104 protein-coding genes, 1 tRNA gene, 1 other RNA gene, 1 pseudogene and 1 riboswitch (1 of these 108 running past the window's edge) are annotated in these 113,345 nt (G+C 65.8%); of the genes and pseudogenes, 66 read left to right on the top strand and 41 right to left on the bottom strand.

The window, feature by feature from the left end; translation table 11 throughout:
- On the top strand, positions 1–756 hold the 3' portion of the coding sequence (locus tag QW863_RS26205) for a helix-turn-helix domain-containing protein (protein ID WP_315713395.1). Its footprint begins 783 nt before the window's first position; only the last 756 of its 1,539 coding nucleotides appear in the window; its start codon lies off the left edge, out of view; it ends in the stop codon at positions 754–756.
- A gap of 16 nt (positions 757–772) precedes the next feature.
- Here QW863_RS26205 and QW863_RS26200 read toward each other — a convergent pair whose 3' ends face one another.
- Positions 773–1,279 carry a thioesterase family protein gene (locus tag QW863_RS26200; RefSeq protein WP_315769131.1) on the bottom strand — a complete coding sequence of 169 codons (507 nt, stop codon included), beginning with the start codon at positions 1,277–1,279 and terminating at the stop codon, positions 773–775.
- A 72-nt stretch (positions 1,280–1,351) separates the two neighbouring features.
- Here QW863_RS26200 and QW863_RS26195 point away from each other — a divergent pair, with 72 nt between their 5' ends.
- The gene (locus tag QW863_RS26195) at positions 1,352–2,773 is read left to right on the top strand and encodes an FAD-binding oxidoreductase (protein WP_315713393.1); all 1,422 of its coding nucleotides are present in this window, start codon (positions 1,352–1,354) and stop codon (positions 2,771–2,773) included.
- A gap of 176 nt (positions 2,774–2,949) precedes the next feature.
- Here the strand turns inward: QW863_RS26195 and QW863_RS26190 are convergent, their stop codons facing one another.
- From QW863_RS26190 to QW863_RS26175, 4 genes are all read right to left on the bottom strand, one after another.
- A complete protein-coding gene (locus QW863_RS26190) occupies positions 2,950–3,222 on the bottom strand; it encodes a GCG_CRPN prefix-to-repeats domain-containing protein (protein ID WP_315713392.1) in 273 nt (90 codons plus the stop codon).
- Positions 3,223–3,489: 267 nt separating this feature from the next.
- Positions 3,490–3,720, bottom strand: coding sequence for a hypothetical protein (locus QW863_RS26185; protein ID WP_315769129.1), 231 nt, complete (start codon positions 3,718–3,720; stop codon positions 3,490–3,492).
- Positions 3,721–3,919: 199 nt separating this feature from the next.
- Positions 3,920–5,623 carry a SulP family inorganic anion transporter gene (locus QW863_RS26180; RefSeq protein WP_315769127.1) on the bottom strand — a complete coding sequence of 568 codons (1,704 nt, stop codon included), beginning with the start codon at positions 5,621–5,623 and terminating at the stop codon, positions 3,920–3,922.
- A 42-nt stretch (positions 5,624–5,665) separates the two neighbouring features.
- A complete protein-coding gene (locus QW863_RS26175) occupies positions 5,666–6,583 on the bottom strand; it encodes a LysR family transcriptional regulator (RefSeq protein WP_315769125.1) in 918 nt (305 codons plus the stop codon).
- A gap of 102 nt (positions 6,584–6,685) precedes the next feature.
- Here QW863_RS26175 and QW863_RS26170 point away from each other — a divergent pair, with 102 nt between their 5' ends.
- The 13 genes from QW863_RS26170 (at position 6,686) to QW863_RS26110 (ending at position 23,986) form a co-directional block, all read left to right on the top strand.
- The gene (locus tag QW863_RS26170) at positions 6,686–7,120 is read left to right on the top strand and encodes a DoxX family protein (protein WP_315713388.1); all 435 of its coding nucleotides are present in this window, start codon (positions 6,686–6,688) and stop codon (positions 7,118–7,120) included.
- Between the two features lie 214 nt (positions 7,121–7,334).
- Positions 7,335–8,147: a class III extradiol ring-cleavage dioxygenase gene (locus QW863_RS26165; protein WP_315769123.1), complete on the top strand. Its 813-nt coding sequence runs from the start codon at positions 7,335–7,337 to the stop codon at positions 8,145–8,147.
- 797 nt (positions 8,148–8,944) lie between these two features.
- Positions 8,945–10,246 (top strand): MFS transporter, encoded by a 1,302-nt coding sequence (locus QW863_RS26160; protein ID WP_315752462.1) that lies wholly within the window; start codon positions 8,945–8,947, stop codon positions 10,244–10,246.
- 72 nt (positions 10,247–10,318) lie between these two features.
- The gene (locus tag QW863_RS26155) at positions 10,319–11,551 is read left to right on the top strand and encodes a cytochrome P450 (RefSeq protein WP_315713385.1); all 1,233 of its coding nucleotides are present in this window, start codon (positions 10,319–10,321) and stop codon (positions 11,549–11,551) included.
- Between the two features lie 168 nt (positions 11,552–11,719).
- Positions 11,720–15,493, top strand: coding sequence for an AsmA-like C-terminal region-containing protein (locus QW863_RS26150; protein ID WP_315769122.1), 3,774 nt, complete (start codon positions 11,720–11,722; stop codon positions 15,491–15,493).
- A 31-nt stretch (positions 15,494–15,524) separates the two neighbouring features.
- Positions 15,525–16,466, top strand: a complete 942-nt coding sequence (locus tag QW863_RS26145; RefSeq protein ID WP_315769120.1) for a LysR family transcriptional regulator — start codon at positions 15,525–15,527, stop codon at positions 16,464–16,466.
- A 121-nt stretch (positions 16,467–16,587) separates the two neighbouring features.
- Positions 16,588–17,469: a shikimate dehydrogenase gene (locus QW863_RS26140; RefSeq protein WP_315769118.1), complete on the top strand. Its 882-nt coding sequence runs from the start codon at positions 16,588–16,590 to the stop codon at positions 17,467–17,469.
- A 79-nt stretch (positions 17,470–17,548) separates the two neighbouring features.
- Complete coding sequence (locus QW863_RS26135; RefSeq protein WP_315713381.1) at positions 17,549–18,688, top strand: ABC transporter substrate-binding protein; 1,140 nt, start codon at positions 17,549–17,551, stop codon at positions 18,686–18,688.
- Between the two features lie 71 nt (positions 18,689–18,759).
- Positions 18,760–19,635: a branched-chain amino acid ABC transporter permease gene (locus QW863_RS26130; protein ID WP_315752465.1), complete on the top strand. Its 876-nt coding sequence runs from the start codon at positions 18,760–18,762 to the stop codon at positions 19,633–19,635.
- The gene (locus tag QW863_RS26125) at positions 19,632–20,630 is read left to right on the top strand and encodes a branched-chain amino acid ABC transporter permease (protein WP_315752466.1); all 999 of its coding nucleotides are present in this window, start codon (positions 19,632–19,634) and stop codon (positions 20,628–20,630) included. Before QW863_RS26130 ends, QW863_RS26125 begins: the two co-directional genes overlap by 4 nt.
- Positions 20,627–21,370, top strand: coding sequence for an ABC transporter ATP-binding protein (locus QW863_RS26120; RefSeq protein ID WP_315713378.1), 744 nt, complete (start codon positions 20,627–20,629; stop codon positions 21,368–21,370). The genes QW863_RS26125 and QW863_RS26120 overlap by 4 nt, the downstream gene beginning before the upstream one ends.
- 10 nt (positions 21,371–21,380) lie before the next feature.
- On the top strand, positions 21,381–22,118 hold the full coding sequence (locus QW863_RS26115; RefSeq protein WP_315713377.1) for an ABC transporter ATP-binding protein: 738 nt from the start codon (positions 21,381–21,383) through the stop codon (positions 22,116–22,118).
- Complete coding sequence (locus QW863_RS26110; RefSeq protein ID WP_315769116.1) at positions 22,115–23,986, top strand: bifunctional sugar phosphate isomerase/epimerase/4-hydroxyphenylpyruvate dioxygenase family protein; 1,872 nt, start codon at positions 22,115–22,117, stop codon at positions 23,984–23,986. Before QW863_RS26115 ends, QW863_RS26110 begins: the two co-directional genes overlap by 4 nt.
- Position 23,987: 1 nt before the next feature.
- On the opposite strand, the gene QW863_RS26105 is transcribed toward QW863_RS26110, so the two are convergent.
- Positions 23,988–24,911 carry a LysR family transcriptional regulator gene (locus QW863_RS26105; RefSeq protein ID WP_315769114.1) on the bottom strand — a complete coding sequence of 308 codons (924 nt, stop codon included), beginning with the start codon at positions 24,909–24,911 and terminating at the stop codon, positions 23,988–23,990.
- Positions 24,912–25,001: 90 nt separating this feature from the next.
- Between QW863_RS26105 and QW863_RS26100 the strand changes: the two genes are divergently transcribed.
- On the top strand, positions 25,002–25,790 hold the full coding sequence (locus tag QW863_RS26100) for an NAD(P)H-dependent oxidoreductase (protein WP_315769112.1): 789 nt from the start codon (positions 25,002–25,004) through the stop codon (positions 25,788–25,790).
- Positions 25,791–25,806: 16 nt separating this feature from the next.
- Here QW863_RS26100 and QW863_RS26095 read toward each other — a convergent pair whose 3' ends face one another.
- From QW863_RS26095 to ssrA, 7 genes are all read right to left on the bottom strand, one after another.
- On the bottom strand, positions 25,807–27,684 hold the full coding sequence (locus QW863_RS26095) for a ferrous iron transporter B (RefSeq protein WP_315713373.1): 1,878 nt from the start codon (positions 27,682–27,684) through the stop codon (positions 25,807–25,809).
- 20 nt (positions 27,685–27,704) lie between these two features.
- Entirely contained in the window at positions 27,705–27,980 is a 276-nt protein-coding gene (locus QW863_RS26090) for a ferrous iron transport protein A (protein ID WP_315713372.1), read from the bottom strand.
- 107 nt (positions 27,981–28,087) lie between these two features.
- Entirely contained in the window at positions 28,088–28,375 is a 288-nt protein-coding gene (locus QW863_RS26085) for a ribbon-helix-helix domain-containing protein (protein ID WP_315713371.1), read from the bottom strand.
- Positions 28,375–28,560, bottom strand: a complete 186-nt coding sequence (locus QW863_RS26080) for a DUF4169 family protein (RefSeq protein ID WP_315713370.1) — start codon at positions 28,558–28,560, stop codon at positions 28,375–28,377. The genes QW863_RS26085 and QW863_RS26080 overlap by 1 nt, the downstream gene beginning before the upstream one ends.
- A 238-nt stretch (positions 28,561–28,798) precedes the next feature.
- Positions 28,799–30,223, bottom strand: coding sequence for a class II fumarate hydratase (fumC, locus tag QW863_RS26075; protein ID WP_315769111.1), 1,425 nt, complete (start codon positions 30,221–30,223; stop codon positions 28,799–28,801).
- Positions 30,224–30,319: 96 nt separating this feature from the next.
- On the bottom strand, positions 30,320–30,850 hold the full coding sequence (locus tag QW863_RS26070) for an SspB family protein (protein ID WP_315752475.1): 531 nt from the start codon (positions 30,848–30,850) through the stop codon (positions 30,320–30,322).
- Positions 30,851–31,111: 261 nt separating this feature from the next.
- Positions 31,112–31,466, bottom strand: a transfer-messenger RNA (tmRNA) gene (ssrA, locus tag QW863_RS26065).
- Between the two features lie 94 nt (positions 31,467–31,560).
- Here ssrA and QW863_RS26060 point away from each other — a divergent pair.
- The 11 genes from QW863_RS26060 to QW863_RS26010 all read left to right on the top strand — a co-directional run bounded on the left by QW863_RS26060 (position 31,561) and on the right by QW863_RS26010 (position 41,523).
- Complete coding sequence (locus QW863_RS26060) at positions 31,561–32,157, top strand: chromate transporter (protein WP_315713652.1); 597 nt, start codon at positions 31,561–31,563, stop codon at positions 32,155–32,157.
- Entirely contained in the window at positions 32,154–32,687 is a 534-nt protein-coding gene (locus QW863_RS26055) for a chromate transporter (protein ID WP_315713367.1), read from the top strand. Before QW863_RS26060 ends, QW863_RS26055 begins: the two co-directional genes overlap by 4 nt.
- A gap of 97 nt (positions 32,688–32,784) precedes the next feature.
- Positions 32,785–33,564: a tripartite tricarboxylate transporter TctB family protein gene (locus tag QW863_RS26050; RefSeq protein WP_315769110.1), complete on the top strand. Its 780-nt coding sequence runs from the start codon at positions 32,785–32,787 to the stop codon at positions 33,562–33,564.
- Positions 33,565–33,571: 7 nt separating this feature from the next.
- Positions 33,572–35,086 (top strand): tripartite tricarboxylate transporter permease, encoded by a 1,515-nt coding sequence (locus QW863_RS26045; protein WP_315752476.1) that lies wholly within the window; start codon positions 33,572–33,574, stop codon positions 35,084–35,086.
- A 270-nt stretch (positions 35,087–35,356) separates the two neighbouring features.
- Positions 35,357–36,151 carry a thymidylate synthase gene (locus QW863_RS26040; protein ID WP_315713364.1) on the top strand — a complete coding sequence of 265 codons (795 nt, stop codon included), beginning with the start codon at positions 35,357–35,359 and terminating at the stop codon, positions 36,149–36,151.
- 3 nt (positions 36,152–36,154) lie between these two features.
- The gene (locus QW863_RS26035) at positions 36,155–36,640 is read left to right on the top strand and encodes a GNAT family N-acetyltransferase (RefSeq protein ID WP_315752477.1); all 486 of its coding nucleotides are present in this window, start codon (positions 36,155–36,157) and stop codon (positions 36,638–36,640) included.
- The gene (locus QW863_RS26030; protein ID WP_315752478.1) at positions 36,637–37,149 is read left to right on the top strand and encodes a dihydrofolate reductase; all 513 of its coding nucleotides are present in this window, start codon (positions 36,637–36,639) and stop codon (positions 37,147–37,149) included. The genes QW863_RS26035 and QW863_RS26030 overlap by 4 nt, the downstream gene beginning before the upstream one ends.
- Before the next feature lie 250 nt (positions 37,150–37,399).
- On the top strand, positions 37,400–38,527 hold the full coding sequence (hflK, locus tag QW863_RS26025) for an FtsH protease activity modulator HflK (RefSeq protein ID WP_315713361.1): 1,128 nt from the start codon (positions 37,400–37,402) through the stop codon (positions 38,525–38,527).
- Positions 38,524–39,462, top strand: coding sequence for a protease modulator HflC (hflC, locus tag QW863_RS26020; protein ID WP_315713360.1), 939 nt, complete (start codon positions 38,524–38,526; stop codon positions 39,460–39,462). Before hflK ends, hflC begins: the two co-directional genes overlap by 4 nt.
- A gap of 120 nt (positions 39,463–39,582) precedes the next feature.
- Positions 39,583–39,789 (top strand): DUF2065 domain-containing protein, encoded by a 207-nt coding sequence (locus tag QW863_RS26015; protein WP_315713359.1) that lies wholly within the window; start codon positions 39,583–39,585, stop codon positions 39,787–39,789.
- A 231-nt stretch (positions 39,790–40,020) separates the two neighbouring features.
- Complete coding sequence (locus QW863_RS26010; protein WP_315752480.1) at positions 40,021–41,523, top strand: Do family serine endopeptidase; 1,503 nt, start codon at positions 40,021–40,023, stop codon at positions 41,521–41,523.
- An 883-nt stretch (positions 41,524–42,406) separates the two neighbouring features.
- Here QW863_RS26010 and arsH read toward each other — a convergent pair.
- The 6 genes from arsH to QW863_RS25980 form a co-directional block, all read right to left on the bottom strand.
- Positions 42,407–43,108 carry an arsenical resistance protein ArsH gene (arsH, locus tag QW863_RS26005; RefSeq protein ID WP_315769259.1) on the bottom strand — a complete coding sequence of 234 codons (702 nt, stop codon included), beginning with the start codon at positions 43,106–43,108 and terminating at the stop codon, positions 42,407–42,409.
- Positions 43,109–43,186: 78 nt separating this feature from the next.
- A complete protein-coding gene (locus tag QW863_RS26000; protein WP_315752734.1) occupies positions 43,187–43,702 on the bottom strand; it encodes a heme-binding protein in 516 nt (171 codons plus the stop codon).
- A complete protein-coding gene (locus tag QW863_RS25995) occupies positions 43,687–43,923 on the bottom strand; it encodes a thioredoxin family protein (RefSeq protein WP_315713355.1) in 237 nt (78 codons plus the stop codon). The genes QW863_RS26000 and QW863_RS25995 overlap by 16 nt, the downstream gene beginning before the upstream one ends.
- Positions 43,924–43,939: 16 nt before the next feature.
- Positions 43,940–44,992 (bottom strand): permease, encoded by a 1,053-nt coding sequence (locus QW863_RS25990; protein ID WP_315769109.1) that lies wholly within the window; start codon positions 44,990–44,992, stop codon positions 43,940–43,942.
- Positions 44,989–45,285, bottom strand: coding sequence for a metalloregulator ArsR/SmtB family transcription factor (locus QW863_RS25985; protein WP_315713353.1), 297 nt, complete (start codon positions 45,283–45,285; stop codon positions 44,989–44,991). Before QW863_RS25985 ends, QW863_RS25990 begins: the two co-directional genes overlap by 4 nt.
- Before the next feature lie 454 nt (positions 45,286–45,739).
- Complete coding sequence (locus tag QW863_RS25980; protein ID WP_315769108.1) at positions 45,740–46,009, bottom strand: hypothetical protein; 270 nt, start codon at positions 46,007–46,009, stop codon at positions 45,740–45,742.
- A 14-nt stretch (positions 46,010–46,023) separates the two neighbouring features.
- Between QW863_RS25980 and QW863_RS25975 the strand changes: the two genes are divergently transcribed.
- On the top strand, positions 46,024–46,185 hold the full coding sequence (locus tag QW863_RS25975) for a hypothetical protein (protein ID WP_315769106.1): 162 nt from the start codon (positions 46,024–46,026) through the stop codon (positions 46,183–46,185).
- Between the two features lie 304 nt (positions 46,186–46,489).
- On the opposite strand, the gene serB is transcribed toward QW863_RS25975, so the two are convergent.
- Entirely contained in the window at positions 46,490–47,380 is an 891-nt protein-coding gene (gene serB, locus QW863_RS25970) for a phosphoserine phosphatase SerB (RefSeq protein WP_315752739.1), read from the bottom strand.
- Between the two features lie 3 nt (positions 47,381–47,383).
- Here serB and miaA point away from each other — a divergent pair, with 3 nt between their 5' ends.
- From miaA to ilvC, 7 genes are all read left to right on the top strand, one after another.
- Positions 47,384–48,301, top strand: a complete 918-nt coding sequence (miaA, locus tag QW863_RS25965; protein ID WP_315769104.1) for a tRNA (adenosine(37)-N6)-dimethylallyltransferase MiaA — start codon at positions 47,384–47,386, stop codon at positions 48,299–48,301.
- Positions 48,302–48,836: 535 nt separating this feature from the next.
- On the top strand, positions 48,837–50,606 hold the full coding sequence (locus QW863_RS25960; protein ID WP_315769102.1) for an acetolactate synthase 3 large subunit: 1,770 nt from the start codon (positions 48,837–48,839) through the stop codon (positions 50,604–50,606).
- Between the two features lie 215 nt (positions 50,607–50,821).
- Positions 50,822–51,805 carry a threonine dehydratase gene (locus QW863_RS25955; protein WP_315769100.1) on the top strand — a complete coding sequence of 328 codons (984 nt, stop codon included), beginning with the start codon at positions 50,822–50,824 and terminating at the stop codon, positions 51,803–51,805.
- A 214-nt stretch (positions 51,806–52,019) separates the two neighbouring features.
- Positions 52,020–52,562 (top strand): acetolactate synthase small subunit, encoded by a 543-nt coding sequence (gene ilvN / locus QW863_RS25950; RefSeq protein ID WP_315713345.1) that lies wholly within the window; start codon positions 52,020–52,022, stop codon positions 52,560–52,562.
- Between the two features lie 3 nt (positions 52,563–52,565).
- On the top strand, positions 52,566–53,255 hold the full coding sequence (locus tag QW863_RS25945) for a class I SAM-dependent methyltransferase (RefSeq protein WP_315769097.1): 690 nt from the start codon (positions 52,566–52,568) through the stop codon (positions 53,253–53,255).
- Positions 53,256–53,483: 228 nt separating this feature from the next.
- Positions 53,484–54,086, top strand: a complete 603-nt coding sequence (locus tag QW863_RS25940) for a LysE family translocator (RefSeq protein WP_315713343.1) — start codon at positions 53,484–53,486, stop codon at positions 54,084–54,086.
- A gap of 150 nt (positions 54,087–54,236) precedes the next feature.
- Positions 54,237–55,256 (top strand): ketol-acid reductoisomerase, encoded by a 1,020-nt coding sequence (ilvC, locus tag QW863_RS25935; RefSeq protein ID WP_315713342.1) that lies wholly within the window; start codon positions 54,237–54,239, stop codon positions 55,254–55,256.
- A gap of 85 nt (positions 55,257–55,341) precedes the next feature.
- Here the strand turns inward: ilvC and QW863_RS25930 are convergent, their stop codons facing one another.
- The 3 genes from QW863_RS25930 to QW863_RS25920 form a co-directional block, all read right to left on the bottom strand.
- A complete protein-coding gene (locus QW863_RS25930; protein ID WP_315769095.1) occupies positions 55,342–55,920 on the bottom strand; it encodes a hypothetical protein in 579 nt (192 codons plus the stop codon).
- Between the two features lie 75 nt (positions 55,921–55,995).
- Positions 55,996–58,071: a TonB-dependent receptor plug domain-containing protein gene (locus tag QW863_RS25925; RefSeq protein WP_315769093.1), complete on the bottom strand. Its 2,076-nt coding sequence runs from the start codon at positions 58,069–58,071 to the stop codon at positions 55,996–55,998.
- A 95-nt stretch (positions 58,072–58,166) separates the two neighbouring features.
- Positions 58,167–58,385, bottom strand: a riboswitch (cobalamin riboswitch).
- A 271-nt stretch (positions 58,386–58,656) separates the two neighbouring features.
- On the bottom strand, positions 58,657–59,769 hold the full coding sequence (locus QW863_RS25920; protein ID WP_315752746.1) for a DUF2336 domain-containing protein: 1,113 nt from the start codon (positions 59,767–59,769) through the stop codon (positions 58,657–58,659).
- Between the two features lie 543 nt (positions 59,770–60,312).
- On the opposite strand from QW863_RS25920, the gene QW863_RS25915 reads away from it, so the two are divergent.
- On the top strand, positions 60,313–61,170 hold the full coding sequence (locus QW863_RS25915) for an SDR family oxidoreductase (protein ID WP_315769091.1): 858 nt from the start codon (positions 60,313–60,315) through the stop codon (positions 61,168–61,170).
- A complete protein-coding gene (locus tag QW863_RS25910; protein ID WP_315769089.1) occupies positions 61,170–61,475 on the top strand; it encodes a hypothetical protein in 306 nt (101 codons plus the stop codon). Before QW863_RS25915 ends, QW863_RS25910 begins: the two co-directional genes overlap by 1 nt.
- A 17-nt stretch (positions 61,476–61,492) precedes the next feature.
- On the opposite strand, the gene QW863_RS25905 is transcribed toward QW863_RS25910, so the two are convergent.
- Together QW863_RS25905 and QW863_RS25900 are read right to left on the bottom strand one after the other, a co-directional pair.
- Positions 61,493–62,134: a response regulator transcription factor gene (locus QW863_RS25905; protein WP_315769257.1), complete on the bottom strand. Its 642-nt coding sequence runs from the start codon at positions 62,132–62,134 to the stop codon at positions 61,493–61,495.
- Complete coding sequence (locus QW863_RS25900; RefSeq protein ID WP_315769255.1) at positions 62,131–63,537, bottom strand: sensor histidine kinase; 1,407 nt, start codon at positions 63,535–63,537, stop codon at positions 62,131–62,133. The genes QW863_RS25905 and QW863_RS25900 overlap by 4 nt, the downstream gene beginning before the upstream one ends.
- Positions 63,538–63,726: 189 nt before the next feature.
- Here QW863_RS25900 and QW863_RS25895 point away from each other — a divergent pair, with 189 nt between their 5' ends.
- From QW863_RS25895 to QW863_RS25885, 3 genes are all read left to right on the top strand, one after another.
- Positions 63,727–64,659, top strand: a complete 933-nt coding sequence (locus tag QW863_RS25895; protein ID WP_315769087.1) for a DUF2380 domain-containing protein — start codon at positions 63,727–63,729, stop codon at positions 64,657–64,659.
- Between the two features lie 191 nt (positions 64,660–64,850).
- A complete protein-coding gene (locus tag QW863_RS25890; protein ID WP_315769085.1) occupies positions 64,851–66,560 on the top strand; it encodes a sulfatase-like hydrolase/transferase in 1,710 nt (569 codons plus the stop codon).
- A gap of 126 nt (positions 66,561–66,686) precedes the next feature.
- Complete coding sequence (locus tag QW863_RS25885) at positions 66,687–67,082, top strand: rhodanese-like domain-containing protein (protein ID WP_315713332.1); 396 nt, start codon at positions 66,687–66,689, stop codon at positions 67,080–67,082.
- An 86-nt stretch (positions 67,083–67,168) separates the two neighbouring features.
- On the opposite strand, the gene QW863_RS25880 is transcribed toward QW863_RS25885, so the two are convergent.
- Positions 67,169–68,047 (bottom strand): LysR family transcriptional regulator, encoded by an 879-nt coding sequence (locus QW863_RS25880; RefSeq protein ID WP_315769082.1) that lies wholly within the window; start codon positions 68,045–68,047, stop codon positions 67,169–67,171.
- A gap of 80 nt (positions 68,048–68,127) precedes the next feature.
- Between QW863_RS25880 and QW863_RS25875 the strand changes: the two genes are divergently transcribed.
- Both QW863_RS25875 and QW863_RS25870 read left to right on the top strand, forming a co-directional pair.
- Positions 68,128–68,838 (top strand): glutamine amidotransferase-related protein, encoded by a 711-nt coding sequence (locus QW863_RS25875; protein WP_315752753.1) that lies wholly within the window; start codon positions 68,128–68,130, stop codon positions 68,836–68,838.
- A 158-nt stretch (positions 68,839–68,996) separates the two neighbouring features.
- A complete protein-coding gene (locus tag QW863_RS25870) occupies positions 68,997–69,194 on the top strand; it encodes a transposase (protein WP_409977969.1) in 198 nt (65 codons plus the stop codon).
- Positions 69,195–69,327: 133 nt separating this feature from the next.
- Here QW863_RS25870 and QW863_RS25865 read toward each other — a convergent pair whose 3' ends face one another.
- Together QW863_RS25865 and QW863_RS25860 are read right to left on the bottom strand one after the other, a co-directional pair.
- The gene (locus QW863_RS25865) at positions 69,328–70,884 is read right to left on the bottom strand and encodes a glycine betaine ABC transporter substrate-binding protein (RefSeq protein WP_315769080.1); all 1,557 of its coding nucleotides are present in this window, start codon (positions 70,882–70,884) and stop codon (positions 69,328–69,330) included.
- Positions 70,881–71,675: an ATP-binding cassette domain-containing protein gene (locus QW863_RS25860; RefSeq protein ID WP_315769253.1), complete on the bottom strand. Its 795-nt coding sequence runs from the start codon at positions 71,673–71,675 to the stop codon at positions 70,881–70,883. Before QW863_RS25860 ends, QW863_RS25865 begins: the two co-directional genes overlap by 4 nt.
- Positions 71,676–71,828: 153 nt before the next feature.
- Between QW863_RS25860 and QW863_RS25855 the strand changes: the two genes are divergently transcribed.
- From QW863_RS25855 to QW863_RS25835, 5 genes are all read left to right on the top strand, one after another.
- Positions 71,829–72,635, top strand: a complete 807-nt coding sequence (locus QW863_RS25855; protein WP_315769251.1) for an ABC transporter ATP-binding protein — start codon at positions 71,829–71,831, stop codon at positions 72,633–72,635.
- A 219-nt stretch (positions 72,636–72,854) separates the two neighbouring features.
- Entirely contained in the window at positions 72,855–73,640 is a 786-nt protein-coding gene (locus QW863_RS25850) for an ABC transporter permease (protein WP_315769078.1), read from the top strand.
- Positions 73,641–73,862: 222 nt separating this feature from the next.
- Positions 73,863–74,876 carry an ABC transporter substrate-binding protein gene (locus tag QW863_RS25845; protein WP_315769076.1) on the top strand — a complete coding sequence of 338 codons (1,014 nt, stop codon included), beginning with the start codon at positions 73,863–73,865 and terminating at the stop codon, positions 74,874–74,876.
- A gap of 3 nt (positions 74,877–74,879) precedes the next feature.
- Positions 74,880–75,596 (top strand): NUDIX hydrolase, encoded by a 717-nt coding sequence (locus tag QW863_RS25840; RefSeq protein ID WP_315769074.1) that lies wholly within the window; start codon positions 74,880–74,882, stop codon positions 75,594–75,596.
- Positions 75,593–76,513, top strand: a complete 921-nt coding sequence (locus QW863_RS25835; RefSeq protein WP_315769072.1) for a polyphosphate kinase 2 family protein — start codon at positions 75,593–75,595, stop codon at positions 76,511–76,513. Before QW863_RS25840 ends, QW863_RS25835 begins: the two co-directional genes overlap by 4 nt.
- 252 nt (positions 76,514–76,765) lie before the next feature.
- On the opposite strand, the gene QW863_RS25830 is transcribed toward QW863_RS25835, so the two are convergent.
- Positions 76,766–79,531, bottom strand: a complete 2,766-nt coding sequence (locus QW863_RS25830; RefSeq protein ID WP_315769070.1) for an EAL domain-containing protein — start codon at positions 79,529–79,531, stop codon at positions 76,766–76,768.
- A 149-nt stretch (positions 79,532–79,680) separates the two neighbouring features.
- Positions 79,681–80,925, bottom strand: coding sequence for a FecR family protein (locus tag QW863_RS25825; RefSeq protein ID WP_315769068.1), 1,245 nt, complete (start codon positions 80,923–80,925; stop codon positions 79,681–79,683).
- 127 nt (positions 80,926–81,052) lie between these two features.
- Here QW863_RS25825 and QW863_RS25820 point away from each other — a divergent pair, with 127 nt between their 5' ends.
- Positions 81,053–82,849 carry a ShlB/FhaC/HecB family hemolysin secretion/activation protein gene (locus QW863_RS25820; protein ID WP_315769067.1) on the top strand — a complete coding sequence of 599 codons (1,797 nt, stop codon included), beginning with the start codon at positions 81,053–81,055 and terminating at the stop codon, positions 82,847–82,849.
- A gap of 15 nt (positions 82,850–82,864) precedes the next feature.
- Here the strand turns inward: QW863_RS25820 and QW863_RS25815 are convergent, their stop codons facing one another.
- Positions 82,865–84,112 carry a multidrug effflux MFS transporter gene (locus QW863_RS25815; RefSeq protein WP_315769065.1) on the bottom strand — a complete coding sequence of 416 codons (1,248 nt, stop codon included), beginning with the start codon at positions 84,110–84,112 and terminating at the stop codon, positions 82,865–82,867.
- Positions 84,113–84,317: 205 nt separating this feature from the next.
- On the opposite strand from QW863_RS25815, the gene QW863_RS25810 reads away from it, so the two are divergent.
- Positions 84,318–84,659 carry a YqfO family protein gene (locus tag QW863_RS25810; protein ID WP_315713316.1) on the top strand — a complete coding sequence of 114 codons (342 nt, stop codon included), beginning with the start codon at positions 84,318–84,320 and terminating at the stop codon, positions 84,657–84,659.
- A gap of 120 nt (positions 84,660–84,779) precedes the next feature.
- Here the strand turns inward: QW863_RS25810 and QW863_RS25805 are convergent, their stop codons facing one another.
- Complete coding sequence (locus QW863_RS25805) at positions 84,780–87,089, bottom strand: tetratricopeptide repeat protein (protein ID WP_409977970.1); 2,310 nt, start codon at positions 87,087–87,089, stop codon at positions 84,780–84,782.
- A 314-nt stretch (positions 87,090–87,403) separates the two neighbouring features.
- Here QW863_RS25805 and QW863_RS25800 point away from each other — a divergent pair, with 314 nt between their 5' ends.
- From QW863_RS25800 to QW863_RS25780, 5 genes are all read left to right on the top strand, one after another.
- The gene (locus tag QW863_RS25800; protein ID WP_315713314.1) at positions 87,404–87,646 is read left to right on the top strand and encodes a hypothetical protein; all 243 of its coding nucleotides are present in this window, start codon (positions 87,404–87,406) and stop codon (positions 87,644–87,646) included.
- Positions 87,647–87,892: 246 nt separating this feature from the next.
- Positions 87,893–90,238, top strand: a complete 2,346-nt coding sequence (locus tag QW863_RS25795) for an arylsulfatase (protein ID WP_315769247.1) — start codon at positions 87,893–87,895, stop codon at positions 90,236–90,238.
- Positions 90,239–90,651: 413 nt separating this feature from the next.
- Positions 90,652–91,653 (top strand): transporter, encoded by a 1,002-nt coding sequence (locus QW863_RS25790; protein ID WP_315769063.1) that lies wholly within the window; start codon positions 90,652–90,654, stop codon positions 91,651–91,653.
- A gap of 150 nt (positions 91,654–91,803) precedes the next feature.
- On the top strand, positions 91,804–92,424 hold the full coding sequence (locus tag QW863_RS25785; protein ID WP_315769061.1) for a CAP domain-containing protein: 621 nt from the start codon (positions 91,804–91,806) through the stop codon (positions 92,422–92,424).
- A gap of 170 nt (positions 92,425–92,594) precedes the next feature.
- Entirely contained in the window at positions 92,595–92,948 is a 354-nt protein-coding gene (locus QW863_RS25780; protein WP_315713304.1) for a hypothetical protein, read from the top strand.
- 69 nt (positions 92,949–93,017) lie between these two features.
- On the opposite strand, the gene QW863_RS25775 is transcribed toward QW863_RS25780, so the two are convergent.
- The gene (locus QW863_RS25775) at positions 93,018–93,743 is read right to left on the bottom strand and encodes a Crp/Fnr family transcriptional regulator (protein ID WP_315769059.1); all 726 of its coding nucleotides are present in this window, start codon (positions 93,741–93,743) and stop codon (positions 93,018–93,020) included.
- A gap of 123 nt (positions 93,744–93,866) precedes the next feature.
- On the opposite strand from QW863_RS25775, the gene QW863_RS25770 reads away from it, so the two are divergent.
- Positions 93,867–94,103, top strand: a complete 237-nt coding sequence (locus tag QW863_RS25770) for a hypothetical protein (RefSeq protein WP_315769057.1) — start codon at positions 93,867–93,869, stop codon at positions 94,101–94,103.
- A gap of 6 nt (positions 94,104–94,109) precedes the next feature.
- On the opposite strand, the gene QW863_RS25765 is transcribed toward QW863_RS25770, so the two are convergent.
- Positions 94,110–94,697 carry a TetR/AcrR family transcriptional regulator gene (locus QW863_RS25765; protein ID WP_315769055.1) on the bottom strand — a complete coding sequence of 196 codons (588 nt, stop codon included), beginning with the start codon at positions 94,695–94,697 and terminating at the stop codon, positions 94,110–94,112.
- Between the two features lie 199 nt (positions 94,698–94,896).
- Between QW863_RS25765 and QW863_RS25760 the strand changes: the two genes are divergently transcribed.
- On the top strand, positions 94,897–95,187 hold the full coding sequence (locus QW863_RS25760; protein ID WP_315769053.1) for a hypothetical protein: 291 nt from the start codon (positions 94,897–94,899) through the stop codon (positions 95,185–95,187).
- 122 nt (positions 95,188–95,309) lie between these two features.
- Positions 95,310–95,873, top strand: a complete 564-nt coding sequence (locus QW863_RS25755) for an HXXEE domain-containing protein (protein ID WP_315713647.1) — start codon at positions 95,310–95,312, stop codon at positions 95,871–95,873.
- A 10-nt stretch (positions 95,874–95,883) separates the two neighbouring features.
- Here the strand turns inward: QW863_RS25755 and QW863_RS25750 are convergent, their stop codons facing one another.
- The 4 genes from QW863_RS25750 to QW863_RS25735 form a co-directional block, all read right to left on the bottom strand.
- Positions 95,884–97,059 (bottom strand): PepSY-associated TM helix domain-containing protein, encoded by a 1,176-nt coding sequence (locus QW863_RS25750; protein WP_315769051.1) that lies wholly within the window; start codon positions 97,057–97,059, stop codon positions 95,884–95,886.
- A gap of 17 nt (positions 97,060–97,076) precedes the next feature.
- Complete coding sequence (locus tag QW863_RS25745) at positions 97,077–99,377, bottom strand: TonB-dependent siderophore receptor (protein ID WP_315769049.1); 2,301 nt, start codon at positions 99,375–99,377, stop codon at positions 97,077–97,079.
- Positions 99,378–99,727: 350 nt separating this feature from the next.
- Positions 99,728–101,179: a HAMP domain-containing sensor histidine kinase gene (locus QW863_RS25740; protein ID WP_315769047.1), complete on the bottom strand. Its 1,452-nt coding sequence runs from the start codon at positions 101,177–101,179 to the stop codon at positions 99,728–99,730.
- A gap of 249 nt (positions 101,180–101,428) precedes the next feature.
- Positions 101,429–102,988 (bottom strand): serine hydrolase, encoded by a 1,560-nt coding sequence (locus QW863_RS25735; RefSeq protein WP_315769045.1) that lies wholly within the window; start codon positions 102,986–102,988, stop codon positions 101,429–101,431.
- Between the two features lie 134 nt (positions 102,989–103,122).
- On the opposite strand from QW863_RS25735, the gene QW863_RS25730 reads away from it, so the two are divergent.
- On the top strand, positions 103,123–103,623 hold the full coding sequence (locus QW863_RS25730) for a hypothetical protein (protein WP_409977971.1): 501 nt from the start codon (positions 103,123–103,125) through the stop codon (positions 103,621–103,623).
- Between the two features lie 9 nt (positions 103,624–103,632).
- Here QW863_RS25730 and QW863_RS25725 read toward each other — a convergent pair whose 3' ends face one another.
- A complete protein-coding gene (locus QW863_RS25725) occupies positions 103,633–104,367 on the bottom strand; it encodes an alpha/beta hydrolase (protein WP_315752769.1) in 735 nt (244 codons plus the stop codon).
- Positions 104,368–104,699: 332 nt separating this feature from the next.
- On the opposite strand from QW863_RS25725, the gene QW863_RS25720 reads away from it, so the two are divergent.
- The 8 genes from QW863_RS25720 (at position 104,700) to QW863_RS25685 (ending at position 111,394) form a co-directional block, all read left to right on the top strand.
- On the top strand, positions 104,700–104,945 hold the full coding sequence (locus tag QW863_RS25720) for a hypothetical protein (protein WP_315752770.1): 246 nt from the start codon (positions 104,700–104,702) through the stop codon (positions 104,943–104,945).
- Between the two features lie 310 nt (positions 104,946–105,255).
- Positions 105,256–105,381 carry a hypothetical protein gene (locus tag QW863_RS25715; protein WP_284423887.1) on the top strand — a complete coding sequence of 42 codons (126 nt, stop codon included), beginning with the start codon at positions 105,256–105,258 and terminating at the stop codon, positions 105,379–105,381.
- A gap of 112 nt (positions 105,382–105,493) precedes the next feature.
- Entirely contained in the window at positions 105,494–107,071 is a 1,578-nt protein-coding gene (locus QW863_RS25710; RefSeq protein ID WP_315769043.1) for a 2-isopropylmalate synthase, read from the top strand.
- Between the two features lie 299 nt (positions 107,072–107,370).
- Positions 107,371–108,387, top strand: a complete 1,017-nt coding sequence (locus QW863_RS25705; protein ID WP_315713282.1) for a TRAP transporter substrate-binding protein — start codon at positions 107,371–107,373, stop codon at positions 108,385–108,387.
- A 122-nt stretch (positions 108,388–108,509) separates the two neighbouring features.
- Positions 108,510–109,076, top strand: a complete 567-nt coding sequence (locus QW863_RS25700; RefSeq protein WP_315752772.1) for a TRAP transporter small permease — start codon at positions 108,510–108,512, stop codon at positions 109,074–109,076.
- Positions 109,073–110,398, top strand: coding sequence for a TRAP transporter large permease subunit (locus QW863_RS25695; protein ID WP_315769041.1), 1,326 nt, complete (start codon positions 109,073–109,075; stop codon positions 110,396–110,398). The genes QW863_RS25700 and QW863_RS25695 overlap by 4 nt, the downstream gene beginning before the upstream one ends.
- Before the next feature lie 149 nt (positions 110,399–110,547).
- Positions 110,548–111,153, top strand: coding sequence for a Spy/CpxP family protein refolding chaperone (locus QW863_RS25690; RefSeq protein ID WP_315769039.1), 606 nt, complete (start codon positions 110,548–110,550; stop codon positions 111,151–111,153).
- 165 nt (positions 111,154–111,318) lie between these two features.
- A tRNA-Lys gene (locus QW863_RS25685) sits at positions 111,319–111,394 on the top strand.
- 222 nt (positions 111,395–111,616) lie between these two features.
- On the opposite strand, the gene QW863_RS25680 is transcribed toward QW863_RS25685, so the two are convergent.
- Together QW863_RS25680 and QW863_RS25675 are read right to left on the bottom strand one after the other, a co-directional pair.
- Complete coding sequence (locus QW863_RS25680; protein ID WP_315769037.1) at positions 111,617–112,660, bottom strand: tyrosine-type recombinase/integrase; 1,044 nt, start codon at positions 112,658–112,660, stop codon at positions 111,617–111,619.
- A 451-nt stretch (positions 112,661–113,111) separates the two neighbouring features.
- A pseudogene (locus tag QW863_RS25675) lies at positions 113,112–113,345 on the bottom strand (hypothetical protein); the annotation flags it as partial.

Here is a 113,345-nt window from a genome sequence, read left to right as displayed (position 1 = left end):
ACCGCGCAGGATCTCGCGCTGCGCGCCATGCCCGGCGTGCTGTCGCTCGACGCCGACGGCAACCGCAGCGCGCTCGAGCTGCTGCATCAGGCCATCGCCCGCGATCCCCGTCATGCCCTGGCCACGGCGCTCGCGGCCTGGGCCTACGGCCAGCGCGCGGTCTATCATTTCGGCACCGCGCCCGGGCAGGACCGGCAGCTTGGTCGCGCCCTGGCGCAGCGCGTGCCGACCGAGCTTGCGGATGCGACCGTGCTGTGCGTGCTCGGCAACGCGCTCACCTTGCTGGATGAGCTCGCCGAGGCCGAGCAGGTGGTGGGCCGGGCGCTCGCGCTGGATGGCGGTGCCGCCTGGGCCTGGAGCCGCAGCGGCTGGCTCGATGTCTATCGCGGCGATGCCGCGTCGGCGATCGAGCGCTTTCGGATTGCGCTGGATCTCGCGCCGCAGGACCCGCTCGCCTTCAACGCCATCATTGGAATCGGCTGCGCGCATTTCGCCGCCGGGACCTACGCGGAGGCGGCGCGCTGGCAGCAGCGCGGCCTGCGCGAGCACCCGTCGTCGCTGTGGGTGCACCGGACCATGTGCCCGTCCCACGTGCTGGCGGGCGAGCGATCCGCGGCCCTGCGCAGTCTGCAGGCGCTGCGTGCCGGCTATCCGGACCTGACCCTGGCCGAGGTCCAGCGCGGCATGCCGCCGCTACCGGACGCCTATTCGGCCCGGGTATTCGAGGGATTGTCCGACGCCGGCCTGCCGGCGTAGCGGCGGCCGGTCACCGTCATCTCTTCGGCATGCCGATGGCGCGGCCGAGCCCGTCGGGACGCGGCAGCGCAGCATGCGCCTGCAGCACGCGGGCGATGTTGGCCTGGATGTCCGGCGGAAACGGCGCGACCTTGCGCTTGGTCATGTCGATATGCACCGACATGCCCTCCGAACTCGCCGAGATCCAGCCTTCGTCAGCGTGGCGGAGCTCCTCGAACGTGTGCAGCCGCTTCTCGTCGGCACCGATCAGCCAGACCGCGACCTGCACCGGATCACCCAGATGGATCTCGCGCAAATAGCGCACGTGGCACTCCGTGATGAAGGTCGAGCCCTGCCGTTCCTTCATGTAGGCCGGTCCGATGCCGAGCTCGGCCCATAGCTGGTCGATCGCGCGGTCGAACATCACGTTGTAATAGGCCATGTTGAGATGGCCGTTGTAGTCGATCCATTGCGGCTCGATCTGCATGATGGACGACAGGAACGGCCCCGCGCCGGCTTGTATGGGCACTGCATTATCGCTCATCGGCTCTTCCGTTTGCTCCCTTGACCCCTGTTGCGTCCTTTGCCACGGTCCGCCCAACTTTCGGAGGAAGCAGTGGCGACGACGATCCCCCATCACGATTTGAAGCGGCCCGCGCCGGAGGCGCTCAAGAGCGCGCTCGACGCACTCGCGGCTCGCTTCGGCAACCGGCTCATCACCTCGCAGGCCGTGCGCGAGCAACATGGCCATACCACGACCTGGCTGCCGACGCAGCCGCCGGATGGCGTGGTGCTGGCGCAGGAGACCGCCGACATCCAGGACGTCGTCCGCATCTGTGCGCCAAAAGGCGTGCCGATCATTCCGTTCGGCACCGGCACCTCGCTGGAGGGCCAGGTCAATGCGCCGGCCGGCGGCATCTGCATCGACATGCGCGACATGAACAAGGTGCTGGAGGTGCATGCCGAGGACCTCGACTGCGTGATCCAGCCCGGCATCACCCGCAAGACTTTGAACGAATATCTGCGCGACCAGGGCCTGTTCTTTCCGATCGATCCCGGCGCCGACGCGTCCCTCGGCGGCATGGCGTCGACGCGGGCCTCCGGCACCAATGCGGTGCGCTACGGCACCATCCGCGAGAACGTGCTGGCGCTGAAGGTCGTGCGTGGCGACGGCGAGATCATCAAGACCGGCACCCGCGCCAAGAAGTCCGCGGCCGGCTACGATTTGACGCACCTGTTCATCGGCGCCGAGGGCACGCTCGGCATCATCTGCGAGATGACGATCCGCCTGCGCGGCATTCCCGAGACCATCGCCGCGGCGTCGTGCTCGTTCGAGACCGTGCGCGGCGCCTGCCAGGCGACGATCCTCGCGATCCAGACCGGCATTCCGGTGGCGCGCATCGAGCTGCTCAATGCGGCGCAGGTCAGGGCGTGCAACGCCTATTCCAAGCTGACCCTGCCGGAGACGCCGCTGCTGCTCTTGGAGTTTCACGGCAGCGAGGCCGAGGTCGCCGAGCAGTCGAAGAACTTTGCCGAGATCGCCAGGGAGTGCGGCGGCGGCGACTTCGCCTGGACCACCAAGCCGGAGGATCGCACCAAGCTGTGGCAGGCGCGTCACGATGCCTATTGGTCCGTGAAGGCGATCCGGCCCGGTGTTGGCGTGGTCGCGACCGATGTCTGCGTGCCGATCTCCAGGCTCGCGGACTGCGTCACCGAGACCGAGGAGGACCTCGCGCGTCTCAGGCTGACCTCGCCGATCGTCGGCCATGTCGGCGACGGCAATTTCCACTGCTCCTTGATGTGCGACGTCGACGACGCCGACGAGATGGCCCGCGGCGACGAGTTCATGCATCGCCTCGTCGAGCGCGCGCAGGCCATGGGCGGCACCTGCACCGGCGAGCACGGCATCGGCCAGGGCAAGCAGAAATATCTCGAGTCCGAGCTCGGCCCGGAAGCGCTCGATGCGATGCGCGCGGTGAAGCAGGCGCTCGATCCGCAGAACATCTTCAATCCAGGCAAGATCATCCCGGCGCGCTGATCGGCAATCCAAGCCGAGCTGGGTTTCGGATTTGGGTTCGGCGTGCAGGCCCGCTGCTCACATAGGGCCGCTGCTCACATCTCCCAGCTCGCGGGAGATGTCGGAATGCATCACGATTCACCAAATAGAAAACGCCGCCGCGTTCGACACGCGGCGGCGCTTTGTTTCCGTGCAGATCAACGGCAGACGCGGCGCGGTCCCCACGGGGTCGGCCGCACCCAGCAGGTGCGCGGGCCGTAGACGCCGTAGCCGTAGGGGCGATAGACGCGCGGGGCGGGCCGGCAGCGGCCCCAGCGGTCGGGGAACCAACCGGGACCACAGCCGCCGGCGACGCGCTCGACATTGCTGTCCGGAGCAGCCGGCTGGGCTGGCAGCGTGAAGGCCTGCGCGGCCGACGCGCCCAACATGACGGTCGCGGCGAGCAGGGCGGAGGTGAACAGATTGCGCATTGCAGTGCGGTCCTCTCGTTGGTTTCGAAGCAGTGCAGTCCTTAGACGTCGTCGGGCAAATTTTGGTTTCGCAATATTTTCGAGGTCTCGAAACCTCTTCCCAGTACCATAGAGCTCTCGACGACGCCGGTCGCCCGATGCAGCTCTGCCGATCATGTGGCGCATCGCTGCAGTGTCGACGCCATCGTGCGGTCTTCTAGCAGACATTCGCTGCAAGGAACATGAACGATCAGCGACGCGTCCCGCTGGCTTTCGTCGCAGGCGGCATCATTTTCCGCCTTGCTGCGCCTTTGCGTCCTTCAACGCCGTCCTGCAACCGTCGGAGAGCTTGTCGAACTTCTCGATCATGCATTGCTTGATGCGGCCGCCGCCCGGGATGATTCCAGTACAGAGCGTACGCACATCGTCGCCGCAGGCCTGGCGCATGGCGCTCCTGTCCTGAGCCTGGGCGGCGGTGCTGGAGATGACTATCAACAGCAGCGGAAGCAGCTTGTGCATGATCGATGATTCCTCTCTCGCCGCGGCCGACGCGCCGGGCCTCGTGAGGCGGTTGTCTCGCCGATGAATTTAGCGGGCATATGTCGACCGTCGCCGCAACGTGTAACGGTTTGTATCACGAGGTCACTGCGCAGAGCGCAAGCGTCCGCCTGCCGCCGGGGTCGTCGTCGACCGCGGCGGCGCTCGTGCCGCCATTCCCTCAAGCGTGCACATCCGAGGCACTGCTGCGCAGCTTCTGCAGCGCGTGATCGACGCTGTGGAACACGCGCTCCCGCGGCAGCACATCGTACAGGCCGAACCGTTCGAAGGCCGCCTGGGCCCGCAGCGACTCCAGCCGCGCCACCGCGAACACGATACCGGCCTCGTTGCAGATATGGATCACGTCGCGCAGGGTCTGCGCGGCGGTGAAATCGATCTCGACGATGGCGCTGGCCTCGAACACCACCAGCCGCGGCTTGCGGCTGCGCAGCAGGCGCTGCATGTCGGCGCGGAACGTCGCCGCATTGAGGAAGCTGAGCGGGGCCTGGAAGCCGACCACGGCGATGTCGGACAGTTCCTCGCCCTTGATCTGCGGATGCGCCGGCCACCAGATCGTCGTGTCCGGCACGCGCTGGAAGGCGATGAGGTGGGCGCGCGTCGTGCTCCAGATGCCGTGCAGCAGCGACAGCGCGATGCCGAGCGCGACGCCCTGCTCGATCGGCAGTGCGACGATGGCCACCGCGGTGGCCAGGATGAGCAGGAACTCGCCCTTCGACGCACGATAGACGCTCGTGATCTGCGCGACGCGGATGATGCGCAGCGCGACGAACAGCAGCACGCCGCCGAGCGCCGCCTCCGGGACGTTTGCAAGCAGCCGGGCTCCGAACAGCACGAGCAGCAGCACGATCCCAGCGGCGAGCAGGCCCGCGACCTGCGACCGGCCGCCGGTCTCGACCACGATGCCGGTGCGCGGTGGACTCGCATTGACCGGAAACGCGCCGAACAATCCGGCCAGCAGGCTGCCGGCACCGGCGCCGAGGAAGTCGCGGTCGACGTCGGCCGCGCGGTCGGGATCGGAAGGGAACGAGCGCGTCGTCGCCGACGTCTGCACCATCACCACGACCGCGATCAGGAAGGCGAGCGGAACCAGCTTCGCCCATTGTTCCGGCCCGATCAGCGGCACGGACGGCATCGGCACCGTGCCGGCGATCTCGCCGATGACGGGCACGCCGCGTCCCCGCAGCCCGGCCGAGAGCACGAACAAGGTCGAGGCCGTAAGCGCGATCAGCGCGCCGGGAATGCGGGCGCTGATCCGCTCGCAGACCGTGATGGTCGCGAGCACGCCGAAGCCGATGAGCATCGTGTACCCGTTGGCCTTGCCGAGTTCGCCAGCGAGGGTGGCGATCCGCGCCAGCGTTGGCCCGCTCGGTGACGGCAGGCCGAGCACGCCCGGCAATTGCGAGACGATGATGTGAACGGCGATGCCGGCCAGGAAGCCCACGGTGACCGGCACCGACAGCAGGTTGGCGATGCCGCCGAGCCTGAAGCCGCCGGCCAGCACCAGCATGACCCCGACCAGCAGCGCCAGCGCCGCAGCGAGGCTGCCGTATTCAAGCGTGCCGCTGGCCGCGAGCAGCGCCAGGCCGCCGGCGAAGATCGGCGTGATCGTGGAATCGGCGCCGCAGGACAGGAAGCGGTTGGCGCCGAACAGCGCGAACCCCAGCGATCCCGCCATGAAGGCGAAGAAGCCGGTCTCGGGCGTGAAGCCGCCGAGCTTGGCGGTCGCCATCTGCTCGGGGATCGCGATCGCCGCCAGCGTCAATCCGGCGGCGAGATCGGCGGGCAGGGCGCTGATCCGCCAGCCTCGCAGCGAGCGGAGCATCGGCCAATGATGGTTGCCGTCGTGGCGTGGTTGCTCGATCATGTCGATGTCTCCGAGCGCATCACGGTCGAGTTGTTCGTCCGCTCACGCAAGATCGCGATCCCAGGGCGGCTCCGGCGCGAACGCCGCGGCGAGGTGGTCGATGAAGGCGCGCACCTTGGCCGACGGCGCGCGGTCCGGCAGATAGACGGCGTGCACCGCCAGCAGGTCCGACGGCGGCGCGTCGAGCGTCAGCGGCACCAGCCGGCCCGCGCGGATGTCGTCGCCGACGATGAAGGTCGGCTGGTAGATCACGCCCTGTCCGGCCAACGCCGCCGCGAGCAGCGCATCGCCATTGTTGGCGCGCAGATTGCCGCTCACCGTGACATCGACCGCGGCTTTGCCGCCCATGCGCCAGCGCGACGGGCCGGCCGCCGCCAGCGTATAGCCGAGGCAGTTGTGACCGGCGAGATCGGCCGTGGTGCGCGGTGTCCCATGCACGGCGAGATAGGACGGCGCGGCGCACACCATCATCCGGCACGGCGCCAGCCGCCGCGCCACCAGGCTGGAGTCCTTGAGCGTGCCGATGCGGATCGCGAGATCCCAGCCTTCCTCGATCAGGTCGACCAGCCGGTCGTTGAGGCCGAGCTCGACGCTGACGCCGGGATGGAGCGCGGCGAAGCCGGCAAGCAGCGGTGCGATCTGGCGCGTGCCGAAGGCGAGCGGGACGTTGAGGCGCAACAGCCCGCGCGGCTCGACGCGGTCGGCCGCGATCGCGCTCTCGGCCGCCTCGAAGTCGCCGAGCACGCGCTCGGCGAGGTCGAGATAGCGGCGTCCGGCCTCGGTGATCGTCAGCCGACGGGTCGTGCGGTGAAACAGCTTGGTGCCGAGTCGCGTTTCCAGTGCGGCGAGGTGTTTTGTCACCATGGTCGGCGACATGCCGAGCAGGCGGGCCGCGCCCGACAGGCTTCCGGAACCGGCCACCTTCGAGAGCACCTCCAGTCCGGTCAACCGGTCCAACACTGGATCATCTCACTCTTGGAGTGTGAACTGATTTTCCATTGTAGCGGATTATCGTCTGAGGGGAAATGATCCATATGGCGGGAAGTCCCCACGGAGGTCCCGATGATCGATTCCCGTACTGCGCCTTATGCCGCGCTCCTGCTCCGCCTCACTCTTGGCGGGCTGTTCCTGGCCCATGCCAGCCTCAAGCTGTTCGTCTTCAGCCCGGCCGGCACCGCAAAGTTCTTCGGCAGCATCGGCCTGCCGCCCGAACTGGCCTATCTCGTGATCGCCGCCGAGATCCTGGCCGGCATTGCCCTGATCCTCGGTATCGCCACCCGCTGGGTCGCGCTCGCCGCCGTGCCGATCCTGCTCGGCGCCATCTTCACCGTGCATGGCTCTGCCGGGTTCTTCTTCAACAATCCGAAGGGCGGCTGGGAGTATCCGGCGTTCTGGGCCGTCACCCTGGTGATCCAGGCCCTGCTCGGCGACGGCGCCTATGCGCTGGGCAGCCTTCGCAGTGGCCTTGCCGGCGGTCAGCTCCGCAGCGCACACTGATCGTCATGGTTGGTTGACTGCCGCGACAATCTCAGTGTCGTCCCCGCGAACGCGGGGACCCATAACCACAAGCGGACTTGGGTCGAGCACGCTGGTCGACGCGCAGCCTGCCTCAAATGCTGATCACGCGGTATGGGTCCCTGCTTTCGCAGGGACGACGGCTGTGGGTTGGGTTGACAGGTGGACATCCCTATATCGCCCGAGGAGAGATGACATGACCCTGCCCAGCATCTTCCTGTCGCATGGTTCGCCGATGCTGCCGCTCACGGATTCGGCCGCCCGCGACTTCCTCGTCGGCCTCGGCGGCAGCCTGCCGCGGCCGAAGGCGATCCTGGTGATCTCGGCGCATTGGGAGACCGACATCCCCGCCGTCAATGCGGTCGCCACCAACGAGACCATCTACGACTTCTACGGCTTTCCCCGCGAGCTCTATCAGTTGCGCTATCCCGCGCCGGGGGCGCCCGATCTCGCGCGGGCCGTCGCGGCGCGGTTGCAGGCGGCCGGCCTGCCGGTCGGCATCGACCGCGAGCGCGGCCTCGATCACGGCGCCTGGGTGCCGCTGCTCCTGATGTACCCGCAGGCCGACATTCCGGTGCTGCAGCTCTCGATCCAGACCGAGCAGGGCCCTGCGCATCATCTCGCGCTCGGCCGTGCGCTGGCGCCGCTGCGCGAGGAGGGCGTGCTGATCATCGGCAGCGGCAGCTTCACCCACAATCTCGGCGAGTTCCGCAAGCGCCGGCTCGACATCGACGATCCCGCGCCGTCCTGGGTGGTCGACTTCGCCGACTGGGTGCACCAGGCCGCGATCGAGGGTCGCGTCGACGATCTCGTCGACTACCGCCGTCTCGCCCCGCACGCGCGCGACAACCATCCGACCGACGAGCACTTCCTGCCGCTGTTCGCCGCGCTCGGCGCCGCTGGCGAGGGCGCCCGCGTGGAGCGCCTGCACAACAGCGCCAATTACGGCGTGCTGCGCATGGACGTGTATGCGTTCCACGGCGCAGACGAGGCGAAGGCTGCGGCGTGAGCCGCTGACTTGTTAGTTCGATCTGCATCTGCCCGTCGGGTCCATTTTGCCCGACGGGTTACTTTGTCGCAGTCATTTCGCTTGCGTCGTCGGGCAAATCACCGCGATCCTTCCGCGCATCCCGCCTCACTTGCGGAGGGGCGTTGCGCGCGATCGTCACGACACGCGAGGCGGGGAGCGGTGGCCGCGAGAACTCGCAGCATGTCCTTTCGATGTGCGGACGAACGAAGCTCTTGCGGACGTGAAGTTGCAGGGTTCTGATACCTCGACGCTGGTATCACCGCGCAACGCGTGAAACGCGTTGTCGCGCATGGCGGCCAACAAGCCGAGCGCCAGGAAGCCTGCATATAAGCGTGAAGACCATCGCGCAGGGAGGGCCGGGTGATCTCGGCTGAACCTGTGGTACCTGCCGCCTGCATTTTTTTGAGCAGGCGGGCCACGGGCGCGGCCAGCGCCCGGCCTTCCCTGCGCCCTCCTGTTCGATGAGGGTGAACGGACGTTGCACAGCCCGGGCATGTCATGCCGCGGAATTGCAGACGCGCGTCTGTTCGATCGATGGATTCAAGCTATCGCCACAATCGTCATTGCGAGCGCAGCGAAGCAATCCAGAATCTCTCCGCGGCACGAGTCTGGATTGCTTCGCTGCGCTCGCCATGACGGAGGAGAGGAGCTGCCTCCAATCTGTGCGCCGCACACATGACCTCGGAGGTAACTGACACGGGATGGCGCGGCGTAGAAAATCCTTGACCCCTCCGCATGCAGATGATGCGAAGGATGCACCAGGGAGTGAAACAACAATGCGCCTGCCGTTCTTTTATGGGTGGGTCATCGTCGCCGTGACTTTCGTGACGATGGCCGTCGGCGTCAATGCACGCACGGCGTTCTCGCTGTTCTATCCGCCTGTTCTCGCCGAATTCGGCTGGGACCGCGGCGTCACCGCCGGCGCGTTCTCGTTCGGCTTCGTTGCCTCCGGAATCGTCAGTCCGCTGATCGGACGGCTGATGGATCGCACCGGCCCGCGGGCCGTAATGGAGCTCGGCGTCGTGCTGATGGCCGGCGGTCTCCTGCTCGCGCCGCTGACCACGCAGCCCTGGCATCTGTACCTCACCATCGGCGTGATGGTCGGCGCCGGCAGCGTCTGCCTTGGCTATTCCGGCCAGTCCTTGTTCCTGCCGAACTGGTTCATTCGCCGCCGCGGGCTGGCGATCGGCATCGCCTTCGCCGGCGTCGGCGTCGGCTCGATGACGCTGTTGCCGTGGGTGCAGCACATGATCGCGCAGACCAACTGGCGCACGGCCTGCACCGCGATGGGCATCGTCGTGCTGGTCGTGCTGGCGCCGATCAATCTCTTGCTGCGCAAGAAGCCGGAGGAGATCGGCCTGCGCCCCGACGGCGACGCCGCGCCGCTCGCCCACGCGGCCAAGCCGGTCTCCAACGTCGTCGACGCCGCCTGGGCCGGCACCGACTGGACGTTGTCGCGCGCGCTGCGCACGGGCCGGTTCTGGTGGCTCGCGCTGGGCTATTTCTTCGGGCTCTATGTCTGGTACGCGGTGCAGGTGCACCAGACGAAATACCTGCTCGAGATCGGCTTCAGCTCGAGCGTCGCGGTGTGGGCGCTCGGGGCCGTCAGCCTGCTCGGGATACCCGGCCAGATCGCACTCGGCCATTTGTCGGATCGCCTGGGGCGCGAGGCGGTGTGGGGATTAGGCTGTCTCGGCTTCGCGATCTGCTTCGCCGCGCTGATCGCGCTCAAGGCCGCGCCGTCGCTGGTGCTGATCTACGTCATGGTGGCGACGCAGGGCGCGCTGGGCTACGGCCTGACCTCGGTGATGGGCGCGGTCGCGCTGGAAATATTCCAGGGGGCGCATTTCGGCAGCATCTTCGGAACGCTGATGTTGATCGGGCTGTGCGGCGGCGCAGCGGGGCCGTGGGTGACCGGCGTGCTGTATGACTACACCCTGAGCTACACGCCGGGCTTCGTGATCGCCTTCCTCGGCGCCTTCGTCTCGGCGGCGGCGATCTGGATCGCGGCCCCCCGCCGGGTCCGCCTCGTCGCCGGCCAGTTGCACAGGTTAAAGACGGCGGGGGCGGCGGCATGATGTGTGATCGGGGCCGACTTGCCATCGCGCCGCGGCCGTGAGCTAATCGGCCAATCCAGGGAGAGGAACCCCATGAACGAGCATGTCCAGGCCGCCAAGGCCGCGCCGCTGTTCAATCCGCTGTCGCCGGAGTTCATCCGCGATCCCTATCCCTTCTATGCGCAACTGCGCGACAACGATCCGATGCATGTGACGCCGTTCGGCGCGTTCCTCGCCAGCCGGCACGCGGAATCGAGCCTGGTGCTGCGCGATAAGCGCTTCGGCAAGGACTTCGTCGCGCGTTCGATTCGGCGCTACGGCCCCGACATCATGCAGGAGCCGGTGTTCCAGAGCATGCGGCATTGGATGCTGCAGCAGGACCCGCCGGACCACACCCGGCTGCGCGGCCTCGTCGTGAAGGCGTTCACGGCGCGGCGGGTCGAGGACATGCGGCCGCGCATCCAGGAGATCGTCGACCGCACGCTCGACGCGGTGATTCCGCAGGGCCGGATGGATCTGATCGAGGACTTCGCGTTCAAGCTGCCGGTCACCGTCATCTGCGACATGCTTGGGATTCCCGAGGAGCATCGCGAGGCGTTCTACAAGAGCTCGCGCGAGGGCGGCCGCCTGCTCGAGCCGGTGCCGCTGTCCAAGGCCGAGATTGCCGAGGGCAATGCCGGCAATGCCGTGTCCAAGGCGTATTTCCAGCACCTGTTCGAGCTGCGCCGGAAACATCCGGGCGACGACCTGACGACGCAGCTGCTGCAGGCCGAGGAGGACGGTGCCAAGCTCAGCCATGAGGAACTGACCGCCAACATCATCCTGTTGTTCGGCGCGGGACACGAGACCACGGTCAACCTGATCGGCAACGGCCTGCTGGCGCTGCACCGCAACCCGGAGCAGCTGGCGCTCTTGAAGGCGCGGCCGGAGCTGATCACGAACGCGATCGAGGAATTCCTGCGCTACGATTCCTCGGTGCAGCTCACCGGGCGGGTCGCGCTCGAGGATATCGAGGATCTCGGCGGCCGGCGGATTCCTGCGGGCGAGAGCGTGCTGTGTCTGCTCGGCTCGGCCAACCGCGATCCCGCCGTGTATCCGGACAATCCGGAGCAGCTCGATATCACCAGGCCAAACGTGAAGCCGCTGTCGTTCGGCGGCGGCATCCATCATTGCCTGGGCGCGCAGCTTGCCCGGATCGAGGCCGAGATCGCCATCGGAACCCTGCTGCGGCGGCTGCCGGAGCTGAAGCTGGACGATCCGGACAACCCGGACTGGCGGCCGACCTTCGTGCTGCGCGGCCTCAAACGGCTGCCGGCCCACTGGTAACCATCTTCGTCAACGGAGTTGTCCAACGCCCCGGAAAGACCGACAGCGCTGTGACTTCGCCATACTTAATCCTATATGATGCAGCGCTCCGGTATCGATGCCAGTGGGCCGCGGCCGCATTGGTTTTAAGGTTGGGACGCCGGAGCGTTGTCCTTTGAGGGAGACCCCGTGCAGACGACCCTGCTCGGCTTGGCGATTGCCTTCATCCTTGCGCTCCTTGCTGCGCTGATCGGCCCGTACTTCGTCGACTGGAACCAGTTCCGGCCGCAGTTCGAGGCCGAGGCGGGCAAGATCATTGGCGTGCCCGTGCGGGTCGCCGGTGCGCTGGACGCACGGCTTTTGCCGACGCCGACGCTGCGGCTGCGCCAGGTCACCTTCGGCGGCGCCAACCACCTCGGCAAGCTGCGCGCCGACAAGCTCGACGTCGAATTCAGCCTCGGCGACCTCATGCGGGGGCAGTGGCGGGCGAACGAGCTTACCATCGGCGGCATGGCGGCCGATCTCGGCCTCGATGCCAAGGGTCAGGTCGACCTGCCGGCAGCCTCCGGCCGCTTCGATCTGGCCGCGCTCGCCATCGACCGGCTCAACCTCACCGGCCGTGTCGCGCTGCACGACGCGGCCAGCCGCTCGACGCTGGAACTGACCGACATCGTCTTCTCCGGCGACGTGCGTTCGCTGGCCGGTTCGCTGCGCGGCGATGGCGCGGTGTCGATCCGCGGCGGCCGCTACCCGTTCCGGGTGTCGTCGAGCCAGGACAAGGACTCCAACGGCCTGCGCGTCCACCTCAACATCGACCCGGGCGAGCGTCCCGTGATGGCCGACATCGAAGGCCTCATCAGCTTCCCCAACCGCTCGCCGAAGTTCGAGGGCGCGCTGACGCTGTCGTCGCCCCCGAAGGAGCAGGGCGCCGACAACGACAAGCCCGCCCAGCCTGTGAAGGAGCCATCCGCAAAGCAGGCTCAACAGGCCAAGGCGGGTCCGCTGAACCAGGCCGGCGCGACGCCTTGGCGCATCGCCACCAAGATCGTCGGCGACCAGGCGTCGGCCAAGCTCGACCAGATCGAGGTCAGCTTCGGCCAGGAGGATCGCTCGCTCAAATTCGCGGGCAGCGGCGACGTCCGTTTCGGCGCCGCCCCCGTGCTGAAAGCCTCACTGTCCGCACGCCAGCTCGATGCCGACAAGCTCCTGGCCGGCGGTGACGACATCAAGGATCGACGGGCGATCGCGCCCGCGCTGGTGCTGCCGGCGCTGCGCAATTGGATCGCACAACTGCCGACCCTGCCGATGCCGGCCAACGTGCAGTTCGCGACCGAGCAGATCATGCTTTCCGGCCGCCCGGTGCAGAACTTTACTGCCGACCTCCACAACGAGCCTTCGGCATGGAGCCTCGAAAAGGTCGATCTGCGCGCGCCCGGCTCGACACGGCTGACCTTCCGGACCATCGGCATCTCGACCTCGGTCACATCGGGCTTCACCGGCGCGCTTGATCTCGAATCGTCGGAGCCCGACACGCTGGTGGCCTGGCTGCAGGGCCGCAGCGACAGCAGCTATCGCACGCAGCGTCCGCTGCGGCTGCGTGGCGACCTCAACGTGGCGCCGGAGCGGGTCGCGATCGACAGCCTCAAGGCCGACATCGACGGCGGCTCCGTTGATGGACGCGTCGCCCTCGTCAACCGGCCAGCGGGGCCGGGCTCGCGTTTCGAGGCGGTGCTGAAGGGCGATCGGCTCGATCTCGACGCGGCGATGGCCGTGACCCGTTCGCTGGTCGGCGTTACCGGCGAGTGGCCGGCGGAGGCCAGCGTGGCGCTGGACGTCGGCCGCGCCAAGCTCAGCGGCCAGGAGCTGCGTCCGCTCACCGCGCGCTTTTCCTACGATCCCAAGACCATCGCCATCGACCAGATCAAGTTCGGCCAAAGCAGCGGCGTGACGAGCGAGGGCTCCGGCCGGTTCGATCGCGCCGATGCAACCGGGCGGCTGGTGGTGACCTCGATGGCCGGCTCGCTCAAGGAGATCACTGCGCTGGTGCAGCCGCTGGCGCCGCAGATCGCCGCCCGCTTCGATGCGCTCGGCACGCCTGCCGGTGCCGCCCGGCTGAAGCTCACGCTCGATCTCGCCAAGGATCCGGCCAATGCCGATCGCAGCCAGGCCAAGGCGGTGCTCGATCTCGACGCGCCGCAACTCAAGGGCTCGGCGACGCTGACGGCAAAACCGTCGGCGGCGGCGCTGCGCAGCTTCGAGCTCGATGCGATCGATCGAACCGAGCTTGGAATCGAGAGCCGGGTGTCGTCGGAGCAGGGCAGTGCCGTGCTGGCGCTGCTCGGACTCGATCGCGTCGCGGCGGCGGGCAACGGTCCGGCCCAGTTCGACGCCAGCGTGACCGGCAGCTGGCGGACGCCGCTGCGGGTGAATGCGAAGCTGTCCGGCGCCGGTCTCGATGGCGATGCGCAAGGCTCCATCGATCCCTGGGGCGACACCGCCAAGGCCAACGTCAATCTGCGCCTGCGCAGCGCCAACCTGTCGCCGTTGTTCGGATTGAAGCCGCAGGATTCGGCGGCGCAGAACATCCGGCTGTTCGGCCGTCTTGGTCTTTCCAACAATCGCGTGACGCTCGACGACATCGACAGCACGGTCGGCGGATCGCGGCTGCGTGGCCGGCTCGCGCTGGTGCTCGATGACGACAAGCAGATCGACGGCGAACTCGGGCTGGACGCGCTCGACGTGCCGCAAGTGTTCTCGGTGCTGATCGGCGGGGCCGGGCGTGAGCCGGCCGAGCCTTTGGGCGCCGGTCTCTTGAAGGGATGGCGCGGACGCGTCTCGTTTCAGGCCCTCAGCGGCGCCATTCTGAACGGCACTGATCTGCGTCCGCTGGGCGGCGCCATCAAGAGCGACGGCCAGTCGCTGACCATCGAGAATCTCAAGGGCAAGCTCGGCGGCGGCGACGTCAACGCGACCGTGGATGCGCGCTCCAACGCGAATGGTCTCGTCCTGAACGGCCGCGTCGAGTTGGCCGGTATTGACGGCAACGCGCTACGCTATCACAGCCTGAAGATGCCGGCCGGCAAGGTTTCGGCGCAGATGACGCTCGCCGCCGAAGGACGCAGCGTGCAGGCAATGATCAATGCGCTCTCGGGCAATGGCACGGTGACGCTTGACAATGCGGCGCTCCCCAATCTCGACCCGCGGGCGTTCGATGCGGCGTTGCGCGCGGCCGACGCAGGCCAGGTGAGCGACGACGGCAAGTTGCGGCAGGTGATCGAGCCGGTGCTGGCATCGGGGACGTTGCCGGTCACGGCTGCGCAGATCCCCTTCATCATCCGCGATGGCCGGCTGCGTGTCGGCGCCACCACGCTCGAAGCGCAGGGCGCCCGTGCCATCGTCTCCGGTGGCTTCGACATTCCGGCCGATCAGGCCGACATTCGCGTCAGCCTGAGCACGAGCACGGTCGGCAATGCCAATAGCCGTCCCGAGATCCAGCTGTTCGTGGTCGGGACGTCCGAGGCGCTGACGCGCGCGGTCGACGTCACCTCGCTGTCGTCGTGGCTGGCGGTGCGTGCCATCGATCGCGAGACGCGGCGGCTGGATGCGATCGCGCGCGGCGAGGTGCCGCCGGCCTATCCGTCGTCGACGGCGTCGCTGCCCGGTGCACCCGAGGCTGGCCCGGCGGCACCGAGCGCGGCCGACGTGCCGCTGCCCGGTCGTGATCCGCGGCGCGAGCCGCGCACCAAGCTCGGTGGTCCGCGCGCCGTCGTGCCGCCGCTGACCCCGCCGCTCTCGGCTCCCGCCCCTGCGCCTCAGCCGGCGGCACCGATGGCATCGAGCCAGCCGCAGGTCGCGCCCTTGCCGCCGCCGGTCGAGATCAAGCCCGCGCCGGGTGCGCTGCCGCCGCGCCCACGGCCGGTGCCGCGTCCGCCGGTCGTGCTGACGCCGCCGGGCAGTCCATGATGCCGGCTGACGGCGTGCGGGGACCGCGCCGATGATGACCTTGCGACAGGTCGAGGTCATTCGCGCGGTCATGGTGACGGGCACCATCAACGGCGCCGCGCGCCTGCTGAAGGTGTCGGCACCGGGCGTCAGCCGTCTGGTGAAATACACCGAGCGCTCGCTCGGCATCCGCTTTTTCCAGCGCCAGAACGGCCGCTACTTCCCGACGCCCGAGGCGCAGAACATCTTCGAGCAGATCAACAGCGTCTACGAGAAGGTCGACGATCTCAGCTACATCATCTCCAACATCGGCCGTGGCGCGCTGTCGGAACTGCGCGTCGGCTCGGTGCCCAGCATCTCCCAGGTGATGGTGCCGCGCGCGATCGAGCGCGTCCGCCGCCGCTATCCTGATTTGGGCATCGACATCAACATCCTCAAGATCGAGGAGGCGATCGACTATCTGATGCTGGGAAAGGGCGAGTGCGTGGCGATGAGCTACCGGCTCGATCATTCCGGGCTCGAATTCCTGCCGCTGGCCTCAGGCGAATTGTTCTGCATCGTGCCGCCGGGACACGAGCTCGCCGGCCGCAAACAGGTCTCGGCTGCCGAGATGACGCGCTATCCGCTGATCGGCATCGATCCCAACGACCCCTACGGCCGGATCATGGCCGAGATCTTCGCGCGCAACAAACTCAGCTACAATATCTCGATCAAGGCGCGCTTTGGCACCACAGTCTGCGCGCTGGTGAAGGCCGGGCTCGGCATCGCTGTGATCGACCAGTTCACGGTCGCGCATGGCGGCTATCCCGGCATTGAGTTGATCAAGATCGCCGAGCCGACGCGGTTCGACACCTACATCGCGGTCAAGCGCGGTACGCCGCTGTCGCTCTACGCCGAACACTTCATCGACTGCTTGCGCGCGGAGATGCGCGCGCTGGAGCCCGGCCGACGTCAGGTGGCCAAACCGGCGAAATCCGGTGGCGGCGAAAAATAACATGATGTTAGGTTCAGGCGATATTTGAGTAATTGTGTTAGCGAGCGGACGCGCTATCGTCTGCAACGAAATCCGCGCGTGCGGCGCTCGCACGTCACAGCAGCAAGAGACAAAAGCGAACGTGCCTGATCTTTCCGCGCTCAAAGCCCGAAAATTCCTGACCGGCTTGATCGGTGCCCCGATCGCGCATTCGGCCTCTCCCGCCATGCACGAGCACGCCGCGGCGGCGCTCGGCGTGCGCTGCCATTATCAGCTGATCGAGGTCGCCGGCGCGGATCGTGCCGGACTGGCGATGCTGCTGGAGGGCGTGCGCCGGCTCGGCTTTGCCGGCGTCAACGTGACCTATCCCTACAAGGAAGCCGTGGTCGAGCTGCTCGACGAGCTGGCGCCGAAGGCGGCGGCGATGGGCGCCGTGAATACCGTCGTCGTCCGCGACGGCCGGCTGATCGGCCACAACACCGATACCACCGGCTTCGAGCGCGCGGTGGCGCCGCTGGTCAGCCAGAGCCATCGCGGCGTCGTGGCGCTGATCGGGGCCGGCGGAGTCGGCAAGGCGATTGCCTTCGCACTTGCGAACCTCACAGTCGCTGGGCTGCGGATCTATGACACCGAGCGGGCGCGCGCCGCGAAGCTCGCGCGCCTGCTGCCTGCCGGCACCACGGTGACTGTCGTCGACAGCGTCGAAGACGCGCTTCAGGGAGCGGTGGCTGTCGTCAACGGCACACCGATCGGCATGCTGCCGAACCGCGGCACACCGGTTCCGGATCATCTGCTGCGCGCCGATCTCTGGGTCGCGGATGCCGTCTACTCGCCGCTTTGGACGCCGCTGCTGAAGGCGGCGAAGGCCAAAGGCGCGCAGGTCCTGCTCGGGCGCGAGCTCGCGATCTACCAGGCGGCCGACGCGTTCGAGCTGTTCACGGGCCTCGCGCCGTCGACCGAGGCGATGGGGGCGGCCTTCGACAATCACATGGCGGAGAGATATCCGGCGGTTGACGCCGCCTGAGCCGACCGCCAATACGCGGCGGAACAAGTCGTTCAAGCAAGAAACGCAAACAAGCGTTTAGAGCAGAGGAGGAAACAACGTGAGATCGATCATCCTGGCCGGACTGTGCTCGGCCGTGCTGCTGTCCGGAGCCGCCTACGCGCAGTCCGGTGCCCCCATCAAGATCGCCAACGTCGCCGAGCTGTCCGGCGGTGGCGCGACCGTCGGCACCAACTGGAAGAACGGCATCGACCTCGCGGTCGAGGAGATCAACGCCAAGGGCGGCATTCTCGGCCGCAAGATCGAGGTGAGCCACGCCGACTCGCAGTCGAACCCCGGCGTCGCCCGTGCCCAGGTGCAGAAGGCGCTCGACGCCGAGCCCTATGTGCTGCTCGGGCCCGGCTATTCCGGATCGGTGAAGGTGACGGCGCCGCTGGCGGCCGAAGCCGGCATCACGCAGATCATGGGCGGCGAGGCGGCCGAGCTGACGCAGGCCGGCAACAAGTTCCTGTTCCGCACCTCGTTCGGCCAGCAATCGTCGATGCCGAAGGTCGCCAAGTACATCAACGACGAGATCAAGGCGAAGTCGGTGGCGGTGGTCTGGGTCAACAACGACTTCGGCCGCGGCGGACGCGACGTCATCACCAAGGAGTTCAACCGCCTCGGCATCAAGGTCGCGGCCGACCTGTCGACCGAAGCCGGCCAGGCCGACTTCGCCGCCGACGTCAGCAAGATCAAGGCGGCCGCGCCGGATGCCGTCTTCATCTATGTCAACGAGGAAGAGAGCGCGCGCATCCTCAAGGAGATCAAGCGCCAGGGCGTGACGGCGCCGCTGATCGGCGAGACCACGCTGGTCGGCCAGAAGGTCATCGAGCTCGCCGGTGATGCGGCCAACGGGGCTCGCGGCCATGTCGGCCTCACCACCGATGCGCCGGTCGAGGCCATCAAGGCGTTCCGCGACCGCTTCGTGAAGAAGTACAACTACGTGCCCGACCATAACGGCCTGAAGGGCTATCTCGCCATCTACATGGTCAAGGCCACGACCGAGAAGATGGGCAAGGTCGACTCCAAGGCGTTTGCCGATACGCTGCACGGCCTGACCATCAAGACATCGGCCGAGCCGAACATCCTGATGGACGTCACCTTCGACCAGAATGGCGACATCGATCGCCAGGGCTTCCTGGTCGAGGTGGTCGAAGGCAAGCAGGTCGTCAAGCAGGTGCTGCCGAAGCTCAACTGAGAACAACGGTCGACCGGCGGCGCCGGAGGGGATGCCAGTGCCGCCGTCACCCAAAGGCTTAGGGGGAAACGATGTCCAATCTGCTCGACCTGATCGTGGCGGGTCTCGCCACCGGCGCCATCTACGCGCTCGTTGCCGTCGGCTTCACCTTGCTGTGGCAGACCTCGCAGACCATCAACTTCGCCCAGGGCGAGTTCGTGATGCTGCCGGCCTTCCTGATGCTCGCGGTGATGCATCTCGGCGCGCCGTTCTGGCTCGCGGTTCTCGTCGGCATCCTGTTGTCGGCACTTCTGCTCGGTCTCGCCTTCAAGATGCTGCTGGTCGATCCGATGCTGCGGCATGGCGTGCTGCCGCTGGCGATCGCCACCATGGCGCTGGCGGTCGGGATCAAGGAGGCGGTGAAGCAGTTCTTCAGCGCCGAGGCCTCGCCTTTCCCTTCGATCGTGCCGGTCGGTGACGTCACCGTCCTGGGCCGGGCGATTTCGCTGCAGAGCCTCGGCGTGCTCGCCGTCGCGATCCTCGCGGTCGTCGGATTGACCACGCTGTTGAACCGCACCTCGCTCGGCCATCAGATGCAGGCGGCCGCGCAGAATCCCACGGTGGCGCGCATCATCGGCGTGCCCGTCGAGCGTATGATCCTCCTGACCTTCCTGATCAATGCCGTGCTGGTCGCGCTGGCGTCGCTGCTGATCACGCCGATCTATCTCGCGAAGTTCTCCAGCGGCGAGGTGCTCGGGCAGGCGGCGTTCATCGCCGCGATCGTTGGCGGCTTCAACCAGGTGCGCGGTGCCATCGCCGGCGGTCTCCTGATCGGCGTCGTCGACAACCTCGCCGCGGCCTACGTCTCCACCCAGTATCGCGCCGCCGTTCCGTTGGTGCTGCTGATCCTTGTCATCCTGTTCCGGCCGCAGGGCCTGCTCGGACGCGCCGAGGAGCGTACGGTATGAGCAAGCACAGCAGACTGCTTCTCGTCGCGCTGGCCGTCGTGGTCATTGCGGGTCTGATCATCATCCCGATGAACTTCAACCGCTACGGCCTGTACATCCTGAGCCAGTGGGCCGTGATGACCATCGCCGCGATGGGATTGAACCTTACGCTTGGCTACGCCGGGCAGGTGTCGCTGGCGCAGGGCGCCTTCGTCGGCATTGGCGCCTATGGGGCGGCGATCCTGACCACGCATGGCTGGCCGCTGATTGCCGCGCTCGGCCTCGTCATCGTGATCTGCTTCATCGTCGGCTGGCTCCTCGGCTATCCGGCGCTGCGCGTTCAGCATCACTATCTCGCCTTCGTCACGCTCGCGTTTTCGACGCTGGCGTTCCTGGTGTTCCGCAACGAGAGCTGGCTCACCAACGGCATCTACGGCATCAGCAACATTCCACGTCCCGACATCTTCGGCTTCCCGACCCGCAAGCCGCTGCCGTTCTACTATCTCTGTCTCGGCTCCCTCGGCCTCGTGACGCTCGCGATGTGGTGGCTGATCCGCTCGCCCTGGGGCCGCGCCTTCATGGCGCTGCGCGAAAATCCGATCCGGGCGCAATCGCTCGGCATCGACACGCGCCGCTATACGCTGATGGCATTCGCGATCGGCTCGGTGCTCGGCGGCATCTCCGGCGTGCTCTATGCGCCGCTGACGCAATACGTCGACCCCGTGCCGTTCAACCTGCAGCTCTCGCTCGACCTCCTGATGATGGTCATCGTCGGCGGGGCCGGCTTCATGCTGGGACCGTTCCTCGGCGCCATGATCGCGGTGCTGCTGCCGGAGTGGCTGCGCTTCGCGGAAGGCTATTATCTGATGCTCTATGCGGCCGCCGTGATCGTGCTGCTGATCTATTCGCCGAGCGGCATTCTCGGCATCCTCGACCGCTATCTCAGCTCACGGCGAACCCAGGCGGCGTCCGCGTTGCGGGCCGCGGCTCAGTCCAAGCTGGAGGCCGCGCGATGACCGCAGTTCTCGACGTACGCGACGTCAAGAAGAGCTTCGGCGGAATCACCGCCGTCAACGGCGTCAGCTTCGACGTGCATGAGGGCGAAATCCTCGGTCTCATCGGCCCCAACGGCTGCGGCAAGTCGACCTTGTTCAACTGCATCCTCGGCCAGCTGGTGCCGAGCGCGGGCGAGGTCAGGGTCGACGGCAAGCTCGTCACCGGCCAGCGCCCGTCCGAGCTGAACCGCCTCGGCGTCAGCCGCACATTTCAGCTGCTGCAGGTGTTCCCGAAACTGTCGGTGCGCGACAATCTGATCCTCGCGGGCCAGGAGCATCGCGGCAGCATGCTGTCGCGCCTGTTCGGCCCGTCGGATGCGGGGCTCACGGAGGCGGCCGATCAGATGATCGGCTTCTTCAAGCTTGAGCATCTCGCCAACGAGCCGGCCGGTGGCTTGTCCTATGGTCAGCAGAAGCTGCTCGATGCCGCCATGGCCTTCATGGGCGGCCCGCGGCTGGTGCTGCTCGACGAGCCTGCAGGCGGCGTCAACCCGACCATGCTGGGCGACCTCAAGGAGCGGCTGATCGCGATCAACCGCGAACGCCGCGCCACCTTCGTGGTGATCGAGCACAACATGGAGTTCGTGATGTCGCTGTGCTCGCGCGTCATGGTGATGGCGGAGGGCAAGGTGCTGGCGATCGGCAAGCCCGACGAGATCAGGGCCAACCCGGCCGTGATCGAAGCCTATCTCGGACATTGAGGAGACGGCGATGAGCGATCCCATTCTCGACGTCCAGAACCTCGTCGGCGGCTACGGCAAGATGACGATCCTCAACGGCACGACCTTCTCGGTGCCGGCGGGCTCGATCACCACCGTCATCGGTCCGAACGGCGCCGGCAAGTCGACCGTGTTCAAGGCGATCTTCGGCCTGCTCAAGCTGCGCGAAGGCAAGGTGGTCTTCAAGGGCCGCGACGTCACCGGCTTGAGCCAGCGCGCGCTGCTCGGCGCCGGCATCTGCTACATCCCGCAGGGCCGCAACATTTTCGGCGAGCTGTCGGTCCGTCACAATATCGAGCTCGGCGGCGTGGCCGCACCGCGCGAGTTCGATCTGGCCGCCCGTGTCGAGGCGGCGCTCGACGTCTTTCCCGTGCTGCGCAGGAAGGCGGACCGGCAGGCCTCGACCCTGTCAGGCGGCGAGCAGAAGCAGCTCGAGATCGCGCGCGGGCTTCTGCTCGAGCCGCAGCTCGTGCTGATCGACGAGCCCTCCATCGGCCTGTCGCCCTTGATGGTGCAGCAGACCTTCGACATGCTGAAACAATTGCGCGACCGCGGCGTCTCGGTGCTCCTGATCGAGCAGAATGCGCGCTCGGCGCTGGAGATCTCCGACTACGGCATCGTGCTCGAGCTCGGCCGCACCCGCATCATCGACAAGGCCGACCGCGTGCTGGCCGATCCGCGCATCGGCCAGCTGTTCCTGGGCGGCGCGATGGAGGAGACGGCGGCATGAACCAGCGCTCGATCGCAACGGTCTCCATCTCAGGCGCGCTCGACGAGAAGCTCAAGGCGATCGCCGCCGCCGGCTTCGATACGGTCGAGATCTTCGAGAACGATCTCGTCGCGTTCGGGATGCGGCCGCGCGAGATCGGGCAGATGTGCCGCGACCTCGGACTTGCGATCTGCGCCTATCAGCCGTTCCGCGATTTCGAGGGCATGCCGGAGCCGCAGCGCGCGCGCAACTTCATCCGCGCCGAGCGCAAGTTCGACCTGATGCAGGAACTCGGCACCGATCTGCTGCTGATCTGCAGCAGCGTGTCGCCGGCCTCGCTCGGCGGCATCGACCGGGCCGCCGCCGATTTCCACGAGCTCGGCGAGCGCGCCGCGAAGCGCGGCTTGCGCGTCGGCTACGAGGCGCTGGCCTGGGGCCGCCACGTCCATGACTATCGCGATGCCTGGGAAATCGTCCGCCGCGCCGATCACAAGGCGATCGGCGTCATCCTCGACAGCTTTCATGCGCTGGCGCCGGCGCTGCCGACCAACGCGATCCGCGCGATTCCGGCCGACAAGATTTTCCTGGTGCAGCTTGCCGATGCGCCGAAGCTCGAACTGGATGTGCTGTCCTGGAGCCGGCATTTTCGCAGTTTTCCGGGGCAGGGCGATCTGCCGGTAGGCGCGTTCATGGAGGCGGTCGCCGCGACCGGCTATTTCGGGCCGCTGTCGCTGGAGATCTTCAACGATCAGTTCCGCGCCGGCTCGGCGCCGCGCACCGCGCTCGATGGCATGCGCTCGCTGCTGCTGTTGCAGGACGACCTCGCTGGAAAGACGCCGGCGTCATCGGCCGCGCGCTTCGAGCCTCGGGTCAAGAGCCACGGCATCGGCTTCGTCGAATTCGCGGTCAGCGAGGACAAAGCGGAGTCTCTGGCGAGACTGTTCGGACAGCTTGGCTTCCGCAAGACGGGGCGTCATCGCAGCAAGGCGGTGCAGCGCTGGTCCCAGGGCGCAATCGAGTTGGTGATCAACTGCGAGCCGGCCAGTTTTGCGCATTCACACTACGTCACGCATGGGGCTGGTGTCTGCGCGTTGGCGCTGGACGTCGACAGTGCCGCTCGTGCCATGGCGCGGGCGCAGTCCTTGAAGACGCGCACCTTCACCCAGCCGGTCGGGCCGGGCGAGCTGGAGATCCCGGCGATCCATGGTGTCGGCGGCAGCCTGCTGTACTTCCTGGATACCCACGGGCGGCACTGGGACGTCGATTTCGACGCCGTCGCCAGCGACAAGAGCACCGACCGTCTCGTCGCGGTCGATCACATCGCCCAGTCGATGCCGCATGAGGAGATGCTGTCCTGGCTGCTGTTCTATGCCGGGCTCATCGACTTCTCCCGCCTGCCGCAGATGGAGATCGCCGACCCCAGGGGCCTCGTGCAGAGCCAGGCGATCGTCAACGGCGATCGCAGCCTGCGCTTCATCCTCAACGGCTCCACGGCGACGCGCACCTTGTCGTCGCGCTTCATCTCCGAGTTCTTCGGCTCCGGCGTCCAGCACATCGCGTTCTCCTGCGACGACATCTTCGCGGCCGTGGCCGAGATGCGCGCCCGTGGTGCCGGCTTCCTCGACATTCCCGACAACTATTACGACGATCTCGAAGCCAAGTATGATCTTGCGCCCGAGACGATCGCAGCGCTCCGTGCCAACGAGATCCTGTACGACCGCGACGGCGACGCCGAGTTCTTCCAAGTCTACACCCATGTCTTCGAGGAGCGCTTCTTCTTCGAGATCGTGCAGCGGCGCAACTATCAGGGCTTCGGTGCGGCCAATGCCGCGATCCGGCTGGCAGCGCAGGCCCGCGAGGTGCGGCCGGACGCGATGCCGCGGCTTTAGCTCAGGGCTCGGGCCGGATGCCGGGGAGCCGGACGATCTCCTCGGCGAGGTAGTCGATCAGCAGCCGCACGCGCGCGATGCCGGCGCGCTCCGGGACGATCAGCATGTTGAGGGGAGTCGATGGCAGACGGTGGTCGGGCAGGATGACCGTCAGCCTGCCAGCCGCGATGAGGTCGTCGACCAGCCACGCATGGCTCCCGCCGATTCCGCGCCCGGACAGCACGGCCTCTCGAACCGCGAGTCCGTGATTGGTGCGGAAGCAGCCTCTGAACGGCACCTCATGGCGTTCTCCGTCGGGTCCCATGACGACGAGCGACTCGCTGCCCGCGACGTTGGTCATGCGGATGCCGTCATGCCCGATCAGCTCCTGCGGCGTGCGCGGCGTGCCGCGTTTCGCCAGATAGTCCGGCGAGGCGACAAGAAGCCGGTGCGAGTAGCCGAGCGACCGCAGCTTCAGAGAACTGTCGGTGAGCGGAGCGAGACGCAGTGCGATGTCGACACCCTCCCGCACGAGGTCGATGCGCTCGTCGGTCAAATTGAGATCGATCGCGATGTCCGGGTAGCGATCCTGGAACGCGAAGACGAGCCGCGTGATGTGCAGGATCCCGAAGGCCGCCGTACAGGAGATCCGGATCGTGCCGGCGGCGGCGCCACGCGCACCGCGTGCCTCGTCGCCGGCCTGGTCGATCAGGCGGAGGATCTGGACGCAGTTCGCGTAATAGCGGCTGCCTTCGTCGGTCAGGGTCACGCGCCGGGTGGTGCGGCTGAGCAGCGGCACGCCGGTCGCATCCTCCAATTCCTGAAGGTGACGCGAGATGGTGGATTGGCCCAGCCCGAGCTCGCGCGCCACGGCCGACAGGCTGCCGCGCTCGGCAACCCGGACGAAACTGCGCATGTTGATGAGGCTGATGCCTGACTTATCCATAAATCAGCATAATGTTATCGATATACGCCATATAGTGAATAGGTGGGCGCGCGTCTATGTTCCGGCTGTTCCAGCAAAGGGATCAAGGCCATGAATGTGCTGCTCGTCTTCGCCCACCCCGACCCCCGCTCGCTCAACGGTGCCCTACGCGACGTCACGGTTGCCGAGCTCGAATCTCAAGGCCATCAGGTCAGGGTCTCGGATCTCTATGCGATCGGCTGGAAGGCGGCTGCGGATCGCGCCGACTTTCCGCAACTGCCGCCGGATGCGCGCCTCAACGTTGCCACCGCGTCGGGCGAGGCCTTCAAGACGCACACGCTCACTGACGACGTTAGAGCCGAACAAGAGAAGCTCTTGTGGGCCGACGCGGTCATCCTGCAGTTCCCGCTGTGGTGGTTCACGATGCCCGCGATTCTCAAGGGCTGGGTCGACCGGGTGTATTCCTACGGCTTCACCTATGGTGTCGGCGAGCACAGCGACAAGCGCTGGGGCAACCGCTATGGCGAGGGTGTGTTTGCCGGCAAGCGCGCGATGCTGGTCGTGACCACCGGCGGCTGGGAGGAGCACTATTCGGCGCGCGGCATCAACGGGCCGATCGACGATCTCCTGTTTCCGATCAACCATGGCATCCTGTTCTATCCCGGCTTCGACGTGCTGCCGGCCTTCGTGGCGCACAAGGCGAGCCGGATCGACGAGGCCGGATTTGTTGAGATCGCTGACCGACTGCGCGCGCGGATGCGGACGCTGTTCACGGATCAGCCGATTCCGTACCGGCGGCAGAACCACGGCGACTATCTGATCCCGTCGATGCAGCTTCGTTCTGAGCTCGGCGCGCCGGACGCGCGCGGCTTCGCGCTGCATGTCGACGCCGCGCGCTGACGCGGAGGGCGCGGGCTCAGCCCGCGCCCATCGCGACCGCGATGTGGTAGGTCGCGAACGCCGCCGCATAGGCCAGCGCGAACATGTAGAAGAAGGTGACAGCCATCCAGCGCCAGCTGCCGGTTTCTCGGCGGATGACGGCGAGCGTCGAGGCGCATTGCGGGGCGAAAATGTACCAGGCGAGCAGCGCCAGCGCCGTGGCGAGGCTCCATTTGCTGGCCAGCACCTGTCCGATCTGCTCGGCGGCCTCCTTGCCGCCTTCGATCGCATAGACGGTGCCGAGCGCGGCGACTGCGACTTCGCGGGCGGCCATGCCGGGTACCAGCGCCACCGCGATCTGCCAGTTGAAGCCGACCGGCGAGAGCAGGGGGGCGATCGCCTGGCCGATCATCGCCGCGAGGCTGTAATTGATCGCGGGCTCGGTCGCGCCCTCCGGCGGCTGCGGGAACGACGCCAGGAACCAGATCAGCACCATCATCGCGAAGATCGTGGTGCCGGCGCGCTGCAAGAACATCTTGGCGCGGGTGTAGACGCCGATCGCAATGCTGCGCAACCGCGGCATCTTGTAGTCCGGCAGCTCCAGCATGAACGGCGCCGGCTGGTAGTCGCGCATCAGGAAGAACTTCACCAGGAACGATACCAGCAGCGCGCTGATGATCCCGGCGGCGTAGAGCCCGAACATCACCAGGCCCTGCAGGTTGACCAGGCCCCAGATCTTGGTCGGCGGGATGAAGGCCGAAATGATCAGCGTATAGACCGGGATCCGCGCCGAGCAGGTCATCAGCGGCGCGATCAGGATCGTGGTGAGCCGGTCGCGCCGGTTGTCGATCACGCGCGTCGCCATGATGCCGGGAATGGCGCAGGCAAAGCTCGAGAGCAGCGGGATGAAGGCGCGGCCGTGCAGCCCGGCGCCGCCCATGATGCGGTCCATCAGGAACGCCGCGCGCGCCATATAGCCGAAATCTTCCAAGAGCAGGATGAACAGGAAGATGATGATGATCTGCGGCAGGAAGACGATGACGCTGCCGACGCCGGAGATCACCCCGTTCTGCAGGAAGCTCTGCAGCAGGCCTTCGGGAAGCTCGTCGTGAACGAGCTGGCCGAGCGCATCAAAAGCCGCCGATAGCACCTGCATCAGCGGCTGGGCCCAGGCGAACACCCCCTGAAACATCACGAACAGGATCGCCAGCAGGATCAGCAGGCCGCCGACCGGATGCAGCGCGATGGCATCGATCCGGGCGGTCCAGGTATCGGGCCGCTCGGGCAGGCTGACCGTCTCCGCGATGATACGGTCGGCCTCGCGCTGGGTGGCGCGCAGCTCCGGGACCGTGAGGGGACGCCAGGTGTTGGCGCGCTCTCCGGTGGCCGCGGCCGCCTGGGCCAGGAGCTCGTCGGTCAGCCGCAGCAGGTCGTCGGTGCCGCCCTTGCGCACGGCGATCGACGTCACGACCGGCACGCCCAGCGCCTGCGACAGCGCGGAGACGTCGACCGTTACGCCGCGCCGCTTGGCGATGTCGAACATGTTGAGCACGAGCGCCAGCGGCCGGCCGGTGCTCTTGAGCTCGAGCAGCAGCCGGATCGTCAACCTAAGGTTGGTGGAGTCGGCAACGCACAACACCAGATCGGGCAGGACCTCGCCGGTGGCACGTCCCAGCACGAAATCCCTGGTGATTTCCTCGTCAGGGCTGCGACCGCGCAAGGAGTAGGTGCCGGGCAGGTCGACCAGCGAGACCTGGCGGCCCTGCGGGGTGACGAAGGCCCCCTCTTTGCGCTCGACCGTGACCCCGGGATAGTTCGCGACCTTCTGGCGGCTTCCCGTCAGCGCGTTGAACAGCGAGGTCTTGCCGCTGTTGGGCGTACCCACCAGGGCCAGATGCAGCAGAGGGCTTTCCATGACGACGCTTTCCGCGCGGCCTATGCCACGATGACGGCCATGGCCTCGCGCCGGCGGACCGCGACGGTGATGTTGTCGACACGCACGGCGATCGGATCGCGCCCGACGATCCCCTCATGCAGGATTTCGACCCGGGCGCCCTCGACGAAGCCCAGTTCGATCAGCCGGCTCTCCAATTCGACGTCCGGCAGGGACGAGCTTGCGCCGCCCGCAGCCAGATGCTGGATTGTTCCGGTATAGCCTCGCCGGGCGAGACCGAGCGGCTGAGGCGGCCTTGTATCGCAGATTTCGCTCATAGCCTGTATTTTCAATCGCGTGCCAAGAGGTCAAGCGCGGCATGTTAAATGCCGCGGCATCTTAGAGCGATTTTAAACAGGCCGGGCGGATCGCCGTCTGATCTGCCTCAAGGAGCCGCGGCGGCTGCCGTGTGCCGGGTGTCCACCGCCGCCTTCGGCTCGAGGCCTGAAGACGCTGCGGCGCGGCTCTTGAAGTGGTCGAGCACGAACAGCCGGATCGCCGAGGACAGGTTGCCCTGCTGGCGATTGTTGTCGATCTCTCCGACCAGCTCGGACAGGGTCATGTTACGGAGACCCGAAATCTCCTTCATGCCGTTCCAGAAGGCCTCTTCGAGGCTGACGCTGGTCTTGTGGCCTGCGACCACGATTGAACGTTTTACGACGGGCGACTTCATCACGCGTCCTCGCCATTGATACGATGTTGATCGAGTAATTCGTTCGCGCGCTTGTCGCGTTGGGCGTCAGTTGCGCGTTCGGACTTCGTCCTGCCGAAGCGAGCGCGGTTGCTTTCGGCGACCTTCGCTTCCTGATCGCGCTCCACGCGCTTTCTGAAACGCTTCAAGTTGATGACATCACCCATGCTTGCTCCAATCATCTAAGCCATCGAACGTCGCGACGAGAGCATGCGCATTGCGCGGATGAGCCCAGGCGTTCTCCAGACAATCATGTCATCGCTCCCTGATAGTTCGATGGCCATTCGCGTCGTTGCGAGCGGGATTTGTTTACTCAACAAACGCAGCAGAACTTGTAGTCGAGAGTATCCTTTAGGGGTTAACAGCGAGAATTGCATCACCCCCCGTAGTACTACGGGGCTACCGCTACGCTCGCCCCGGCCTTGTCATCCTCTCGGGTTGGACGAGGCGGTCGAATTCGTCCTCGGAGACGAGACCGAGCCGCAAAGCCTCTTGTTTCAGCGTGGTGCCGCGCTGATGCGCTGATTTCGCGACCTTGGCAGCGTTGTCGTAGCCGATCTTCGGCGCAAGCGCTGTCACCAGCATCAGCGAGCGCTCCATCAGCTCGCGAATGCGAGCAGCGTCGGCCTGAATACCGGTTACGCAATGTTCGCTGAATGAACGTGCTGAATCGCCTAGTAATTGTATGGACTGCATCATGCAATGTGAAAGCAATGGTTTGTAGACGTTCAGTTCGAAATGACCCTGACTGCCGCCCATGGTGATCGCCGTGTGATTGCCGAACACCTGGCAACACACCATCGTGAGCGCTTCGCACTGCGTCGGGTTCACCTTGCCCGGCATGATCGAGGAGCCCGGCTCGTTCTCCGGCAGGATCAATTCTCCCAATCCGGAGCGCGGGCCTGAGCCGAGGAAGCGGATGTCGTTGGCGATCTTGAACAGGCCGGCGGCCGCCGCATTCAGCGCACCATGGGTGTACACATAGGCGTCGTTGGACGCGAGCGCCTCGAATTTGTTGGCCGCGCTGGTGAAGGGCAGGCCGGTGATGTCGGCAACATGCTTGGCGAACAGCTTTGCGAACTTCGGATCCGCGTTCAGGCCGGTGCCCACGGCGGTGCCGCCCTGCGCCAGCGGCAGGAGATCCCGCGCCGCAATCTCGATTCTTGCGATCGCGCTCTCGACCTGCGCGGCGTAGCCGGAGAACTCCTGCCCCAGCGTGAGCGGCGTGGCGTCCTGGGTGTGGGTGCGGCCGATCTTGACGATGTCCGCGAACGCCTCCTGCTTGGCGCGCAATGCCGCCAGCAGCTCCGACAGCGCCGGCACCAGATGGCCCGAGATCGCGCGCGCTGCGGCGATGTGCATCGCGGTGGGGAACGAGTCGTTGGACGACTGGCTCATGTTGACGTGGTCGTTCGGATGAACGGGCTTCTTGGTGCCGCGCTCGCCCCCCAGCAGCTCGCTGGCGCGATTGGCGATCACCTCGTTGAGGTTCATGTTGCTCTGGGTGCCCGAGCCGGTCTGCCAGACGACCAGCGGAAAGTGGTCGTCGAGCTTGCCGTCGATGACCTCCTGCGCCGCTTGGACGATGGCGTCCGCCATGCGCGGCTCGAGCAGGCCGAGCTCGCGGTTGGTCTGGGCCGCGGCCATCTTCACCAGCGCAAGCGCGTGCACGATGCCGATCGGCATGCGGTCGTGGCCGATGCGGAAATTCTGACGGCTGCGCTCGGTCTGCGCGCCCCAATAGCGATCGGCGGCGACCTCGATCGGGCCGAAGCTGTCGGTCTCCGTGCGCGTCGCTCCGTGCGATGATGGATTTGCTGAATGTGCCATGAAGCATGCCCATGATTGGTGGTGAACCGGCGTCGACCGGTTCAAGCATGCTTCAATCTAGTGGTTCAACCGGCGTTCCTCGCGCGGCGAATGCGCCTACTTCTTGCGGAAACGGTCCAGGCGCACGACCTCGGCGCCTTCCCCCGGCGAGGCCGGCGGGAGCGGCTTGTCGTCGCTGGTCTCGGCCGGTGTCGCAGGCTGCGGACCGGCGATGGCCGATGGCGCCGGTGCGGCCGGCAGCTTCGGAGCTGGCGGCGTCTCGGCAATCGCCTCCGACGGCTCGAACTGCAGTCCGAATTGCACCGACGGATCGAAGAAGCTCTTGATCGCGTGGAACGGCACCACGAGGCGCTCAGGGATGCCGCCGAACGACAGGCCGACCTCGAACCGATCCTCCGAAACCACCAGATCCCAGAACTGGTGTTGCAGGATGATCGTCATCTCCTCCGGATATTGCGCGAGCAGCCGCGGCGACAGCTTCACGCCCTCGGCCTTGGACACGAAGGTGATGAAGAAATGATGCTCGCCCGGGAGACCATGGGCAGCAGCGTCGGTCAGCACCCGGCGCAGCACCCCGCGCAACGCGTCGCGCGCCAGCACATCGTATCGAATATGATCCGTCGCCATGATCGGTCCTGTATCGTGAGGGCTGCGCCCGACGTGTCGAGCGGCCGCGCCCGGCAGGCAGCAGCATTCCCGACTCGCGTCAGTCACATCGTACCCGGCATCGGTGCCGAGGTCAGCAGCCATGCCGGTCGATCGCCAGATATGGGAACGGGTAGAAGCTGGCGGAAGTCCGGTCAACGGAGGAATGAACGGATGACGCGCCAAAAAACTGGGGACAGCACGGCCCGCGACGGGGAGACCGGCTAAAGCGGGGCAAATGAAAGTGGAGGCTTCTGTTGCCAGGTGCCTCCGAACCCCGCCTAACGGAGCTTAACCCGTTAGGACTTTAAGGTGGTCTTTCAAACTGCGTTACGCAGCCTGAGCAACCGGAGCAAAGTTGTCGTTGGCAACTATTGCAGTAGCCCGATAACGGCGGAACAATACCGGGAAAAAGCTCGCCCTTTACGCCCTCGTCGATCCTATTTCGCCCCCGCCAAAACCCATCCGTCGGTGGGCTTTGGTGGAGGCGCCGGGTACCGCCCCCGGGTCCGAATGGTTTATTTCGACGGCGATTTATTTCCATAGCCGGCAAGCCGGCCCCCCCTATATAGGCCGCCGGCCGGCGGATGCACAGGGCCGAAACGCCGCGGCGCGCGACAAAAATGTGGGCGGCTGCTGGGAACCTCTGGTTCGACCTTGGCAGCCTGGTTTTCGTCCTCCTACAGTGCGGCATGCCTCCCGAAGCTGCGCAGGTTGCCTCTCCCGCTGCCGACATCGCCAGACACCCGCCCAGCCTCCGCACGCTCTTCTTCGCATTCGCGAAAATGTCGCTGTCGGGCTTCGGCGGCGTGCTGGTGTTCGCGCGGCGTGCGATCGTCGATGAGCATCACTGGATGACGGCGGAGGAGTTCAACGCGACCTTCGCGCTCTGTCATTTCCTGCCCGGACCGAACATCGTGAATTTCTCCGTGGTGTTCGGCGCGCGATTGCGCGGTGTCGCGGGTGGAATCGCTGCCTTTGCCGGCCTGCTCGGACCACCGATGCTGCTGATCACCTCTCTCGGCGCCATCTACGGTCATTTTGGACAAGCCGACACGTGGCGACGGGCGCTTGCAGGCGTGTCCTGCGTGGCCGTGGGCCTGCTGGCGTCGGTGGTGTTTCGCATGATCTCGCCGCTCCTGAAGAAGAGCGACGTGGCGGGCGTTGCCGTCGTGGCTGGCGTGTTCGTGGCGATCGGGCTGGCGCGCCTGCCGCTTCAGGAGGTTCTGCTGGTGGCCGTGCCGCTCAGCCTTGCCGTCACCTATGCCAAGACGCGGTCGGCACGATGAGCGGGGACGACAATCCGTTGTTCCAGCTGTTCTGGACCTTTGCGTTGATCTCGCTGTTTGCGGTTGGCGGCGCAGTGGCGGCGATTCCCGAACTGCAACGTGTTGCAGTCGAGGCCCGGCACTGGATGACGGACAAACAGTTCGCCGATCTGTTCGCACTCTCGCAATTGTCGCCCGGGCCCAACGTTCTGATCGTCACCCTGATCGGCTATTCGGTCGCAGGCGTGGCAGGCGCGGCGGTCGCGACGATCGCGATGTGCGGTCCCACCGCCGTGCTCTCCTATTTTGTCAGCCGCTGGCTCTCGAATGCGCGGGATGCGCGCTGGCCCGCCATGCTGCAGGCGACGCTGGTGCCGTTGTCGATCGGCTTGATGGCGGCGAGCGCATGGATTCTCGGTCAGGCTTCCGACCAGACGTGGCGGGCGTTCGCGCTGACGGTCCTTGCCGCAGTCGTTGCATCTATGACGCGACTCAATCCGCTCTGGCTGCTCGCCGCGGGCGGCTGTCTTGGTTTTGCTGGCCTTCTCTAGGGAAAGTCGCTAGGCAAAATAGAAGCGCGACCGGTTTGCTCCGGGCCGCCGAACGAAAACAGTGCCGGCCATCAAGGCCGATCGGGGAGGGCGAGGCATGGCCGAGACCACGGGCCAATTGTCGGGCGAAACGGCGGGCATGCCGGCCGCCCGCAGCGTGACCGGCGCATCGATCATTCTGGTCCTTGCCTTCGCGCCGCAGATCATCGAACTGCTGATCGCCTTGGCCGGTCTTGTAGGTCCACTATCCGGACGCGGTCCGCTGCAGGTCATTGGAGCCCATGCGTCGGCCTTGTCGATGGCGATCCCGAGCCTGGCGCAGCAATATGCCGCAAGCGGCAAGACCTCGCTGTCTTCCGATGTTCTGCTGGCGCTCATCTACACCTATCCGCTGATCGCGGTCGCGGTGTTCACATTCATGGTACGTCCACGCGCGCCGCAGGACTATTTCGGCGGCGTCGTGCTGATGGCGATCGCGCTGTTCGCGTTGTGGGCCTCCAGCGACCTGCAGGGCATGCGCGGCTTCTCGTTCGGTGCCGGAACTGCGCCGCGGATGTTCGGTCTGCTGCTGCTAGGGCTCGGAGCTGCCGTGGCCGTGATCGGCGTCGTGAGTGAAGGCGCGCAGCTTGCGACCTATCACTGGCGCGGACCGCTGTTCGTCTCGCTCTCGATCCTGACCTTCGCCGTTTCCATTCGCCCGCTCGGACTGTTGGTCACGGGGCTTGCAAGCTTCCTGATCGCGGCGATCGGCAGCCCCGAGACGCGCTGGCGCGAGGCCCTGATCGTCGGCATCTGCCTGACCGGCGGCTGCGCGCTGCTGTTCCCCTACGTGCTGGGGTTGCCGATGCCGCTGTTGCCGCGTTTCCTTTTGCAGTGAGGGCGTGATGGATCTGTTTGCAAATCTCGCCCACGGTTTCGCCGTCGCGTTGTCGCCAATCAATCTGCTGATGTGCCTGATCGGCGCGCTGGTCGGCACGCTGGTCGGCGTTCTCCCGGGCATCGGGACCATCGCCACCGTCGCGATGTTGCTGCCGATCACCTTCGGCCTGCCGCCGGTCGGCGCGCTGATCATGCTGGCCGGCATCTACTACGGCGCCCAGTATGGCGGCTCGACGACCTCCATCCTGGTCAACATTCCCGGCGAGGCGACGTCGGTGGTGACCGCGCTCGACGGCTTCCAGATGGCGAAGCAGGGCCGTGCCGGTCCGGCGCTGGCGATTGCCGCGATCGGCTCATTCTTCGCCGGCTGCGTTGCCACCGTGCTGATTGCGATCCTCGGCGCGCCGTTGACCAAGCTCGCGCTGGCGTTCGGTCCGGCCGAGTATTTCTCGCTGATGGTGCTGGGCCTGATCTTCGCAGTCGTGCTGGCGAAGGGCTCGGTGCTGAAGGCGATCGCAATGATCGTGCTCGGCCTGCTGCTGTCGATGGTCGGCTCGGACATCGAGACCGGCGTCTCGCGCATGGCCTTCAATATTCCCGAGCTCGCCGACGGCCTGGGCTTTGCCACCGTTGCGATGGGCGTGTTCGGCTTTGCCGAGATCATTCGCAATCTCGATGCCGGCGCGGAGATGGACCGCGACCTCGTGCAGAAGAAGATCACCGGCCTGATGCCAACCAGGAAGGATCTGAAGGACTCCGCGCCGGCGATCCTGCGCGGCACGGTGCTCGGTTCGATCCTAGGCATCCTGCCGGGCGGAGGTGCGGTGATCGCCTCGTTCGCGGCCTATACGCTGGAGAAGAAGATCGCGCGAGATCCGTCGCGGTTCGGTCGCGGTGCGATCGAGGGCGTCGCGGCGCCGGAGAGCGCCAATAATGCGGCGGCGCAGACCTCCTTCATTCCGCTGCTGACGCTCGGCATTCCGCCGAATGCGGTCATGGCGCTGATGGTCGGCGCGATGACCATCCACGGCATCGTGCCGGGCCCGCAGGTGATGCAGAAGCAGCCCGATCTGGTCTGGGGCATGATCGCCTCGATGTGGATCGGTAATCTCATGCTGATCATCATCAACCTGCCGCTGGTCGGCATCTGGGTGCGGCTGTTGCGCGTGCCATACCGGCTGATGTTCCCGTCGATCGTGATCTTCTGCGCGATCGGCATCTATTCGGTCAACAACGCGCCGGTCGACGTCGTCCTGGCGGGCGCGTTCGGCCTCGTCGGCTACTGGCTGATCAAGCATGATTTCGAGCCGGCGCCGCTGTTGCTCGGCATGGTGCTGGGCCCGTTGATGGAGGAGAACCTGCGCCGGGCGCTGCTGATCTCGCGCGGCGACTGGTCGGTGTTCCTGACGCGGCCGCTGTCGGCCGTGCTGCTCGCGATCGCGGCGGGGCTGTTGGTGCTGGCGGTGCTGCCGACGTTGCGCCGCAAGCGCGACGAGGTCTTCGTGGAGAGCGAAGGCTGACCCGCGTCGGCGGACCGGACGCCGGAGGCGCTCGGGACGCTGGTGAAGGGCGAGATCGTCAAATGGTCCGCGGTCCTCAAGCCGGCGAGCTCGTACGGAACGGCCATGGATCGGGAGGGGGGGCGGAGCGTGCGGTTCCGCCCTTGTCGTTTGCAGCGGTGGCCGACATTTTTCGGGGTATAATTGGCGGCCCGGCCGAGTCGAGGCTAGGGCCGGGCGATCCCTGCCGTTAAATTCGCCGCCTTCTGCGAAAGGCCGCCAGCGCGCACCATGCACCAGTATCACGACCTGCTCGAACGCATCCTGTCCGACGGCGCCGAGAAGCACGACCGCACCGGCACCGGCACGCTGTCGGTGTTCGGCCACCAGATGCGCTTCAACCTTGCGGCCGGCTTTCCGCTGGTGACCACCAAGCGGCTGCCGCTCAAGGCGATCGTGCACGAGCTGCTGTGGTTCCTGAAGGGCGACACCAACATCAAATATCTGCACGACAACGGCGTCACCATCTGGGACGAGTGGGCCGACGCCAATGGCGATCTCGGCCCCGTCTACGGCTATCAGTGGCGCTCGTGGCCGACGCCGGACGGCGGTCATATCGACCAGATCACGAACGTGATCGACATGATCAGGCGCAATCCGGATTCGCGCCGGCTGATCGTGACAGCCTGGAACCCGGCCGACGTCGAGAAGATGGCGCTGCCGCCGTGCCACTGCCTGTTCCAGTTCTATGTCGTGAACGGCAGATTGTCGTGCCAGCTCTACCAGCGCTCGGCCGACGTCTTCCTCGGCGTGCCCTTCAACATCGCATCCTATGCGCTGCTGACGATGATGGCGGCGCAGGTGACGGGATTGAAGCCCGGCGAATTCGTGCACTCCTTCGGCGACGTGCATCTCTATTCCAACCATATCGAGCAGGCGCGGCTGCAGCTCACGCGCGCTCCCCGTCCGCTGCCGACCATGACGCTCAATCCGGACGTCAAGGACATCTTCGGCTTCCGCTACGAGGACTTCGCGCTCGCCGGCTACGATCCGCATCCGCATATCAAGGCCGAGGTCGCGGTCTGACGCATGCCGGTTTCGATCCGTAGCGCCCGGCCTGACGACATCGGAAGCGTATTCGCGCTGATCCGGGACCTCGCCGACTACGAGAAGCTATCGCACGAGGTCGACGCGAGCGAGGCCGACATCGCCGGCGCGCTGTTCTGTGAGCACCCGACGCTGTTCTGCGATCTCGCCGAATGGAACGGCGCGGTGGCGGGCTTCGCGGTCTGGTTCGTCAACTTCTCCACGTTTGCCGGCAAGCCAGGGATCTATATCGAAGACCTGTTCGTGCGGCCGGCGTTTCGCCGCAATGGCATCGGCCAGGCCTTGCTCGGTCACCTCGCGCGGACCTGCGTCGAAAAGGGCTGGGCGCGGCTGCAATGGTCGGTGCTCGACTGGAATGCTCCTTCCATCACTTTCTACAAATCGCTCGGCGCCGAGCTCATGGACGAGTGGACGCTATGCAAGGTGACCGGCGAAGCTCTGGCTCAACTGGCGGAGAGGGCGCCGTGATCGAGATCGTGCTGATCGTCGCGGTCGCCGACAACGGCATCATCGGCGCCGCCGGTGCGATCCCGTGGCGGCAGAAGAGCGACATGCAGCGCTTCAAGGCGATGACCATGGGCCGCCCGATCGTGATGGGCCGCAAGACCTTCGTCTCGTTTCCGCGCCGGCCGCTGCCGGGCCGCACCAACATCGTCGTCACCCGCGATGCCGAGTTTCGCGCGCCGGGCGCGATCGTGACCCATACCGTCGATGAAGCGCTCGGCATCGCGCGTGGTGATGCGCTGCGGCGTTCAGCCGCGGAGATCGCGGTCATCGGAGGCACAGAGCTCTTTGCTGCGACGATGCCGGTCGCCGACCGGCTGGAGATCACCGAGGTGCATGCGAGCCCGCCTGGCGATACCGTGTTTCCGGCGATCGACCCGGCCCAATGGGAAGAGGTGGCGCGGGAGCGCCATGCCTCGGGGCCCGACGATCAGGCCGAATTCTCCTACGTCACCTATCGCCGGCGGCGGTGAGCGTTTCGCCGGTCGGATCGACGCGACGGCCCCCTCAAGACCATCCGTTAATGATGAAGTCGCGCAGTTTGGCCGCGTGGCGGAGCTGAGGCCGCGGCAAACCGGCGCTTCCGGCCCTGTTTACATTGACAAAACCCGGTTCGGGCTTAGCTGGAGCGCTACGTTGTAAGGGGCGGGGCCGTCCCTTATAACCCGGCGACCGTCGGGGCCGGCGTTGGTGTACACTCAGCCTCTCGGAGGAGATCGATCGATGGCGTGGAAGAATCAGGGCGGAGGCCCGTGGGGTCAGGGTCCGAAGGGGCCCTGGGGCTCGGGACCGCAACCGGTCGGTCCAAGGCCGCCCGACCTGGAAGATCTTCTGCGGCGCGGCCAGGACCGGCTGCAGCAGTTCGTGCCGGGCGGCGGTTTCGGCACTGCGGGCGTGCTCCTGATCGTGCTCGGCGCCATCATCATCTGGCTCGCCTCCGGCATCTACCGCGTGCAGTCCGAGGAGCTCGGCGTCGTGCTGCGCTTCGGCAAATATGTCCGTGATGAGCAGCCGGGCCTGCGCTATCACCTGCCTTACCCGATCGAGACCGTGCTGCTGCCCAAGGCGCTGCGCGTCAACTCGATCTCGATCGGCATCACCGCCAATGACGATCCCGGCCGGCGCGGCCGCGGCGGTCGCGATGTCCCCGAGGAAAGCCTGATGCTGACCGGCGACGAGAACATCGTCGACGTCGACGTCACCGTGCTCTGGCGCATCAAGCCGAAGGGCGCGGCCGACTTCCTGTTCAACATCCAGAACCCCGAGGGCACCGTGAAGGCGGTGGCCGAGAGCGCGATGCGCGAGGTGATCGGCCGCTCCAACATCCAGCCGATCCTCACCGGTGCCCGCACCGTGATCGAGCAGAACGTGCAGGAACTGATGCAGAAGACGCTCGACAATTACGGCTCCGGAATCCAGATCACCCAGGTGCAGATGCAGAAGGTCGATCCGCCGGCCCAGGTGATCGAGGCATTCCGCGACGTCCAGGCGGCGCGTGCCGACCTCGAGCGTCTCCAGAACGAAGCCCAGACCTATGCCAACAAGGTGGTGCCGGATGCGCGCGGTCGTGCCGCGCAGATCCTGCAGGTCGCCGAGGGCTACAAGGAGCAGGCGATCGCCGAGGCCAAGGGCCAGAGCGCGCGCTTCCTCAAGGTCTATGACGAGTACAAGAAGGCGCCCGACGTGACCCGCGAACGGATCTATCTCGAGACCATGGAGCGCGTGCTCGGTGGCTCGGAGAAGCTCGTGCTCGACAGCGGCGCCACCGGCGGCCCCGTGCCGCTGCTGCCGCTCGGCGATCTCTTGCCGCGCCGTCCGGCGCCGGCCGCTCAGCAGGGAGGCGTCCGATGAGGTCCCCCGTTGCAGGCATCGTCGCGCTCGTCGCCGTGCTCGTGCTCGTCGTCATCGGCTACAGCTCGCTGTTCACCGTGAACCAGACCGAGCAGGCGCTGGTGGTGCGGTTCGGCAAGCCGGTCGACGTCGTCACGGAGCCCGGTCTGAACTTCAAGGCACCGTTCATCGACAACGTGATCTCGATCGACAAGCGCATCCTCGACCTCGAGAACCCCTCGCAGGAGGTGATCGCGTTCGACCAGAAGCGGCTCGTGGTCGACGCCTTCGCGCGCTACAAGATCAAGAACGCGCTGCAGTTCTACCAGAGCGTCGGTTCGATCCAGACCGCCAACGTCCAGCTCGGCACGCTGCTGAACGCCGCGCTGCGCCGCGTGCTCGGCGAGGTCACCTTCACGCAAGTCGTGCGCGACGAGCGCGAGGCGCTGATGCGCAAGATCCGCGATCAGCTCGACAAGGAGGCCGACGCCTATGGCATCCAGGTGGTGGACGTCCGCATCCGCCGCGCCGACCTGCCGGAGGCCAACAGCCAGGCGGTGTACAACCGGATGAAGACCGAGCGGCAGCGCGAGGCCGAGGAGTTCCGGGCGCTCGGCGGCCAGAAGGCCCAGGAGATCAGGTCCAAGGCCGATCGCGAGGCCACCGTGATCGTCGCCGAGGCCAACTCGCAGGCGGAGCAGACCCGCGGCGCCGGCGATGCCGAACGCAACCGGCTGTTCGCCGAGGCCTACAGCAAGGACCGCGACTTCTTCGCTTTCTACCGCTCGATGGCGGCGTATGAGAACGGTCTGAAATCCGGCGACACCCGCTTCCTGCTGCGGCCCGATTCGGAGTTCTTCCGCTACTTCGCCAACCCCTCGGGGAAGCCGGCGGGGGAGACGCCTTCCACCGCCAACTCGACGGCGGCCGTCGCGGTGCCGGCGCCCAAGCCCTGATGGCGCCTGCCTCGATGCCGGAGCCGTTGATCGGGGCGAATAAGAGTTGACATGGAGGGGGCGAAGCCGTTGCTTCGCCCCGTTACATATCAAGAAGATCGAACGGGAGGTCCGGGTCCGATGAGGTCCATTGCGTTTTCCGATTTCCTCATCGGATTAGGTATCCTGTTCGTGCTCGAAGGCCTGTTGTTCGCGGCCAGTCCGGAGTGGATGCGGCGGGCCATGAAGACCGCGATGACCACGCCCGACAACGTGCTGCGCGCAGTCGGCATCGGCTCGGCGGTGGCCGGCCTGGTCCTGATCTGGGTGATCCGGCGGCCGATCTGAGCGGCGGATTGTCGTGAGTATGCGTGCCCGTCGCACAGGAACGAGGCCCGACCGCTGCAATGACGATCTGCTGCCCGGCCAACGCCATTGTGAGGCGATGGCTGCGCCATTTTGCCGTATTAGGTCGCCCTCAATGATGAATCTGCGGTCCGATCCGGCGTGCTTGCGTCCCCCGCCGGTTCCGGCGCACTGTAACAGTTGAATTTGCCGACTTTTCTGGAGATCCGCCCGATGACCGCAACCCTTGCTTTCAGCCGTCGACTGCGCCCGATCCTGACCGCGGCGGTCCTTGCCGCGGGCTGGGCGCTCGCGCCGGCCCCGGCCTCGGCGCGGGGGCCGGAGGGGATCGCCGATGTCGCCGAAAAGGTGATCGACGCCGTCGTCAACATCTCGACCTCGCAAACTGTCGAGCCCAAAGGCGGCTCGTCCGAGGGGCGGAACGCCAATCCGCAGGTGCCGCCGGGCTCGCCGTTCGAGGAGTTCTTCGACGATTTCTTCAAGAACCGCCGCGGCGGTCCGGGCGGCCGGGGCGGTGCCGACAACTCGCCGCGCCGCACCAACTCGCTGGGCTCGGGCTTCATCGTCGACGACTCGGGCGTTGTCGTCACCAACAACCACGTCATTGCCGATGCCGATGAGATCAACGTGATCCTCAACGACGGCACCAAGATCAAGGCCGAGCTGGTCGGCGTCGACAAGAAGACCGACCTTGCGGTGCTCAAGTTCAAGCCGCCGCGGCCGCTGACGGTGGTCAAGTTCGGCGACTCCGACAAGCTGCGGCTGGGCGACTGGGTGGTCGCGATCGGCAACCCGTTCAGTCTCGGCGGCACCGTCACCGCCGGCATCGTCTCGGCCAAGAACCGCGACATCTCGTCGGGGCCCTATGACAGCTACATCCAGACCGACGCCGCCATCAACCGCGGTAATTCCGGCGGCCCGCTGTTCAACCTCGAGGGCGAGGTCATCGGCGTCAACACGCTGATCATCTCGCCGTCGGGCGGCTCGATCGGCATCGGCTTCGCGGTGCCCTCGAAGACCGTGGCCGGCGTCGTCGACCAGTTGCGCCAGTTCGGCGAGCTGCGCCGCGGCTGGCTCGGCGTGCGCATCCAGGGCGTCACCGACGAGATCGCGGAGAGCCTCAACATCAAGCCGGCGCGCGGCGCGCTGGTCGCCGGCGTCGACGACAAGGGACCGGCCAAGCCGGCCGGCATCGAGCCGGGCGACGTCGTCGTCAAGTTCGACGGCCATGACATCAAGGAGCCGAAGGACCTGTCGCGCATCGTCGCCGACACCGCCGTCGGCAAGGAGGTTGACGTCATCGTCATCCGCAAGGGCCAGGAGCAGACGCTCAAGGTCAAGCTCGGCCGGCTCGAGGACACCGAGAAGGTGCAGCAGGCGGCGATCAAGAAGGACGAGCCGGCCGAGAAGCCTGTGACCCAGAAGGCGCTCGGGCTCGATCTCGCCGCGTTGTCGAAGGACCTGCGCGCCCGCTACAAGATCAAGGACAGCGTCAAGGGCGTCGTCGTCACCGGTGTTGACCAGGCCTCCGACGCCGCCGAGAAGCGGCTGTCGGCCGGCGACGTCATCGTCGAGGTCGCCCAGGAGGCGGTGACCTCGGGCGCCGATATCAAGAAGCGCGTCGACCAGCTCAAGAAGGACGGCAAGAAGTCGGTGCTGCTGCTCGTCTCCAACGCCGACGGCGAGCTGCGCTTCGTCGCGTTGAGCCTGCAGTAGGGCACGGTGCAGTAGGGTGGGCAAAGGCGCGCCGTGAGGTGCGCCTGCTAAGGCGCTCTCTCCCGCGCCGCGCCCACCATCCGGCTCCGAGCTCGCGGCACGGTGGTGGGCACGCTGCGCCTGCGGGCGCTGCTTTGCCCACCCTGCGGTAGCTCCACACTCCGCTATCGTCCCGGCCTCGAGCCGGGACCATAGCCCCCAGGGAGCAGTTTGGGGCGGGCTGATCATTGGCTGTTTGCTCGTCACGACGGCCGCGGCGTATGGATCCCGGATCGGCGCCCCGACGCGCTGGCGCGCGCCGTGGCTTGTCCGGGACGACGACGGTTCGCAAGGCGAATTCACGGCTCAAACAGCGATCGACATAGCTTTGCAGTCTCGCGGCGCATCGCGCCCGAGGCCTGCGATCAGTTCGTCCCTCGCGAGAATGCAGAGGGCGCAGGGAATGCCGGGTGAAGGCCTCACCCATGGCCCGCCTGCGAAAAAAAATGCAGGCGGCAGGTACCACAGGCAAAGCCGATTCAACCGGCATTCCCTGCGCGACGGTCTTCACGCTTATACGCAGTCTCCCTGGTGCGCCGGGCTTGTTGGCCACCATTGTCCGCGCGGCGCTTCAGCGCCGTCGCGAACGTGACACCAGCATCGGGGTGTCAGGACGCTGCGACTTCACGTCCGCAAGCGATCGTTCGTCCGCGCCCTCGTGAGAAGACGCTGCGATCTCTCGCGGCCATCGCTCCCCGCCTCGCGTGTCGTGACGATCGCGCGCAACGCCCCTCCGCAGTGAGGCGGGATGCGCGGATACAATCATGAATTCCGTAAATGCGCAAGGTAATTATTTTTATCAGAAGTTGGTGGCCGCCATCCGCGAACTCCCGGGAGCGCCGGCTCAGAGCGATCGCTGGTTGACCCGCTGCGACAGCGCCTCGGCATTCTCCTTGCGCTCGGAATAGCGGTCGACCAGATAGTCGGCGCGGTCGCGCGTCAGCAGCGTGAACTTGACCAGCTCTTCCATCACGTCGACGAGGCGATCGTAATAGGGGGACGGCTTCATGCGGTCCGCGTCGTCGAACTCCGCGAAGGCCTTGGGCACCGAGGACTGGTTCGGAATGGTGATCAGGCGCATCCAGCGGCCGAGCACCCGAAGCTGATTGACCGCGTTGAACGACTGCGAGCCGCCAGAAACCTGCATCACCGCCAGCGTCTTGCCCTGCGTCGGCCGGACGGCGCCGAGCGACAGCGGGATCCAGTCGATCTGGGTCTTGATCACACCGGTCATCGCGCCGTGCCGCTCCGGCGAGCACCACACCATGCCTTCGCACCAGGTCACGAGATCGCGCAGCTCGCGGACCTTCGGATGGTCCGGCTCGGCGTCGTCGACCAGCGGCAAGCCGCGCGGATCGAAAGTCCGAGTCTCCGCGCCGAAGCGCACGAGAATGCGCGCCGCTTCCTCGGTCAGCAGCCGGCTGAACGAGCGTTGCCGGAGCGATCCGTAGAGCAGCAGGATTCGCGGAGGGTGGGAGGAGAGCGCAGGCTCCAGCAGCTTCGCGCGGTCGATGGCACGGAATGAGGTTTCGTCCAATTGAGGCATCGTGTCAGACAACGCGGTATCCTCCGGCAAAATGATCGGCGTTGGCCGTCCTCGTTCGCGATACGCCGGTACAAGCGCTCAGAACGCGATGTCCGCAGCGACGGCTTCGATGCCGGCCTTCGCGCAGATGTCGTCGTTGTCGCCTCCGGGCGCGCCGGATACGCCGATCGCTCCGACCTGCTGGCCAGCGGCCTCTATTGGCATGCCGCCGCCGACCATGACAACGCCGGGAACGTTGACGATGGCCCGCTCCGCGGCGTCCGGTCGTGCCAGCCGGGCTGCGAGCGTGCTCGTCGCCTCGCGCCAGCTCGCGGCCGTCCTCGCCTTGCCCGTCGCGGCCTCAAGGGTATGCCAGCCGGCGAAACGGTCGCGCAGGGTGACCAGCGCGAGCCCCGACGGATCGCTCACGGTCACGGCAGCCTGCCAGCCGCGTTTGCGGCACTCCGCGAGCGCCGCCTGTGCCGCTTTGAGCGCCGTGTCCGGCGCGATGATGCGCCGCGTCCACGTCGGTTCGTCGGCGCGCGCCACGACAGCCGGGCCGAGCAGGAGGACCGCTGCGAGCAGCGGACGCAACGCCATCACGCCGACAGCCATTTCGCCATGTCCTCGGCCTTCGGCAGCCCGCCCGCATGGACGACTTTGCCGTCGATCACCACGCCCGGCGTCGAGGCGATGCCGAACCGGGCGATGTCGGCGAAGTCCGTGATCTTTTCCAGCTCGATCTCGATGCCGAGCTTGCTTGCTTCAGAGGAGGCCATTGCTGCGGTCTGAACACAGCGCTTGCAGCCGGAGCCGAGAATCTTGACGTTCTTCATGGGGCTTGTCCTTTCATCAGAACAGGGCGTTGAAGAGATAGCCGACGGCGACGATGCCGGCGGCGACGACGCCCGCGAAGACAGCGATCAGCCGGAGCGTCAGCACCTTGCGCAGAATGAGCATCTCGGGAAACGAAAGCGCGATGACGCTCATCATGAAGGCGAGCACCGTTCCCAGCGCCGCACCCTTGCCGAGCAGCGCCTCGACGACCGGAATGATGCCCGCAGCGTTGGCGTACATCGGCACGCCGATCAGCACCACGGCCGGCACGGACCACCATTGGTCCTTGCCCATGATCGAGGCGAGCAGATCGTTCGGGACATAGCCGTGAATGAATGCGCCCGCCGCGATGCCAATGATGATCCATGCCCAGACGCGGCCGACGATGTCGCGCACCGCATCGATCCCGGCCCGGATCCGATCGGCGGCGGTCGGCGAATCCGGCTGCAGATCCGCCTGTCCCGCGCGCACGTTGCGAACCCATGCCTCGAGCCAGCCTTCGAGATGCAGGCGTCCGATGATCCATCCCGCCACGATCGCGACCGCCAGGCCGAAGGCCAGATAGATCGCGGCGATCCTCCAGCCGACCAGCGCGAACAGCAGGCCGAGCGCGACCTCGTTCACCATTGGCGCCGCGATCAGGAACGAGAAGGTCACGCCGAGTGGGACGCCAGCCGAGACGAAGCCGACGAAGAGCGGCACCGCCGAGCACGAGCAGAAGGGAGTGAATACGCCGAGGATCGCAGCCGCGACATTGCCGAGGCCCTCGCGCTTGCCGGCGAGCAATGCGCGAGTTCGCTCGGCTGAAAAAAAGCTGCGCACGACGCCCATGCCGAACACGACCAGCGTCATCAGCATCAGGACCTTGGGCGCGTCGAACACGAAGAACCGCGCGGCTTCTTCCAGATGGCTGTCGCGGGACACCGGCAGCGACGATACCAGCCATGCCGAGAACGCTTCCAGCTGCCAGTAGACCGCGAACCACAATGCGATCGCAGCTGCCGTCGCGATGATCCAGATCACAGCCGATGCCGACCCGTCAGGATAGGTCGAAGCTTCGGTTTTCATGCTGCACTCCTGTTCGGCTCAGGCATGGCCGCCATGACGGCGTCGAGGATGGCGCGGCGATCGGGCGTCAGGTCAGGGCTCAGCCGATACCGGACCCACTGGGCGTCACGCCGGTCGATGACGAGACCGGCGGCCTTGAGGGCGGACATGTGCCGGCTCATGCGCGATGCGCTGGCTCGGAGCTGCCGCATGAGCTCGCAGACGCAGTGCTCGCCGCCGTCCCAAAGGATGCGCAGGGCGGCGAGACGAGTCGGCTCGGCCAGAGCGGCGAGCAGCGGGACGGGATCGGACATGGCGGCAATATATTCGTATTTTCGTATTTGCGCAATAGCGCATATAATGATTGCGGATGTGCGATTTGACCGGCAATCGGCGCGGCGCGTGGCGTCAGGCTGATAATGGCTGGTGATGCGTGGCCCGCGCGGCGACGCCCTGCGAGATCCCGGTTGGGAAATCGGGCGAGCCGGCTGGCGTCGGGTCAATTCACGCGCAGGATGGTCTTGCCGCCGGCGGCCGGAATGTGACTGTGCGGCTGGGCTCGACGACGCGGCCGCCGCGCCGGGTACGGAGGCGGAGAGCGTTGGCGTCGAAGACCCAATAGGTGCAGCGGGCCGGGCGTCTGGGCTGCCCGGCGCGGATGTCCGGGATCTTTACCACGCGCGACGCCACGCGTTATCTCGAACAGGGAGCGCGGCCTCGCTCGGCGAGACGCGCGCTACCTATCCGACGATGGGTTGCCCGCGTTGCCTAGTTGCGGACGCTGCCCACGGTGATCGGAGCGACGAGCGCAGCGCTGCGGTGGTGCTGGGTGAGCACGGCGAGCTGGTGCGGCGAGGCGGCGCTGTCGGCATTCACCGCAATGGTCTGCTGCGCGGCGGATGCACCGACGACGGAGAGTTGGTGCGGGGTGGCCGGCAGCGCGCCGACTTCGTAGCTCGGCAGCTCGCCGGCAACGGCGGCGCCGCTCAGCAGCGCGAGGGCAAGAAGAGAGCCGGGAATGATGTGCTTGATGGTCATCGGGAGGTCCTTCTGTGACGATGATCGATTGCATGGCCTGCAATCGCTTTCGCTTCCTTGGACACTCCCTAGCGTTGTCAGCTTTATATGCGCTGCAGCATGATTTGACAATTCATGGATTGGTGATGCGGTTAAAATGGCAGTTCGCGTCCCGCCTTGATGCGGAAGGCGAATGATCTGATTTGCGATCTGAAATGAGATTGGAATGGAGTTGCGTGCGAGTGCGCTGGATTGAAACAAAATCCTGATGATGCGCTGATCGAGAGCCGATGAAGGCAGGGCTTTGGTAACGGCTTTGCTTGGGCGGCGATTCGCACAGGAGCAATGCGATTGCGATCTTCGAGCGTTCGCAAAACCGCTGCCCTCGCAATGACGGGATCGCGGCTGCCCATGAACGCGTCCTCTCTCACAACCAGGGGAGGGCGCTGTATTGCGCAAAGGCTCGCGCGGCTATTGGCCTGCCGCGCGGCCGCAGTCTCGTCAGTCGACGAACTGATCGCGCGTGTAGCCCTGGGCATAGAGCAGGGCGGTGAGGTCGCCGTGGTCGATGCGGGCCGAGGCTGCGGCCGAGACCGCAGGCTTGGCGTGATAGGCGACGCCGAGACCGGCCGCCTCGATCATGCCGAGGTCGTTGGCGCCGTCGCCGACCGCCAGGGTGTCGATCTCGTCGAGATCGAACGCCTCGCGCAGCTCGATCAGGGTGGCGAGCTTGGCGTCGCGGCCGATGATCGGCTCGCGCACCTCGCCCGTGAGCTTGCCGCCATCGATGATGAGCTCGTTGGCGCGGTTCTCCTGGAAGCCGATCTTGGCCGCGATGGCGCTGGTGAACAGCGTGAAGCCGCCGGAGATCAGGCAGGTATAGGCGCCGTTGGCGCGCATGGTCATCACCAGATGACGGCCGCCCGGCGTCAGCTTGATGCGCTTGGTCAGGACTTCGTCGACGACGCTCACCGGCAGGTCCTTCAGCAATGCGACGCGTTCGCGCAACGCCGGCTCGAACGCGATCTCGCCGCGCATGGCGCGCTCGGTGATGGCGGCGACGCGCGGCTTCAGCCCGGCGAAATCGGCGAGTTCGTCGATGCATTCCTGCCCGATCATGGTGCTGTCCATGTCGGCGAGGAAAAGCTTCTTGCGCCTGACGGCTTCCGCCTGCACGACGATGTCGATCGGCATGTCGCCGCGCAGGTCGCGCAGACGCGCCTCGAGCTTGTGGACCTCGCCGTCGTGGGCGAAGGGGATGTCGATCGCGACCTCGTCGAACAGCCAGCGCGGCGTGCCCGGCGAGGGCAGAACGGCCAGGAAGGCCTCCACGATCGTGGTATCAAGCGCGGGATCGGCGGGATTGCAGATGAAGGTGGCGACGAGAGACATCAGGTGACTTTGCCAGGGATCAACAAAGCGGTGCTTATCGCAGGGCCGACCGCCAGCGGCAAGTCGGCGCTGGCGATGGAACTTGCGCAAAAAGCGGGCGGGGTCGTCATCAACACCGATTCCATGCAGGTCTACCGCGATCTGAGGGTGCTGACGGCAAGGCCGACCTGCGACGAAGAGGCCACCGTGCCGCACCGGCTCTACGGCCATGTCGATGCCAGCGTGAACTACTCGGCCGGCCATTATGTCCGGGATGCCGCGGAGATCCTGAGCGAGGTGCAACGGGCCGGGCGGCTGCCGATCTTTATCGGTGGCACTGGCCTGTATTTCAAGGCGCTGACATCAGGGCTGTCCGCGGTGCCGCCCGTGCCGGACGAGGTGCGCAACGCGGTGCGTCTCAGGCTCGATCGCGACGGCGTCGAGGCCTTGCATGCCGAGCTGGCGCGACGCGATCCGGCGGCGGCCGCGCGGCTGAACGTCCGCGACCGCGCCCGCGTGGCCCGGGCGCTGGAGGTGATCGAGGCGACGGGTCGGCCATTGGCCGACTGGCATGCCGAGGCCACTCCGCCGCTGCTGCCGGAGGGCAGCTATCGGGCGCTGTTCATCGCTCCGGAGCGCGAGGCGCTCTACGCGCGGATCGATGCACGGTTCGATCTGATGCTGGAGCGCGGTGCGCTGCAAGAGGTCGAGCGGCTGGCCGCGCGCGGCCTCGATCCGCTGCTGCCGGCGATGAAGGCCCACGGCGTGCCGGCGCTGATCCGCTATATCAGAGGGGAGATCACGCGGGAGGAGGCGGCCGCCATCGGCAAGGCCGACACCCGCCATTATGCCAAGCGGCAGTTCACCTGGTTTCGGCACCAACTGCCGGAGTTCGAGTGGATGAGCCCGGAGGCGGCAAAGGGATGGGTCGTCAAACTCTAGCCGCATCGTCATTCCGGGACATCGCGAAGCGATGGGCCCGGAATCCATAACCACGATCGTGAGTATGGATTCCGGGCTCGCCCTCCGGGCGCCCCGGAATGACGACCTCGTTTGGAGATGGAGCCCGTACTCTCATCCAGCCTATTGCCTCGTTTCGGAGGCCAACGGCCAAATTACCGCTCGCCGAACGGAAAATTCCGCGTTAACATCGCAAAATCGCGCTGACGAGCCGGCTTTGCCTTGACATTGGGGCATCGCCGGCTATGTTTCGCGCAACCTTTGGGAAGCTCGCTCGGCATCATGCGCAACTTTATTTCCATCCTCCTTATCGCCGTCGTACCCAGGCGCACCGCCGGGGATGGCTAGCGGCCATCCAAATTCCGAGCGGTGCGCAGGGCCTTCCAGGGCCCTTTTTTATTGCCTGGAAGCCCGCGATCCGACCGAAATGACCCTGACCCAAGTGACCAAAACCGACTGACCAAAACCGACTGACCAAGACCGACCAGCCGCTGACAGAAGCGATCCGGAGCCCACCATGACCGACAAGAGCCACGATCCGAACCAGATGACCGGCGCCGCGATGATCGTGCGCGCGCTCATCGACCACGGCGTGCAGCACCTCTTCGGCTATCCGGGCGGGGCGGTGCTTCCGATCTATGACGAGATTTTCCAGCAGAGCGAGGTCGAGCACATCCTGGTCCGCCACGAGCAGGGCGCCGGCCACGCCGCCGAAGGCTATGCGCGCTCGACCGGCAGGCCGGGCGTCGTGCTGGTGACCTCCGGCCCCGGCGCCACCAACATGGTGACGCCGCTGGCGGACGCGCTGATGGACTCGATCCCGCTGGTCTGCATCACCGGCCAGGTGCCGACGCATCTGATCGGCAACGATGCCTTCCAGGAATGCGACACGGTCGGCATCACCCGGCCCTGCACCAAGCACAACTGGCTGGTCCGCAACGTCAACGATCTCGCCAAGGTGCTGCACGAGGCGTTCTATGTCGCGACCACGGGCCGTCCGGGGCCGGTCGTCGTCGACGTGCCGAAGGACGTGCAGTTCGCGACCGGCACCTATCATCCGCCACGCAAGTCCGACGTCCACATCTCCTATTCGCCGCGCGTGAAGGGCGACGCGATGCAGATCCGCAAAGCCGTGGCGCTGCTGGCGGGCGCCAAGCGGCCGGTGATCTATTCCGGCGGCGGCGTCATCAATTCGGGGCCGGAGGCCTCGCGGCTGCTGCGCGAGCTGGTCGAGGTCACGGGCTTCCCGATCACCTCGACGCTGATGGGATTGGGCGCCTATCCGGCGTCGGGCACCAATTGGCTCGGCATGCTCGGCATGCACGGCACCTACGAGGCCAACATGGCGATGCATGATTGCGACGTCATGCTGTGCGTCGGCGCGCGCTTCGACGACCGCATCACCGGGCGCACCGATGCGTTCTCGCCCGGCTCGAAGAAGATCCACATCGACATCGACCCGTCCTCGATCAACAAGAACATCCGCGTCGACGTGCCGATCATCGGCGATTGCGGCGACGTGCTCGCCGACATCCTGCAGGTGTTCAGGGCCGAGGCGAAGAGGCCCGACATCAAGTCGTGGTGGCAGGAGATCGCCGTCTGGCGCGCGCGCAACTCGCTGGCCTACAGGCCGAACCGCGACGTCATCATGCCGCAATATGCGATCCAGCGGCTGTTCGAGCTGACGCGCGGCCGCGACACCTACATCACGACCGAGGTCGGCCAGCACCAGATGTGGGCGGCGCAGTTCTACGGCTTCGAGGAACCGCACCGCTGGATGACCTCGGGCGGTCTCGGCACCATGGGCTACGGCCTGCCGGCCGCGATCGGTGTCCAGGTCGCCCATCCCGACAGCCTCGTCATCGACATCGGCGGCGACGCCTCGGTGCAGATGACGATGCAGGAGATGTCGACGGCCGTGCAGTACGAGCTGCCGGTCAAGATCTTCATCCTCAACAACCAGTACATGGGCATGGTGCGGCAGTGGCAGCAGCTGCTGCACGGCAACCGCCTGTCGCACTCCTACTCGGAGGCGCTGCCGGATTTCGTCAAGCTCGCCGAGGCCTATGGCGGCGTCGGATTGCAGGTGAGCAAGCCCGGCGATCTCGACGGCGCGATCAAGGAGATGATCTCGGTCAAGAAGCCGGTGCTGTTCGACTGCCGCGTCGCGGCGCTCGAAAACTGCTTCCCGATGATCCCGTCGGGCAAGGCGCATAACGAGATGATCCTGCCGGCGGAAGCGAGCGATCCGGCCGCGGCGTTCGCGGGCGGCAAGGCGCTGGTGTGAGTCTGATAGGTTTGATGGTGCGGTGATGGCACGCGCGTCCGGCAGTCTCTCTCTTAACCTCTCCCCGCTTGCGGGAAGAGGTCGACGCGCAGCGTCGGGTAAGGGGGACTCTCCACGCAGTCGGCCTCGCGGAGAATCTCCCTCTCCCCGCAAGCGGGGCGAGGGAGTTCATCTGCTTGCGCGGCCGCATTGTGCCCATGCGTCAGGGAGTTTTCATGTTCACCCTCGCTGAGCTCGAAGCCGCCCACGCCATCGTCGGCGCCGCGGTGCCGGCGACGCCGGCGCATGCGTGGCCGTTGCTGGCGCAGCGGCTGGGGACCGGGGTCGTCGTGAAGCACGAGAACCACACGCCGGCCGGCGCCTTCAAGGTGCGCGGCGGACTGGTCTATGTCGACAACCTCAAGCGCACGCGGCCGGACGTCCGCGGCCTGATCACCGCAACGCGCGGCAATCATGGCCAGAGCGTCGCGTTTGCCGGCCGTCGCAACGGCCTGCCGGTGACGATCTACGTGCCGCGTGGCAACTCGGTCGAGAAGAACCGCGCGATGGCGGCGTTCGGCGCCGAGCTGATCGAGCACGGCAGCGACTTCCAGGAGGCGCGCGAGGAGGCCGGCCGCCATGCGGCGCGCGACGGCCTGCACATGGTGCCGTCGTTCCACCGCGATCTCGTGCGCGGCGTCGCGACCTACGCGCTGGAGCTGTTCCGCACGGCGCCCGACCTCGATGTGCTCTACGTCTCGATCGGGCAGGGCTCCGGCATCTGCGGCTGCATCCTGGCGCGCGATCTCTTGGGCTTGAAGACCGAGATCGTCGGCGTGCAGTCGACCGCGGCGCCGTCCTACGCGCTGTCGTTCGCCGCGCGGACGGTGGTGACGACCAACAGCGCCGACACCCACGCCGATGGTCTCGCGACGCGCAGACCGGATGCGGATGCGCTCGCCATCATCCTGAAAGGCGCCTCGCGCATCGTGCAGGTCGGCGACGCCGAGATCGCCGAGGCCGTGCGCATTCTCTGGACCGACACCCACAATCTCGCCGAAGGTGCCGGCGCGGCACCGCTTGCGGCGGCCTTGCAGGAAAAGGGCAGGCTCGCCGGCAAGCGCGTCGGCCTGGTGCTCACGGGCGGCAACATCGATCTCGACCTGTTCAGGCGCTGGGTGCTGCCGGCGGCCACGCATGCCGAAGCGGGGGCCGCATGAGGAGCTCGCAACTCGCCACAAACACCGCTGTCATGCCCGGGCTTGACCCGCCTGCGCGGCCGAAGCCGCTTCGGCGCGGCGAAGGCCCGGGCATCCACGAACCGCGCGCTCGACGCTCGACGTGGAGGGCCGGGAGCGCAGACAAGTTTACGCAGTCTGCGCAAGGCAGACTGCTATGCCCGGCCATGACGGTTGAACTATCACGGGGACACCAATGAACCAGCCAGCGTCAGCCTATTTCCTCGAAGACCGTCACGATCCGAACGAGACGCACACGCTGGCGGTGCTGGTGCAGAACGAGCCGGGCGTGCTCGCGCGCGTCATCGGCCTGTTCTCGGGCCGCGGCTACAACATCGAGAGCCTCACCGTCTCCGAGACCGAGAGCCAGAAGCACCTCTCGCGCATCACCATCGTCACCACCGGCACGCCGATGGTGATCCAGCAGATCAAGCACCAGCTCGACCGCATGATCCCGGTCTACCGCGTCGTCGACATGACGCTGACCAAGCGCGCGATCGAGCGCGAACTCGCGATGGTCAAGGTGCGCGGCACCGGCGAGCCGCGGGTCGAGGCGCTGCGGCTGGCGGATGCGTTCCGCGCCCGGGTGATCGACGCCACGACGGAAAGCTTCGTGTTCGAGATCACAGGCAATACCGACAAGATCACGCAATTCATCGATCTGATGCGTCCGCTCGGCCTGGTGGAAGTCGCCAGGACCGGCATTGCGGCGATCGGGCGGGGATCGGAAGGGATGTGAGCCATGCTGGCGCGCGACTGGTACTACAACGAACGCAACCGGATCGGGCTCGATCATGCCGTCGCCTCGATCTACGGCTCGGGCGATGATGCCGACGAGCGCGCGCGCGCTGCTCTGAAGATGCTCGGCGTCAAGCCGGGCTGGCGGGTGGCGGACATCGGCTGCGGCAACGGCGTGCTGGCGACCGAGGCGGCGCTGATGGGCGCCGTCGTCGACGCCATCGACATCTCGCCGGCGATGCTGGCGCTGACCCGGATCTACACCCGCGACCGCCGGACCGCGGTGCGGATGCATTCGGCGGGGCTGCTGTCGTTCGCCTATGAGCCGAACTCGTATGACCTGATCGTCAGCGAGTTCACGCTGCATCATCTGCCGGACTTCTGGAAGGCGGTGGCGCTGGCGCGCATCTTCGCGGCGCTGAAGCCGGGCGCACAGTTCTTCCTGCGCGACATCGTCTATGTCAGCATGCCCGACGGTGTCGAGCGCTCGGTCGAGCAGTGGGCGGATTTCAACATCAAGAACCACGACCTCGCCCGCGACAGCGTCATCACCCACATGCGCGACGAGAACTCGACCTTCGCCTGGGTGATGGAGCGCATGCTGGCCGAGGTCGGCTTCGTCACGGTCTCCGCCGACTACCATGCGCCGATGCACGCGACGTATGTGCTGCAGAAGCCGGCGGGGCAGGGCTAGGCGCTGATGTTCTTGTACGACGGTGAGGTGGCCACGCTGCCACCCTCCCCTGGAGGGGGAGGGTCGATCGCGCATGCAATGCGCGATCGGGGTGGGGTGGGCCGCCGCAAAAGCTCGCGCGTGGAGAGATCACCCCACCCCGCCTCACATCGTTGCTTCGCACGATGTGAGGCGACCCTCCCCCTCCAGGGGAGGTTGAAAAGTCGTCGTGTGGCAGGAGCTCATTAGATGTCCCAGCAGCTCCTCATCGCCTTTGTCACCTTCGCCTTCGTGATGGCGTTCACGCCCGGGCCGAACAACATCATGCTGCTGTCGTCGGGCGTGACCCATGGCTTCCGCCGCACGGTGCCGCACATGATGGGCGTCAGCTTCGGCTTCGCCTTCATGGTCGGCGCGGTCGGCTTCGGCCTCGCGACGGTTTTCATCCGCTATCCCCTGCTGCAGGACGTGCTGAAATACCTCGGCGCGGCCTATCTGATCTACCTCGCGGTCGCCATCGCCTTGTCAGGATCGGCCGAGCCTGACGACGCCAAGCCGCGCGGCCCGATGTCGTTCTGGGGCGCGGCGCTGTTCCAATGGGTCAACGCCAAGGGCTGGGTGATGGTGATCAGCACCATCACCGCCTATGCCGCGATCGCCAGCTTTCCGGCCAACGTGGCGCTGCAGGTCGCGATCAGCTTCGTGATGGCGGTCGCCTCGACCATCACCTGGACCTTATTCGGCACCGCGCTGCGGCCGCTGCTCAGCTCCGAGCGCGCGGTCCGCGCCTTCAACATCCTGATGGCGGTGCTGCTCCTGGCCTCGCTCTATCCCGTGTTCATGGACGCATGAGGGAGACTGCCGCCATGCGAGATCGGGGTTTCCAAGCAGGGCCAAAATGCTCTAGACACGGGCCGGATTTCGTCCGGGCGCAGCCGCCCGTGCCTCACCCAAGCGTCTGACTTTCCAGCCAATTCCGGCCATCTCAAAGAGGAAACGACAATGCGTGTCTACTACGATCGCGACGCCGATCTGAACCTGATCAAGGGCAAGAAGGTCGTCATCGTCGGCTATGGCAGCCAGGGCCACGCCCACGCGCTCAACCTGAAGGATTCCGGCGTCAAGGACGTCGCGATCGCGCTGCGCAAGGGCTCGGCCTCCGCCAAGAAGGCCGAAGGCGCCGGCTTCAAGGTGATGGAAGTCGCCGAGGCCGCGAAGTGGGCCGACCTCGTGATGATGCTGACCCCGGACGAGCTGCAGGGCGACATCTACCGCGAGCACCTGCACGACAACATGAAGCAGGGCGCCGCGCTGGTGTTCGCGCACGGCCTCAACGTCCACTTCAACCTGCTCGATCCGCGCGCCGATCTCGACGTGCTGATGATCGCGCCGAAGGGCCCCGGCCATACCGTCCGCTCGGAGTACCAGCGCGGCGGCGGCGTGCCCTGCCTGATCGCGATCGCCAAGGACTCCTCGGGCAATGCCCATGACCTCGGCCTGTCCTACGCCTCGGCGATCGGCGGCGGCCGCGCCGGCATCATCGAGACCACGTTCAAGGAAGAGTGCGAGACCGACCTGTTCGGCGAACAGGCGGTGCTGTGCGGCGGCCTGGTCGAGCTGATCAAGGCCGGCTACGAGACGCTGACCGAGGCCGGCTACGCGCCGGAGATGGCCTATTTCGAGTGCCTGCACGAGGTCAAGCTGATCGTCGACCTGATCTATGAAGGCGGCATCGCCAACATGAACTACTCGATCTCCAACACCGCCGAATACGGCGAGTACGTCACCGGGCCGCGCATCATCACGCCGGAAACCAAGGCCGAGATGAAGCGCGTGCTCGACGACATCCAGTCAGGCCGCTTCGCGCGCGACTGGATGCTGGAGAACAAGGTCAACCAGACCTCGTTCAAGGCGACCCGCGCCAAGCTTGCCCAGCACCCGATCGAGGAAGTCGGCGCCCGCCTGCGCGACATGATGCCCTGGATCAAGAAGGGCGCGCTGGTCGACAAGTCGAAGAACTGAGGTCTTGCGGCGAAACCGAGAAATGAAAACGGCGGGCAGAGGCCCGCCGTTTTTGTTTGGGGTCGTTGAAGGTCCGCCGGCGCGTTCAGGACGCCGCGCGGCGCGACGCCACCGGCGTCAGCAGGCGGACGATCTCGCTGATGGCGACGAGGCCGACCAGCCAGGCGGCGCTGGTCAGGCCGAGGCGGGCGACGATCGGGAGCGCGAAGCTCGCGGCGCCGCCGAGTGCGGGCGTGGCGGCCAGCAGCACCAGCTCATAGGCGGCGTAGGCACTGGGGAGCGCGACGGCAAGCGCGACCGTCGCTGGTGCTGTGCGCAAGGTCGCCAGGGCCATGCGGGCCACAACGGTGGCGCTGAGCGCCGCCACGCCGATCATGGCGCCCCAGGCCAGCGTGTTGGCATCGACCGGATAGTGCAGCGCGCCGAAGCCGATGCCCTGGTTGACCAGCCAGGCGCCGAGCATCACCGGCAGCGCCGCGCGCAGCGGCAGCATGGCGGCGGCGATCACGGCGAAGGCCGCAAACGGCGTCGCGCAGGCGAACACGAAGCTCGCCAGCGCGCAGGCCCCTGTCAGCAGCGCGAAGCAGAACGCAGCGGCATGCCGTTGCGGAACGGGCGCGAGGCGAGCCTCGGTACCAGACCGGGCGAGGACGTCGAGAGTCATGGAACATCTCCTTCTGTTGCGATTGTAGTCCATTTCGGCAGCTTCTGTCAGCCGCCGGGAGGTTGGTCGGCAGCGTCACTGCACGCCGAAGCTCGCCACCCGGATGCCGCCGAACACGCCGAAGCCCGGCGCGAGGAATCCGGTCGGGTTCTGGTAGTGATGGTTGAAGAGGTTGTCGATCCGGCCGAACAGCTTGACCTGGTCGGACAGCGCGTAGTCGCTGCGCAGGTTGACGACCGTATAGCCGGGCGCGACGAGGCCGGTGATCATGCCGTCGCGGCTGACGTCGAGCCAGTCGCCGATGTGCAGCAGCGTCGCTGACAGCGTCAGCGCATCGATCGGCGCCCATGTCGCGGTGGCGCTCCATTTCTCCTTCGGCCGCCGCAACAGCTGCAGGCCGGTGGCCGCATCGACCGCGCGGGTGAACGTGTAGTCCGCACGCAGCGAGATCCGGTCGGTGAGATCAGCGGTCACGAAGCTCTCGGTGCCTTCGGTGGTGGCGAGGCCGACATTGGCGTAGGAGGTGAAGGTCGCGTTGAAATTGATCAAGTCGGTGATGCTGTTGTGGAAGTAGGTCGCGCCGAAGCGGAGACGATCGTCGAACAGCGGCTGCTCGAAGCCGGCGTCGTAGCCGGTGCTCTGCTCCGGCCGGAGGTTGGGATTGGCGAAGAAGTTGAACGCCGGAAAATCCTGGTGCAACTGGCTCAGGGTCGGTGCCTTGAAGCCGGTGCCGTAGCTCGCCTTCAGCTTGGTCTCGGTCACCGGCAGGATCACCGCCGGCGCGATCCGGTAGGTGCCATGGCCGCCGAACTGGTCGTTGACGTCGTTGCGCAGGCTCGCCACCACGAACCAGCGCTTCACGAACTCGGTCTGCAGCTCGACGAAGCCGGCCTTGTTGCCATTCTCGGCCGAGAGGTCGGCGGTCTTCAGCCGCTCGGTCTGCTGCTCCGCGCCGACGACGAGATTGTTATGCGGCGCGAGCTCGGTCACCGCGTGCCAGTCATACTTGATGCGCTCGCCGGTCGCGACCGCTGCCACCGGATTGCCAGCCGTCAGGTCGGACGACCGGTCGTTCACATAGTTGACGCCGAAGTAGTTCCGGATGCGGCCGCCGAGCAGCGACCACACGGCTTCCTGGCGTGTCGCAAGCTGGTGGACGGCGTGGTTGCTCTGGGCCGCGTCGGGAAAGCTCGGAAAGCCGCTGTCGCCGGTGAACAGCAGCGTCGCGTCGGTGTATCGAACCACCGAGTTCAGCGTCCAGGCCTCGTTGAGGTCGACGCCCAGCTTGGCCGAGGCGGTGACGTTGTCGTAGGCATTGCCGATGGCCTTCTGCCCCGCAGGCAGCAGCTGCCACGGGGTCACCGGAACGTCGCCGGCGTGCAGATGCGCGACATTGATCGCGTAGTTGACATTGTTTTGTGAGCCGCTGACGCCGGCTGACTGGTTGAAGGTCTTGAACGAGCCGCTCTCGACCGAGGCGGTCGCGCGCGCCGGGCCCTCGCCCTTGCGCGTGATCACCGAGATCACCCCGCCGATCGCATCCGAGCCGTAGAGCCCGCTCTGCGGCCCGCGCAGCACCTCGAACTGCTGGATGTCGGCGGCGAGCAGATGCGCGAAATCGAACGCGCCATTGCCGTTGGTGACATCGCCGACGTCGATGCCGTCGATGAAGAGCTTGGTGTGATTGGCGTTGGTGCCGCGCATGAAGACGTTGGTCTGGCCGCCCGGGCCGCCGGCCTGCACCACGTTCAATCCGGGGATCGTGCTCAGGATGTCCGGCACGGTGCGGGCCTGCTGCGCGGCGATGTCCTTGTCGGTCACCACGGTGATCGCATTCGCGACGTGGGCCACTGGCGTGACGACGCCGGTCGGGCTGACGGCGACGGGGGTTCCGGCTGGCGCGGCCGGCTTTGCCGCCGGCACCTGCTGATGCGGGGCGTTGCCGGTTCTGCGGGGGATGGCTGGTTTTTGAGCGATCGGCTCGCGCGGCGGGTCGACCTCAACCGGGGGCAGAAGGTCGGGGGAGGCGGATTGCTGCGCTGCTGTGGGCGAGGGGCCGAGCAGGGCGAATGACGAGAGGACGCAGAACGACGACAGAAGGGCGCGACTGCGCCTGGCATAGGGAACGGGGGACACGAGGAACCTCGGCATGACGTCAGTGGCACGTCACCGCGAACGAGGTCTCATGCAGCCCTTTGCAGGCCTGCCTGAAAACGATGCCAATAACGCCCCGACCGGCATCCTCGCGTGTGACCACGGCTGACGGCAGGTCTCCTGGCTCGCGGGTCGTCACCTCCACGTCGCCTTCCCGGGACCGAGATTTCCCAGTGGCCTTTGACGCGAGATTCGCCGCTTACAGTTGCGGGGGCAGCTGCGGCCTTCAGTCACGTCCCTTGCGAGACGCATCCGGCACCGCATTCCCTTTTGAGCCCCGGTCGAGGGGCACCGTCGCGATCACCGTAGGAGTGCGGGCGCACCAAAGTCAATCCGGCGCCCGGCGATCTCCTGGCGATAACGCTGGCCGGTCGGCTTGGTGATGCCCGGCCGCCTGCGACAGCCATAGCCGTCGTCCCTGCGAACGCAGTGACCTATAGCCACCGGCGGTCGTGTGGCGAAGGACGACGATCAAGACATTTTCCGCCAATTCACATCACGCGGTATGGGTCCCTGCGTTCGCAGGGACGACAGCGGAGTGCGAGTCGTTGCTGATGAGGATTGCGTCTTGTGAGCACCCGCTCACTTCTCGACCTTGTTGTGCACCATCCAGAATCGCAGCGTGCGCTGGGCGGTGTCGAGCGACAGGCGGCCGTAGTCGCGTTCCGCGAGCTTGAGCGTGTCGCTGTCGATGGCGTGCTTGATCGGCCGGTGGGTCAGGATTTTCGCCACCACCGACCAGGCCAGCCCGGCGGCACGGCAGGGGATCAGCACGATGTCGGTGCGCGGGCCTTCGAGCACCTTGGCCATCATCTCGGTCGGGACGTTGTTGAGCAGGCCGAGTGCGGCGGAAACCTCGCCGAAGCGGCGGGTCTCGGCGAAGAAGGCGATGGCGGCATCGTTGAGCTCGTTCAGCCCCTTCATGCGCTTGACGGCCTCTTCGGCCAGCGTGAAGTCGCGCCCGACCAGGCCGCCGTCGCTGCGCGCAACGTCGGCGATCGCCTTGAGGATCTTCTTGATCTCCTGTTGCAACGCCGGCGGCGCCGAGGCCATCAGCCTGGCGCGCACGGCTTCGGTCGCGCGGCGCAGGAGGTCGCGCAGGTGCTTGGTGGGCAGGTCGACGCGCAGCCCGATGATCTCGGACAATTCGTCGTCGTCCTCGGCATGCGCCATCATCCCGGAATAGCCGGACTCGGAGAAGCGCGCGGTCTGGTTGTTGGCGAGCTTGCGGATCACCCGGCGCTCGCCGCGGTCGACGATGATGTCGGTCACCGCCTCGGTCAGATGCGGACGGCTGGAGATCGCCATCAGGTGATCCTGGCCCTTGGTCGCCGCGACCTCCACCAGCGTATGCTCGGTGAGCCGGCTCGAGTGCATCAGCACGTTCTCGGCCACCGAGATTTCGTCGTCGCGGGCGAGCTGCTGGATCAATTCGACGGGCGCGTAGTCGACCGGCGCGAGATGCTTGCTGAGCTCGGCCCGCGCGCGGGTCTCGACCCGCGAGACCAGCATGCACAGCACGTTGTCGAATACCTTGATCTGGTCCTCGCTGAGGCGTTCGCCGTCATGCAGGAACAGGTTGGTGACTTGGCGCAGCGTGTTGACGCGCTTCGCCGAGGTGCCGCTGCGGACGGCCTCTTCGAGTTCGGTGATGATGGAGTCTTCTGAAGGCGGAAGCTGTTCTGGCTGTGACACGATCGCGCTCGTTTGTCCCGGATTGCCGGAGCGACAGCAACGCGATTGTGATCCGCTGCAAGGCTTTCGGCCTGAGCAGTTTTCGGCACGGGCGATAACAATGCGTTAGGGGCCGAAGGCGTAGTACTCCGGAGAAACACGGATACGGAAAATTAAGGCGATACATATAGCGGGGATGACGGGCTGGAGCCCGGTCTTCCGGAGATTCGCCGGACGATCGATGCAATGAGGTGCGAAGACCTCCCCGCAGACGCGGCGACGACAGGCCAGCGAAGCGGAAAGGTTAATGATCCCATAAGGTCACAAACCTTCCTTCATCCAATTTGCTCGCTGCCCTCGATCTCACGTCAGCTGTCATCCTCCCAAGCCTTGAAACTTAAATCCCATTCTTGCCGCGGCCATTTTGCCGACGCGCCGTGCGGTGCGTAGTGTCACCCGATGTTCCGGGGCAGGCTCGGCGGGCGATGACCTCGCGCGAAAAATCAGCGCCAGCATCCTGCCGCATCTCGTGCGATAATCGCTGCGCAAATCGTTGAGGTCACCATGAAATCCGTCGTCATCACCGGCGCATCCACCGGGATCGGGTTCGCCTGTTCGAAGCTCCTGCTCGCGCGCGGCTTTCGCGTGTTCGGCAGCGTTCGCAAGCAGGCCGACGCGGACCGTCTGCGCAGCGAGCTCGGCGCCAACTTCATGCCGCTGCTGTTCGATGTGACCGACGAGGCGGCGGTGAAGGCTGCCGCCGGCGAGGTACGAGCGGCGCTCAAGGGCGAGACGCTCGCCGGTCTCGTCAACAATGCCGGCATCGCCGTCGCCGGTCCCGTGACGGAGCTGCCGATCGCGCAGTTCCGCCATCAGATGGAGGTCAACGTCATCGGCCCGGTCATCGCGACCCAGGCGTTCGCGCCGCTGCTCGGGGCCGATCCAGCCATGACAGGAGAGCGCGGCCGGATCGTGATGATCAGCTCAGTCGCGGGCCGCAACGGCAACCCGCTGATGGCGCCCTATTCGACCTCCAAGCATGCGATCGAAGGGCTGTCCGAGAGCCTGCGCCGTGAGCTGATGCTGTTCGGGATCGACGTCATCGTCATCGCGCCGGGCGCGGTGAAGACGCCGATCTGGGCCAAGGCCGACGAAGTCGACCTGTCGCCGTATCAGGCCTCGCCGTTCTTCCCGGCGCTGCAGAAGATCCGCGCCTTCATGCTTCAACTCGGCAAGACCGGGCTGCCGGCCGAGACCATCGCCGCGCGGGTGGCCGACGCCTTGACCTTGCCGGCGCCCAAGGTGCGCTACGAGATCGCACCCGATTCCATGAGGCAATGGATCGTGCGGGTGCTTCCGAAACGGACCGTCGATCGCATCATCGCCAAGCGGCTCGGCCTGATGCCCGCGACCAGACCCTGATGCCGGCGATGACGACCATCGGCAAGACCCAGGCGGAGCTGACCCGCCTGGTCGAGGAGGAACTTCGCGCGCAGCCGGGCTGCGAGACGGCGCGCGTGCCGGCCGTTCATGCGCTCGACGTGCGCAGCGGCCGCAACTGGGAGATCCCGCACGTCGTTCTCGGCGACAGCCTGATCAGCGACGTCGACCGCGCCGTGATGAGCGTGCAGCGCCGGCTCGGGCGTGCATTTCACCTGATCGACGATCCGGTCACGGCGCCGGAAGCGGCAGCGACGCCGCAGGGCGACCCTGAAAATCCTTGCTGAGATGTGAGCCTGCGGGCTCAGGTCAGCAGGCCCTGCCGCAGCGCCAGCCGCACCAGCTCGATGTCGCTGGCCACGCCGAGCTTGTCCTTGATCAGCGAGTGCAGGTTGGCAACCGTCTTCGGGCTGAGATGCAACGCTGACGCGATCTCGTCGGTGGTGCGTTCGGCGAGCAGCATCTGCATCACCTCGAACTCGCGCGCGGACAGGACGTCGGCGGCCGCGCGCTCGCCGGCGAGGCGGCTGAGCGCGAGCTCGTGATCGATGTCGGGGCTGATCGCGATGCGGCCGGCGAGCACGTCCATGACGGCGCGCACGAGCGTCTCCGGCGGGCTGCTCTTGGTGACGTAGCCGCGGGCGCCGGCGCGGATCGCCTGCACCGCGAAGCCGGCATTCTCATGCATGGTGAAGACGAGGATGCGCGCGCTGCGATCCCATTGCCGGATGCGGCGGATGCCCTCGATGCCGCCGACGCCCGGCATGGTCAGGTCCATGATGACGAGATCGGGCCTGACCTCCTTGAACAGCCGGTAGGCTTCGGCGCCATCGGCGGCTTCGGCGACCACGCGCAGCCCCGGCTGCTTCTGCAGCATCGACCTGTAGCCCTCGCGGACCACGGCATGGTCGTCGACCAGCAGGATGGTGCCGGCGGGCGTCGTCATGCCGCGCATGCCGTTTCCGGCTGGGTCGGCGCAGGCGAGAGGCCGGGCAGGGCCGGGACCGGAATCTCGACGTGGAGGCGCGCGCCGCCGGAGGTGGCGGCGAAGCTCATCTGGCCTCCCATGGAGGCGACGCGCTCGCCCATGCCGAGCAGGCCCATGCCCGGCTTGTCGGGAGCTTCGCCGAGAAGACCGTCGTCTTCGACGGTGAGCAGGGTCGCGCTGACCGGCCCGTCCTGAAGCGTCAATTGCAACCGCACCCGCGTCGCGTCGGCGTGCTTGACGGCATTGGTGAGCGCCTCCTGTGCGATGCGGTAGATATTGGTGGCGATGATGCCCGGCAGTCGGTCGACGTCGCCCGACAGGCTGATCTCGAAAACGGTGCGGCCGTGCTGGCGCCTGTTCCAGCCGGCGACGAGGCCCTCCAGGCTGCCGGCGAGGCCGAGCTCGTCGACGTCAGGCGGGCGCAGCCGCATCAGCGCGCCGCGCAACTGCTCCATCATGTCGCTCGCGGTGCGCGCGATGCCGTCGCATTCGCCGACCAGAGCGGGGCAATCCTGCGCCGCGCTGTGACGGATCGACGCCGCGAGCGCCCGGATCGCCGCCAGCGACTGGCCGAATTCGTCATGCAGCTCGCGCGCCAGGTGGCGGCGCTCGTCGTCCTCCAAGGCGATCAGGCGCCGGGTCAATTCGCCGCGCTGGGCCAGCGCCGTCTGCAGCCCCTCGGCGAGCTGGTTGAAGGCAGCGCGGATCGCCGAGAGCTCGGCGAGGTCGAACGGCGGCAGCCGCGCCGACAGATCGTTGGCGGCGATCCGCTCCAGCCCGGCGCAGATCAGCCGGGTGGGGCGCAGCGCGCGGGCCAGCGCGGCGTAGGCCAGCGCGCACAGCAGCACCAGCGCCGTCCCGAGCACCGGCAGCAGCCGGCTGAGCTCGCGCCAGGCGTCCGCGGTCATGACGCCGGCGTCGATCCAGACGACGGCATCGCCCGTCGTTTCGTCGCGAAACCTGACCGGCCGTGCCGCTTCGCGGCCCGGATCGAACAGTCGCCGATACAGCATCGCGAAGGCGCGGGGCGGATCGTCCGTCTGCGCCTCGGCGCCGCCGCAGATGCGCTGCACGATCGCGCCGTCGACGCCGCGATAGGCGATGCACAGGCCCGGTCGCATCGCCGCCGCCGCGACCGCATCGAGGTCGGGAAAGCCGGCCGGCGGACTGGCGACCCAATGCATCTTGCTTTGCTGCAATTGCAGAGTCCGGGCCGTGATCTCGGCGATCCGCTCATTGCGCACATGCACCGAGTGGTCGATGTCGAACAGCACATAGGCGCAGATCGCCGTGAAGCAGAGCGCCGAGACCACCGAGATCCGCAGGGTCAGGCGGTATTTGAGGTCGTAGCGGGTCCACATCTTCGGTGTGTCCATGACAGCCCAGCCGGCCGGCATTTAACGGCAGAACCGTCCGGGCCAAAAGCGCCGCGGCCCGGTGGACGGTGCGGTCGTGAATTTTTCCCGTGCCGCGCCGGGACCGTGGCCGCTGCGGCGATGGCACGGCGGCGTCTAGCTTCCGACCGCCAGACATCGTTGCAGGGGGATCCCATGTCGAACCGTCGCGTCGTCCGTTGTCTCGTTCTCGCGCTTGCTTTCGCGGCCGGCCCGGTCCGCGCCGCCTCCGGCGATGTCCCGGCCGTGCTGGTCGACGATTTCAGCTATCTCGACACGTCCGGCGAGCCGGTCGATCAGACCGCCGCGCATCAGCGGCGGCTGGATGCGTTCATCGCCGCGCTCCGCCGCGATGTCGCCGCCGACGCGCGGCTGCGGCCGGTCAGCCCGTCCTGCGCACCGTCCTGTCCGACCGATGCGTCCCCGGAGGCCCGGCTGCAGATGGCGGCCGCGGCCGGCGCCACCGTCGTGATCACCGGCGGAGTCCAGAAGCTCTCCACCCTGGTGCAGTGGGCGCGCGCATCGGCCATCGACGTCGCCTCCCATCGGGTCCTGTTCGACAAGATCTTCACCTTCCGCGGCGACAATGACGAGGCTTGGCAGCGCGCCGAGATGTTCGTCTCGCGCCAGGTCCGTGACGCACTGGCGCCGCCGGAGCCGATCCGGCTGGCGCTGCTGCCGTTCGAGCTCGACGACACCAGCGCGGGCGCCGCGCTCGGCGAGACCGAATCCGACCAGAAGGGGCTGCAGGAGACGACCGACGCGGTGCGGCAGCTGCTGGCACAGTCCGGGCGCTATCGCCTGGTGGACGCGGCCGGCGAGATCAAGCCGGGGCAGCCGGTGCGCGAGTGCGACGATTGCGAGGCGCGGGTGGCCCGCGCGCTCGGCGCCCAGCAATCGCTGCTCGGCATCGTGAGGCGGATCGGCCGCACCGAATACATCATCGGCTTTCGTGTCCGCCAGGCCGACAGTGGCGCGCTCGTCGTCGCCGGCGATAGCGGATTGCGCCTCGGCGCCAATTATTCCTGGAGCCGCGGCGCGGTGCGCCTGGTGCGCGAGCGGCTGCTCGAGACCGGCGCCCAGAATTGAAAAAGGGCGAGGATCGGTACGCGAGGACGGCAGTGATGCCACCTCTCGTCGCGGCGTGAGACGACACGCCGCCCTCCGTGCAAATCCGGGCTGTTGTGATTTGTGACGATTTCATTACGGTCGGATGACAGGATAGCCTTCCTTGATCTGTCGGCATACGCCGGCGAAGGGCGCCTGCTTTCGATCGCCTGATGTCACTGACCCCGAACGACCAACCGATCACCACGCTCGCCGCGGCGAGCGCAACGCGCTCCGCGGCGGTCCGGCTGTCCGCCGTCGCCGCGCCGCATGTCGCGGCGCTGGCCCTGATGCTGCACACCGAGACCGATTTCGGCTCGCGGCTCGGCTTCGTGCTGGCCTGGGGCATCCTGAACGGCTTCTGGCTGGTGCTGCTGCGGCGGCCTGCGGTGTCCGGCGCGCTGGCGCTGACCATGGTCGTGGTGCTGGTGCTGCTGTCGCAGCTCAAGCACGCCGTGGTCCAGATGACGGCGAACTTCGTCGACGTGATGCTGATCGACCACGACAGCGCGGCGTTCCTGTTCACGATCTTCCCGAACCTGAAGCTGTCGGTGCTGGTGGCGGCCGCCGTCGTGCTGCCGCTGATGGGGCTGCTGTGGTGGGCCGACCCGTTCCGGGTCGCGCGGCTGCCGGCGCTGGCCGGCAAGCTCGCCTGCCTTGCTGCGCTCACGTTGTATTCGCTCAACTGGCGCGACGAGACCTGGCGTGGCTATTATGACGACGGCTATCTGTCGAAATTCGCCCGCTCCGGCGTCACGGCGGTGTCGGACTTCCTCGCCAACGGCTTCATGGAATCCGACGCCACCGCTGATCGAAGTCTGGCTGCCTTTGTCCCGGATTCCTGTCATCCGGCCGCGCGCCGGCCGAACATCGTGCTGATCCACGACGAATCCAGCTTCGACATCCGCTCGGCGCCAGGCATCAAGGTACCAGCGGGCTATGGCAGCCATTTCAAGTCGTTCGACGGCAAGGCGCGGCAGTTCATGGCCGAGAGCAATGGCGGGCCGAGCTGGTTCACCGAGTACAACGTGCTCGCCGGCCTGTCGTCGCGCTCGTTCGGCCGCTTCGCCTATTTCGTGACGCGGATCGCGTCCGGCCGGGTCGAGCGCGGCCTGCCGCTGGCGCTGCGCAATTGCGGCTACGACACGGTGTCGCTGTATCCCGCGCAGGGCGCCTTCATGAGCGCGCGCAGCTTCCAGACCACGGTCGGCGTCGACCGCTTCCTCGACGCGCGCGATCTCGGCGCCAAGGGCGTCGAGCCCGACGGCTTCTTCTACGATGCCGCGCTCGATCTGATGCAGCACCGGCCGCGCGGAAAGCCGCTGTTCATGTTCGTCTATCTCGCCGCCAACCATTTCCCGTGGGAGACGACGTTCCGGCCCGACCTGACGCCATCCTGGCGCGCGCCCGGCAACGTGCCTTCGATCGATGAGTATCTGCGCCGCCAGGCGATGAGCGCGACGGACTATCAGCGCTTCCTCGCCAGCCTGAAGAAGCGCTTCGGCGACCAGCCGTTCCTGATCGTGCGCTACGGCGATCACCAGCCGGAGTTCTCGCCGCACATTCTCGATCCCAAACTCGACGAGGCCGGCATCGGCGAGAAGCTCGAAAGCTATGATCCGCGCTATTATCAGACCTATTACGCCGTCGATGCCGTCAATTTCGAGCCGCGCCAGAGCGCGGTCGTGATGGACCGGATCGACGCCGCCTATCTGCCGCTGGTCACCTTGGAGGCGGCCGGCATTCCGCTCGATCCGTCCTTCGCCGAGCAGAAGGACATCATGCTCCGCTGCAAGGGCGTGTTCTACGCCTGCGGCGACGGCGCCGAGGCGCGCCGGTTCAACCGCATGCTGATCGACGCCGAGCTGATCCGGGGGCTCTAGACTCTCACCGCCCGCGACGGGTCGGTGGCTTCACGGGATTGCGATCGATCCGTCATTCCATGGGAGGATTGTCGGGACGGCCGCGTTGGGCTACCCCGTGCGCTCCGTGTAAGCGAGAGGTTCGACATGTCCACATCCGTCAAGGAACTGATGGCCGCCGCCAACGCGGTGGTCCCCAAGATCACGCCGGCCGAGGCGCAGGCGATGATCGGCAAGGGCAACACGCTCGTCCTCGACGTGCGCGATGCGCCGGAGGTCGAGAAGAGCGGCAAGATCGAAGGCGCGCACCACGTCTCGCGCGGCATGCTCGAATTTCGCGCCGATCCGGACTCGCCCTATCACGACAAGAATTTTAGCAAAGACAAGAGCGTCATTCTGTACTGCGCCTCCGGCGGCCGTGCCGCGCTGGCGGGCAAGGCGCTGAAAGACCTCGGCTACGACAAGGTGTTCAACGTGGGCGGCTTCAAGGACTGGGCCGACAATGGCGGCGCGGTGGAGAAGCCGATCGAACCGGGGATGTAAGCGTAAACTGCTCACTAGGGTCAGGACCCATTTAACCGACAGAACGCTCGGGCGAGCGGCTCAATCCCACAGGGAGATGGCCGGCTTCAACCTTTCGTATTCGAAAGCATGGCCTTCAATCTCTCTGCCGCCGGCACTTTGGGAGCGCCACTTCTCGTGATCGCAAAGACTTGACGCCTACGACGCGGTTTAATGGAAATCTGTGCAATGGCCCTGCTATCGGCGGGAATGGCGAGCTGTGGCATGATGGTTATGCCGATATCTTGGCTGACCATGTTTACGAGCGCTTCGGCATCTCGCACCCGCAGCACAATCGGCGGATTGATCTTAGCTTGATCGAATATTTGACGAATGGCGGGCTCGCAGCCGGACGCGGACATCAAAAATGGCTCGTCGGCCGCATCTGTCAGGCTAATTTGCCCCCGGCTGGCAAGACGATGGTCTGATGCGACGACGACAACAAATTCATCCTCCATGATGACGATGGGCTGCACCGCCGGCGTCGTCTCTCCCGTCAGGCCGAGATCAATGATGTCTTTCTCAACCCATTCGCAAACTTCCGCATCGGTCCCCTCGATCAGACTGACCGTGATGCGTGGGTACATCCTTTTGAACTCCGCGAGTCGAGCCGGCAGAAGCCGCGCTGCAACGCTCGATACACTGCCGATGCGTATATGCCCCGCGAGCAATCCATTGACCGCGCTGCAGGTTTGTCGAATGCGTTCGACGGCTTGAAGTGCAGCCCGGGCGTCGGCGAGCACTGCCCGACCAAGTTCGGTGATTCTGATTCCGTCACGATGCCTTATAAGCAGCTGCCCGCCCAATACCGCCTCTAAATGCTTGATGCTTTGGCTGACCCCTGACTGGGTGAGGCCGATCTCTGTGGCTGCAGCCGAGAAGGTGCCGCAATCCACGACGCTGCTGAGCACCCGAAGGTGAGCGAGAGATATATTAGTAATTGTCATATGCAGCTGCTGTCGAAGTAATTTTACATATACATGACCGGCATGCTCTTACAAGGCGGAACTACAGCCGGAGAGCGATCATGTCCGACGCCATAGCGATTGCGCTTGTTGGCGAATTCACCCCTTCCTTCCTGCCTCACACCGCAACCAACGATGCGATTGAGCATGCTCGGCTGACGCTGGAGGGACGAATTACGGCGGAATGGATCTCAACCGTCCAGCTGGAGGCCGGGGCAGCCGAACAGCTTCGGCGTTTTGATGCGATCTGGATTGTTCCCGGGAGCCCATACAAGAGCCTTCTCGGAGCCATCAATGCAATTCGTTACGCGCGCGAGAGCGGCGTTCCGCTCTTGGGGACTTGCGGGGGCTGCCAGCACGTTGTGATCGAATACAGTCGCAATGTCATGGGCTTCGAAGACGCCGCGCACGCCGAATATGATCCCTACGCCTCCAACCTCTTCATCACACCATTATCGTGCTCGCTCGTGGGGCAGACGATGGAAGTCAAAATCGAGCCGGGCAGCCTCGCAGATGCGATCTACGGGGGGAAGAATCCACGCGAGCAGTACTACTGCAATTTCGGACTGAACCCGGAGCATCAGCAGAAGCTACATGACGCAGGATTGAGAATCATTGGCACGGACGCATCCGGCGAAGCGAGGATTCTGACTATCCCTGCGCATCGCTTCTTCATTGCTACTCTCTATGTACCTCAGCTGACTTCGAGCATCACCCAGCCTCACCCGGTGATCCTGGAGTTTATGAGGGCTGCGATGGAATCTAACCGATGAGGTGCGGTTCTCGCGATGTCGGCAATCCGTTCGACGCAATATCGTAAGGTGCGGCTCTGGTCTCTCCTCGCTTGCCAGAGGCTGAGACTCTGATCGCCGACAAGGGGCTATGACAGCGATGCCTTCCGAGCGGCTCTCGCTAAGCGAGGAATAGAGCCTTGCATTCCGCCGCGGGCTGGGCGCAGATCGCCCTAACATATTGCAAATCCCTGTATCGGCAGCGTCACAAGGTCGAGAATATGTTCGCCGGACTTAAGGACTGGCGACGTCTCTCCATGCGTTACGACCGCTGCGCTCACACATTCTTCAGCGCCATCTGTATCGCGGCAACTGTTATCTTCTGGCTCGATCAATGAGTCCTGACCCTAGTGCGTGTGGAGGTTGCGCCAACCACCACCGTCATTGCGAGCGAGCCGAAGCAATCCAGAGTCCTCGTGACGCCCTGGATTGCTTCGCTGCGCTCACAATGACGCGGCGAGACTGTGGGGCCTACTTCGACATCTTGCTCCACAGCCAGCGCGCCACCGCCGGCGGCGAGGACTCCGCGTCACTGCCGGAGGCGCGCAGATTGGCCTGCTGCATGGTCGCGATGTCGATGCGGCCGAGCAGCGGTCGTAACGCATCCTGCAACGCGCGGTCCTCGGCACGCTTCGGCGACAGCAGCAGGATCGCGTCGTAAGGCGGGATCGCCTGCTTGGGATCGTCGAGCACGACGAGATCATATTTCGCGATCAGGCCGTCGCTGGTGTAGCCGGCGATGACGTCGACCTCGCCGGAGGCGGCGGCGGCATACATGAAGTCGGGCTGCATCTGGCGCTGGGCGCGGAAGGCGAGGCCATAGGCGTCGCGCAGGGCCGCCCATTCCGGGCGCGAGAAGAACTCGTAGTCGCCGGCGATCGACATGTCGCTGGCGTGGCGCGCGAGGTCGGCGATCGAGCGGATGCCGAGCGCCTCGGCCGTCTTGCGCGGCATCACCAGCGCGTAGGCATTCTCGAAGCCGAGCTCGCCGAGCAGGGTGACCTTGTCCTTGGCGAGATCCTGCTTCAGTGCATCGAGCAGCGCGGCGCGCGGCAACTGCTCCTTGTGGTGAAACTGGTTGGTCCACAGCGTGCCGGAGTAATCGACGTAGGCGTCGATGTCGCCGTTCTTCAGTGCCTCATAGATCACGCTGGAGCCAAGCCCGGCGCGTGTCGTCGCCGAGAGACCGGCTGCCTGCAGCCGCTCGCTGATCAAGGCCGACAGCACATATTGCTCGGTAAACGTCTTGGCGCCGATCACGTAGCGTGCCGAGCCGCCGGCCAGCGAGGGCAGGAGACTCGCGCCGACCATGAGCGCGATGGTTGCGGTGCCAAGCCCGACACGGGCACGGCTGCGCCTGCGCAGGCCATCCTCGATCAGCGCCAGCAACTGATCGATGGCAAGCGCCAGCACGGCGGCGGCAATGCAGCCGAACACGACCAGCACCCAGTTCTGGGTCTGCAAACCTGCAAAGATGTAGTTGCCGAGCGAGGTCTGGCCGATCGGTGTCGACAAGGTCGCGGTGCCGATCACCCACACCGCAGCGGTGCGGATGCCGGCCATGATCACCGGCAGCGCCAGCGGCAGTTCCACCATCGTCAGCGCCTGGCGCTCGGTCATCCCGACGCCTTTGGCGGCCTCGATCAGGCTTGCGTCGACGCCGTTCAGCCCGGTGATGGTGTTGCGCAGCACCGGCAGCATCGAATAGAGCGCCAGCGCCAGCATGGCCGGCAGGAAGCCGAAGGCCGAGAACGAAAGCCCGAACCAGCGCAAGGTGAGTGCCGTCAGCGCCAGGAGCAGCGGATAGAACAGCGCCAGCAGCGCCAGTCCCGGCACCGTCTGCACCACGCTGGCGACGCCGAGCAGCAGATTGCGCAGGGCAGGGCGATTGCGCGCGAGCAGCGCCAGCGGAAAGCTCACGGCAAGGCCGAGCGCCAGCGCGGCGAGGCTCACGCGCAGATGGCTGCCGAGATAATCCGTGAGATGCGACAGCGCCTCGGTGAAGCGTGGATCGGACAGTGCGCTCATGCTGTGCCGCTTTCGGGCAGCAGCGCGGCCAGCCGCGCCGCCTGCCGGCGCGGCGTCGTCATCAGCTCCGTCACGTAGGGTTCGCGGCTGGCCGCGAGCTCGGCCGGCGTGCCGATCTCGATCAGGCGTCCGCCGCGCATCACCGCGATGCGGTCGGCGAGCAGCAGCGCCTCGGTGATGTCGTGCGTGATCATGATCGTGGTCAGCGCGAACTGCTCATGCAGGGCGCGGTAGTCGCTGCCGAGCGCATCACGCGTCAGCGGATCGAGCGCGCCGAACGGCTCGTCCATCAGCACGATCTTCGGCCGCGCCGCGAGCGCGCGGGCGACGCCGACGCGCTGGCGCTGGCCGCCCGAGAGCTCGTGCGGCAGCCGGTCGCGATGCGCCTTGCGGTCGAGCCGCACGAGGTCGAGCAGCTCGTCGACACGGGCGGCGATCTCGTTCGCGGGCGTACCGAGCAGCCTGGGGGTGATGCCGATATTGGCGGCAACCGTCATGTGCGGAAACAGCGCCCCGTTCTGGAACACGGTGCCAACCCGGCGACGCAGGCTGACAGGATCGAGGCCGGCGATATCGTCGCCAGCAATCCGGATCGCGCCGCCGTCCAGCTCGATCAGGCGGTTGGTGAGCCGCAGCAATGTGGTCTTGCCCGAGCCGGAGCCGCCCACGATCGCCAGGAACTCACCCTCGGCGATCTCCAGCGAGACGCCGTCGACCGCGGTCACGGCGCCTGCCGGGCCGGGGAAACTCTTGCGGACGTTGGTGTAGACGATGAACGGCGTGCGCGGCATGCGGCCTTGCGGAATGTTGGCCTTAGGGTTGGCCTTAAGGTTGGCCTTGGGCTCAGTCAGACGACCTAGCACGTCCGGCCGCCGCGTTGAACTTCGCCGCGCAAGCGGCTAAGCCGTCCCGGCCATTCTCGGGGGAGGAACTTGGACGTGACGATGCCCACCGCCGCCGCGGTCGCGCTGGAGCGAACGACGGTGGCATTCCGTCTCGCCGGCGGACGCACCTACACCGCCGTCGAGACGGCGAATCTCAGCGTCGCCGATGGCGAGTTCGTCGCCATCGTCGGGCCGACCGGCTGCGGCAAATCCACCCTTCTCAACGTGGCGGCGGGACTGCTGAAGCCGGCCGCCGGCCATGTGCGCATCTTCGGCCAGCCTCTGGCCGGCCTCAATCGCGACGCCGGCTACCTGTTTCAGGCCGACGCGCTGTTCCCATGGAAGACCGCGCTGGAGAACGTCGCGATCGGGCTCGAGGTCGCGGGTACGCCGTCGAAGGATGCAGCCGCCAAGGCGCAGCAATGGCTGACCTCGGTCGGCCTCGGCGCATTCGGCAACCGCTATCCGCACATGCTGTCGGGCGGCCAGCGCAAGCGCGTGGGCCTCGCCCAGGTGCTGATCCGCAATCCGCGCATCATCCTGATGGACGAGCCGTTCGGGCCACTGGACGCGCAGACGCGGCAGATCATGGGCAATCTGCTGCTCGATCTCTGGAATGCCGACCGCAAGGCGGTGCTGTTCGTGACCCACGATCTCGAGGAGGCGATCGCGCTCGCCGACCGCGTCGTCATCATGTCGGCCGGCCCGGCCTCGCGCATCATCGGCGACTGGCGCGTGACCCTGCCGCGTCCGCGCGACATCTTCGAGGTGCGCATGAAGCACGAGTTCCACGAGCTGCATCGCGAGATCTGGCAGACGCTGAAGGCGGAGGTCGAGAAGACCTACAAGCAGGCGGAGGCGGTGTGATGGGAGCAGTGACTCGTTCGATCATGAGAGCCTCGCTGTTTCCACTTGGACAGTGCACTCCCTCCCCCCTTGTGGGGGAGGGTCGGGGAGGGGGGTACCCCGGAAAGACTGTTGGTTGGAGTACCCCCCTCCCCAGCCTTCCCCCACAAGGGGGGAGGGAGCGGAGCGGCGTGTGCGGCTCGCGCTTTGTCTCTGTCACCGCGGGCGCGGAGTAGCGTAATGTCGCGTCTCGGTCTGCTCGCGCTGCAATTGCTGGTCGCGGTCGTCGCGATTGCGCTGTGGCAACTGCTCGCCACCGTGCCCGTGTTCGGGCGCATCTGGCTTCCGCCGTTCTTCTTCTCCAATCCGGTCGACGTGTTCGCGCAGGTGATCAAATGGTTCGCCACCGGCGCCATCTGGAAGCACCTCGCGATCACCTTGTGGGAGTCGATCCTGGCGTTCGCGATCGGCTCGCTCGGCGGCGTGCTGGTCGGCTTCTGGTTCGCGCGCAAGCCGCTGGTCGCCGCCGTGTTCGATCCCTACGTCAAGATGGCCAATGCGCTGCCGCGCGTGGTGCTGGCGCCGATCTTCACGCTGTGGCTGGGGCTCGGCATCTGGTCCAAGGTCGCGCTCGGCGTGACCTTGGTGTTCTTCATCGTGTTCTTCAACGTCTATCAGGGCGTGAAGGAGGTCTCGACCGTGGTGCGCGACAACGCCCGCATGCTCGGCATGAGCGAGCGGCAACTGATGCGCCACGTCTATTGGCCGTCCGCGCTGTCGTGGATGTTCTCGTCGCTGCACACGTCGGTCGGCTTCGCCGTCGTCGGCGCTGTCGTCGGCGAATATCTCGGCTCCGCGGCCGGCCTCGGCTATCTGATCCAGCAGGCCGAAGGCATCTTCGACGTCGCCGGCGTGTTCGCCGGCATGTTCGTGCTGTCGGCATTCGTCATCCTGATCGACATCTGCGTCACGCTTGTGGAGCGGCGGCTGCTGGTGTGGCGGCCTGACGCCGCCGAGGGCCGATGATGGCCGGGCTGCTGCGCCACCCGCCGCTGTCGTCCCCGCGAAAGCGGGGACCCATAACCACAGGGCGGCGTTTGTGGCACGCGGGACGACCAGTCTTTTCCAACCGGAACATCACGCGGTATGGGTCCCTGCTTTCGCAGGGACGACAGCGGAGTTTTGGGCGGCCTTCTCAATCTACGCCGACATGCCCAACCTGACTGACAACATGAACGGAGGAAACACATGAACAAGATCATCGGCCGGGTCACCGGCGCGCTGCTGGCGCTGACGTTGAGCACTGGTCTCGCCAGCGCTGCCACCAAGGTCACGATCGCAATCGGGGGCGGCGCCTGCCTGTGCTATCTGCCGACCGTGCTGGCCAAGCAGCTCGGCGAATACGAGAAGGCCGGGCTCGAGGTCGAGCTGGTCGACCTCAAGGGCGGCTCGGATGCGCTGAAGGCCGTGCTCGGCGGCAGCGCCGACGTCGTCTCCGGCTATTTCGATCACTGCGTCAATCTCGCGGCCAAGAAGCAGGAGATGCAGTCCTTCGTCGTCTACGACCGCTATCCCGGTCTCGTGCTGGTGGTGGCGCCGTCGCACAACAAGGAGATCAGCTCGGTCAAGGATCTCGCCGGCAAGAAGGTCGGCGTCAGCGCGCCGGGCTCCTCGACCGACTTCTTCCTGAAGTACATGCTGAAGAAGAACGGCCTCGATCCGTCGGGCACCGCGGTGATCGGCGTCGGTCTCGGCGCGACCGCGGTGGCCGCGATGGAGCAGGGCCAGATCGATGCGGCCGTCATGCTCGACCCCTCGGTTACCGTGCTGCAGGGCAAGCATCCGGACCTCAAGATCCTCAGCGACACCCGCACCCAGCACGACACGCTGGAGGTGTTCGGCGGCGAGTATCCCGGCGGCGCGCTGTATTCGACCGCGGCCTGGATCGCCGGCCATGACAAGGAGACGCAGGCGCTGACCAACGCCATCGTGGCGACGCTGGGCTGGATCCATTCGCACACTCCGGAGGAAATCATGGCGAAGATGCCGGAGGAACTCGTCGGCAAGGACAAGGCGCTGTATCTCGCGGCGCTCAAGAACACCATCCCGATGTACTCGCAGACCGGCAAGATGGATCCGAAGGGCGCCGACGCCGTGCTCGCCGTGTTCAGCACCGGCTCGCCCGATGTCGCCAAGGCCAATGTCGACGTCAGCAAGACCTTCACCAACAAGTTCGTCGAACAGGCGAAGGGGGCGAAATAGCGGATGACGGACGTCGTCATCCACCGCGTCACCACGCTCGACCTCAAGGTCGAGCCGTGGGACTGGCCGTTCGCGAAACAGCGCCGCGACGACATCGCGGCACATTTCGCCGAATGCCAGCGCGCCAGGCCGGGCCTGTGGAACGGCCGCGTGCTGCTCGGGCGCAACCCGCGCTTCGCGGATAGCCGGTTCACCGCGAGCTATTTCGAGACCGATTTCGCCAGCCTGCTGGCGTGGCGCGACTGGGGCTTTCCGGATCGCACCGCCTTCAACGGCTTCGGCATGGGCGCGCTGCGTGCCGCCGACGGCGCCTTCGTGCTCGGCGAGATGGGCGCGCATACCGCCAATGCCGGCCGGCTGTATTTTCCCGCCGGCACGCCGGATCTCGCCGACGTCAGCGACGGCGTGCTCGATCTCGCCGCCAACGTCGCGCGCGAGGTTGAAGAGGAGACGGGACTCGCGCCATCGGACTATCAGGCCGCGGCGCATTGGGACTGTGTCGTGACCGGCGCGTCGATCGCGCTGATGCGCGTGCTCGACGCCTCTGACGTGGGCGAGGCTCTGCAGCGCCGCATCGAGGCCAATCTCGCGGTTCAGGACGAGCCGGAACTCTGCTCGATACGGCTGGTTCGAAGCCGGAATGATCTGACTGCGGCGATGCCGCGCTTCGTGACCGCCTTCCTCGAAACGCAATTCAGCCCCGGAGAGCCGTCCTCATGAGCAAGAAACCGCGCACGCTGGCCGATGAGCTCGATGGTTTCATCTCGCCGTTCCGGATCGATGGCGGGCACAAGTTTCATCTCAAATCGCACAAGACCAAGGTCAAGGGCGGCCTCGCCAAGGAGGAGGGCGAGGCGATCATCGAGCAGAATCGGACGCGGCTCGCCGATTTTCAGGAAAGGCTTTATGCACAGGACCGCTGGTCGGTGCTGGTGCTGCTGCAGGGCATGGACGCCTCCGGCAAGGACAGCGCGATCAAGAGCATCTTCGAGGGCGTCAATCCGCAGGGCTGCGAGGTCACCTCGTTCAAGCAGCCGACCTCCAAGGAGCTGGACCACGACTTCATGTGGCGCAGCGCCATCGCGCTCCCCGAGCGCGGCCGCATCGGCATCTTCAACCGTTCCTACTACGAGGAATGCCTGGTCACGCGGGTGCATCCGGAGATCCTCAAGGCCGAGAAGCTGCCGCCGAGGCTGGTCACCAAGAACATCTGGCGCGAGCGCTTCGAGGACATCTGCGCCTTCGAGCGTTACTTGTCGCGCAACGGCACCGTGATCCTGAAGTTCTTCCTCAACATCTCCAAGGAGGAGCAGCGCGCGCGCTTCCTCGACCGGCTGGAGGAGCCGGCGAAGAACTGGAAGTTCTCGATGGGCGACATCACCGAGCGCGCGAAGTGGCATCGCTACCAGGCGGTCTATCAGGACATCGTGCGCCACACCTCGACGCCCTACGCGCCCTGGCACGTCGTGCCGGCCGACCACAAATGGTTCGCCCGTGTCGTCATCGGCTCGACCATCGTCGCAGCGCTGGAAAGCCTGGATCTGCACTTCCCGCGCGTCGATGCCGGCTCGCGCGAGGAGTTCAAGGCGGTGCGCAAGGCGCTCGACAGCGAGGCCAAGGGCGGCAAGAAAGGGTGAGGGCGTAAGGCGCGGGCTGAGGCGAGAAGCCGAGGCGCACCTGCACTCTCTCGTCATTCCGGGGCGCGCGCGGCGCGAGCCCGGAATCCATAACCCCGATCGCCTGCGAGGGAGCAAGGTCCGTGCAACAGCGCGCCGTTGTCACCAACGACCGCCTGTGGCGATGGATTCCGGGCTCGCGCTGCGCGCGCCCCGGAATGACGGTGGAGAGAGCGGTTGACCTGCGTTAGCTTCGAGCGTGAGACCTGAGCCTCACGCCGCGCCGGCTTGGCGCATCTCGTCGTCCACCGCGAGGAATCGCTGCGTGAAATCCGCCGCCGGCATCGGCTTGCCGAAGTGATAGCCTTGGCCCTGCTCGCAGCCGAGCCGCAGCAGGAACTCGGCCGTCGCCGCGTTCTCGATGCCCTCGGCGATCACGGACAGCCCGAGCTGCTTGCTCAGGCTGACCGTCGAGCCGACGATGGCCGCGTCGTCGGCCTGGGTCAGCACGTCGCGCACGAAGGAGCGGTCGATCTTCAGGCCGTCGAGCGGGAATTTCTTCAGGTAGCTCAGGCTCGCATAGCCGGTGCCGAAATCGTCGAACACCAGGCTGACGCCGAGCGCCTGCAGCCGGTTGAACGTCTGCAGCACGCCGGGTTCGTCGTGCAGCAGGATGTCCTCGGTGACTTCGAGCTCGAGCAGGCGCGGCGACAGGCCGGTCGACGTGAGCAGCTTGCTGACGAAGGCCGCGAGGTCGCCGGACTGGAACTGGGACGGCGAGAGGTTGACGCCGACGCGGATGTCGTGGCCGGCGAGCTGCCACTCCCGCGCCTGCCGGCAGGCGGTCGCCATGACCCAGGTCGCGACCGCCTCGGACAGATGCGAGGTGTTGACGACCGGAATGAAATCACCGGGAGGCACGAGGCCGCGGGTGGGGTGACGCCAGCGGATCAGCGCCTCGGCGCCGATCACGCGGCCGCTCAACAGCTCCACTTGCGGCTGGTAGAACAGCTCGAATTCGTTCCGCTCGACGGCGAGCGCAAGCTCGGCCTCCAGCGTCAATCTCTGTTCGAGCTCGTGGCGGATGGCGCTCTCGAACAGCACATGGCTGCCCCGCCGGTCCATCTTGGCGCGACAGAGGGCAAGGTGGGCATTGCTGAGCAGCTCGTCTGCCGAGTGCCCGCCCTCGGGATGCACCGCGATGCCGAGGGTGACCTTGACGCGCTGCTGGCGCGTGCCCGCGTCCAGCGGCGCCTCGAACAAATGCGACAGATGATCGGCGAGCTCGGCCACGGTGCCGCCGACGGCCGAGCAGGGAATGGCGACGGCGAACTCGTCGCCGCTGAGCCGGGCGACACGGCCCATGCCGCCGATCTCGGTGCGGAGCCGGTCGGCCGCCGCGCGCAAGACACTGTCGCCGTAGGCGTGGCCAAGCGTGTCGTTGATGCGCTGGAAGGCATCGAGCCCGATCACCAGCAGCGCGACCTGGTCGGCCGCGGCATCCGCGGTCTCGATCATGGCGGCGAGCTCGCTCTGCAGCGTGTTGCGGTTGACCAGGCCGGTCAGCGTGTCGTGCTCGGCGAGGTAACGAATGCGCTCCGCCTTGCGCTTGCGCACCGAGACGTCGCGCAGGATCACGCCATATTGCAGGCCGTCGGCGCCCTGCCAGGCGGAGAAGCTCGCCTCGACCGGAAACACCTCGCCGTCCTTGCGGCGGCCGTCGAACTCGATCGTGGCTCCGCCGGGCAGCAACGTCGCCGGCAGCGCCGCCTCCTGCTGCGGAAACAGGTCATGCGTATCGCTGCCGTCGGCGCGCAGGCGCGCGAAGGGCTGGCCGATGATCTCGTCGGCGCCATAGCCGAAGATCGCGACCGCGCCCGGATTCCACACCGTGATGCGCCGGTCGCGGTCGGTACAGACCAGCCCATCGCCGATCGACATCGCGATTCGCTCGAAACGGCTCTCGGCGACGTGCCGCAGCAGGCCGCGGAAGTCGATCTCGTCGAGGGCCGTGGCCGCGAGATAGGCGACCAGCGCGATCTGCAGCAGCGAGGTGTCGAGCACCAGGGCGTAGCGGTCGTGCAGCAGCAGCGCCACGGCCTCGATCAGGACGCTGATCATGGCGATCAGCAGCGCGCGCCGCGCCGCCGAGAGGTGCCGCCAGCTCGCCAGCATGATGATGACGATCAGCAGCAGGCCGCCTACGGCGGCCGTCGTCGACGTCGACAGCAGGGTGCGGTGCTGAATGATGGACTCGGCCGCCAGCGCCTGCAGCATGACGCCGGGCAGAACGCGGCCGTTCGGCACGCTATAGTAGTCACCGAGCTCGATGGCGGTCGCGCCGACGATCACCCGCTTGTCCTTGAGCCTGGACAGCGCCGCCGCGTCGCCGCGGACGACATCGACATACGAGACCCGGGGCAGCGACGACAGATCGATGCCGTAGTCGACCAGGAAAGAGCTGTCCTTGACCGCATCGCTGCCGGCGAGGAACGCACCCATGGATTGCAGGAAAGTTTTCGCGCCGCCGGTCTCGCTATATTCGCCGAAAGCGTAGCTTCTGACGCGGCCATCGCGCGCCACTTCGATGTTCACGAAGGCCGACCATGCGAGCTGCTCGAACTGCGGCAGCGGCCGGTTGAGGTGAATGGCGGTGTCCTTCCCCGCCGCAGCGAGCTGCCTGAAGGTCGGCAGCACGACCGAGCTCTTGGCATTCTGGAGCGCGGTCAGGAAGGCCTGATCGCCGGCCGCGTCGGACGGCGTGCTGAAATCCACGTCGAAGGCGACGTCGCGGACGCCGGCCCGCTGCAACTGCTCGAGCAGATGCGCATGCTGGGTCCGCGGCCACGGCCAGACGCCGATGGCTTCGATCGAGCGCGGGTCGATCGCGACCACCGCGATCTCGCCGCTGGCGGGGCGATTGTCGAGGAGTAAGCGCAGATCGACGAGGGCGTTGCTCAACAACTCGTGGCTGCCGGACAGGCCGACCGTCAGCAGCGCAACGACCACCAGAATATGCGGCATGAACCGCCTGAGCATGCCCTCTCCCAAATGTCTGCGTGCCACGTTGACGCCCGCGTTCGTGATCCCAACTTCATCCCGTTCCGACCGCAGAGCCATGGAACCCTGCAAGCCCGCGCTCCCCCATGACGACGCATGACGCAGGCGTTACGCTCGATCGGGACTCCCTAATTCTTGCTGTGGCCGTAAGCGTGGGCATTGCCGTTGCCATGATTGCCATTGCCATGGTCGCCGCTGTTGCCGTTACCGTTGCCGCTATTTCCGTTATCGCTGTTACCGTTGCCGCTGTTGCCCTGGCCGTTGTTGCCGTTGCCACTTCCGCCATTGTTGCTGCCGCGGCTGCTACCGTTGGCATTGCCGTTGCCGGCGTCGCCATTTCCGGCGGCATTGGCGCTGGCGGATCCGCTTGGCGAACCGACCGCCGCGGTGACGGCGGCTGCGATCGAGGAATCTCCCGACGTGCCGCTTGCGGTGGCCGAGTTGCCCGTCGCATTGCCGCTGTTGCCGCGCGCATCATTCCAGGCGGTGCTTCGCCCTCCACCGGCGGCCGGCGTGTGGGCGCCGTGGGCGAGGCCGCGTGTCGCCTTCTGGATGTTCAGGTTGACCTCGCCGATCGATGACGAGATCCGCACCACGCCGGGCTTCGCGCTGCCGAAGCCGGCCGCAGAATGCTGCCGAGCGGCGACCGTTGTGCCGGGGCGCGCGGCCGGGCCGTCGGCGTTCAGCGCGTGGATCACGCTGCCCTTGGCCTCGCGCGGCGCCTGCAGGCCGTCGCGCGGCACCGGAACACGATCGATCGTGGAGGCGCGCGGGCGGCCCTGCTCGATCGGGCTGAAGGTGCCGGCGCCGGACAGGCTCAGGCCGGCGCGGCCGGTCGCAAAGGCGGTGGCGGCCTGACCGGGCATCACCTGGGCGATCTGGCCGGTCTTGAAATCCGACACCTGCACCTGGCCGCGGCTGACCTCGACCTTGGTGCTGCGGCCTGAGATCGTGACGCTGAACTGCGTGCCCTTGACCACGGCGGCGAGATAGGGCGTCTCGACCTCGAAATGCTGGACGTTGCGTTTCTCGACGTCGAGCAGGATCGAGCCGGCGCGCTGCAGGATGGTCGTCGCCATGCCGTCCTTGGGCGCGGCGGGCAGGCCGACCTCGGAGTTCGGCGCGATCACGATCGTCTCGGCGCCGCGGGTCAGGCGGACGCGGCCGGTCGGCCCGGTGCGGATCGTATCGCCTGGCTTCAGCGGGTCCTCGCGGCCGAGCGACACCTGCGCTGCGCCCTGGGTGGTGACCCAGACCTCACCGGACGATTTGCTCACCAGCCACGGCTCACCGTCGGCCGCGAATGCGGCCGGCATTGCACCGAAAAGGCACGCGGCGATCAGTCCCGGTATCAGGAAGCGCTTGGATGACATGGCACGAACTCGCATCGTTGGCGGCTTTTGAAACTAATCGAAATGTTTCAAGAGACCCTTAGGAGTTGCAGCCGTGTTTTCCTCACGCATTTACGCTTCGTTGACCTTAACAAACTAAAAACGAGGCATGCGCGCTGGTTGTGTCGACGGAACTGGGAGGACTGCGGGTTGGCGCGACTTCGCGGCCGTACCGCACGGCTCGCGACGGCTGCATGGAACCGCGATCGCCGCCGGCATTTCCCTGTCGGCGTTGCTGTTTGCAGCGACAGCCCATGCGCAGCAGGTCGGCCAGCCGGGCTTCGATCCGCGGCAGACCGAGCGATATTTCGACGAGCAACAGTCGCGGTCGACGCAGCCGCCGCCGCGGCCGCGTGCGCCGCAATTCGCGCCCCAGGGCGGCGGCGATCGCAAACCCTTGTTCACCATGCGCGGCGTCACGCTGACGGGGGCGTCCGCGCTGCCCGACGAGCAACTCGCCGCGAGCTATCAGCCCTATCTCGGCAAGCCGGTGTCGCAGGCCGACCTCGCGGCGATCACGACCGCGATCAGCGATCAGTACCGCGCCGCCGGCTACCATCTCAGCCGTGCGATCATACCGCCGCAGGACATCCATGATGGCCGGGTACGGATCCAGATCATCGAAGGCAGCATCACCGAGGTGACCTTGAAGGGCGCCGGCGCGGAAGAGTTCGGCATCAGGCCGATGCTCGGCCCGGTGCTGGCCGAGCAGCCGTCCCGGCTCGCGACGCTGGAGCGGCAGTTGCTGCTGATCAACGGCCGCGGCGGCGTCCGTCTGGTCGATTCCGCGCTGGAGGAGATCGGCGGCACCACCGGCCGGTTCCGCCTGGTGATCGAGCTGCAGACCTGGCACGTCTACGGCTTCGCTGGCGTCGACAATCTCGGCTCGTCGACCGTCGGTCCCTGGCAGAACTACGCCACGGCCGCCTTCAATTCCTATCTGCTGCCGGGCGACACGCTCACCGCCAACCTGTCGACGACGCCGGGAGATCCGCGCCAGCTCGCGTTCGGCCGGCTGTCCTATGAGGTGCCGGTCGGCACCGACGGCGCCTATGTCGGCGCCTCCGCGCTGTACAGCGAGGTCCGGCCGGGCGACCGGAGACGGCTGTTCAACGACGACACGGTGACCGAGACGCTCGAGCTGCGCGGCGGCCTCACGCCGATCCAGTCGCAGCGCGCCTCGCTGAAGCTGAATCTCGCGGCCGCCTTCAGCGACGTGACCGAGCGCGACCTGTTCGGCATCTGGTATCGCGATCGCATCCGGACGCTGACCTTCACCGCCGACTACCGCTGGAAGGATGATGTCGGCGGCGACAGCTACCTGACGCTGGCCTACCGGCAGGGCCTGAACGCGTTCGGGGCGACGCCGCTCGACGATCCCCTCGCCTCGCGCGCGGGCGCCTCGCCGAGCTTCTCGGTCTTCAACGGTTGGTTCGCGCGCTATCAGACATTGTCCGAGGCGTGGTCGCTGAAGCTCGCCGCCGCCGGCCAGCTCGCCTCGGGTCCGCTGTACAATTCGCAGCAGTTCTATCTCGGCGGCCTCGCCTATGGCCGCGGCTATGGCAGCGCCGAGATCAGCGGCGACAATGGCGTCGCCGGCACGTTCGAGGTCCGCTTCGAGCAGAAACCGAACTGGCAGTATCTCACGAGCTATCAGCTCTACAGCTTCTTCGATGCCGGGCTCGCCTGGAACGACGGCTTCCGGCCGGCCGACGGCGTCGCGCTGACCTCGGCGGGCGCCGGGGTGCGCTTTACCTTCCCGAACGACTGGCGCGCCGATCTCGGCGTCGCCGCGCCGCTCAGCTACCGCGCGCCGGGCAACACGACGCGCAGCGCGCGTCTGCTGCTGACGCTGTCGAGCGTGCTGAAGCTGTGCCCGCAGCGCGGGCAGGGGCCGTGCATTTGAGGCCCTCGGCGGCGGTCAGACCGGCTTGCCTTGGCCGTGGAACAGCCGGCCCTTCTCGGTGATCAGCACGATGACGAGCGCGCTCGACGTGCAGGCCAGGAAGCCCGCGGCGAACGGCAATGCCGTGCCGTCGAACGCCTGGCCGACGACGGCGCCGGCGGCCATGCCGAGCAGGGTCGTGATCGAGCCGTAGAGCGAAGATGCGGTGCCGGCATTGGCGCGCTGCGGCTCCATCGCCAGCGCGGTGAAGTTCGCGAACATCAGGCCGAACGAGAACATCATGCCGGCCGACAGCGTCATGAACAGCCACAGCGGCAGCGTGCCGAGGATCGCCGCGCTGAAGCAGGCCAGCGCGATGACGACGCTGCCGACCAGCGCGCCGTGCGAGATCATGCGCATGCCGAGCCGCCCGACGAGGCGGGCGTTGAGGAAGCCGGCCACCGCGATGGTCACCGCGATCGCCGCGAAGGCGAGCGGGAAGTAGTGGCCGAGATGGTAGACGCCGGTGAACAGTTGCTGCGAGGACAGGACATAGCCGAGCACGGCGCCGAAGATGCCGCTCGCCGCGAGCGCATAGCCCAGCGTCTGGCGATTGGTGAGGGTGTTGCGGAAGGCCCCGACGATCTCTTTGACCGAGAACGGCTTGCGCTCGCTCTCCGGCAGCGTCTCGGGCAGCCGTGCGGCGGTCCACAGCAGCGTGACGATGCCGTACAAGGTCAGCACGACGAAGATGCCGCGCCACTGCGTCAGCAGCATCACCGCCTGGCCGAACGACGGCGCGATCACGGGAATGGCGATGAACACCATCATCGCCAGCGAGACGACGCTCGCCATGCGGCGGCCGGCATAGCAGTCGCGCACGATCGAGGTCGCGATCACCCGCGTCGCCGCGGTGCCGAGACCTTCCAGCGCGCGCGCCAGCAGCAGCATCTCGAAGGACGGCGCGGCGATCGCGAACAGGCTGGCGACCGCATACAGCACCATGCCGCCGATCAGCACCGGGCGCCGGCCGAAGCTGTCGGACAGCGGGCCGATCACGAACTGGCCGAGACCGAAGCCGATGACGAACGCCGTCAGCACCGTCTGCAGCCGGTTGGCGACGTCGATATGGAACGAGGCGCCGATGTTCGGCAGCGCCGGCAGCATCATGTCCATCGCCAGCGGATTGAGCGCCATGATCGCCGCGACCACGATGACGAATTCGGTGAAGCCCATCGGCCGGTGACGGACGATCTCGATGGTGTCGGCACTGGTATCAGCCAAGGCGCGGGCCTTCCATGGTGTTGAGAATGCGGGAGAGATCACCGATAAGTATCGGGTTTGCTGCGCCGCACAAGGCGTGTTTCGGAATGGCTGGTCACCGGCGCCGGCGCTTTCGCGATTGTGACCGGTTGTGACCCGCTGAAAATTGCGCCAGCGGCGACGCGATGGTAACGGCCGTGTGATCGACGTCCGGATCCAGGCCAGCATGAAGACCTACAAGATCGTCGTCTATGTCCCTGAAGCGGCGGGCGACGCCGTGCGCCGCGCGATGGGCGAGGCCGGCGCCGGCCGCATCGGCAATTACGACCACTGTTCGTTTACCGCGAAGGGCGTGGGCCGGTTTCGTCCGCTGGCAGGCGCCAACCCGGCCGTCGGCGCGGTCGGCCAGCTCGAGACGGTCGAGGAGGAGCGCATCGAGACCGTCTGCGCCGAGGACCGGCTGAAAGCCGTGCTACAGGCGATCCGCGCTGCGCATCCCTATGAGGAGCCGGCGATCGATGTCTACCCGATCGAGGTGGTTGCGTTGCGATCCGCCGACAGTGCTTGATCTCATTGAGGAGCCGTTCGACTTTGTTGCGTCCCTGGTCATTTCAGCGTCGATTTCGCGCTCGCTCCATTTGAGGTTCTCGGGCGCCCTTTGTGAGCTCAAGCAGGAGAGCCAGCTATCTTAGTTTGGCTTGTCAATCTGCCGCCTGATCTCGCCGATGAACGCCGCCAGATTCCGGTCGTCCGGTGTCATGATTGCGAGCCTTTCGGCGTAGCCCAGCGCCGCCCTTGCATCGCCTGTCGCGCGGCTGAGCGAAACCAGAGCGGACAGCACGTCCCTATCATTGGGATGGCTTTCCAGAGCTTCCTTTAGGACCGTCATTGCCTCGTCGGCTCGCCCGCCGGAATGCAGCGCCACCGCGTAGACATAGATATAGCGAGCGCGACCCGGTTCGAGTTCGGTTGCTCTGCGCAACTCGGCGAGCGCCTCGTCGTGCCGCTTCAGCCGGGTCAAAGTCAGGCCGAGTGCGTGATGCGCGGCCGCGTCGGTAGGTGATGCCGCAATTGCTTCGCGCAGAACGGTTTCTCCGTCGCCGTCGCGGCCAATTTGGCGATAGAGGTCGGCCAGATTGATGGCGGCCGCCGCATAGTGCGGGCTGAGCCTGAGGGCTGCCTTGTACTCGGTCTCTGCGTCCCCGGTCTGTCCGCGCAAGGCCAGGAAGTTTGCCAGTGCGGTGCGGGCCTCGGGCCGTTCGGCATTGGCGCGCTGCGCCGTGATGAATTCGTGTGCCGCCTGATCGAAGCGTGCGCGATCGGGCAGCGGCTGGCTCGCGGTCGGAACGGAAGCGAGCAGGGAGGCGACCCTGATCCGCACGCCACGCACGGGATCGGTGAGCAGCGGCGAAACCAGCGGCCAGATCTGGCCGGCGGGCACGTTTTCCAGCATGTCCAGCGCGCCGATCCGCACCATGGGATCGGGATCGGCCAGGCCTGCCCGTGCGGTCGCAATGTTCGCCGGAGCGATGCGCGAGGCGAGTTCGCCGAGCGCGCTCGCACGCGCCACGGCCGGCGCGTTCCTGTCCGCGGCCAGAAGGCCAAGCAGCGCGGCGGCGTCGGCCTGGTCGCTGCGTGCTGCGCGGAACGCGGGCCCATAGGTCTGGAAGCCCTTTCGGTCGGGCCCGAACCATTGCTCGATCGCGGCGGCGGCCCATTGCGCCGGCTTGTCGCTGTGGCAGTCGTTGCAGGCGTTCGGGGTTCCCAACGTGACCGAAAGATCGGGTCGCGGAACGCGGAAGGCGTGATCGTGACGCGGGTCGATCTGCATATAGGTGCGCGCCGGCATGTGGCACGACATGCAGGTCGGCGCCGGATCGGCGTCCGCGTGATGGCGATGCTTCGCATCGGCGTATTTTTCGGACGCATGGCATTGCAGGCAAACGCCTTCGCCGGAGACTCGGAGCTTTGCGCCGTGCGGCTCGTGACAATCGCTGCAGGTCACGCCAGCGGCAAACATCTTGCTCTGCTTGAACGGCGTATAGTTATAGGGCTCCTCCACATCGCGGATCTGGCCATCGGCATGATAAGTGGTCCGCGCCAGCGCCTCGACAATATGGGTCTGGGACAGCGATTGACCGGGTGTCCAGTCCTCGCTGAAGCCGGCACGGCGCGCGTGGCATAGCCCGCACGTCTCGATCTCCTTTCGCAACGCGGCCGGCGCGGCTGAGCGCGTCGCATTTCCGCTGCGCGGATCGATCGGCCAGGTGACGCCGCGCCGTTCGTCGAAACGGACCAGCAATCCCTTGCTCGGATCCTCGTGCTTGCCGAATGGCCACCATCGTTGCTTGTCACGCGCCCAGGCGGCGTGGGTGGAGCCCTGACCGTGACAGGTCTCGCAACCGACGCTGATTTCCGCCCATGTCGTCGCGAAGCGATCCGTCGCGGTGTCGTAATGCTTGCGCACGCCGGTCGAGTGGCATTCCGCGCACATGAAGTTCCAGTTCTGGTTCAGCTTGGTCCAGTGCAGGACGTCGTCGTGCTTGATCTCTTCTTCGGGATGGAGATGGAACCAGCGCTGGCCGCCTTTGTCCATGGGCCGGCCGTCCCATGCGATCGGCAGCGCCTGGATGCGCCCATCTGGAAACTCGACGAGATATTGTTGCAGCGGATCGACACCGAACGTGTACTTCACCTCAAACACGGCAAGCTTGCCGTCGGGCCCGTCGGTTTCGACCATGAATTTTCCGCCATCGCGGAAGAGGCGGGAATGCACACCGAAGTAGTCGAAGCTCTTGTTGAAATCGCCGAGCACCGTCTTGTCGGTCGCGTGCGCCATCGCGGCCTTGTGCTGCGAAATATCCCATAATTTGGCTTCTGCCTGATGACAGCCGGCGCAGCTTTCGCTGCCCACATAGGTGGCGACGAATGAGGCCTGCGCCGTGGAGGCCGGTCCGTCGGCCTTGAGGAGATGAAAAACCATGCCGACCACCAGCACGAGCGCGATCGTGACCGCTACTGCTATCCAGATCGCGCGCCTGGAGAAGGCCGTTTCGCCGGAAGCAAGCCGATCCGCCGGCGCAGCCGGCGATGGGGCCGCGGCGGATCCCTTCCGCGGTCCCTTCGTGCCGGCTTTTGGCGGCCTGCGTGTCAACGCTTGTACCTCACGCCCCAAATTGGTCAGCTTGCGATCAAGCTGCTCTGTCGGTCATTTCCGCACATGCAGGAATGTCTGCCAAGGTTGCTTGACCTGCATCAAGGTGTGCCTCCCGGAGGGGCCGATGATGAGCTTTCCGATGGGAGGATGCCAAGATGAAATTATCGGTTGCCCTGACAGGGCTGTTGCTGGTGACGGGATTCGTAGCCGCGAGCACCGAAAGGGCAAGTGCCGTGGTGTATTGTCAGTATGTCGAGTATCCCGTCGGCTGCGTCGTCAGGCCCGGCGTCGTGCTGCGGCCCCGCCCGGTGGCGCGCGCCGTGGTGGCCCCAGGCGTGCGCGTGCGGGGAACGCCGATGAATCGAGGCGGGCCGGTCAATCGCGTTGGCAGACGCTAGAATTATAGAATTATCGCTCTCCGCGAGCCGGTTGGGCCGGCCGAACGTCATTGCCCGCGCCGATGATCGCGGTTTGCGGGCAGGGTCGTTCCGGCAGCGAGGAGCCGTGTCAATTGTCTCATTTGTCAATTGTCTCATCCAAAGGCAGTGATCATGAAGCGAATGAAGTTGGCTGCGTCGGTCCTGTCGTTGACGACGCTACTCGTGCTTCCAGCATTGGCCCAACAGTCGGCGCCGCCGAGTGCTGTGTTGCCGACCGAGCGATCGGTTCTGCCGATTCCTGAGCCGAACCCTCCACACAGCACCGTATTCGATGCGCGCGATGCGCCGCCGCCGCCGCGGTTTGAAGTCAAGGCGCCGGCCGGTGCACCCAATGTACTGATCGTGCTCATCGACGACATGGGCTTCGGCCAGTCAAGCGCATTTGGCGGCCCGATCAGGATGCCGACGGTCGACCGCCTCGCCAACGAGGGCCTCCGCTACAACGAGTTTCACACCACGGCGCTTTGTTCGCCGACCCGCGCGGCGCTGCTCAGCGGCCGCAACCATCACATGAACAATTTCGGTTCGATCGCGGAAACCGCGACGTCCTTCCCGGGACAGACCGGTCAGCGTCCCAACAATGTCGCGTCCGTCGCGGAGATGCTGCGGTTGAACGGCTACAGCACGGCGCATTTCGGCAAAAATCACGAGACCGCGGCATGGGAGGTAAGTCCCTCCGGCCCGACCGACCGCTGGCCGACGCGCCAGGGCTTCGACAAGTTCTATGGCTTCATGGGCGGCGAAACCAATCAATGGGCGCCGCTGATCTACGATGGCATGACCCAGGTCGAGCCGTCGACGGACCCGAACTATCATTTCATGACCGACATGACCGACAAGGCGATCGACTGGATGCGGTCGGAGAAATCGCTGACGCCGGACAAGCCGTTCTTCATGTATTTTGCACCCGGCGCCACCCATGCCCCGCATCAGGTGCCCAAAGAATGGATCGCCAAGTACAAGGGCAAGTTCGATCAGGGCTGGGACAAGCTGCGCGAGGAGACGTTGGCGCGGCAGATCAAGCTCGGCGTGGTGCCACCCGATACCAAGCTCGCCCCGAAGCCGGACGCCATCCAGGACTGGGACAAGCTGAGCGCTGACGAGAAGAAGCTGTTCGTGCGCCAGATGGAAGTATTCGCCGGATTTGGCGAATACACCGACACCGAGATCGGCCGCCTGATCGACGCCATCAAGGCAACGGGCCAACTCGACAATACGTTGATCTTCTACATCGTCGGCGACAACGGCGCGAGCGCCGAAGGCGGCGCGAACGGCCTGTACAACGAGATGACCTATTTCAATGGAGTGCAGGAAACCGTCCAGGACGTCTTGAAGCACTATGACGAACTCGGCGGTCCCAACACCTACGGCCATTACGCGGCCGGCTGGGCGGTCGCTGGCGACACTCCGTTTACCTGGACCAAGCAAGTGGCCTCGAGCTATGGCGGCACCCGCAACGGCATGGTCGTCCATTGGCCGAAGGGGATCGCGGCGAAAGGTGAGCTTCGTCCGCAGTGGCATCACGTCATCGACATCGTGCCGACCATTCTCGAAGCAGCGAAACTGCCTGAGCCCAAGAGCGTAAATGGAACGGTCCAGACTCCCATTGAAGGCGTAAGCATGGCCTACAGCTTTGCCGACGCCAAGTCGCCGAGCAGGCATCTGACGCAGTATTTCGAAATCTTCGGCAACCGCGCGATCTACAGCGACGGCTGGCTTGCCGGCACGGTGCACCGGGCGGCCTGGGAAACCAAACCGCGGCGGCCGCTCCAGCAGGATATCTGGGAGCTTTACGATGCGCGATCGGACTTCAGCCTGAGCAACGATCTGGCTGCCAAAAATCCGGACAAGCTGAAGGAGATGCAGGAGCTGTTCCTGAAGGAAGCAGTGAAATACAACGTGCTGCCGCTCGACGACCGCACCCTGGAGCGCACCAACGCGGCGCTGGTCGGACGTCCCGACCTGATGGCGGGCCGCACCAGCCTGACGGTCTACGAAGGCATGATCGGGATGACGGAGAATGTCTTCATCAACCTGAAGAACCAATCGCACGCCATTACTGCCGATCTGGACATCCCGAAGGGCGGAGCCAATGGCGTCATCATCGCTCAGGCCGGACGGTTCGGTGGCTGGACCTTCTACCTGAAGGACGGAAAGCCGACCTACACGTATAATTTTCTCGGTCTGCAGCGATACACCGTAACCGCCAAGCAGGCTCTTCCGGCAGGCAAAGCCGCACTGCGCTTTGAGTTCGCTTATGACGGTGGCGGCCTGGGCAAGGGGGGCGTGGGCACGATCCTCGTGAACGGAAAGGCCGTCGCGACCGGCCGGATCGAACGAACCCAATGCTGCTTCTACTCCGCGGACGAAGGCGCAGACGTCGGTGCCGATGAAGGCACGCCTGTTACCGAGGCCTACAAGGTGCCGTTCAAGTTCACAGGCAAGATCGGCAAGGTGACGATCGATCTAGTGGGTATGAAGAAGGCCGACAATGAAGAAGCCGTCCAAGCCCGCAAGGCAGCGGCTTTGAAGAAAGGACTGTCCGATTGATGCGCTCTTCGTGCTCGCCAGGTCAGTGGTCGGTCCTTTGAGAAGGAGCGTGCAGTGCAAATAGCCAATCTGGCGACGATCCTTCTGGCTTCAAGCTGAGGGGGGCCGTCGGGCAAAATGCAAGCACCGTGGAGCCGAGGTTCTCGGGTGGAAGTTCCGGATCAAGACGCTTGAGAAAGATCTGACCGAGGTACCCAGAAGTGGCATCGCTACGATCATGTCGGACGAGTTTTTCAATGTCTACGACAAGACCGGACGGCGGATGAGCGACTACAAGCCGTAGTCGTCGACGACAACTCAGGCATGCCGCCTGAAATGGGAGCGTGGGGGGATTACGATTGCAGCGCGATAGATCGGGACGCAGGTCCGGCTTCCTGCGATTGTGGCTGAGCGGCGTTTTCGCGTCCGCCGCGGTGGCTTCTTTTTCGCCTCTGGTCGCCCATGCCGATGAGAGCGGCATCTCGTTCTGGCTGCCGGGATTGTACGGCAGCCTCGCCGCAACGCCTGCCACGCCGGGCTGGTCGGTGGCTGCCATCTACTACCATACGAGCGTGGGTGCCTCAGGCGCGGCCGCGGCGTCGCGCGAGTTCCAGGTCGGACGATTTTCTCCAACCGTCAACATCGATCTCAATCTGGCTTTGCGCGGCCAGGCCGATCTGATGTTCATCGCGCCGACCTACACGTTTGCGACGCCGGTACTCGGCGGCCAGTTGTCGGCGACGCTGGCCAGCGTCTACGGCAGAAATTCCGCGAGCATCGCTGGTACGTTGACGACGGTTGCCGGTCCGATCGTCAGCACGCGCACCGGATTCCTCGAAGACGCACTCGTCTCTTACGGAGATCTCTATCCGACCGTGAAGCTGAAGTGGAATAACGGCGTCCACAACACCATGGTCTACGGCGCCGGCGATATTCCCGTCGGCGACTACAGTCGGAACCGGCTGGCCAACATCGGCATCGGTCACGGCGCCATCGACTTTGGCGGCGGCTACACTTATTTGAACCCGGCGACCGGCACGGAATTTTCGGCCGTCGGGGGCTTGACCTACAATTTCAAGAATCCCGATACCCGGTACCAGAGCGGCATCGATTTCCATCTCGACTGGGGCGTGTCGCAGTTCCTGTCGAAGCAGGTCTTCGTCGGTTTCGTTGGCTACGCCTATCAGCAGATTACCGACGACTTCGGTCAGCCCGCCGCTCTCGGCGGCTTCCGCTCGCGCGTCCTCGGCGTTGGCCCGCAGATCGGATATATTTTCCAGATCGGCAGCAATCAGGCGTTCCTGGGGCTGAAGGGATATGGCGAGTTCGACGCCGCCAACCGGCCGTCGGGCTGGAACACGTGGCTGACGTTCTCGATCTCGGAGGCCGCGCCCGCCGGCACGATTGCGCCGACTTGGCACAAAGTGTCGAAATAGAATAGAGAAGTATCGACCGCCCGCATTGGACTGAATTCCGGCATTGTCATATCGGGTGGTTCCGCGGCGGTCCAGCACGTCCGTCGCTTCGGATCAAAGCGGGATCGAGCGACCGTTACCTACTCCGGATTGATGAGCACGTGTCCTAGCATGCGGGAGCTTCGTTTCACGTTGCGCGGCTTTCGCGCGGTTTTGGTTGCAGCGCTGCTGGCGCTGTCGGCCCATGCGGCATTTGCCGGCGACTCCGCGCCGGCCGATCAGATCTCGGCGTTTCGGCTCGCGCATGGCGAAGGCCGCGTGACGCGCGACGCGACGCTCGACCGCATCGCGATGGAGCAAGCGCGCGCGATGGCCGACAAGGACGATCTCAGCCACGAGGTGCTCGGTCCCTTCACCCGCCGTGTGGCTCCGTCGAAGGCCGGCCGTGCGGCCGAGAACATCGCCTATGGCTACGACAACTTCGACAAGACGCTGGGGCAGTGGATCAACTCGGCGGGGCACCGCAAGAATCTGCTGCTTCCCAAGGCGACCAAGGTCGGCATCGCCAGCGCAAAGAACGCCAGCGGCAAGCGCACCTATTGGGCGATGGTGATCGCGGGCGACTACGAGACCGACAGGCCGAAGGGCAAGGCCAAGGCCGTCGTCGCGCAGGCCGCGACCCGATCCGCGAAAGGCGACGCCAAGCCGGCGACGCGCTGGGGCGCCAAGCCGCCGGCGTCCGCCTCCAAGGACTGCCACCTCAGCATCAAGGTGATCGGTCTCTGCATCTGAGTGCGGGGATCCGTGGGCCTCGGCTGGACGCCACGCCTGCCGCGCGATCACGGCGTTGTGCGAACAGCGCACGTTGTCGGGGGGAGCTTTATCAGATATACAATCAATGGTTGTCTTTTGGGCAGCCACTATTGTGAAGATTTTTCATCTCATTTTGTAAGGAGACAATCATGGCAGTCATTGAGCAGACCTCGGCCACCAGCACCAATCCGCAGACCGTCTCGGCGTCCTACCAATGGTCGCTCACGTCCTACGAGGAGCAGGGCAATCTGTGGCTCAAGTGGAGCACGAACTCGCCGTTCCGCGCGCAGCAGGGGCAGATCTCCGTCTACAGCGGCAGCAGCTTCCCCTCCGATCCTCAGAAGGACCGCAAGGCCTGGTCGTGGGACAACGAGCACGGCGGCGGCTCGGGATGGGACACGGGCTTGCGCTACGGCTCCGACTGGCACTGCGCCTGGATCGCCGAGAAGAGCCCGAACGGGCCCTACGCCTACGTGGTCAAGCTCATCACCAAGGTCGCCTGAGCTGACGCGCGCAACCGTTAAAGGTGGGAGTCGCGAGCCCACGTGAGTGGCCGCGCTGAGACCTGTGCCTCAGCGCGGCTGCTTCTTCAGGTGCAGATAGCTGGGATCGAACTCGCCGATCGCGCATAGCCGCGTCCAGTCGTGCACCGTCAGCAGGCCGCTGCGGAAATCGACAGCGCGGCTGGCGCGCAGCTCGACCAGCGTGCGGTTGACCGTCGCGATCGCGATGCCCAGCGCCTCGCCGAGCTGCACCAGGCTGACCGGCAACTGCAACTGATCGTGCCGGACGTGGCCGAGCGCGCGGGCGCGATAGAACAGCTCGCAGAACATGTGCGCCATGCGCGCCGGCTTGCTCCGCGCGCCGTTGTTGGTGATGGCCTCGCGGAAGATCGACGCATCGATCAGCGTCTCGCGCCAGATCGCAAAGCCGAGCGTCGGCCGCCGGCTGATCGCGCGGGTCAGCTCCTTGTGCGCAACGCTCGCCACCACCGCCGGCCCGATCGCGCAGACGGCGTGATCCATGCAGTCGAGGAAGATCGACTGGGCGTCGGGCCAGTCACCGGGCATGTGAAAGGAGAGATACTGCCGCTGCCCGCCGGACAGCAGGTGATAGCGCGCCACCCATCCGGACAGCACGACGACGGAACGGTCCGGCTCGTCGCCCTGGCGGATGAGGTCCTCCTGATCGGCGAGCTCGCGCAAAGCGGAGCTGAAATTCCGGATCTCGGCGATGTCCTCGCCGGACAGTTTCGAATGCTCCCTGAGCTTGTTGGTGACGATCCGGTCCGCATCCATGAAAATCCTACCGTCCGGGCGGTGTTGCGTATCAAATGAGACGACGGAGCCGGCGTTACCGACTAAGGTCGCCGTCAGCAGATGCGGTCGAAGGTTGCCGGTCGCCGCATCGGGAGAACAGCCGTGCCCCACATCGCGTTCCTCAACCGGCTCCGCCGATTGTTCGGTGGCACGGGGCCGCATATCGAGACCATCGCAGCCGCCCTTGCCGACGGCCGCATCAAGCAGCCGGCTCATCCGATGTCGGATCAGGAGCTGTCGCGCGCCATCCGCGAGTTCCAGAGCCGGCCGGCGTCGGAGGAGGCCTTGAAGAAGCTCGCTGAGCGGCTGGAGGCCGCCAAGCCCGACGGCCCCTCGTGACGGCCCTCATGACGATTTGACGGGATCCGGCTCCAGCAGGAACAGCATCAGCCGCACCAGTTCGTCCTCGAGCTCGCGTGTGCCGACGAGGCGATGTTCGCGCATGACGGCAGCCCGGATCGGGCCCAGCGCAGCGCGGACCAGGATGAAGCGGCGCGCGGCCGGCATCGCTTCACTCCGCAATCCCACCGTCGCGATCAGCCGTTCGGTCATGCGGTCCACCATCTCGTGCAGCGCCTTCTGCAGCTCCGCGTCGTTGCCCAACAGGACGAGAAGATAGCGCCGCACACGGTGACGGCCGGCGAACGGGGCGAAGCCCTGGCGCACCGCCGCGCGCACGATCGCCTCGCGTCCAAGCCCGCGATGCGCCTCCAGCGCCTCCCCGAACTCCGCCTCCTGTCGAGCGAACTCGCGCAGCACCAGCGCACGCAACAGTGAGGTCTTGTCCCTGAAATAGCTATAGAGCGTGCCGATCGAGAAGCCCGCGCGCTCGGCGATGGCGTTCGTGCTCAGGCCCTTGCCGCCGCCGCTCTGCAGAAGTTGAGCGGTTGCCTCGAAGATCACGTCGAGGGTCTGCCGCGTACGCTTCTGCACCGGGGTTTTTCGAAGCATTTCAGGAGCTTGCTGCACGGTCTGGACCTCGGCTGGCGGACGGGCGAAATCGAGTAGGCGTTGCTGCCGGCTCGGGTTAGATCAGAGCCCGCATGCGGGCGGCCGGACACTGAGTGGATGTGCTCCGGACCGAGCCTGCTTGCGCCGGGCTGAACCTCATTTGAACGAAGGACTGATTGCCATGCTGCGCGTCGCATTCCCGTTTGTCACATTCATCGCCGTCTCCCAATGTCTTCTGTCGCAGGCCGCGCTGGCCGGCAACCGCGCCGCCGCCGACAGCTGTGCCGCCAAGCTGTCGCCCGTGGCGAAGCAGATCTACGACGTCGCAGCGCCGGCCATCGGCCCGGATAGCGTCGTCAAGGACGTCATGGTGGAGCGTGTCAGGCCGCTGGTGATGGCCGGCAAGTTCGATCGCGACACCGCCCGCGCCAACGCCACGCCGGCCGGCGAATGCCTGGTGCTGCTCAAGTAGGTCGCGCCGCGCCCCGAAAGGTTTGGAGGCTGCGACAGGTCATCACGCCGCAGCCTCCCGGCGCGGCGGTGTTCGGGGCAACCCGGCTTGGCAAGTTCAGCCGACTCGCGCATCACTCGCTGATGCTGGACCTTCTCTCCCGTCACTGGGTGGCCGGTGCCGTGTTCATGGCCGCAGCGCTGCTGGCGCTGGTACCGCTGCTGGCGGCCGACTGGCCGCTCGCGCTGCTGCTGATCTTCCTGCATTCGCCGGGCTACATGATCCACCAGGTCGAGGAGCACACCGGCGACCGCTTCCGCAGCTTCGTCAACAACGTGATGTTCGGCGGCCGCGAGGCGCTGACCACGATCGACGTGCTCTGGGTCAATTGCGGCGCGGTCTGGGGCATCGACCTGATTGCGCTCTATGTCGCCTGGATCGCCGGCCCGGCCTGGGCCCTGGTCGCGCCCTATCTGATGCTCGTCAACTCGCTCGGCCATATCGGTCCGGCGCTGCGCTTCCGTGGCTACAATCCCGGCCTCGTCACCGGCATCGTGCTGTTCATTCCGCTCGGCCTCGTGACGGTCCTCACCATCCCGGCGACGGCTGCCCAGCACGCCCTCGGCTTCGGCCTGTCGCTGCTGCTGCACGTCATCATCGCGGCCAACGCCATCCGGCGCGCGTCGCATGTCCGCGCCGCAGCCTGAGCGCGCGGCCTCATTCGCCGGGAACGAGCTGGACAGCGCGTGCCGACTGCGTCTGACGCCGCAAGCGCCGCCGCGACAGATAGAGCAGCGTGCCCGTGACGGCGAACAGCGGCATCAGCGCGGCGGCGAGCATGAAGGCGAGCTGGCCGGGCCAGCCGAGAATGCTGCCGCGGTGGATATCCAGGATGCGGGCGAGCACGCGCTCGCCGGCGGTCTTGTCGGCGTAACGCTCGGCCGCGAGCAGCCGACCCGTCGCGCCGTCGATACGGAATTCGTCGCGCCGGCCGTCATGCGCCTCGCTCGGCCAGGCGCGCACGCGCACCGCCGCGCCGGCGCCCGCCGGCAAGGTGAGCTGCATCGCCGCGAAGCGATCCCCGATCTGCTCACGCAACGTGGCCCAGACCAGATCGAGCGCGACAGGCTTTGCTTCCGCAGACCCGGAGCGACCCTCGCGCGGAGCCTTGCCCGGCATCGGCGCTCCTGATGTCGCCGGCGCGAGCAGCCAGGTCAGGCCGTCCTTGTACCAGGCGTAGGAATAGGACAGCCCGGTCAGCGCGATCACCAGATAGACCGGCAGCACCCATGTGCCGATCACGCTGTGCAGCGAGCGATGCAGGCCGCGGCCGCTCAGTCCGAGCTGCGGCTTCAGCCACAGTGCTGCGCTGCTCGCCCGACGCGGCCAGCGCAGCACGAGGCCCGTGATCAGCAGCACGACGAGTCCGAGCACCGCGGCGCCGGTGATCTGGCGGCCGGCGCCGTTGCCGTCGCCCGGCAGCAGCAGCCAGCGATGCAGCCTCCGCACGGTGGCGAAGAACGCCTCGCCGCTGGGCGTGCCGAGCACGCGGCCGTCATAGGGATCGACCAGCAGCGAGGAGGGCCGGCCGCCATCCTCATTGCGCGCGAAGCGGACGCGCACGGCCGCCAGGGGATCGCGCGACAGCGTGATCGCCGAGACCTTGCCGAGCGCCGGATCAGCCTGCAGCCGCGCCACCAGCTCGGCGGGCGAAAGCGGCGCTTCCGTACGCGGCGCGACGTGGGACAGTTTGGCGTTGAGACCGGCCTGGATCTCGTCCTCGAAACCCATGATCGCGCCGGTGATGCCCAAGAGGGAGAGGATCAGCGCGGCCGCAAGACCCAGGACAGAGTGGATCTGCAGCAGCGCGGGTTTGATGCTGAAGGACGTCACGCACGCTTCTCCTTGGCTCAGAACTTCACCGTCGCCGACAGCGACACCCGCCTCGCATCGCCGACCGCGACGGTCAGCGCGCTGTTGGCCGAGGGGTAGTAGACGTTGTCGAACAGGTTCTTGACGTTGAGCTGGTAGAGCACCGGCAGGTTATGGTGCTTGGTCTCGTAGCTCGCGAACACGTCGGCGACGACGTAGGACGGCAGCACGAAGCTGTTGGCGGCGTCGCCGGCGCGGTCGCCGACATAGCGCGCGCCGCCGCCGAGCCTGAGCTGGCCCGGCAGCGCCGTGCCGAAATCGTAGACGAGGTAGAGCGAGGCGGTGTTGAGCGCGACGTTCTGCAGGCGGTTGCCGCGATAGACCGGGTCGTCCGTGACCCTGGCATCGGTGTAGCCGTAGCTTCCGATCATGGTCCAGTGCTCGGCGATCTTGCCGCTGACGTCGACCTCGGCGCCGCGCGAGCGCACCTTGCCGGCGGTGGTGTATTCGACGACGTTGCTGGCATTGGTCTGCGACACCAGCACGTTCTGCTTGTCGATGTCGTAGACCGCGACGGTACCGGACAGCCTCTTGTCGAGATCGAACTTGAAGCCGGTCTCCCACGCCGTGCCTTGCTCCGGTGCGATGTTGGAGCCGAGCACCACGCCGCCCGTGAGCGGCGCGATGGTCGAGTTCGGTTTCAGGCTCTTGGTGTAGCTGGCGTAGAGCGACACCTGCTCGTTGAGCTTGAGGATGGCGCCGCCGAGCGGCAGCACGGTGTCGGCGGCGACGTTGGTATTGGCCTTGAACGGCCGGCCGCGGCCGGCGATCTGCTCGTAGTCCATGTAGCGCACGCCGCCGACGAAGGAGAGCTTGTCGGTGAGATGCAGCGTGTCCTGCACGAACAGCGAATACTGGCCGAGCTTGTCGGTCTGGTCGCTGTCGCTGGCCGAGACCAGCGTGCCGGGTTGGATCAGCCCGTAGACCGGGTTGTAGACATTGAACACGCTCGTGACCTTGTCGCGGATCAGGTCCTGGCGATAGATCGTGCGATATTGCGCGTCGCCGCCGAACAGCACCTCGTTGCGCAGGCCGCCGAGCCAGAAGGCGCCCTGGATGTAGGACGTGCCGTAGCTGACCCGGCTGAGCGAGCCCCAGGTGCCGTCGTTGCTGCGGGTCTCCTTGCCCTTCGCATCGATCGCGGTGATGCGCAGCTGGTTGGCGCTGGAGCTCTCGGTGTTGTAGCTGTAGGCCGCGGTGAGCTTCCAATCGTCGTTGAGCTTCTGCTCGACCGAGGCCTGGACCAGGTCGGACTGCCCCCATGTGTTGTTGAAGGGCTCGTCGAGCCGCCGCGTCGCGGGGATCGCGAGCGGTGCGCCATTTATGAAGGCGGTGCCGCGATCGAACGGGGTGATGAACTCGCGATGCTCGTAGTTGAGCTGGACCGTGGTCGTGTCGCCGTACCAGGCGAGCGACGGCGCCACCAGCATCTCGCGATGGCGGCCGAAATTGCGCCAGTAATCCTCGCTGACGCCGTAGCCGATGAAGCGATAGGCGAGGCCGCCGTCGCCGATCGGGCCGGTGACGTCGATCGTGCCGTCGGCGCCGGTCCGGTTGTTGGCATAGGCCGAGCCGAGGAGCGTCACCGAGCCGTGCTGATAAAGCTCGGGGCGCTTGCTGATGGTGTTGACGATGCCGCCGGGATCCATGATGCCGTAGAGCAGCGAGGCCGGGCCCTTCAGCACCTCGACGCTCTCCACGGCCGCATTGAGGCTGCGGCTCTGCACCAGCGGCAGGCCGTTGCGCATGATCGAGCCGTCGCGGTTGTCGCCGAAGCCGCGACGCATCACCGCGTCCTGCGTGCCGGCGAGCGTGTTGGCCTGGGTGACGCCGCTGATATTGGCGAGCGCGTCGTCGATGTTGCGCGGCAACTGGTCCCTGATCACCTGTTCGGGCACGACGTTGACGGATTGCGCGGTGTCGAGCGGCGAGGCGCCGCTGCGCAGCGTGGTCGCGCTCGGCATGGCGCGGTAGTTGAGCTTGGCGGCGTCGAGGACTACGGCCTCGGCCGCGGCGCGTTCCGCGCGTGTCGGCATCGGCGGCGGCGGCATCGCGCGTCGTGACGGTAGCGCGCGCGCCTGGCGCTGCGGCGCGCTGGCGGCGCTCGCAGGCTTGCGCTTCGGCGCCGGCACGTCGACCGTCACCGGCGGCAGCGTCGCCTGCGCAAACACGGGAGAGGGGGACCAGAGGAGGTCTGCGGTCAGAGCACTCACGAGCGCAATCGCGCCACGCATGCCGGTACGAGCGCGCGCATCGCGCCGGCCTTCACACTTCGTCATCGTCTACTGCACTTCCACGTCGCACCGTTCGAGGGAACGGTCAGCTCGATGCGACGTCTAGCAACGCAGTGCAGCGAAAGACACAACACGCCGGATTGAATTGCTCTAAGCCATGCGGTGTTGAATTGTTCTAATTGGTTCGGAGATGCGCAGGTCGCGGCGTCTTTGCGGCATTGCGCATTTGATGATCACGATCGACGCGGAGTGATCCATGATCGTGCACGATATGATGCGCGATAAGCGCTGCACCCAAGCTGCGGACGGAGCGCTGCTGGTCTCGTTTTCCGGGACTGCGTGCCGAGGACTCTCAACGCTTGGGACCGGTCGTTGATGCGGGCGCGCCCCCGAGCCTATTGTGCGGCGGCGAGTTCCAGCTCGGCCGGCTTGCCTGGTCCGATCAGCGGAATGTCCAGCGTGATGCGCGTGCCCTGCTGCGGCTGGCTGTCGAGCTCGATGCGGCCGCCGAGTGTGGATGCCACGAGGTTGAAGGCGATGTGCAGGCCGAGGCCGGCATTGCCCTTCTCGCGGCGCGTGGTGAAGAACGGGTCGAACACCCGCCCGCGAACCTGGTCGCGCATGCCGACGCCCTGATCGGCGCAGACGATGCGCACCGAATCGTCGCCGGGCTGTGCGACCTCCACGGTGAAGACGCCGCTGATGTCGCCGGGATAGGCATGCGTCGCCGCATTGAAGGCGAGGATGCTGATGACCTGTCCGAGTGCACCGGGATAGCTGGTGAGCACGATGCCCTCCGGGCAAGAGAGCACGACCGTCAGGCCCTGGCGCATCAACAGCGGGCGGAGCTTGGTGACGTGATCGGTCATCCAGCTCTGCAGCTCGAAGGTCTGCAGCGCCTCGTTGGCCTGGTCGACGGCGACCTGCTTGAAGCTGTGTACCATCTCGGAGGCGCGGTGCAGGCTCTGCGTCGTCAAATGCAGGCCCTGCTGCAGCCGAGCGACGCCCCTCGCCAGATCCGAGCGCCGCACCGGGCCGCCGCCAAGCATGCGCGCGATCGCCTCGACGTCGTCTTCCATCGCCGTCGACGTGGTCAGCGCCAGCCCGAGCGGCGTGCTGACCTCGTGGCCGACACCGGCGACGAGCTGGCCGAGCGAGGCCAGCTTCTCCGCCTGCACCAGATGGGCCTGCGTGGCATGCAGATCGCGCAGCGAGGCCTCGGAGCGCTCCTTCTCCCGCTGCAGCGCCTCCGCGGTGCGGAACTGCTTGCGCGCCTGGTACTCGCGCGCGCCGACGGCATAGAGCGAGAGCAGGCAGGCATTGCCGACCAGCGAATGATCGATGAAGCGCAGGCCGGGCGGCAGCGGCTCGGTCGCAAGACTCTCGGCCACCGCCAGCGCGCTCCAGCTCGTTGCACAGAAGATCGCGTAGGAGCCGGTGCGCAACGGCAGCATGGTGGAGACGAACAGGATGACGATGATCATGCCGGCCGCGGAGTAAGTGAAGCCCGACGGCAGCACCCAGTAGATCGTCGGCAGCACGCAACCGGGGATCACGCAATAGACCAGGTGAATCGGCTCGGCCCATCGGCGCGCCGGCGTCGACAGCAAAGCCGTCAGCGGCAGCAGCACCAGCGCGGCGGTCCCGCCGCGGATCGCGAACGTGGTCGGCACGATCTCGGGATAGAGCACCCAGTCCCACAGCGTGTAGCCGGCAAAGGTGAGGGCGCCGAGCAGCATCGCGATCTGCGTCCAGCCGGTGCTGCCGCGGACGTAATGGTCGACGAAACGCCGCTCCTCGACGGTATCCTCGAAACGGAGACCCAGACGCTCCAGCAATCCCAACATTATGCCACCGCAATCGAAAAACGATCCCCCGCCGCGGAGTGAGAGCCTCGGCGGGAGGGCAGACATACACGAGATGATCTGTTTGAGAAAACGACGGGAGATCGCATCCGCCGCCCGCGGCACGCAGAGCGCTATGAGAACTGTTCCAATTCTCGCCGTGCGGCATGTCTCCGCCCAGCCGAACGGAGCCGATCAGTGCTGCAGCATTTGCGCTCGACTTTCGTCAGGCTGCGCAGAGCCGCCGAGGACTCATGGCGCCGCATGACCCTCGACCACTACGTCCTTGCCGTAGCGGCCCTTCGTTCGGAACATCACCTTGTCGCCGTCGAAGCTGAGCCGCCAATTGCGCTCCTCGCCCTGGCCAATGAACTGGGCGTCGATCACGAAGGTCGTGGCGTCGATCCAGCTGCCCTTCATGGCCCGGTAGGTGAAGGGCTGCCAGGGATGGGGCGGCGCGGTCTTGCGATAGAGGCCATCGAGGCCGATCGGGCTCTGCAGATGCACCGTGCCTCCGGCGCGGTCCCGCGAGGGGATGTCCCAGGTGACCTGCGGTTCCGGTCCCGTGAGGTCCAGCTTGATCGTGTTGATGCCGAGCGGGCCGGGCGGGAAGCTGTAGGTCTTGCCCGAGATGGAAGCCGCCATCTCCGGCACGGCTCCGACCGGGCCTCGGGTTTCCGTCGCGACCTCGCGGACATCAGCGGCGAGCGCGGCTGCCGCTTCCGGCGCCGCAGGCAGGGCGCTGTCAGACGTCACAGTCGCCGAAATGGTGTTGGCGAGCTTGCGGAATGGACAGAACTCGCGCGCGGTCATCACCGCCACGATGTCGCGGTCGGGCAGTACCATGATGACCTGGCAGTGGTAGCCGACCGCCATGAACACGTGTTTGTCCGGCAGGGCCCAGAACTGATCGGCGTAGGAGAGCCCCGGATCGAACTTCGCATTCATGCTGACGGTGGCGTGGTTGACGGCTTCGATCCAGTCCGGCGGCAGCAATTGCTGCTCGCCCCAGCGGCCGCGCCGCAGATAGAGGTAGCCGATCTTCGCCATGTCGCGCGGCTTCAGCGCCAGCCCGAAACCGCCGGCGGAAATTCCCTGGGCATCCTTGAACCAGGCGTGCTCGGTGATCCCGAGCGGCCCAAACAGCCTCTCCTTGGCGAAGTCCTCCGCGCTCTTGCCGGTGAGCTTCGTGACGATCGCGGAGAGCAGATGCGAGTTGCCGCTGTTGTAGTAGAACGTCTCGCCGGGCGCTTGCGCCATCGGCCTGTCGAGGATGTACTGCACCCAATCCGGACTCCGGCCCATCTCGTAGAGGGATGTCTCGGCGCCGCCGCTATAACCCTCGTCCCAGTCGAACCCGGAGGTCATGTTGAGCAGGTGCTGCACCGTGAGCGCCTGCTTGCGCGCGTCGACATTGTCGATCTTGCGATCCTTGAAGAAGTCGAGCACCGGATGATCGAGACTGTCGAGCACGCCGTCCTTGAGCAGCATCGCAATCAGCGTCGAGACCACGGCTTTGGTCGCGGAATTGATGATGTGCGGCTCGTCGGCGTTGTACGGTGCATAGGACGCATCGAGCACGACCCGGCCGTGGCGCGCGATCAGCAGGCTGTCGAACCTCATCGCCTTACCGGAAGCGACGAGTTTTGCGAGGGCCGCCGAATCCATCCCTTCGTCCTCAGGCGTGGCGGTCGCCCAGTCGGATTGAGGAAAGCGGGCGAGGCTCAAGTCCTCGGCGAAGGCTGCGCTGGAGAAGAGCCGGGCCACCAGCAGCGCCGAGAACAACCAAAGTCCGGTCTTGAGACGCGCCATGTCGAATGTCTCCGATGAGCGACTTTCAGGTTATGGTATCAGAGGACCGCAATCCATCAAAGATTGTGTGATAGCCGGCGCGCACGTCGAAGAGCCGGCCCATTGCTCGGGCGTAGATTGAGATGAGGATTGAAGTGACCATGCAGGCCGGCATACTTCGACGTTTTCATGACGTTTTTCTTGGTGTTGCATTTGCCGTCGCGGCTCTGCTCACGGTCCTGGCGCGACCTGCTTCGGCCGAAGGCGAACGCGTGATCGCGGTGCCCGAGCTGCATGCGATGACGCCTGAGGCGGAAGATGATGCCGCCCTTCTGACGAGCGCGCTACGCGCGCGATTCCACGCAATGCCGTCGCTCCGGGTCGTCGAAGAGCCTGTCCCGATGGCAAGCCCAGGTCATCCGGATATTCTGCTGCCGCAATTCGAGAAATCGCGAGATCTGCACTTTGATCTCGTGCTGGTCGGCAATGCCGCGCTCCTCAGCGATGGCCGTCACAAAGTCTCGCTTCGGATTTGGAACGTCGAGAAGCAAACTCAACTCCTCGGGCAACAATACGTGTTTCGCGCATACCCCGGCCACGAGCAGGAGATTGCCAATGTAATCGGCGATGCGCTGGTCTCAGCCCTGTCGCAATAGGACTGGTGCTCATTCCGCCCAATACGCCCGCAGCACGGCCGCGATGCTCTGCGGCCGCTCGACGATGCTCCAGTGGCCGGCGTCCGGCTCGACATGAAGCCGCGCGCCGTGCGCTTGCGCGAACCGGCTGAGCGTGTCGAGCGGCACGAACGGATCCTGTGTGCCCGAGATCACCAGTCCACGCCGCGGCAGCTGTTCGAGCCGCGCGATCCAGTCGCCCTTGAAGCACAGACCGTCGGCGGAGCGATACAGCGCGAGGATCGCCCGGCGCATCGGAGCCTGCCATGCCGTGGCTTCGCGCGCCGCCAGCTCCGATGGCAATCCGCTCTGCCGGAACATCCGTGCCATGGCAGCTTGCGACGACACCGCCATGAATATCTCGCCGAGCACGGGCGTATTCCAGATCCGCGCGATGCGATGTCCCCGATAGTCCGGATCGAGTGCGCCGCCAGCGACCGCCCAGGAGCGCACCAGCCCCGGCCGCAGCGATGCCGCGCGCAGCACCAGCAGCGCGCCCCAATCATGCCCGACCAGGTCGAGCGGCCCGACCGCCGCATGCTGCGCTTCCAGCAGCGCGACCAGCCAGTCGGCGTAGGCGTCCTTGGTGCAGGCGAAGCCCGGAGGTGCATCGCCGTCGAAGCCGGGCAGGGCAGGCACTGCCACGGTCTCGCCGAGCGCCGCGATCAGCGGGCCCCAGATTGCGGGCGTGTCCGGCACGCCGTGGACGAAGATGCGGTTTGTCATGAGGTCATGGTACCACACGCTCGATCTTCGTATTCGACGAAATTTCCTCTTTCCTTTTTTCAGAAAACGTGCTTCTCTACGTCATCCCGCCTCATCGAAGAGGGGCGTACGCGTCGTCACGATACGTGGAGTGCGGGGAGCGATGGCCGTGAGGCGCCGGTGGACGACCGGCGTTTTGCGGACGGCGAAGTCGTGTGGTCCTGGCCTCCCGATGCTGAGGTCAAGTTCGTGCCGTTGCGCGAAGCAGCGGTGCGGATGATGGGGGCAAGAAAGCCCGGTCCCCAGGGAGAGCGCGAAGTAAGCCGTAAAGCCGTTGCGCAGGGAAGGCCGGGATGTCCTGGCCGATCCTGTGGTTCCTGCCCCGTGCATTTTCTATCGCACGGGGGCCGCGGGTGTCGGCAGACGCCCGGTCTTCCCTGCACCCTCTGATGGAAGAGGGTACGATGCGGGTGAACAACTCGGGCACGGATGTGTCGCGGGAGCGTGAAATGCGTGCTGGTGCAGATGCCGACAACCACACCCTCACCGTCATCCCGGACAAGCGCGCGGTCACGCGTGCGCCGATCCGGGATCCATAACCCCAGGGAGATCTGCGAGGCAGGATGGCCGCTCCAGCTCGCCCAGCCAAATCCGCCGCGGCGTACGGATCCCGGGTCGGCGTTCACCAACGCTGGCGCGTTGGCGGCCTTGCCCGGGATGACACTGTTCATAGGGAGAGATTTATAGGGAGAGCGGCGCGGGACTGCCCGAATACGTCACCTCTCCTGACCATTATTCGGCGTTGCGAGACCCTCCCATTCCCAGTAAAAGCGCTGTCGAGGGCACCTCGGCAACAAACCGTCAACGGTTTTGCCGCACAGTTTTCGTGTTCTCGCAAAGGGTTTGGCAATGCTGATTCGCAGCGCAGAGATCGAGGCCATCGCCGGGGCAGACGCCCGGACGATCGCGCTCGCCGCGCTGCAGCCCGCCGACCTGATCGGCGCGATCGAGCTTCTGCTTCTTAGCTGCCCCTGAGGGCCGGCTGGGCGGGATGCGCCTGGGCACTCAGGGGGCTGCTTCGACACCGAAACACCCTTCAGCGCCTCTGGAAGCCACGCGCACCACCCGAAAAGTTCGAGGAAAGCAGATGTCCAATCCCGTTCAGTCCGACAAGGACCGCGTCGTCATTTTCGACACCACTTTGCGCGATGGCGAGCAGTGCCCCGGCGCCACCATGACGTTCGAGGAGAAGCTCAACATCGCCGCCATGCTGGACGGCATGGGCGTCGACATCATCGAGGCCGGCTTCCCGATCGCCTCCGACGGTGACTTCGAGGCCGTCAACGAGATCGCCAAGCGCACCCAGAACGCGGTGGTCTGCGGCCTGTCGCGCGCCGGCGCCAAGGACATCGACCGTTGCGCCGAGGCGATCCGCCCGGCCAGGCGCGGCCGCATCCACACCTTCCTGTCCACCTCGCCGGTGCACATGAAGTACAAGCTGCAGATGGACCCGCAGCAGGTCTACGAACTGGTGATCTCCTCGGTGACCCGCGCGCGCAACCACACCGACGACGTCGAATGGTCGTCCGAGGACGGCACCCGTACCGAGTTCGACTTCCTGTGCCGCTGCGTCGAGGCCGCGATCAGGGCCGGCGCGACCACCATCAACATTCCGGATACCGTCGGCTATGCCGTGCCGGAGGAGTATTACGACCTGTTCAAGCGCGTGCGCGAGAGCGTGCCGAACTCCGACAAGGCGGTATTCTCGGTCCATTGCCACAACGATTTGGGCATGGCGGTCGCCAACTCGATGGCCGGCGTGCGCGCCGGCGCCCGTCAGATCGAATGCACCATCAACGGCATCGGCGAGCGCGCCGGCAATGCGGCCCTGGAAGAGGTCGTGATGGCGATGCGCGTGCGCAACGACAAGCTGCCGTACTGGAACAAGATCGACACCACGCAGCTCACCCACGCCTCCAAGGTGGTCTCGGCCGCGACCTCGTTCCCGGTGCAGTACAACAAGGCCATCGTCGGCCGCAATGCGTTCGCGCATGAGAGCGGCATCCATCAGGACGGCATGCTGAAGAACGCGCAGACCTATGAGATCATGCTGCCGGAGACGGTCGGCGTGAAGCAGACCTCGCTGGTGATGGGCAAGCATTCCGGCCGCCACGCCTTCATCCACAAGCTGGAGGAGATGGGCCACAAGCTGGCGGGCAACCAGGTCGAGGACGCCTTCGTCCGCTTCAAGGCTTTGGCCGACCGCAAGAAGCACATCTATGACGAGGACATCGAGGCGCTGATCGACGAGGGCATGGTGAGCGCCCATGACCGCATCAAGCTGCTGTCGCTGTCGGTGATTGCCGGCACCCGCGGCCCGCAGCGCGCCACCATGAAGCTCGACGTCGACGGCGTGACCAAGATCGAGGAGAGCGAGGGCAACGGGCCGGTCGATGCCGTCTTCAACTGCATCAAGTCGCTGGTGCCGCACGAGGCCAAGCTGGAATTGTACCAGGTCCATGCCGTGACCGAGGGCACCGATGCGCAGGCCGAGGTCTCGGTCCGGCTGTCGCAGGATGGCCGCTCGATGACCGCGCGCGCGGCTGATCCGGATACGCTGGTGGCGTCGGCCAAGGCCTATCTGGGGGCGCTCAACAAGCTGGTCATGAAGCGCCAGCGCGACGTGGCGCAGGGTGCGGGCGCCTCGGCCGCGGCAGCGAGCTGAGTTCACGATCGTCGGTTGGGGCCGAACCTTGCTTCGTCATTCCGGGGCGACGCGCAGCGTCGAACCCGGAATCCCGAGCTTGGCTTGCGCCCGCGCCAATAACCTTCGGATTTCGGGCTCAGCCGCTTGCGCGGCTGCCCCGGAATGACAGTCATCACCATTTTTGCGCTGCGGCATGGGAATCCCCGCCTCTGCGGCTAACGGTCAATGGCATTCCGGCCGGCGACCCGCTAACAATGTCCTTGGCATACAAAGCGGGGGCGTCATTGCAATGTCCCCCGAAACGTCGGGAGGACACCTTGCACTTCAAGTTTCGCCACGTGATCGCCACCGCCGCCTCGCTCGCGGTGCTCGCTCTGGCCGGCCCGGCCCTCGCCGCCGACAATCCGATCGTGATCAAGTTCAGCCACGTGGTGGCCTCGAACACCCCGAAGGGCCTCGCCGCCGACAAGTTCAAGGAGCTGGCCGAGAAATATACCGACGGCAAGGTCAAGGTCGAAGTCTATCCGAACTCGCAGCTCTACAAGGACAAGGAAGAGCTCGAGGCGCTGCAGCTCGGCGCGGTGCAGATGCTGGCGCCTTCGAACTCCAAGTTCGGCCCGATCGGCATCAAGGAATTCGAGGTGTTCGATCTGCCCTACATCCTGCCCGACCTCGCCACCCTGCGGAAGGTGACCGACGGCCCGCTCGGCACCAGGCTGCTGAAGCTGCTCGAGCCCAAGGGAATGATCGGACTCGCCTACTGGGACAACGGCTTCAAGCAGATGAGCGCCAACAAGAAGCTCGTCGATCCCGCCGACTACAAGGGTCTGAAGTTCCGCATCCAGTCCTCGAAGGTGCTGGACGCGCAATTCCGCACCCTCGGCGCCATCCCGCAGGTGATGGCCTTCTCCGAAGTCTACCAGGCGCTGCAGACCGGCGTCGTCGACGGCCAGGAGAACACGCCCTCGAACATCTATACCCAGAAGATGCACGAGGTGCAGAAGTACATCACGCTGACCAATCACGGCTACATCGGCTACGTCGTGGTCGTGAACAAGAAGTTCTGGGACGGCCTGCCGCCGGATATCCGCGCCGCCTGCGAGAAGGCGATGAAGGAAGCGACCGCCTACGGCAACAACCAGTCGGCAAAGGAGAACGACGACGCGCTCGAGGAGATCCGCAAGTCCGGCAAGACCGAGCTGGTCAAGCTGACGCCGGCCCAGGACGAGGCGATGCGCAAGGCGATGATGCCGGTGTACAAGGACGTCGCGGGGCGCGTCGGCCAGCCGCTGATCGACGAGTTCCTGAAGGAGACGCGCGGCTCGACCAACTGATGGCGTGAGACGAGCGGTGCGCGGACAATGGCCCGCGCACCGAGGGGGCGAAGCACTCGGCGCGCAAGAAGGCAGACGGCGCAGCCAAGCGCCGCGGACGTTTTGATTGTGGGGGAGGGGACTTGGGCTTTTTGTTGCGCATCCTCGATCGGCTCGAGGAGATCCTGATCGCATTCCTGATCGCGGCGGCGACCTCGATCATCTTCGTGGCCGTGCTGCACCGCTACCTGGTCGGCGTGCCCTTCCTCTATCCCATCCTGTTTCCGATCGACCTGTCCTGGGCGCAGGAGCTCTGCATCTACATGTTCGTGTGGATGGCCAAGTTCGGCGCCGCCTACGGCGTGCGCACGGGCATCCATGTCGGCGTCGACGTCGTCGTCAACATGATGCGGCCATCGCTGCGCAAGGTGACCATCCTGTTCGGCCTGCTGTGCGGAGCGCTGTTCACCTCCATCATCGGCACGATGGGCGCCAAGTTCGTCTACGGCCTGTCGCAGACCGACCAGGTGACGCCCGACATGGAGCTGCCAAGCTGGCTGGTCTATCTCTGCATCCCGCTCGGCTCCTATCTGATGTGCTTCCGCTTCCTGCAGGTCGCCTGGCACTATCTCCGCCACGACGAGCTGCCGCATCACGACCACGCCTATGTCGAAGGCGTCGACCCGACGGCGACGGAGGCGCTGCGATGAGCAGCCTCCTCATCTTCAGCCTGCTCATCTTCCTGATGCTGACGGGCATGCCGATCTCGATCGCGCTCGGCCTCACCGTGCTGTCGTTCGTGTTCTTCATGACGAACGTGCCGACCGAATCGGTCGCGCTGAAGCTGTTCACGGGCATCGACAATTTCGAGATCATGGCGATCCCGTTCTTCATCCTCGCCGGCAATTTCCTGACCCATGGCGGCGTCGCCCGAAGGATGATCAACTTCGCGACCTCGATGGTCGGGCACTGGTATGGCGGCCTCGGCCTTGCCGGCGTCGTGGCCTGTGCGCTGTTCGCCGCCGTCTCCGGCTCCTCGCCGGCGACCGTGATCGCGATCGGCTCGATCATGCTGCCGGCGATGGTCAAGCAGGGCTTTCCCAAGCGCTTTGGCGCCGGCGTCATCACGACGTCAGGCGCGCTCGGCATCCTGATCCCGCCCTCGATCGTGATGGTGGTCTATGCGGTCGCGACCGGCGGCAGCATCGCGCTCGATCCGGCCGGTCATCGCGTCTCCTCGGCCTCTGTCGGTCAGCTGTTCATCGCCGGGGTTATCCCCGGGCTGATGCTGGCGAGCCTGCTCGGCCTCACGACCTTCTACCGGGCCTGGAAGAACGACTATCCACGGATGCCGCGGGCGAGCTGGGCCGAGCGCTTCACGGCCTTCCGCAAATGCGTCTGGGGCCTGCTGCTGATCGTGATCGTGCTCGGCGGCATCTACACCGGCAAGTTCACGCCGACCGAGGCCGCGGCCGTCAGCGCCGTCTATGCCTTCGTCATCGCGGTGTTCGTCTATCGCGACATGTCGCTGAAGGACGTGCCGAAGGTGCTGCTCGGCTCGGCCAACATGAGCGCGATGATCCTCTACATCATCACCAATGCCGTGCTGTTCTCGTTCCTGATGGCCAATGAGAACATCCCGCAGCAGATCGCCAACTGGATGGCGGCGGCTGGCGTCAACTGGATCGTGTTCCTCTTGGTCGTCAACATCCTCCTGCTGCTCGCCGGCAACGTGATGGAGGCGACCTCGATCGTCTTGATCATGGCGCCGATCCTGTTCCCGGTCGCGGTCAAGCTCGGCATCCATCCGGTGCATCTGGGCATCCTGATGGTGGTCAACATGGAGGTCGGCATGTGCCACCCGCCCGTCGGGCTCAACCTCTACGTGGCCTCCGGCATCGCCAAGATGGGCATCACCGAACTGACCATCGCCGTCATGCCCTGGCTGCTGACGATGCTCGGCTTCCTCGCGCTCGTCACCTACGTGCCGGAAATCTCGCTGTGGTTGCCGCGCATGCTGGGGATGCTTTGAGGCGCGGCAACAAACTGAAACTGATTTGCAAAAACAGAAAGGTATTTGAAGCAATTACATCTTCGTAAGGTCGTACACTCTGTCCAAACTGTAAGTTGAAGGCGCGGAACGGCAGGCTCATGCTGATCCGAGTTTCCAAGGAGGTTGGCATGAGAAGGTTCACCATCGCCGCAGTCGCCGTGCTCGCCATCGCCGGCTCGACCGCGGTCTACGCCCAGCGCGGCTGGTTTCATGATCACATGCATCATGCGCGCATGAATCCGGAAGATCGCGCCGCCATGCTCGATGCGCGCATCGCTTCCGTCCATGCCGGCCTGAAGCTGACGGCGGAGCAGGAGAAATTGTGGCCGCCGGTCGAGAGCGCGGTGCGCGATCTCGTCAAGCTGCGGTTCGATCGTGCCAACGCGCGGATGAAGGCAGCCGACGAGGCGCAGGACAAGGATGTCGATCCGGTGGCGCGGCTGCGCGAGCGTGCCGACACCATGGCGGTCACGGCGGATGCGATGAAGAAGGTCGCCGACGCCGCCGACCCGCTCTACAAGACGCTCGACGATGGCCAGAAGCGCCGGCTGTCGATGCTGACCCGGCCGATGGGGCGCATGATGGGACCGGACGGTCTGCGCCATCACCGCTGGATGGAGCGCGGCGAGGGCGGCATGGAGGACGGTCCGCGCTTCGGCGAGCATCGCTTCGGCCCGGGACCGATGGGCCACATGGGCTGGTCCGAGGAGGAACGCGAGTCCGGGCGGCTTTGACAGCCGTTTGACGATCCTTCTGATTTCATTTGGGGAAAACCGCCGCCCGCCGGCGGTTTTTCTGCATCGAAAGTGCCGAAAAATGCTCAGGGATCGCTGGACATCCTGGAATCGCTTTGCTAAACGACCGGCTCTCGCGGAAGGCTTTCTCCGGATGCAAGATCCGGGCGCATAGCTCAGTTGGTAGAGCAGCTGACTCTTAATCAGCGGGTCCTAGGTTCGAGCCCTAGTGCGCCCACCAAGCCTTTCAGGGACTTAGCCAAAATAGGGCGCGGAACGGACTCATCGGTTTGACGACCGGTTTGAAAAATCTGTTCGCAGTCTGTGCTCCCTGTCGCCTATGCAGGTAGATGCTCAGATCTCGCGGCAATCAGAAGTTGCGTGCAGTTTGGTTTTGCACATTTGCCGTGAACGGGAGTCGAGCATCCCGGATCGGGCAAGATCCGCTGCTGGCTCTCCACGTCTAGCTGTACATGCCGCTCAACTTTTGGATGGCAGATTCCGCAAGGTCCAGGCGGCCGCCAAGGTAATGCGCGTCCAGGATCTCCTGTACCGTTTTCAGTGAATGGCCTGTGATGGCCGCGATTTCCGGGACGGAGCAGCCCGATAGTGCGAGGCGCGTCACGGCAGTACCGCGAAGGTCATGGAAATGCAGATCCTTCAGCGACGTCTTCTTGAAGGCTTTATCCCAGCTCGTTCTGAAGCCGTCTTCTGTCCATGGTCGGCCGAACGAGTTAACTAAGATGGTTACCGCGGAGCGTTCCTTCTTCAGGGCAGCGTCCAGCGCCGCCTTGAGGGGCGGTCCCACGGGGATGGTGACCCGGCGTCCGCCCTTGCGGCGATTTCCCTTGGACTGCCGCATCCGAATGTAGGACCCGTCATAGTCGTTCCAGGTCAGCCGAAGCAGGTCTCCTTGACGCTGACCCGTCCAGAGCGCCATCAGAAGCGCAGCTTGCAGCTCGACGGACGCGACACCGCAAAAGGTGCGGATGTCCTCGGCAGTCCAGATGATTTCCGATCGATCGGCCTCGTAAAGCCGACCCCCGCGTTCGCAAACGTTGACAGCAATCTTACCGCGATCCTTCGCAACAGACAGAACGCGACTGATCGTGACCCAAATGTAATCGGCCTTGCGTGGAGTCTCGGAAAAGGAGTCGCGAAACTCTTTGAAGTCACCCCGAGCGCGTCTGTCTTCCAAGGCAGCAATCGGCATTGAGCCGAATTTGGCTTCTATGAGTTTGAGATAGCTGTCGTAGGCGCGTTTGCTTTTCTCGCCGAGGCTTTTGTACTCGCTGGAATCCTTGAAGTAGTCGATCAGCAAACTGAATGTGGAGGAGCTCTTTTTCTTGTTGGATGCAACAGCCTCATTGTAGCGCTGCATGAATTCAGGCGTGCCTGGTTCTGCATCAATGCGCGGGCCACCCTTCCAGGCATACCAATAAGTCTTAGACGTTCCATCGGCGAGCTTTTTGATTGACCAATTAATCCCCTTCAGCCGCACTCGCATTTTGTGACGCCTTCCATTCATCGTACGGAGATAGCTGAGGCTCGATTCTAGTCTGGAAACCGGATAGGCGGTCAAGAGCTGCGTCGATGGCTTTTCTATCCCATTTGTGTGTCCCTGGGATCGGGCCGGGAATAATGCCGCGGCGAACCCAGTCACTGAAGGCCGAAGGCGATTTGCACCCTACGTACGAGGCTGCTTCCTCTTTCGTCATAACTCGAGGCTGAATCATGTGCAGTGCACCGCCACTCAGTTGAAAGAGTCGACCTGCACCGCGGCTGCTTTCGTGCAGCCCCTTTGGGGTCTAGCTCCGTGATCTGAGTATTTTCTGTCCGGCTGCTTATGGAAGAGATCTCAGACCTGCGAAGAACGTTCGGTGACGGTGGCGCATTATTGGATAGCCTCGGTAGTGATCATAGGCGCTAATCCTCTCGCGGAAAGGACGAGACCCCACTCAGTGCCGGCGCGGATTCGCGGGATCGAAATCGGCATTACGCCGTGTTCGATGCGGATGGCCGGTGACGTGAGTCACGATCGGCAGGCCGTTGTGGTCGTGTTCAAATAAACGCCACAGCGTGGAAGTCGTGGTGTTACCGAGCCGCTTGATCAGGTGACCTGCCCCTAAGAATTTCCTCCAGAACGATTTAGAGTCCGGCCTGACGAAGGACGGACAGATGAAGCGAAAGCG

The organism is Bradyrhizobium sp. SZCCHNR1017 (assembly GCF_032381375.1).
Classification (GTDB): Bacteria; Pseudomonadota; Alphaproteobacteria; order Rhizobiales; family Xanthobacteraceae; genus Bradyrhizobium.
The sequence above is the reverse complement of the archived record's forward strand: the minus strand, read 5'-3'. Positions and strand labels throughout refer to the sequence as shown.

What these genes read in the sequence shown, in the direction of transcription:
- QW863_RS26200 (WP_315769131.1), bottom strand. Translation starts at nt 1,279, where the DNA reads ATGAGCGATAATGCAGTGCCCATACAAGCCGGCGCGGGGCCGTTCCTG.
- QW863_RS26190 (WP_315713392.1), bottom strand. Translation starts at nt 3,222, where the DNA reads ATGCGCAATCTGTTCACCTCCGCCCTGCTCGCCGCGACCGTCATGTTG.
- QW863_RS26185 (WP_315769129.1), bottom strand. Translation starts at nt 3,720, where the DNA reads ATGCACAAGCTGCTTCCGCTGCTGTTGATAGTCATCTCCAGCACCGCC.
- QW863_RS26180 (WP_315769127.1), bottom strand. Translation starts at nt 5,623, where the DNA reads ATGATCGAGCAACCACGCCACGACGGCAACCATCATTGGCCGATGCTC.
- QW863_RS26170 (WP_315713388.1), top strand. Translation starts at nt 6,686, where the DNA reads ATGATCGATTCCCGTACTGCGCCTTATGCCGCGCTCCTGCTCCGCCTC.
- QW863_RS26165 (WP_315769123.1), top strand. Translation starts at nt 7,335, where the DNA reads ATGACCCTGCCCAGCATCTTCCTGTCGCATGGTTCGCCGATGCTGCCG.
- QW863_RS26160 (WP_315752462.1), top strand. Translation starts at nt 8,945, where the DNA reads ATGCGCCTGCCGTTCTTTTATGGGTGGGTCATCGTCGCCGTGACTTTC.
- QW863_RS26155 (WP_315713385.1), top strand. Translation starts at nt 10,319, where the DNA reads ATGAACGAGCATGTCCAGGCCGCCAAGGCCGCGCCGCTGTTCAATCCG.
- QW863_RS26145 (WP_315769120.1), top strand. Translation starts at nt 15,525, where the DNA reads ATGATGACCTTGCGACAGGTCGAGGTCATTCGCGCGGTCATGGTGACG.
- QW863_RS26130 (WP_315752465.1), top strand. Translation starts at nt 18,760, where the DNA reads ATGTCCAATCTGCTCGACCTGATCGTGGCGGGTCTCGCCACCGGCGCC.
- QW863_RS26125 (WP_315752466.1), top strand. Translation starts at nt 19,632, where the DNA reads ATGAGCAAGCACAGCAGACTGCTTCTCGTCGCGCTGGCCGTCGTGGTC.
- QW863_RS26120 (WP_315713378.1), top strand. Translation starts at nt 20,627, where the DNA reads ATGACCGCAGTTCTCGACGTACGCGACGTCAAGAAGAGCTTCGGCGGA.
- QW863_RS26115 (WP_315713377.1), top strand. Translation starts at nt 21,381, where the DNA reads ATGAGCGATCCCATTCTCGACGTCCAGAACCTCGTCGGCGGCTACGGC.
- QW863_RS26110 (WP_315769116.1), top strand. Translation starts at nt 22,115, where the DNA reads ATGAACCAGCGCTCGATCGCAACGGTCTCCATCTCAGGCGCGCTCGAC.
- QW863_RS26105 (WP_315769114.1), bottom strand. Translation starts at nt 24,911, where the DNA reads ATGGATAAGTCAGGCATCAGCCTCATCAACATGCGCAGTTTCGTCCGG.
- QW863_RS26100 (WP_315769112.1), top strand. Translation starts at nt 25,002, where the DNA reads ATGAATGTGCTGCTCGTCTTCGCCCACCCCGACCCCCGCTCGCTCAAC.
- QW863_RS26095 (WP_315713373.1), bottom strand. Translation starts at nt 27,684, where the DNA reads ATGGAAAGCCCTCTGCTGCATCTGGCCCTGGTGGGTACGCCCAACAGC.
- QW863_RS26090 (WP_315713372.1), bottom strand. Translation starts at nt 27,980, where the DNA reads ATGAGCGAAATCTGCGATACAAGGCCGCCTCAGCCGCTCGGTCTCGCC.
- QW863_RS26085 (WP_315713371.1), bottom strand. Translation starts at nt 28,375, where the DNA reads ATGAAGTCGCCCGTCGTAAAACGTTCAATCGTGGTCGCAGGCCACAAG.
- QW863_RS26080 (WP_315713370.1), bottom strand. Translation starts at nt 28,560, where the DNA reads ATGGGTGATGTCATCAACTTGAAGCGTTTCAGAAAGCGCGTGGAGCGC.
- fumC (WP_315769111.1), bottom strand. Translation starts at nt 30,223, where the DNA reads ATGGCACATTCAGCAAATCCATCATCGCACGGAGCGACGCGCACGGAG.
- QW863_RS26070 (WP_315752475.1), bottom strand. Translation starts at nt 30,850, where the DNA reads ATGGCGACGGATCATATTCGATACGATGTGCTGGCGCGCGACGCGTTG.
- QW863_RS26060 (WP_315713652.1), top strand. Translation starts at nt 31,561, where the DNA reads ATGCCTCCCGAAGCTGCGCAGGTTGCCTCTCCCGCTGCCGACATCGCC.
- QW863_RS26055 (WP_315713367.1), top strand. Translation starts at nt 32,154, where the DNA reads ATGAGCGGGGACGACAATCCGTTGTTCCAGCTGTTCTGGACCTTTGCG.
- QW863_RS26050 (WP_315769110.1), top strand. Translation starts at nt 32,785, where the DNA reads ATGGCCGAGACCACGGGCCAATTGTCGGGCGAAACGGCGGGCATGCCG.
- QW863_RS26045 (WP_315752476.1), top strand. Translation starts at nt 33,572, where the DNA reads ATGGATCTGTTTGCAAATCTCGCCCACGGTTTCGCCGTCGCGTTGTCG.
- QW863_RS26040 (WP_315713364.1), top strand. Translation starts at nt 35,357, where the DNA reads ATGCACCAGTATCACGACCTGCTCGAACGCATCCTGTCCGACGGCGCC.
- QW863_RS26035 (WP_315752477.1), top strand. Translation starts at nt 36,155, where the DNA reads ATGCCGGTTTCGATCCGTAGCGCCCGGCCTGACGACATCGGAAGCGTA.
- hflK (WP_315713361.1), top strand. Translation starts at nt 37,400, where the DNA reads ATGGCGTGGAAGAATCAGGGCGGAGGCCCGTGGGGTCAGGGTCCGAAG.
- hflC (WP_315713360.1), top strand. Translation starts at nt 38,524, where the DNA reads ATGAGGTCCCCCGTTGCAGGCATCGTCGCGCTCGTCGCCGTGCTCGTG.
- QW863_RS26015 (WP_315713359.1), top strand. Translation starts at nt 39,583, where the DNA reads ATGAGGTCCATTGCGTTTTCCGATTTCCTCATCGGATTAGGTATCCTG.
- QW863_RS26010 (WP_315752480.1), top strand. Translation starts at nt 40,021, where the DNA reads ATGACCGCAACCCTTGCTTTCAGCCGTCGACTGCGCCCGATCCTGACC.
- arsH (WP_315769259.1), bottom strand. Translation starts at nt 43,108, where the DNA reads ATGCCTCAATTGGACGAAACCTCATTCCGTGCCATCGACCGCGCGAAG.
- QW863_RS26000 (WP_315752734.1), bottom strand. Translation starts at nt 43,702, where the DNA reads ATGGCTGTCGGCGTGATGGCGTTGCGTCCGCTGCTCGCAGCGGTCCTC.
- QW863_RS25995 (WP_315713355.1), bottom strand. Translation starts at nt 43,923, where the DNA reads ATGAAGAACGTCAAGATTCTCGGCTCCGGCTGCAAGCGCTGTGTTCAG.
- QW863_RS25990 (WP_315769109.1), bottom strand. Translation starts at nt 44,992, where the DNA reads ATGAAAACCGAAGCTTCGACCTATCCTGACGGGTCGGCATCGGCTGTG.
- QW863_RS25985 (WP_315713353.1), bottom strand. Translation starts at nt 45,285, where the DNA reads ATGTCCGATCCCGTCCCGCTGCTCGCCGCTCTGGCCGAGCCGACTCGT.
- QW863_RS25980 (WP_315769108.1), bottom strand. Translation starts at nt 46,009, where the DNA reads ATGACCATCAAGCACATCATTCCCGGCTCTCTTCTTGCCCTCGCGCTG.
- serB (WP_315752739.1), bottom strand. Translation starts at nt 47,380, where the DNA reads ATGTCTCTCGTCGCCACCTTCATCTGCAATCCCGCCGATCCCGCGCTT.
- QW863_RS25960 (WP_315769102.1), top strand. Translation starts at nt 48,837, where the DNA reads ATGACCGACAAGAGCCACGATCCGAACCAGATGACCGGCGCCGCGATG.
- QW863_RS25955 (WP_315769100.1), top strand. Translation starts at nt 50,822, where the DNA reads ATGTTCACCCTCGCTGAGCTCGAAGCCGCCCACGCCATCGTCGGCGCC.
- ilvN (WP_315713345.1), top strand. Translation starts at nt 52,020, where the DNA reads ATGAACCAGCCAGCGTCAGCCTATTTCCTCGAAGACCGTCACGATCCG.
- QW863_RS25945 (WP_315769097.1), top strand. Translation starts at nt 52,566, where the DNA reads ATGCTGGCGCGCGACTGGTACTACAACGAACGCAACCGGATCGGGCTC.
- QW863_RS25940 (WP_315713343.1), top strand. Translation starts at nt 53,484, where the DNA reads ATGTCCCAGCAGCTCCTCATCGCCTTTGTCACCTTCGCCTTCGTGATG.
- ilvC (WP_315713342.1), top strand. Translation starts at nt 54,237, where the DNA reads ATGCGTGTCTACTACGATCGCGACGCCGATCTGAACCTGATCAAGGGC.
- QW863_RS25930 (WP_315769095.1), bottom strand. Translation starts at nt 55,920, where the DNA reads ATGACTCTCGACGTCCTCGCCCGGTCTGGTACCGAGGCTCGCCTCGCG.
- QW863_RS25925 (WP_315769093.1), bottom strand. Translation starts at nt 58,071, where the DNA reads ATGCCGAGGTTCCTCGTGTCCCCCGTTCCCTATGCCAGGCGCAGTCGC.
- QW863_RS25915 (WP_315769091.1), top strand. Translation starts at nt 60,313, where the DNA reads ATGAAATCCGTCGTCATCACCGGCGCATCCACCGGGATCGGGTTCGCC.
- QW863_RS25910 (WP_315769089.1), top strand. Translation starts at nt 61,170, where the DNA reads ATGCCGGCGATGACGACCATCGGCAAGACCCAGGCGGAGCTGACCCGC.
- QW863_RS25905 (WP_315769257.1), bottom strand. Translation starts at nt 62,134, where the DNA reads ATGACGACGCCCGCCGGCACCATCCTGCTGGTCGACGACCATGCCGTG.
- QW863_RS25900 (WP_315769255.1), bottom strand. Translation starts at nt 63,537, where the DNA reads ATGTGGACCCGCTACGACCTCAAATACCGCCTGACCCTGCGGATCTCG.
- QW863_RS25895 (WP_315769087.1), top strand. Translation starts at nt 63,727, where the DNA reads ATGTCGAACCGTCGCGTCGTCCGTTGTCTCGTTCTCGCGCTTGCTTTC.
- QW863_RS25890 (WP_315769085.1), top strand. Translation starts at nt 64,851, where the DNA reads ATGTCACTGACCCCGAACGACCAACCGATCACCACGCTCGCCGCGGCG.
- QW863_RS25885 (WP_315713332.1), top strand. Translation starts at nt 66,687, where the DNA reads ATGTCCACATCCGTCAAGGAACTGATGGCCGCCGCCAACGCGGTGGTC.
- QW863_RS25880 (WP_315769082.1), bottom strand. Translation starts at nt 68,047, where the DNA reads ATGACAATTACTAATATATCTCTCGCTCACCTTCGGGTGCTCAGCAGC.
- QW863_RS25875 (WP_315752753.1), top strand. Translation starts at nt 68,128, where the DNA reads ATGTCCGACGCCATAGCGATTGCGCTTGTTGGCGAATTCACCCCTTCC.
- QW863_RS25865 (WP_315769080.1), bottom strand. Translation starts at nt 70,884, where the DNA reads ATGAGCGCACTGTCCGATCCACGCTTCACCGAGGCGCTGTCGCATCTC.
- QW863_RS25860 (WP_315769253.1), bottom strand. Translation starts at nt 71,675, where the DNA reads ATGCCGCGCACGCCGTTCATCGTCTACACCAACGTCCGCAAGAGTTTC.
- QW863_RS25855 (WP_315769251.1), top strand. Translation starts at nt 71,829, where the DNA reads ATGCCCACCGCCGCCGCGGTCGCGCTGGAGCGAACGACGGTGGCATTC.
- QW863_RS25850 (WP_315769078.1), top strand. Translation starts at nt 72,855, where the DNA reads ATGTCGCGTCTCGGTCTGCTCGCGCTGCAATTGCTGGTCGCGGTCGTC.
- QW863_RS25845 (WP_315769076.1), top strand. Translation starts at nt 73,863, where the DNA reads ATGAACAAGATCATCGGCCGGGTCACCGGCGCGCTGCTGGCGCTGACG.
- QW863_RS25840 (WP_315769074.1), top strand. Translation starts at nt 74,880, where the DNA reads ATGACGGACGTCGTCATCCACCGCGTCACCACGCTCGACCTCAAGGTC.
- QW863_RS25835 (WP_315769072.1), top strand. Translation starts at nt 75,593, where the DNA reads ATGAGCAAGAAACCGCGCACGCTGGCCGATGAGCTCGATGGTTTCATC.
- QW863_RS25830 (WP_315769070.1), bottom strand. Translation starts at nt 79,531, where the DNA reads ATGCTCAGGCGGTTCATGCCGCATATTCTGGTGGTCGTTGCGCTGCTG.
- QW863_RS25825 (WP_315769068.1), bottom strand. Translation starts at nt 80,925, where the DNA reads ATGTCATCCAAGCGCTTCCTGATACCGGGACTGATCGCCGCGTGCCTT.
- QW863_RS25820 (WP_315769067.1), top strand. Translation starts at nt 81,053, where the DNA reads ATGCGCGCTGGTTGTGTCGACGGAACTGGGAGGACTGCGGGTTGGCGC.
- QW863_RS25810 (WP_315713316.1), top strand. Translation starts at nt 84,318, where the DNA reads ATGAAGACCTACAAGATCGTCGTCTATGTCCCTGAAGCGGCGGGCGAC.
- QW863_RS25800 (WP_315713314.1), top strand. Translation starts at nt 87,404, where the DNA reads ATGAAATTATCGGTTGCCCTGACAGGGCTGTTGCTGGTGACGGGATTC.
- QW863_RS25785 (WP_315769061.1), top strand. Translation starts at nt 91,804, where the DNA reads ATGCGGGAGCTTCGTTTCACGTTGCGCGGCTTTCGCGCGGTTTTGGTT.
- QW863_RS25780 (WP_315713304.1), top strand. Translation starts at nt 92,595, where the DNA reads ATGGCAGTCATTGAGCAGACCTCGGCCACCAGCACCAATCCGCAGACC.
- QW863_RS25775 (WP_315769059.1), bottom strand. Translation starts at nt 93,743, where the DNA reads ATGGATGCGGACCGGATCGTCACCAACAAGCTCAGGGAGCATTCGAAA.
- QW863_RS25760 (WP_315769053.1), top strand. Translation starts at nt 94,897, where the DNA reads ATGCTGCGCGTCGCATTCCCGTTTGTCACATTCATCGCCGTCTCCCAA.
- QW863_RS25755 (WP_315713647.1), top strand. Translation starts at nt 95,310, where the DNA reads ATGCTGGACCTTCTCTCCCGTCACTGGGTGGCCGGTGCCGTGTTCATG.
- QW863_RS25745 (WP_315769049.1), bottom strand. Translation starts at nt 99,377, where the DNA reads ATGACGAAGTGTGAAGGCCGGCGCGATGCGCGCGCTCGTACCGGCATG.
- QW863_RS25740 (WP_315769047.1), bottom strand. Translation starts at nt 101,179, where the DNA reads ATGTTGGGATTGCTGGAGCGTCTGGGTCTCCGTTTCGAGGATACCGTC.
- QW863_RS25735 (WP_315769045.1), bottom strand. Translation starts at nt 102,988, where the DNA reads ATGGCGCGTCTCAAGACCGGACTTTGGTTGTTCTCGGCGCTGCTGGTG.
- QW863_RS25725 (WP_315752769.1), bottom strand. Translation starts at nt 104,367, where the DNA reads ATGACAAACCGCATCTTCGTCCACGGCGTGCCGGACACGCCCGCAATC.
- QW863_RS25720 (WP_315752770.1), top strand. Translation starts at nt 104,700, where the DNA reads ATGTCCTGGCCGATCCTGTGGTTCCTGCCCCGTGCATTTTCTATCGCA.
- QW863_RS25715 (WP_284423887.1), top strand. Translation starts at nt 105,256, where the DNA reads ATGCTGATTCGCAGCGCAGAGATCGAGGCCATCGCCGGGGCAGACGCC.
- QW863_RS25710 (WP_315769043.1), top strand. Translation starts at nt 105,494, where the DNA reads ATGTCCAATCCCGTTCAGTCCGACAAGGACCGCGTCGTCATTTTCGAC.
- QW863_RS25695 (WP_315769041.1), top strand. Translation starts at nt 109,073, where the DNA reads ATGAGCAGCCTCCTCATCTTCAGCCTGCTCATCTTCCTGATGCTGACG.
- QW863_RS25690 (WP_315769039.1), top strand. Translation starts at nt 110,548, where the DNA reads ATGAGAAGGTTCACCATCGCCGCAGTCGCCGTGCTCGCCATCGCCGGC.
- QW863_RS25680 (WP_315769037.1), bottom strand. Translation starts at nt 112,660, where the DNA reads ATGCGAGTGCGGCTGAAGGGGATTAATTGGTCAATCAAAAAGCTCGCC.